Consider the following 112,079-nt stretch of genomic DNA (forward strand, 5'->3'; position numbering starts at 1 on the left):
GCGCCGGCGGCCTGGGCGGCTCCAGCGGCGCGGCGGCGGGCGGCGCCGGCGGCAGCAATGGCGGCTCGACCGGCGGTAACGGCGGGCTGAGCGGCTCGGCCACCGGCAGCAATGGCGGTAACGGCGGCAATACCGGCACCGCCGGCAATGCCACCGGCGGCGCCGGCGGCTTGACGGGGGCCGGCGGCGCGGGCGCTTCGGGCGGTACGGCCGGTAGTGGTTCGGGCGCGGCCCACACCACTGGCACCGGCGGCGGCGCCAGCACCGGGCCGGCATCGTCGGCCAACACCACCGGCGTGCCGAGCGGCTCCGAACCCGCAGCCACGCCGCCACCCAGCCAGACCTCGACCGGCAGCAGTGGTGCGGGTACGGGCGGGGCTGGTACCTCGGGTAATGCGACCAGCAGCACCGGCACCGCCACCGGCGGCGCAGGCGGCGCCGGTGCGGCAGGCGGCGCCAGCGGGGCCGGCGCGTCCGGCACCGGCGGCAGCAACACGGCGGGCAATGGCGCGGCAGGCGGCGCGGCCACCAGCGGCACGGCCACCAATGGCGATCCCACCAACGGTAGTTCGACCGGCGGCGCCGGCGGCGCCGGCGGCGCGGGTGGCGGCGGCAACACCGGCGGTGCCGGCGGCAGCGGCGGCACCATCACCGGCGGCGCGGCCACCGGTGGCGCCGGGTCCGGTGCGGCGGGCGGTGCCGGCGGCGACATTTCGGTGAATGCGGGCACGTTCAACATGTCCAACACCATGAGCAATGTCGGCCAGTCGGCGGCCGGCATCATGGTCACGGCGCAGAACAGCGGCATCTCGTCACTGGTGCAGCAGAGCGTCAACGTTCAGGCCAACCTGGCGGTCGGCAAGTAAGGCGCCGCGGGATGCAGGCGCGGCGGTACAGCGCGCGCATCCCACCATCTACAGGGGGTACGGTATGCAGATACCAGTCATCAGTTTTTGTACCGCGCTGGCGTTGGCCGGACAGGTGGCGGCGGCGCCGGTGATACCACCGCTGGCGGAGCCGGCCGCGCAATCCCGGCCGGCGTTGCTGCCGGACGCCATCGTCATCACGGCGGCCGATCCCGCCGGCTTTGACGGCTCCTCGCTGCCGGCCGCCAAACTGGCCGGCAAGCGCGCGGGCGCGGAGGTGGTCAACAACGATATGCATTTGAACGGCACCGTCAACGGCAACTCGGCGGTCAATGTCTACACCGGCGCCAACGCCATCAGCAGCGGCTCGTTCAGCAACGCTTCCGGCTTGCCGGTGGCGATACAGAATTCCGGCGCCAATGTGTTGATCCAGAACGCCACCATCATCAACATTCAAATGAAATGAACCAACTCGCATGCATCGCAGTACTGGCCGCCATCGCGTGCGGCCAGGCCGGCGCCGCGGACTTGCCCGGCGTGGCGGGCGGCAGTTATGCGCTGCGCGTCACCAGCCTGAAGGAAGCGCGCTTCCGCTCCACCGTGCGCCAGCAATTCGATTTCAGTTGCGGCTCGGCGGCGGTGGCGACGCTACTGAGCTACCACTACGACACACCCGTCAGCGAACGGCAGGCGTTCGACGCCATGTACGCGCAGGGCGACCAGAAGAAGATACAGCGCGAAGGCTTTTCGCTGCTGGACATGAAGCGCTACCTGGCCACACTGGGCTTTATCGCCGACGGTTACCAGCAACCGCTGCACAAGCTGGCCGAGGCGGCGTTTCCGGCCATCGTGCGGATCCGTGAAAACGGTTACGAACATTTCGTCGTCATCAAGGGCATGGACGAGGGCCGGGTGCTGCTGGGCGATCCGGCCGGCGGCACGCGGGCCGTGCGGCGCGCCGAGTTCGAGGCGCTCTGGCAAGACCAGCTGCTGTTCGTGATACACAACTGGCCGGGCAAGCCGCACTTCAACCAGGCGGCCGAGTGGCGCGTCGCGCCGCGCGCGCCGCTGGGCGAGGGCATCAGCCGCGCCAGCCTGACCGACATCACCTTGCCCAAGAACGGCAGCGGCAATTATTGAACGGAGGCGCGCATGCGCACAAGCATCCTGACCGTGCTGCTGGCCTGCGGGGCGGTGGCACACGCCGGCGATAGGCCGGACCCGACCGACGGCTGGACCGCCGTCGACGATGCGCGGCTGGAGCAGGCGCGCGGCGGCTACGACCTGGGCAACGGGGTGGTGGTCTCGCTAGGTGTCGAACGTTTGGTTTCGATCAATGGCAGTGTTGTAGCGAATAGTCGTTTTGCGATCGCCGATGTGACAAAGTTGAGCGCTGTGGAAGCACAGATGGCCAGCGAGGCGTTGGCCAATGTGGTGGTGCAGAACGGCGTCGGCAACGTGGTCGATCCGTTGCCGGCCACGGCGGGAATGGGCGCCTTGCTGATACAAAACAGCATCAACGACCAGGCCATCCGCAGCCAGACCACGATCAGCACCAGCGTCAGCAACCTGGCGTTGCTCAAGGCCGTCAACTTTGAAACCCTGTTGCGCGATGCCCTGAGCGGTGCGGTGGGACCGAAATGAACACAACCCAGGAGGGCAGCGATGCGAGGTGCAAGATGGCAGGGCGGCGCGGTGGCGCTGTGGGCGTTGGCGGCGTGCGCGGCGGCGCAGGCGCAGGGCGGCGACGCGCAGCCGCCGGCGGTGGCGCCCTTGTTCGAGCAGCCCGGCGTGTTGACGCCGCGCGGCAAGCTGGTGCTGGAGCCGTCGGCGCAGTTCGGCTACTCGTCGAGCAACCGGGTGGTGCTGGTCGGCTACACCATCATTCCGGCCTTGCTGATCGGCCTGGTCGACGTGCGCGAGGTCAAGCGCAACACGCTGACCGGCGCCGTCAGCCTGCGCTACGGCTTGACCAATCGTATCGAGCTGGAGGCGAAGCTGCCCTATGTCTACCGTTCCGATTCCACCGTCAGCCGCGAGATTTTCACCGGCACCGGCGTCGACCATGTGTTCGAGACCAGCGGCAAGGGCGTGGGCGACGCCGAGCTGGCGCTGCGCTACCAGCTCAACCAGGGCGCGCCGGACCGGCCGTACTACGTGGCCGGCTTGCGCGTCAAATCGCGCACCGGCACCGATCCCTTCAGCGTGATCACCGATTGCAGCAAGCGCTGCGTGGGCCCCAACGCCACCGGCACCGGCCTGCCGCTGGAATTGCCGACCGGCTCGGGCTTCTACGCCGTGCAGCCCAGCCTGACGTGGCTGTACGCCAGCGACCCGGCCATCCTGTTCGGCAGCGTCAGCTACCTGTACAACTTCAAGCGCAGCGGCGTCAACCGCAAGGTCTTGAACGGCGACTGGGAGCCGCTGGGCACGGTGGCGCCGGGCGACGTGCTGGGCTTTAATTTCGGCGTCGGCCTGGCGCTCAACGACAAGGCGCTGATCAGCCTGGGGTACGACCACAGCTCGATCGCGCGCACGCGCCAGAACGGCTTGCCGGTGCCCGGTTCGGTGCGCACCCAGCTGGGCACGTTGCTGATGGGCTTGTCGCTACGGCTCAACGACAAGCGCACCATCAACATCGCGGTCGGCGCCGGGCTGACGCGCGATACGCCGGATGTGCAACTATCGTTCCGCATGCCGATGACGTTCTAGGCGAGTTACCAACAAAGTTGATTTTGCGGTATCGTAGCGTCTCTTGATTGTCAAAATAATAGGGACGCTATGCTCACGACCACCTTGATCCGATCCGCAGCCGTGCTGGCGGTGGCCGCCGCCAGTTCGATGGCGCAGGCCGCCGCGCCGATGGCCAAGTTCCAGGCGCCCGGCTTTTACCGCACCACGCTGGGTGATTTCGAGGTCACCGTGCTCAACGACGGCAGCATCGACCTGCCGGTCGAGCAGTTGCTCAAGCAGGCGCCGGCCAAGACCAACGCGGCGCTGGCGAAATCGTTCCTGAAAAGTCCGGTGGAAACCTCGGTCAACGCCTTCCTGATCAACACCGGCGGCAAGCTGGTGCTGATCGACGCCGGCGCCGCCAGCCTGTTCGGCCCGACGGCCGGCAAGCTGCTGGCCAACTTCAAGGCCTCCGGTTACAAGCCGGAGCAGGTGGACGAGATCTACATCAGCCACATGCACGGCGACCACGTCGGCGGGCTGGCGGCCAACGAGCAGCGGGTGTTCCCGAACGCGGTGGTGCGGGCCGGCAAGCTCGATGCGGACCACTACCTGAGCCAGAGCAACCTGGACAAGGCGACCGGTGAAGAGAAGGAAGACTTCCAGGGCGCGATGATGTCGCTCAATCCCTACGTCAAGGCCGGCAAGTTCCAGCCCATCATCGCCAACAGCGAGCTGGTGCCGGGCATCAAATCGTATTTTAACGGCGGGCATACGCCGGGCCACATCACCTACGTGATCGAGAGCGCGGGGCAGAAGCTGGTGTTGCTGGGGGACTTGCTGCACGTGCAGGCGGTGCAGTTTGAAAATCCCGGGGTCGGCGTCAACTTCGACAGCGACAGCAAAGAAGCCATCGCCGAGCGCAAGGAAGCGTTCGCGGCGGCGGCCAAGGGCGGCTACCTGATCGGCGCATCGCACCTGTCCTTCCCGGCGCTGGGCCACGTGCGCGCCAGCGGCAAAGGCTACGACTTCGTGCCGGTCAACTACGCGTTGCCGCGATAAAATGGGGTCAAGTCTGACATTCGGACACGAGCTCAACCGTAGCGATCTCACTACGGTTGAGCTCGTGTCCGAATGTCAGACTTGACCCCCGGGGGTTAGGCCAGCGCCGGGTAGTCGGTGTAGCCTTCTTCGGCAGGGGCGTAGAAGGTTTCGGCTTTCCACTCGTTCAGCGGGGCGTCCAGTTGCAGGCGGCGCGGCAGGTCCGGGTTGGCGATGAAGGCTTTGCCGAAGGCGATGGCGTCGGCGGTGCCGGCGTCCAGCACTTGTTGTGCGGTCTGCTTGTCCATCTTTTCATTGGCGATATACACGCCGCCGAATTCCTGCTTCAGCAACGGTCCCAGGCTGTCTTCGCCCACCGCTTCGCGCGCGCAGATGAAGGCGATCTTGCGCTTGCCCAGCTCGCGCGCCACGTAGCCGAAGGTGGCGGCCGGATTGGAATCGCCCATGTCGTGCGCGTCGCGGCGCGGCGCCAGGTGCATGCCGACGCGGCCGGCGCCCCAGACGGCGATGCAGGCGTCGGTCACTTCCAGCATCAGGCGGGCGCGGTTTTCAATCGGGCCGCCGTAGTTGTCGCTGCGCTGGTTGGTTTTGTCTTGCAGGAACTGGTCGAGCAGGTAGCCGTTGGCGCCGTGGATTTCCACGCCGTCGAAGCCGGCCTTCTTGGCGTTTTCCGCGCCCAGCTTGTAGGCGGCGACGATGCCGGCCAACTCTTCGGTATCGAGCGCGCGCGGCACCGGATAGGCGCGCTGCGGACGCAGCAGGCTGACGTGGCCGTCGGCGGCGATGGCGCTGGCCGACACCGGCGCGTCGCCGTTCAGGAAGCTCGGGTCCGACACGCGGCCCACATGCCACAGCTGGGCGAAGATCACGCCGCCGGCCTGATGCACGGCTTCGGTTACCAGTTTCCAGCCTTCGACCTGCGCGTCCGACCACAGGCCCGGCGTGTCGGCATAGCCCACGCCCTGCGGCGTGACGGCGGTCGCTTCGCTCAGGATCAGGCCGGCGCTGGCGCGCTGCACGTAGTACTCGGCCATCAGCGCGTTCGGCACGCGGGCGCCGCCGACGGCGCGGGCGCGGGTCAGCGGCGCCATGACGATGCGGTTTTTCAGGGTGAGGTCGCCGATGGTGAGCGGGTCGAAAAGATTTGCCATGATGAGTTTCCTATAATGTCATTTGATCGATGAAGGCCTGGATGGTCGCTTCGTCGCGTTTGAAATAATTCCATTGCCCCACGCGGTGCGAGGTGATCAGGCCCGCCTTGAGCAGGGTGGCCAGATGCGCCGACACCGTCGATTGCGACAATGCACAACGCCGGTCGATGAGGCCGGCGCACACCCCCAGGCTCAGCGGATGCTGCTGGTCTGCGAAATACACCTCGGGTTCCTTCAGCCACGCCAGGATCTGGCGCCGCATCGGGTTGGCGAGGGCTTTGTGGATAGCGTCTATGTCCATTTGCATGTAACGATATATGGATCGTCTTTTTCCGATTTCAATATCGGCATATTACGATATAAAAGAAAAACGTGCTGGAGTCCAAAAAATCATTTATGTTATGGGAACATTGTTCGAAGTTTAATGAGGGCCGTATGTCGAGTCATTACCTGGATGTGGCCATCGGGCTGTCCTACACTTTCCTGGCCGTGAGCCTGCTGTGCAGCGCCACGCGCGAAGCGATCGCTTCGTTGTTCCAGACCCGCGCCAAGGTGCTGCTGGACGGCGTGCTGACCATGCTGCACGAGCCGGCCGGCAAGCCTCGCCTGCGCGGCATCATCCCGTCGATCAAACGCTTCCTGCGCATGGACGAGGGCTTCAACCTGGCCAAGCTGGGGCCGCATTCGCTGTCGGCCGCCGTCATGACCCATCCCTTGATTACCGGATTGGCGCAGCAGGGCCGCATGCCGTCCTACATCCCGTCGGCGATTTTCGCGCGGGCCTTTGTCTCGACCCTGACGGCCAAGTACGGCAAGGGACAAACGGCGGCGCTGTTGCTGGCCAACGTGGGCAATGAAGGTTTGAGCCGCACCTTGCTGGCGCTGATGGGCGAGGGCCCGGACGACCTGGCCGCGCTGGAGGGCGCCGTGCGCATCTGGTATGACACGGTGATGGACCGCATCACCGGCTGGTACAAGCGGCGTTCGCAACTGGTGCTGTTTTGCGTCGGCCTGTTCTATGCGTGCGCGATGAATATCGATGCGCTGCAATTGAGCCAGCGTTTGTGGAGCGACAATGCTGCGGCGGCAACGCTGGCGCAGCAGGGCGCCGACGCCATCGCCGCCGGCCGCATGAAACCGGCCGCGGCCGCGCCGGCCGCCACGCCGATGAACCAGGCGGTCGAAGCGAAAAAAGACTGGCAAGCGGTGCAGGCCCTGCCGATAGGCTGGCCGTCGCCGCGCTTTGATGCGGCCAGCGGCAAAGGCGTGGGCGCCTTCATGGCGGCGCTGGCGTTCGCGCTAATGGGCTGGATCATCACGGCCTTCGCCTCATCGCTGGGCGCGCCGTTCTGGTTCGACGGCATCGGCTGGTTGCTGGCCCTGCGCGGCAGCGGCGCCAAGCCGGCCACCGAGCCGGCGCCGGTGGTGATCGAAACCATCACCCTGCCGAGCCTGAACGGCGCCAAGCCTGCAGGCAGTTAGCCGGCGCAGTGCAGGGCCAGCGCGATCAGCGCCGGCAGGGTCTGGATCAGCAGGATAGAACGCTTGACGGTGATGCCGCCCCACACGCCGGCCACCGCCACGCAAGCCAGGCCGAATACCGTGAAGGCCGAGGCGATGGCCGGATTCGGATGCACGAAGCCCACCACCAGCGCCGCCACCAGGAAGCCGTTGTAGCAGCCCTGGTTGGACATGGCCGGCTGCACGATGTCGGCCTTTTCCTGCGTCAACCCGAACACGCGGCGGCCGCGCGTTTGAAACAGCACCGTTTCCAACAGCACGATGTAGACATGTATCAGCGCCACCAGGCCGGTGACGATCTGCGCCAGTAATTGCATGGATGCTCCTCCTTGTTATTGATGAAGCATTATGGCCTGCGGCGGGCGCGGCGGGAAGCCGCCAGCAGAGATTCGCCGCAGCTGATATAGTTTCCGGCAATTTTGGAGACACTCGATGACCTGGATAATTCTCATCCTGGCCGGCCTGCTGGAAGTGACCTGGGCGGTCGGACTCAAATACACCGACGGCTTCAGCAAACCGCTGCCGACTGCCCTGGCGCTGGCCGCCATGGCCGGCAGCGTCGCCTTGCTGGGCCTGGCGTTGCGCACGCTGCCGCTGGGCACCGCCTACGCCATCTGGACCGGCATCGGCACCGTCGGCACCGTGATCTTCGGCATCGTCGTGCTCAACGAACCGGCCAGCGCGCTGCGCGTGGGCTGCATCGCCATGATCATCGGCGGCATCGTCGGCCTGAAACTGTCGGCCGTCTGATCAGAAGCCGGGATTGGCGCGGGTGAGGTAATACCATTCGCTGTTGGCGCCGGCCGCGGCGTCGGGGAACAGAATGCGGCCGTCGAACTCGGCCAGCACCGGCGTGCCGTCGGCGCGCGTGCCGATCTGCTCGCCTTGCCGCAGCGGATCGAAGCTGGACCAGGCGCGGCTGAAGCTGTCGTCGGCATGCTGCTTGTCGTAGACCGCGACCATGCTGAGCGCCTCCATCGCCTCGTCGGCGATCGGCGGCGGCGATGGCGCATCGATCAGGCCGAGGAAGGCGAGGGTGTTGACGATGGCGCGATAGCCGACCTCGGGCGCTTGCGGATCGGCGTGCTGGCCGCATTCGAGCGTCAGCGCGTAGCCGCCGGTGCTGCGCATGTATTCGGTGGTGCCGATGCCATAGCGCAGCACGGTTTCCAGCTGGCTGTCGTCGCGCAGGCGGCGCTGCACGCCGGCGCCGTAGGTGCGCAGCCAGCCATCGACAAAGCGCCGCACGCCCAGCCGGCGCGCCATTGCGCGTTCCTGCCGCTGGTGCTTGAAGGGTTCGAGCGGACCGTCGTTGTCGCGCGGGCCGACCATGACGAAGGGCTCGCTGGCGGCGTTGAACGAGTGCAGGTCCAGCAGCACGTCGTGCTGCGCCAACAGCGGGCACAGCCAGTTGGCCACGCGGTCTTCGAAGTCTTGCGGATTCGGGTTGGGGAACAGGTTGCGGTTCAGGTTGCGCTCGCCGGAGCGTTCGCCCTTGGCGTAGGCCAGCGGATTGGCGACCGGCACGAAGGTGACGCTGCCCTGGCGTATCGTCAGCGCGCCAGTGTCGAGCTGCTGCATCACGCGCGTGATGGCCTTGGTGCCGCAGGTCTCGTTGCCATGCACGGCGCCGGTGACGATCAGCCGCGTGCCGGGCCGTTGGCCCCCGTATTGCACGGATTTGAATTGCAAGGCGTCGGTGGCGATCATGCCTGCTCCATCAGAGTCATCAGAATAAACAGTTTATACCTGGTCCGATGCCCGTCGCTGCAGCATCGGACTGGATCAGATTAGCCGCCTTCAGGCTCGTTCTCGACTTGTGGGTCGTGCATGAATTGCACGCCGTCGTCATCCTTGAAGTGGAGCGTGATGTTCATCGTTATCTTGGAGGTGTTGGCATCGCTGAAGGTCAGCTGTTTACCGCTGATGCTGATGCTCTCCTCGCTCAATTGATCGTTGTCTTCTGGTATTACAGTCATGCCGGTGAATACGATATTGTCACTGCCGCTATCGAAAATCTGGTAGTTGATGATCGTATCGGGTTGGGAAACGCGAAGAACGGCAGGCATGGTTTCGACCTTGTAGCTGCCTGGCTTGACGCCCGGCCGGACCTTTACCAAAATGTTGATGAATGGTGTACATGCGATGAATTTGCTCATGAACTTGCTTTCTTCAGTGGGTGGGTGGAAAGGTATTGCAAGTAGGCGGGATCACGATACGACATCGCCTCAAGTTGTTTGCGCATAGGCGCCGCTTGTTCATGCTGTCCAAGGCATGCGTGGGCTTTGACCCATGGGGCAAGGACCCGGAAATCGGCGCTCCCTTTGACCAATGGCCGCAGTAATGTCTGCACGGTTTCGCAGCGACGATGGGCGATGTCTGCATTGTGATGTGCGCTCAGATCGGCATCCAGGAGTAGCGCGTCGATCAAGACAGAGCGTATCAGTTGGTCAGCTGGCGTGGCGGAGTAAAGCTGCTCCAGCTTCTCGACGGCTGGTGCCAAGTTGGCGCTGGCGTCTGCGTGCCGGTGCTCCTGTAGTTGAATCGTCGCCTTGAGCCGCCGCACCCTGGCCTGGACCATTTGAAGGTTTAGTTTTTTGGGTTCCAGACGGATGAGTTCCGAAAAATTCTGCTCCAGTTTATCCAGCCGCGCAAGTTTCGACGCCGGTTTCTGATCGTCGTTTTCCGTTTCAATGAGACCCACCTCGGCGATGTACAAATTGCGCTGCCAGTTTCGGTTGCTTGCATCTTTCTCCACGATGGTTTGTAGCAGCGTGTAGGCCTGTTGCATGGCCTCGTGACTGGCGGAGAGATCGCCGCGCGCCAGCCGGCGGTCGGCCTGATGCGACCATGCAGATGACAGCCGGTTGACCCACAAGGTATCGGCTGGATAGGTGTCGCGCAGTGTTTGCAGCAAAGCGAGCTCGCGAGCACCCAGCGTTTCGGCCAAGGCCAACTGGCCCAATTGCATCTGGGTGCGCGCCTGCCACGACAGGCTATCGGCAAGGTCAGCAGCGAGACGTTTATTTTTTGGCGTTTGAGCGTAGGCACGTTGTTTCAAATCGACGGACAGCGCAAATTCCTCGGCCGCGTGCTGAGCATCGCCGCGCCGCAACGCGACGGTGCCAAGGTTGTTGTGGGCATAGGACTGCTCAATCCAGGCATCCGCCGAAGTCGGCGCAACCACCGCTTGACGGTCGGCGTACGCCCGGTATTGCTCAAAATATTCCTGCGATTTGCCCCATGCTTTCTGATCAAGCTGAATCTGCCCTAGCCAAAAGGCATTTTCGCCAGCACTCTTGAGCAGCGCCAGGTCATTGGGTTTGGATTTCAGTTGCTGACGAAGGATGTCACGGCCCGCCAGCAGCGCGGTGTTGGCGGCGGCGGGATCGCCACGTGAAATCTTGACTTCCGACAGCACTTGCAAGGACTTGGCACGTTGGGCCAATGCCGCCTCGCCATCATCGCTGCGCGCCGGACTGGACAAGTACTTCAGCGCGCGGTTGCTGACGCTGTCGAGCAGGTCCAGCTTGCCCAATGGGCGCAGCTTGTCGACGAAGTCGCCCAGCATATAACCCATCAACTCCTCGGCCTCGGTGCGGTGCTGTTCGGCCGCCTGCTGCGCCGAGCGCGCCATCAGGAACAGGCCGCCGGCCAGTAGCGCCAGGCCGGCCATGACGATGGTGATCGTCAGCCGCAGCCGCTCGCCGCGCCGCACGCCTTGCAGCGAGGCGTGGACAAAGGCCTGCTCCTGCGGCGTAAAGCTGAAGTCGCTGGTCTTGAGCAACTGGCGCGCCTGATTGGCCTGGGTGCCGGACGGCAGCAGCATGTCGGGCTTGCGGCCGCTGTCCTGCCAGCGCTTGGCTTGCGCGCTGATGCGGCTGCGCACCTGCAAGGCCTGGCGGTGTTCCTCGATCCACGCCACCACGCGCGGCCAGCGCCGCAGCAGCGCTTCGTGGGCGATGCCGAAGGCCGGCGCGCCGCCGTGCAGATCGCTGACGAACAGGTGGGCGTCGACCAGCGCCTGCACCAGCCCGTGATCGGCCTCGTTGCGCAGCGCCGACCACGGCACGCGGCGCGAGGTGACGGTGGACTCGTCCTCGGCCACCAGCACCAGTTGCGACAGCACCTGCGGCAGCGCGGCGATCTGGGCGCTGCTCAGCGCCGAGATGACTTGCTCGGCGCGCGCGCCGATCGCGCCTTCCAGCCCGCCCAGCGCGTGGAAGCTGGCGTGGCTCAGCTCACCGTCGGGAGTGCGCAGGCGGTACAGCTCTTGCAGACAGTATTGCAGCAGCGGCAGCGTGTCCGGGCCGGCCTTGGCGGCGTCGATCAGCACCTGGTCCAGCGCTTCGCCGCTGGCCGCGTCGACCGTGTAGCGCAGCTGCGCCACCTGCACCGGGTGGCGGATGATCTGGGCGATGTCGGCCGCGCCGGGCGGCGCCAGGTCGAAGTGGCCGCCGCGCAGCTTCATGCTCATCAGCGCCGGGTAGGCCGTCAGGTGAGGGTAGAAGTCGTTGCGGCAGGCCAGCACGAACAGGATGCAGCCGGAACGCGCCAGCTGGTCGAGCACGTGGATGAACACGGCCCGCTCCTGCTCGCCGATATGCGGCAGCCGGAAGATGGCTTCGAAGCGGTCGATGAACAGCATCAGCCGGATCGATGGCAGTTGCGCCTGCAGCTGGGCGATCAGGCCCTGCAGGTCTTGCGCCATGCGCTGGGCCAGCGCCACGGCGCTGGTGTTGTCGAACAGCAGATTGCCGTCCAGTTCGGCATCGAGCAATACGCTGGCCAGGGTGTCGAGCAGGCCGGCCTGGCCCATGTCGGCGCAATCCAGCTGCAGATGGCTGGCGATCGCCAGGCCGGACTCGGCCGGCGCGGCGCCCGCCTTCAGGGCCGGGATCAGGCCGGCCTGGACCAGCGAGGTCTTGCCGGCGCCGGACGGTCCCAGCACCAGCACCATCGCGCAGGCGGCCTGCACCTGGCTGACCACCACCTGCACCAGTTGGTCGACGCCGAGCTTGCGGCCGAAGAAGATCGCGGCGTGTTGTTCCTCGAACGCTTCCAGGCCGCGGAACGGCGAGGCGTGCAGCCAGCTGCCGTTGCTGACGTCGTCGTCGTAGCTCAGCTCGGCCAACAGGCGATAGCCGCGCTTGCGGATGGTTTCGATATAGCGTGGCTCGACCGCCGAATCGTCGAGCGCCCGGCGCAGCTGGGTGATGATTTTGTGGACCGCGTTGTCGCTGGGCGAGATGTCGCCCCAGCAGGCGTCAAGCAAGGTTTCGGCGGAGATCACCACGTGCGGATGTTTGCACAGATGCAACAAAACATCCATGGCACGTGGTTCCAGCTGGCGGTTCAGATCGCCGCAACTGAGTGTATTGGTGGCGGGATCGACCCGCCACTGCCCGAAACGAAAGCTTTTGTGGTTCACGCGGACCTTCTTTGTTCAGTAATAAATACTTTGTAATCAATGACTTGGGCTTCGGAAGGTTTTCGGAAGGCCAGATTTGGATGGAATGATTACAGTTGTTTCATATCTACATCTTTTGCAAATACTAACATTAACGCGGGGAAACCACATCCCCCAACTACCGGAGATGTCATGATTGTTTTGACTGGCCTGAAAGCGCCGTTTGAACTGACGCAGCACGCGATTGCTATTAAACAACAAGGGATAGACTTCGCGATTCGTTATTACAGCCACCAGGCGGGCAAGAGCCTGTCGCTGGCCGAGGCGCGTTCGCTGACCGACGCCAGCATCCAGATCGGCGCGCTGTGGCAGGCCGGCGGCGACCACCTGAACTATTTCAGCCGGGCCCAAGGTTGCGCCGACGGCGCCGCCGCTTATTTGATGGCGCAGCAGGTCATCACCCAGCCGTCCGGTTCGGCGATCTACTTTGCGGTGGATTTCAATCCGTCGATGGAGGCCATCGCCGGCCCGGTCAGCGCGTATTTCGACGGCGTCAACCAGGCGTTCCGCGCGGCCGGGCCGGGCGAGCCCAAATATCAGGTCGGCGTCTACGGCTCCGGCGCCTGCTGCGAGGAGATGCTGCTCAGGGGGCTGGCGGCGTTGAGCTGGTTGTCGCCGTCGCCGGAATACCACGGCTCGCGCGACTATGTCGGCTTCAACCTCAAGCAACTGGCGGCGGCCAGCCTGCCGGTCGACGACGGCAAACACATCAGCGTCGACCTGACGCGCACCAACGACGGCTATCCGGCAGGCCTGTTCAGGGTGCTGTGATGCAGACCATATTGTTCACCGAAGCCGTCACGCTGAAGACGGTCAAGCCGGCCAAGACGATTTTTCTAAACAATACGGGGCAGGACGTGGTGCTGAAGTTCGTGACGGCGCCGGATATGCTGCTGTCGGCCTACACCATCAGCAACGGTGTCAGCGCGGCGATCGACAGCATCCGGCTTGGCAGCATCGATTACTACTCCGGCCACAGCCACAATTTCGCGATCGCCGCCGACAGCACGGCGGTGCTGAGCGTGGCCGACAACGTTCTCAATATGGTGATCTCGCCCTGATTTGTTAAGATGCGCGCATGAATCCATCTTTCCAGGGCCGCAATTCCGGCCTCGACACCTTGCGCGCGCTGGCCATCGTGCTGGTGTTTGCCAACCATTACATGCTGTTTGTCAGCGGTAGCCCGACCTTTGGCTGGTTCGGCGAGATCGGCTGGACGGGTGTCGACCTGTTTTTCGCGCTCAGTGGTTATTTGATCGGCAACCAGATCCTGGGTGGCATCCGCCGCTCGCGGCAGTCCGAGAACGGCGAGCGCTTTTCGCTGGCGCGCTTCTACGCGCGCCGCCTGCTGCGCACCTTGCCGAATTTTTACGTCGTGCTGGCGCTGTATGCCTTGTGGCCGGAGTTCCGTGGCACCAGCGTGCTGCCGCCGTTGTGGAAGTTCCTGACTTTTACCCAGAATATCCAGCTGACGCCGGGGACGGCGTTCTCGCACGCGTGGTCGCTGTGCGTCGAGGAGCAGTTTTATTTCCTGCTGCCGGCCGTGGCGCTGGCGATCGCGGCCTGCCGCAAGCCGCTGCTGCTGGCCTGGCTGGCGGTGATCGGCACGCTGCTGGCCGGCATGGCGATCCGCAGCCATCTGTGGACCCAGTATGTCGGGCCTGGGGAGCAGGGTGGTTTTCACTACTACACGTTGATCTATTACTCGTCGCAGTGCCGCTTCGATGAGCTGGTGGCCGGTGTCGCGCTGGCGCTGCTGAAAAACCATCATGCCGGCGCTTGGGCGCGGCTGACTTCGCGCGGTAACTGGGCGCTGGCGGCCGGTGCTGGACTGTTGGCGCTGACCTGGTCGCTGTTCATTGAAGACCACTACAGCTACGCGATGACGGTGATCGGCTATCCGATGTTGGGGCTGAGCTTTACGCTGTTGTTGATTGCGGCCTTGAGCCCTGGTTCGCTGCTGCAAAGGCTGCGGGTTCCGGGCGCGGCCAGCATTGCGCTGTGGTCGTATGCGATCTACCTGACGCACAAGACGCTGTGCGTGCTGCTGCGCGCGCCGCTCCAGGCCGAGGGCTGGGGGCCGAACAGCTGGCAGGCTATCGTGTTGATGAGCGCGGCCAGCTTGCTGGCCGGCTGGCTGTTGTACCTGCTGGTGGAGACGCCGTTCATGAGGCTGCGCGACCGTTACGTGCCGGGCAATTTCGCCCGGCCGGTCGCTCCGGCTGGCGCCGTCGCTTAAGTTGATTGTTGTAAGCGATGGGAAGGTCCCCTTCCGCAGCCACCTCTATTCTGTCACGGCCGGCACATTGGAACGCGCATAGCATCACGCCCCTAAGGGGCCTGCGAAGAATAACCAAATACAAATGCTTGCCGCGGCCGATGCTGCTATCGCATACCATTTTGCCCGGTCACGTGGCGCCTTTAGATAAATGATTAAGTGAGCAGGAAATGCCAAGACGCAGCTGAACTGCCCGAAAATGAGCTCGACTACCAGATACATACCAATGAACTCGTCCGTATTAGGTCCTTTACCAAACATATACACCTCCATCTCGAGCCAACTTATGGCAAGTGAAAATGCTATGCACAGAGCTGAGAAAAGGAGCATGAAGGACGCGCCACGACTAAATCGTTTCCAAGTGATTCCGCTTATCAAGGTCCTTAGCGAGCCGAGTAACATATTTAACTTTCAAAATCACCGACAATGCCGCGACGCGGTATTATCCAAGTGCATTGAGTGCTTAAGTCGATCGTCGAATACGTGCTTGCAGACGGGACGTTTATAGGGGCTCTGCCCAGCCTTAACCGGCGGGCCTTGAACACGATTGACCGACAGGATTTGGCCGAACTCGGCTGGTGCCAACGGAGGATAACATCTTGCTTATTCGGAAAATACGCGAAATCTCACAACCCTGAACGCGCTTTACCGGCTGTGCTGCGTGAGAACGGAGCAGGGGAGTGGCGGGGAGCGGCACGGTCATCGTGGCAAAACCTCGATTTTCTCCCCTATTTTTTTCGGCTTTTCCCAATTTAGGCCTGCAAATCCGGAAATAGCCCAATGCTTGAAAAAATCGGGGGAAATCGAAGAGAAAATCGGGGCTTTGCCACAAGGAGCCGGGCGGCGCACCCCCTATGCATACTTCCAAGGGGAGCGGGTTTCCTTTAATTCAGTTCGATCACGTCGAACGGCGACTGCATCGAACCCAGGAAGACCATCACGCTGCGCGCGCGTTCACTCATATCCTCGTGGCGGGTGGCGGCGATGGCGGCGCGCAGGCCGGGGACTACTTCGGTGATGTGCGGGCTGTCGTAGGCGGTCACCAGCAGCGTCGCCAGTTCGCTGGCGCGGCCACGATTGTTGCGCATGCGTTCTTCCAGCATCGCCAGCAGCGCGCGCTGCATGCGCGGCGTCGGATTGGTGATGTAGCCGAATACCAGCGGCGTATTGCCGATCGCCTCGCACAGACGGCTTTCGATCTGGTCTGGTTTGACGTCGGAAGCGATGTCGAAATAGGCGCCATTCCAGCGCGTCCGTTCATACGGATGGCCGGGCGGAAAGGAATCGGCTGTCTCAAAGCCGAGAACGTGGCTCAGATAACGCAGCCATTTGAGGATAGTGGGCATCATGCCGGCATTTTATCCTGAGACGGGACACTCATGGGGGCAGCCGCCGGGCAGAGCCTGTCCGGCGGCTGTTGCAACTTTAAGCGTGGGCTTCCTCGCCCAGCTTGCCGGCGCGGAAATCCTCAACGGCGGCGAAGATCTCGGCCTGCGTGTTCATCACGAACGGGCCGTACTGCGCGATCGGCTCGTTCAGCGGCTGGCCAGCCACCAGGATCAGACGGCTGTCTTCCACCGCCTGCACCGTCACGCCATCGGCGCCTGCGGTGTTCGCCAGGATCGCCATCCGGCCCGACGCCACCGCCTTGTCGCCGACACTCACCTCACCGCGATACGTGAAGATGAAAGCGTTGTGACCTTCCGGCAGCGCCTGGCTGAAGCTGGCGCCGGCAGGCACATGGATGTCGAGATAAATCGGCTCCGTCACCTCGCGCTGCACCGCACCGGCCACGCCGTGGCTGCTGCCGGCGATGACTTTGACCGCCACGCCGTCAGCCGTGGTAAAGGCCGGCACGTCGGCGCCATTGAAATCGCGATACCACGGCGCCTGCATCTTGTCCTTGGCGGGCAGGTTCAGCCACAGCTGGAAGCCTTCCATCACGCCGGCTTCCTGCTCCGGCATTTCCGAGTGGATCACGCCACGGCCCGCAGTCATCCATTGCACGCCGCCATTGGTCAGCAAACCTTCGTTGCCGGCGCTGTCCTTGTGACGCATGCGGCCTTCCAACATGTAGGTCACGGTTTCAAAGCCGCGGTGCGGATGGCTGGGGAAGCCGGCGATGTAGTCGTTGGCCTGGTCGCTGCCGAAATTATCCAGCATCAAAAACGGATCCAGTCGACGCTGCAAGGGCTGGGTCAGGACGCGATTGATCTTGACGCCTGCGCCGTCCATCACGGCCTGGCCGCTGATAACGCGCTCTACGCTGCGAGGGGTGTTTACTTGATCGGTCATGACTATGCTCCTTGGTTTGTTGAGTTGCGTTACACCAGTACTGCGTTGATCTCTGCTTCTGCCTGCGCTTGTGCCTTGGCCACCGCTTCAGGACCCATGCCCAGGCCTTCGGCGAAGACATATTGCACATCGGTCAGGCCCACGAAGTTCAGGAACATCTTGATGTGCGCCAGCTGCGTGTCGGTCGGGCCGTCGCGGTGCATGCCGCCACGCGACAACGCCACATACACTTTTTTGCCTTCCAACAGGCCGACCGGGCCGGTTGGGCCGTACTTGAAGGTCACGCCGGCGCGGGCAATCGCGTCGAACCAGCTTTTCAGTTGGGCGGTGATGCCGAAATTGTAGGTCGGCGCACCGATGACGATCACGTCGGCAGCTTGCACCTGGGCGATCAGCGCATCGTCCAGCGCCACGCGGGCGGCCTGGGCTTCGGTGCGTTGGTCGGCCGGGGTGAACAGGGCTTGCAGGGTCGGCTCGTCGATCACCGGATGCGGATCGGCGGCCAGGTCGCGGCGCAGCAGCGTTGCGGCTGGATTGGCGGCGCGGACCTTGGCGACGATGGCGTCGGCCAGGCGGGTCGATTCGGAACCGGTGCTGCGGGCGCTGGAGTTGATTTGCAAGATGTTCATGGTTTTGCTCCTGTTGTCTGGTTTGTGCTGCGATGTAGTTACTTTAATCGTTTCATATTCGTTCCGGAAGCCGCTAAAATGGATAACATTAATCCACTGATGGAACAATGAAGGAGAAAATGCGTGGAAATCGACCCTGGCGACCTACTGTTATTCGCCCGCATCGTCGAATGCGGCAGCTTCAGTCTGGCGGCGCAGCGGGTGCAATTGCCGAAATCGACGGTGTCGCGCCGGATTTCGCTGCTGGAGGCGCATCTGGGCGAGCGCCTGCTCCAGCGCACCACGCGCAAGCTGGTGCTGACCGAGTTCGGCGCCAGCCTGCTGGAACACGCGCGCCGCGTGGCCGACGAAACCGAGCAGGCCGGCGCGCTGGCGCAGCACCGGCAGGACGCGCCCAGCGGCCTGCTGCGGATCTCGATGCCGGCCGACTTCGCCAACGTGGCGATGAGCGCGATGATGACGCGCTTCATGCACCAGTACCCGGCCATCGCGCTGGAGCTGGACTTGTCGCCGCGTCGGGTCGACCTGGTGGCGGAGAACTTCGACCTGGCCATCCGCATGGGCAACCTGCCGGACGACGCCTCGCTGGCCGCGCGCCGCGTCACCCTGAGCAAGATCGCGCTGTATGCATCGCCGCTCTACACCTCGCTGCGCGGACTGCCCGAACACCCGGACGACCTGTTCAAGCACGACCTGCTCAGCCTGCCGCCAAGGGTGAACGGGCTGATACGCTGGAATCTATTGCGCGGCAAGACGGAATGGGAGCGCGAGTTGCCGGTGCGGCTGCTGGCCAACTCGCCGGAACTGCTGGTGCGCATGGCGACCACGGGCGTGGGCATCGCCGCCTCGACCGAGTTGATCGCGCGCGAGCATGTGCAGAAGGGGACGTTGGTGAGGGTGTTGCCGGAGTGGTCGTTCCCGATCGTCACCGGGTGGGCGGTGTTCCCCGGCCGCCGGCTGATGCCGGCCAAGACCAGGGTATTCCTCGACATGCTGCAGGCCGCCTTCGAGGAAAGCGGGCCGGTCGGAGTCTAGCGCTTACTTCTTCAGTTGCGCCATCGGCTGGCCCAGCTGGACGGCGCCGGCCGGTTGCCACGCCGGATTGAAACTCAGCACATCCTTGGGGAACAGCATGACGACGGTCGAACCGAGCAGGAAGCGGCCCAGTTCCTCGCCTTTTTTCAGCACGATGTCCTGGTCGTCGTACTGCCATTCGCACACATGCGGCATGCGCGGCGGATTGACCACGCCATGCCACACGGTGGCCATGCTGCCGACGATGGTGGCGCCGACCAGGGTCATCACGAACGGGCCGTTGGCGGTGTCGAACACGCACACCACGCGCTCGTTGCGGGCGAACAGGCCGGGGATGCCGCGCGCGGCGGCCGGGCTGACCGAGAACAGCTCGCCCGGCACGTAGATCATGCGGGTCAGCTTGCCGTCGCAAGGCATGTGGATGCGGTGGTAGTCGCGCGGGCTCAGGTACAGGTTGGCGAAGCTGCCGTTCTGGAACTTGGCGGCCAGCTCGGCGTCGCCGCCGACCAGCGCGGTGGTGCTGAAATTGTGGCCCTTGGCCTGGAAGATCTGGTCTTCCTTGATGTCGCCGAACTGGCTGATGCGGCCGTCGATCGGGCAGATGAAGCTGGCGTCGGCGATCGGGCGGGCGTCGGGCCGCAGCGCGCGGGTGAAGAATTCGTTGAAGCTGGCGTAATGGGAAATGTCCGGATCGAGCGCTTCGTCCATATTGACGTTGTACTTGCCGACGAACCAGCGTATCAGCCAGGTGGTCTTGCTGCCGCCCTTGGCGCCGGCCACGCGGCCGGCAAAATTGGTCAACGCTCCCTTGGGAAGCAGGTAGTGTGGCAGGACGGCAAGGCGAGACACGATAGGGTATCCATACAATAAACGATCGCGCATTATAGCGCCGGGGTTTAGGAATTCGTACTAAACAATATCGGCGTCTTGCTAAACGCGGAACATTTCGGATTAAACAAGGCATAATGCGCACTTGCCACTTGTCCGACCACTTGCCAATAAGAACCATGCCTGCCCGCCAATTTCGCCTGACGCAGATCGCTGCCGCTGTCCTGTCCATTTACCTCGCCGCCGGCGCCGTCCACGCCGAGGCCGATGCGCCGCAAGCGCCCGCCAAGCAGCAGGCCAAGCCGGTCGAAGCCGCACCGATGCAGAAGGTGGAAGTCAAAGGCGCCGCCGCCAGCTACGACGCGCGCCGCGAAGATACCGCCAGCAAGATCGTCGTCACCAGCGAGGAAATCCAGAAATACGGCGACACCTCGGTCAACGACGTGCTCAAGCGCGTGCCCGGCATCACCGTCAGCGGCGCGGCCGGCCGCAGCGGCGGCGAGATCCGCATGCGCGGCCTGGGCAACGGCTATACCCAGATCCTGATCAACGGCGAGCGCGCCCCGGCCGGCTTCGCCATCGACAGCCTGGCGCCCGACGTGATCGAGCGCATCGAGGTGCTGCGCGCCGCCAGCGCCGAGTTCAGTACGCAATCGATCGCCGGCACCATCAACATCGTGCTGAAGAAGGCGCTCAAGGCGGCCCAGCGCGAAGTCAAGTTCAGCGAAGGCAAGGGCAGCAAGTTCAGCTCGCCGTCGGTCAGCCTGCAGATGTCGGACAAGCTCGGCAAAACCTCCTACTCGTTCGGCGGCAACGCCTGGCGCTATATGTACAACCGCGTGACGCCGTCGTTCGACACCGGCGCCGACGCCGCCGGCATCCCCAACCTGGAGCGCGCCGCCACCTGGCACGACCAGGGCCGCGCCGACGGCATGAACCTGTCGCCGCGCATCAACTGGACGCTGGACAACGGCGACACGCTGACCTCGCAAACCTTCGTCAACCTGAACCAGTTCGTCAGCAACAGCCACAGCCGCACCAAGACTACGCTCGGCAGAGGCCCGGACTACGACCGCATCGACAGCACCTTCAGCAGCCACAACGGCTTCGGCCGCACCGACCTGAACTGGACCCACAAGCTGGAGGAGGGCGCCAAGCTGGACCTGAAGGCCGCCGTCAGCGACAACCGCAACACCGCCGATTCCCTGCAGTTCGGCGGCAACAAGGGTTTGCCGGCCACCCTGGCGCGCACCGTCGTCTCGGTCAGCACCGAGCACGGCTTCAGCACCCAGGGCAAGTATTCGCGGCCGTTGACGTTCGGCGCCGCGCCGGCCGACGGCAAGGGCGAGGCGCCCGCCGAGCACGCGCTGGCCATGGGCTGGGATGCCGGCCTGAACCATCGTGACGACCAGCGCACCCAACGCGAAGCGGCGTTGCCGGGCGGTCTCACGCCGGACAATAGCGACGAAGGGTACTCGGCCAAGGTCACGCGGCTGGCGTTGTTCGGCCAGGATGAATGGAACTTGACGCCGCAATGGTCGCTCTACACCGGCCTGCGCTGGGAGGGCGTGGACACCCGCAGCGACGGCAGTACTTTCGATGCGGTCCAGCAGCGCTCCAGCGTGTTCAGCCCGCTGATGCAGACGCTGTTCAAGTTCCCCAACAAGAAGGACCAGTTGCGCGTGGCGCTGACCCGCACCTACAAGGCGCCGTCGACATCGAGCCTGATTCCGCGCAAGTTCACCTCGACCAACAACAGCCCGACCGAGCCCGACCGCCGCGGCAATCCGCACCTGAAGCCGGAACTGGCGCTGGGCCTGGACGCGTCGTTCGAGCATTACTGGGGCGAGGGCGGCCTGCTGAGCGCCAGCGCCTCGATGCGCCGCATCGAGAACTACACCCACCAGGGCTTGCTGTATGAAGACCAGCGCTGGGTCTCGACCTCGATCAACGACGGCCGCGCCGAAACCCGCGGCATCGAACTGGAAGCCAAGTTCCCGCTGCGCGCGCTGATCGAGCAGGCGCCGGCGCTGGACTTGCGCGCCAGCGTCAGCCGCAACTGGTCGCGGGTGGAAAGCGTACCCGGCCCCGACAACCGCCTCGACCAGCAGACCCCGCTCAGCGCCACCCTGGGCGCCGACTACAAGAGTCCGAGCGGCATGCTCAGCACCGGCGGCAGTTTCAGCTTCCGCAACGGCGGCCTGGCGCGCCTGAGCGGCAGCCAGGGCGGCTACACCAGCGTGCGGCGCGACCTGGACGTGTATGCGTTGTGGAAAATAGACACCCAGAACAATCTGCGCGTCGCCGTGTCCAACCTGCTGGGGCAGGACTACGTCACGGAAAGCCTGTACAGCGACGCCGGCGGCACGCAGAACCGGCTGACCGTGGCCAGCGGCGAAACCCAGCTGCGCGTCACCATCGAAAAGCGTTTTTGAAGGCGTGATTCTGAGGTGCATTGATTCTTAGATGATATGATGCTGTAGTGTACTTCTTGCAGCGGGCCTCCCCTGAAAAAGCCTAAAGTTACCGAGACGATCCAGCCCGACGACGACAGCCTGCGTCTGGCGCTGGCCGAGGTGCGCGATTTGCAGCGCACCGTGGTCGTGCTGCGCTCGGAGTTGGAACTGTCCCACAACGAGCGCCAGCATGCGGTGCAGGACGCCTTGTCCTTCGCCCACAGCGAAATCAGCCAATTGCGCGAAACCGTCGCCGCCCTGCGCGCCAGCCTGGAACGGCTGACGCAGGAAAAGCTCGACGCGCTGCAACAGGCCAACACCGTCCGCCACGCCGAAATCGCCCAGCTGCACGACACCATACGCGCGCTGCGCGACACGCTGGAGGCGCGCGCATGAGAGATCCTGTGTCCACTTCGAAGCCGGCGATCCGCAGCGTGCCGGCCAAGCCGGTCGTCAAGGGCGAGGCCCCCTCGGCGCAGGCGGTGGCCGGCGCCCAGCGCAAGCGGCTGCGCCAGGTCGAGCTGTTGCTGGAAGTGTCGCGCCGCATGGCCGCCTACGACACGCTGGACGAAATCCTGACCGCGCTGATCGACGTCACCACCGAGGAACTCGATGCCGAACGCGGCACGCTATTCCTCAACGACGCCGAGACCGGCGAACTGTTCTCGCGCGTGGCGCAGGGCAATATCCAGCGCGAGATCCGCTTCCTCAACCACACCGGCATCGCCGGCCACGTGTTCACCACCGGCGAGGCCCTGAACATCGCCGACGCCTACGCCGATCCGCGCTTCAACCGTTCCATCGACGAACAGACCGGCTTCGTCACCCGCAACATCCTGTGCGTGCCGATCAAGACCTTCAAGGGCGAGATCATCGGCGTGTCGCAGACGCTGAACAAGCGGCGCGGCAAGTTCACCCGCGCCGACCTGCAATTGCTGGAGGCGCTGACCACGCAAGGCACGCTGGCGCTGCAAAGCGCGCGCTTCCTGGAAAGCATGAAGAAGATCCGGCGCCAGGAGATGGAGTTCATCGACGTGGTGTCCGAGGTCACGGCCGACATCAAGCTCGGCTCCTTGTTGCAAAAAGTGATGGGCGAGGCCACGCGCCTGCTCAACGCCGAGCGTTCGACCTTGTTTCTCAACGACGAAAAAACCGGCGAGCTGTGGTCGGAAGTGGGGCAGGGCCTGGAGTCGCTGCAAATCCGCCTGCCCAACACGGCCGGTATCGCCGGCGCCGTGTTCACGACGGGCAAGACCATCAACATCCCGTATGCGTATGCCGACCTGCGTTTCAATCCGGCGTTCGACAAGCGCACCGGCTATTTCACGCGTTCGATTTTGTGCGTGCCGATCGTCAACAAGGCCGGCAAGATCATCGGCGTGACGCAGGTGCTCAACAAGCGCGGCGGCCCGTTCACCCACGAGGACGAATCGCGGCTGCGCGCCTTCACCGCGCAGATCTCGATCGCGCTGGAAAACGCCAAGCTGTTCGCCGACGTCCAGCAGATCAAGAACTACAACGAGGCCATGCTGGAGTCGATGTCGAACGGCGTCGTCACGCTCGACAGCCAGGAAAAGATCGTCACCTGCAACGCCGCCGGCCTGCGCATCCTGCGCACCGCGGCGGACGGCATCGTCGGCCGCTCGGCGGCGGATTTCTTCGGCGCCGCCAACAGCTGGGTGATGGACAAGCTGCGCCACGTCGAGGAAAAACAGACCGCCGAACACCTGATGGACGCCGAGTTGGTGCTGGACGACGCCACGCTGTCGGTCAACTTCAGCGTGCAGCCGCTGCTGTCGATGGAGAAGAAGCGCATCGGCTGGATGCTGATGCTCGAAGACATCTCCAGCGAGAAGCGGCTGCGCTCGACCATGTCGCGCTATATGGACCCCGGCATCGCCGACCAGATGGTGGCCAACGGCGCCGAGATGCTGGGCGGTAAAAACGTCCACGCCACGGTGTTGTTCTCGGACATACGCAGCTTCACCACCATCACCGAGCAGCTGGGCGCGCAGGGCACGGTCACCTTGCTCAACGAATACTTCACCATGATGGTCGACTGCATCCAGCGTGAAGAGGGCATGCTCGACAAGTTCATCGGCGACGCCATCATGGCCGCCTTCGGCATCCCGGTCGGCCACGACGACGACGCCGACCGCGCGCTGCGCACCGCGATCGCCATGATGAACGAGCTGAGCGCCTGGAACCAGCTGCGCGCGCGCGAGGGCAAGCCGCCGGTGGAGATCGGCATCGGCCTCAACACCGACCAGGTCGTGTCCGGCAACATCGGCTCCAAGAAACGCATGGACTACACCATCATCGGCGACGGCGTGAACCTGGCGGCGCGGCTGGAATCGGCCTGCAAGCAGTACGGCGCGCGCATCCTCATCAGCGAGTTCACCTACCGCGCGCTGCGCGGCACCTACCGCCTGCGCGAAGTGGACATCGTGGTGGTCAAGGGCAAGACCAAGCCGGTCTCGATCTTCGAGGTGATGGACTTCCACACCGAGGACAGCTACCCCAACCTGGTCGAGGCCATGGGCCTGTTCCGCAACGGCGTGCAAAGCTACCGCAAGCGCAACTGGGCCGCCGCCGGCAAGCTGTTCGACGAGGTGCTGACCCTCAATCCGCACGACAAGGTGGCCGCGCTGTACATCGAGCGCTGTGGCCACATGGCCGCCACGCCGCCGCCCGACGACTGGGACGGAACCTTTGTCATGGAATCGAAGTGAAGATACCCCGCAGCACGTTGGAGCAGTGGCAGGTATTGCAGGCGATCGTGGCATGCGGCGGCTATGCGCAGGCGGCCGAGGCGCTGCACCGCAGCCAGTCGTCGGTCAGCTACATGGTGGCCAAGCTGCAGGAGCAGCTGGGCGTGGAACTGCTGGAAATCGACGGCCGCCGCGCGCGCCTGACGAAGAACGGCGAAGCCTTGCTGGCCAAGGCGCGCGAGCTGCTGGGCGACGCCTTCCAGCTGGAACAACTGGCCGCCAGCCTGGCCGAAGGTTGGGAGCCGCAGGTCGGCATCGCCGTCGACAGCCTGTTCCCGGTCGAGCTGCTGGTGCAGGTGCTGCGCGATTTCGAGCCGTGGGCCCAGCACACCCGCGTCAACCTGGAGGAGACCGTGCTGTCCGGCTCCGAGGATGCGCTGCTGGAAAAGCGCGCCGATATCGCCATCGTCAGCCGGGTGCCGCCCGGCTTCCTGGGCGATGTGCTGATGGATATCGAATTCGTCGCCGTGGCCCATCCCTGCCACGCGCTGCACGCGCTGGGCCGCGAGCTGGAGGTGGACGACCTGAGCCGCAACCTGCACATCGTGGTGCGCGATTCCGGCACCTTGAACCCGCGCGACCACGGCTGGCTCAACAGCAACCAGCGCTGGAGCGTCACCAGCCCGCACACGCGGCTGGAAATGATATGCAGCGGCCTGGGCTTCGGCTGGCTGGCCGAGCACAAGATACAGGCCCAACTGGAGCAGGGCTTGCTCAAGCCGCTGCCGCTGCGGGTCGGGCAGCGCCGCAAGCTGTCGCTGTCGCTGATCGTCGCCAACCCGGAGGTGGCCGGCCCCGCGACCTGCCGCCTGGCCAATCTGATACGCAGCGTCGTCAAGGATGGCGTCGTGCCCCGCCCCCTGTGCGCGTGAGTGGTAATTGAGAATTGTTCGCATCCTCGATGAAACTTTTAGTATAATCGGCGTCCTCTTTTGATGCCGAGTCCAATGTCCACCGCCCACCACCCAGCTCATCGACCGCCACGCAGCCTGCGCCAAACCATCCGCCCGGGTGTGCTGTGGCTGCACCGCTGGCTGGGTTTGACGCTGGGCCTGGTGCTGGTGCTGGCCGGCCTGAGTGGCAGCCTGCTGGTGTTCCACCACGAGCTCGACGCCGAATTGAATCCGCAACTGGTGCACAACGCCGTGCCCTGCGTGGCGCCGCTGGATGTGGCGGGCGCGGTCGCCAGCTTGCAGCGGGTGTGGCCGCAGGCCAAGGTCAGCTCGGTGTATCTGCCCAGCCATGCCGGCGCCAGCTATGGCCTGTATTTCAAGTCGCCCGGCGTCGCCGCCAACGAGGCCATGCTGGACTCGTGCAGCGGCGCCTTGCTGGGCAGCCGCAACCGCGAGCAAGTCGGCCTGGACGCGCCGCATCTGGTGCCGACCTTGCTGCGCTGGCACGACAGCCTGCTGCTAGGCAAACCCGGCCGCGCCGCGCTGGGCTGGCTGGCGCTGGCCTGGGTGGCCTTGCTGATCGCCGGCCTGTTGCTGGCCTGGCCGACCCCGGCGCAGGGCTGGAAGCGGGTCTTGCGCGTCAATCTGCGCCAGAACGCCTATCGCAGCCATTTCGACCTGCATCGCTCGGCCGGCCTGCTGGCGGTGGTGCTGATGCTGGTGGTCGCCGCCACCGGCTTCTACAACGGCTTGCCGGAGCTGGGCCGCGCGCTGGTGGGGCAGGTGACCCCGGTCAGCGTCGCGCACCGCGGCATCGCCATGCCGGCCGTGCAAAAAGGCGAAACCACGATTTCCTGGAACGACGCCAAAGCCATCGCCGAACAGCACCTGAGCGACGGCGCCGTAATGTTGGCGTTGCAACGTTTGCCCGATCGCGGCCTGTACCAGGTCCGCCTGCGCCGCGCCGACGACTGGCAGCGCACCGGCACCCTGCGCCTGCTGATCGATATCCGCAGCGGCGCCGTGATTGAAACAGTTAATCCGCTGGCCGGCACCGGCGGCGACCGCTTCCTGGCGTCTTTATTTCCGCTGCATTCAGGCCAATTCGGCGGCGCCATCGGCCGCTGGCTATTGGTGATAGCTGGTTTGCTGCCGGCCTTATTCTTTATAACGGGACTCTCCACCTGGGTATTGCGCCGCCGTCGCCAAAGCGTCTGATACGCGCTTCATTTGAACAACAGTGGTGGAAATTATTCGTTTTTATCGCTATATTGGTATTTGTCACATATATCTCTGGAGAATCAGCGCAAAGTTATGGTAAATTGCGCTTATAAATTCTCACACATTGTCACAAGTGGTTTTTTTTAATATTTAACCCGCCGATAAGAAGGAAATACGATGACGACTTACCAGGAATACAAAGCAAAGATCGCCGAACTGGAAAACCTGGCCGAAAGCGCCCGCAAGAATGAAATCGCGCAGGCCAAAGAGAAAGTCACGGCCATCATGCGTGAATACGGCCTGACCGTGGCGGATCTGGGCGGCGTAGCCAAGGTGAAGACGGTCAAAACCCGCGCACCGGTGCCAACCAAATACCGTGACGACGCCACCGGCCAGACCTGGACCGGCCGCGGCCGCGCGCCGAAATGGTTGGAAGGCAAGGACAAAGAACAGTATCTGATTAAGTAAGCTGAGTCGGCAGGTTCGCTGCAAGGCCGGGGTGCACGGGTTTATATTTCTTATAAACCCAGGCCCCGGCCTTTCTCTTTTGGGGCGCGCTCCATGCTGCGCCGTGCCGCAGTACTATTCTCCGCTTTAATTTCCCTCTTTACTCCCGCCGCGCAGTTCGCCGACAGCTTATTCAGCCCGGACCGTGCAAGCCGGCTTTAATTTCCGGTCCATGCTTATTCATCACCCCGGCGCGATTGTCGCCGCCGGCACGTATGGCTCGTCACTGTGCGGCCATCGCGCCGACGTCGACCTGCTCAACGGCGCGCGCCGCGCAGCGTTGCTTTTGCGATGAAAGGCGGCCTGGTTTTTCGCCGACCTTAAGGAAGCCGTAAGGTTAGTGCTGTCTGTCTAAACCGAGCACAGCAATTTCATGCGATGATAGCGGAATGGCATCAATCCCTCTTTTCCCGCTAAATACCATCCTGTTTCCGGGCGGACATTTGCCGTTGCAGGTGTTTGAAGTGCGCTACCTGGACCTGGTCAAGCGCTGCATCGCCCGCGGCGAAGAATTCGGCGTCGTGCCGCTGCTGGAAGGCAGCGAAACCCGCGTGCCCGACAAGCATGAAACCCTGTCCGACGCCGGCACCATGGCGCGCATCCTCGACTGGACCGCGCCGCTGCCAGGCCTGCTGCAGATCTCCTGCATCGGCACCACGCGCTTCCAGATTAAATCCGCCGAGCAGCTCAAGCATGGCTTGTGGATGGCCGAGGTCGAGGAAGTGGCCGAAGACATGGTGGTGCCGATACCCAGCGAGCAGCAGGACGTCGCCAACGCGCTGGGCTCGCTGATCCGCTCCCTGCAGAAGAAGCAGATCTCCACCGCCAACATGCCGCTGGCGCCGCCGTACCGGCTGGACGAAGCCGGCTGGGTGGCGAATCGCTGGTGCGAGCTGCTGCGGCTGGACGTGGAAGAGAAGCAGCGCCTGCTGCTGCAGGAGAACCCGGTGCTGCGCCTGGAGCTGATCCAGGACGTGCTGAGCGAGAACGGCCTGCTGGACTAGGCCTGGCTCCACGCCCGCGCGCTACGCTGGCCCTGTTGCCCGGTGGGGGCCGCTGCTACACTGGCCCTATCGTCCACGCCACCCGTCCAGCCATGTACCTGCAACCCGCTTTCGCCGAAGACCGCCTTGAAGTCCGCCATGGCCTGATGCACGCCTATCCGCTGGCCACGCTGATCGTCGTCGATGCCGACGGCGTCAGCGCCGACCTGATTCCCTTCATGCTGTACGCCGACGAGGGCGACCGCGGCCTGGGCGTGCTGCGCGCCCACGTGGCGCGCGCCAATCCGCTGTGGCGCAAGCTGGAGGCGGGGGCGCAATGCCTGGTGGTGTTCCAGGGGCCGGAGGCCTACATCAGCCCGAGCTGGTATGAAACCAAGCGCGCCACGCACAAGGTGGTGCCGACCTGGAACTACGCGATGGTGCAGGCGCGCGGCGTGGCGACCGTGGTGGACGATCCGTTCTGGCTGCGCCGCCTGCTGGACCACCTGACCAACAAGCACGAAAGCGGCCTGCCGCAGCCGTGGGAACTGGACGATGCGCCCGTCGATTTCATGACCGCGACGATGAAGGCCATCATCGGCATCGAGATCCCGATCGACAGCCTGGTGGGCAAATGGAAGGTCAGCCAGAACCGCAGCGCCGCCGACCAGCGCGGCGTGATGGCGGGCTTGCAGGATGGCGCGATGGCCGGCCTGGTGGCCGAGCGCCTCAAGCCGGAGTAAGCGGCCGGACTAGCCGGCGTGCGCCTCGCTGGCGTCGTCCAGCGCGTGCACGCGCATCGACCAGGTTACCCCGGCCACCAGCAGCAGCATGGCGGCGATCTCCAGCGCGCGCGGCAGCTGCTGCTTGTAGATGCAGCCATACATCAGCGCGAACAGGGTCTCGAACAGGATCAGCTGGCCGGACAAGGTCAGCGGCACTTTGCGGCTGGCGATATTCCACAGATGGTTGCCGATCACCGAGGCGCCCAGGGCCAGCAGCGCGTTGACGATCCAGAACAGCGTCCAATCGCGGCCGCTGGCCACGGCGCCGGCGCCGGTCACGTCGGCATGGAACAGCGCCATGCCCGCCAGCGCGATCGCCAGCGCGATCACGCCGCTCGACAGGCCGTACAAGGCCGACCACTCGCCGCTGCTGAAGTGCGGATTGCGCTTCAGGTAGCGCGCGTTGTCCACCGAATACCAGGTCCAGCACAGCAGCGCGCCGGCCGCGCACAACACGCCGAGGATCTTGTCGGCCAGCGGCGCGCCGTTGCCGGTGTCGTGGGTGAAGACGTCGATATTGATGCAGGCGATGCCGGCCGCCACCAGCAGCAGCGGCAGCATCAGCTGCTTGAGCGGCACCGAGCCGTGGTCCTTCTGGCCGACCAGCGTGACCGAGATCGGCAGCACGCCGATGATCAGCGAAGTCGCCGCCACGCCGGCGAACTTGACGCCCAGCGCAAGCAGCATGTAGTAGACGATGTTACCGGCCAGCGCGTGCTTGAGCAGCGCGATCACATCGCCGCGGTCGAGGCGCCGCAGCAGCGCCGGCAGGCGGCGCGCCATCAGCGCGCCGGCGATCAGGCCGTAGGCGATGTAGCGTCCGCAGGCCATTTCCAGCGGCGTGAACGCCGTCAGCAACTCCGGCACGATGAACACCATGCCCCACATGGCGCCCGCCAGCAAACCGCATATCACGCCATGCCACATCGTCGATATCCTCAGTAGATTGTGCACAGCCACCAGACGGCGGCCAGCGCGGACAGGTTCAGCGCCACGCTGCACCAGTAGGCGAGCTGGAAGGAAGTCTTGACCGTCTTGTGGCGCAGCCAGCGTTGCGCCAGCAGGCCGCCGGGCCAGCCGCAGGCCAGGCCCCACAGCAGCAGCGTGCTTTCGGGCGTGCGCTGCCGGCCCTTGATCGCGGCCGATTTGTCGGCCGCGTAGGCGATGAAACAGACGATGCTGGCGACGCCGTACACCGCCGCAAGCCACAGCAGCGCAAGCTGCGAGGGCAGGGCGTCCGGCGTCGCCGGGTTCAGAAGTAGCTCAGGCCGAGGGCGGCCTTGACTTGGTCGGCGGTGCGGGCGGCCACTTCGCGCGCCTGCATCGTGCCTTCCTTCAGCATCTGCATGATGTAGCCCTTGTCCTGCGCCAGCGCTTCGCGGCGGGCGCGGATCGGCGCCAGCATCTCTTGCAGCACCAGTTCCAGACGCTTCTTGACGATCGAGTCGCCCAGGCCGCCGCGCACGTAGTGCGCCTTCATTTCGGCCAGCTTGTCCTGCTCAGGGTCGAAGGCGTCCAGGTAGATGAAGGCGACGTTGCCCTCCAGGTGGCCCGGATCTTCCACGCGCAGGTGCAGCGGATCGGTATAAACCTTTTTCACGGCGGCGGTGATCTCGGCCGCGGTGGCGCCCAGGTTGATCGTGTTGCCCAGCGATTTGCTCATCTTGGCCTTGCCGTCGGTGCCCGGCAGGCGGCCGATTTCCGGCACCAGCGCCTTGCACTCGACCAGGATCTCCTGGTTAACCAGGCGGTTGAAGCGGCGCACGATTTCGTTGGTCTGCTCGATCATCGGGATCTGGTCCTCGCCGACCGGCACGAGGGACGCCTTGAACGCCGAGATGTCGGCCGCCTGCGAGGCGGGGTAGGTCAGGAAGCCGGCCGGGATGTCGCGCTCGAAGCCGCGCAGCGCGATCTCGGCCTTGACGGTCGGGTTGCGCTCCAGGCGCGCCACGGTCACCAGGTTCAGGTAGTAGAAGGTCAGCTCGGCCAGCTCCGGGATCTGCGACTGGATCAGGATGGTCGACTTGGCCGGATCGATGCCGACCGCCAGGTAGTCCAGCGCCACTTCGACCACGTTGCGGTGCACCTTGTTGGTGTCGTCCATATTGTCGGTCAGGGCCTGGGCGTCGGCCAACATGATGAATTGCTTGTATTCGTGCTGATAGGCGACGCGGTTGCGCAGGCTGCCGACGAAGTGGCCGAGGTGCAGCGGGCCGGTCGGGCGGTCACCGGTCAGGATCACGGTGGGGCCTTTGGGCGCGGCTGGCGCGCTGGCGATTACTTCGGATTGTTCGGTCAGGCTCATCAGGGGTTCCTTTACGTTGCCCCGGTCCGGCGCGACGAATATAAAAAACGCCACCAGAAAAGGGCGGCGTTGATAAAAATATCACATCACTATGGGTAGACAGTGGCCGCGCGCTAGGAGCGGCGCCAAATCAGGCAGGCGTGACGTGTAGTAAAAAATTTCATGCGCGTATGGTTGCAGCTCAGCGCCGGTCTGTCAAGGTGTGAGGCGCAGCAAGGCTAGGCCGGGGATTCTGAACTAGATTGAACACTCGCGGTCTAAGCTCATGGAGACTAAAATGCCTGATAACTTCGATTCTGTCGCATTTATGGATACTCTGATTGAAGGTGGCATGCCGGAGAAGCAGGCCAAGGCGCTGGCCTCGGCCATGTTTCAGCTCGTCGATAGTCATCTGGTGACGAAGAACTATCTCGACATGCGCCTGGCGCAGTTCAAGTCCGAATTGATACAGTGGATGGTCGGCGTGGTCGTCGTCCAGACCGGGCTGACCGCCGTGCTCTTCAAGCTTATGCATTAATCTAAACGATAAGGTAGTATTGCCGGTCCTGAGCAATACCCCTTACCGGAGTCGATATGCGCGTACTTGCAGTTGCTGTGCTTTCCACCTTGATGGTCAACGCCGCAACGGCGCAAACGTCGACGCCGCCGATGGCGCCCGATATCCCCGCCAAGTTCGACACCGCCGTCCCCAACGCCGACTACGTCAAGCGCGACGTCATGATCCCGATGCGCGACGGCGTCAAGCTGCACACCGTGATCGTCATCCCCAAGGGCGCGGTCCACGCGCCGATGGTGCTCAGCCGCACCCCCTACAACGCCAGCGGCCGCGCCCAGCGCAACGTCAGCCCCAGCGTGCTGGCCACCGTCGGCCAGGGCGACGAAGTGATGATGGAGAACGGCTACATCCGCGTCTACCAGGACGTGCGCGGCAAATACGGCTCCGAAGGCGAGTACGTGATGACCCGCCCGGTCAAGGGCGCGCTCAACGCCAGCCGCACCGACCACTCGACCGACGCCTGGGACACCATCGACTGGCTGGTCAAGAACACCCCCGAAAGCAACGGCAACGTCGGCATGATAGGCTCGTCCTACGAGGGCTTCACCGTGTTGATGGCGCTGGTCGATCCGCACCCGGCGCTCAAGGTCGCGGTGCCGATGAGCCCCATGGTCGACGGCTGGCGCGGCGACGACTGGTTCCACAACGGCGCCTTCCGCCTGCCCAACCTGAGCTACATCGCCGGCCAGACCGCCGCCAAAGGCAGCGGCAAGACGCTGGCCACCGGCGTCTACGACGACTATGAGGGCGCGCTGCGCGGCGGCTCCACCGCCGACTACGCCAAGCAGTTCGGCTTGGACCAGCTCAACTTCACCCGCAAGCTGTTCGAGCATCCCGCCTACGACGGCTACTGGCAGCAGCAGGCGCTGGACAAGATCCTGGCCAAGCGCCAGATGAAGGTGCCGACCATGACCGTGGTCGGCTACTGGGACCAGGAAGACATCTACGGCGCCTACGCCTTCTACTCGGCGGTGGAACCGCAGGACAGCGCCAACAACAAGAACTTCCTGGTGGTGGGGCCGTGGCGCCACAGCGGCGTCAACTACGAGGGTTCCAGCCTGGGCGCGTTCAAATTCACCGGCGACACCGCGCTGGAATTCCGCCGCGACGTGATGCAGCCTTTCCTCGATCAATACCTGAAGGACGGCGCGCCGGCCGCCGACACGCCGCCGGTGCTGTTCTACCAGACCGGCGTCAATCGCTGGCAGCGTTTGCCGCGCTGGCCGCTGGCCTGCGAAGCCGGCTGCCCGGCGCCGCTGAAGCCGATGTTCCTGAAGCCGGACTTCAAACTCGATTTCGACACGCCGCAACAGGGCGCCGCCTACGACGAATACGTGTCCGACCCGGCCAAGCCGGTGCCGTTCGTGCCGCGCCCGGTGCATATGAACGATGCGAATGTGTGGCGTCCGTGGCTGGTCAGCGACCAGCGCGGCGTGTCCGACCGCACCGATGTGCTGAGCTACGTCACCGAGCCGCTCAAGGCGCGCCTGAAAATCTCCGGCGCCGCCATGGTCAACCTGTACGCCTCGACCACCGGCAGCGACACCGACTGGGTGGTCAAGCTGATCGACGTCTATCCGGATGAAGTGCCGTCGCAGCCGGAACTGGGCGGCTACCAGCTGGGCATCGCGATGGATATTTTCCGCGGCCGCTACCGCAACAGCCTGGAGCACCCGTCGCCGATCACGCCGGGCGCGGTGGAGAAGTACCGCTTCGCGCTGCCGAACGCCAACCACGTGTTCCTGCCGGGCCACCGGGTGATGGTGCAGATCCAGTCCAGCTGGTTCCCGCTGTACGACCGCAATCCGCAGACCTACGTGCCGAACATCTTCTACGCCAAGCCGGCCGACTACAAAAAGGCCACGCTGCGGGTGTACCACAGCGGCGCCGAGAGCAGCGCGCTGGAGCTGCCGGTGGTGGACTAACGAGGGCGCACGCTGTTGGCCAGCACGTCCGGGGTGAAATAGCGGCGGTAGCCGTCCATTACCTGGTTCGACTTGCCTATCTTTTCCAGCATGTCGACCAGCACCCGCTGGTCTTCCGGCTTGAGCGCGCGCGACACATAGGCGCCGCTCTCGTGCCACGGCAATTCCGGAATGGGCTCCATGCGCAGCTTGTCCTGCATGCCGTTGACGCGCTGGTCGCGCCGGATCGCGCCGGCCATCAGCGTCGGTCCCATGATGGTGACGTCGGCCGAGCCGGCGTTCAGCAGGCGCGCCACCGCCACCACGTCGACTTCGGTGAACAGGCGGCCTTGCCTGGCCAGCTCGTTGACCAGCGCCATGTAGTGTTCGCCATAGTCGAAGCCACGCACCACGGCCACGCGCAGATCGCGCCGGTCCAGCAGGTTCTTCGCGCTGGTGATCGGCGCCCGCGGGCCGGCCACGGAGATCAGCATGGCGCGATGGCCTATCATCGGCACGAAGGTGCCGAGCAGGTCGCGCGCCGGCGTGCGCGAAGCCGGCACCAGCAGGTCCGCCTTGCCGTCCTTGTACATCGCCACCTGGCGCGCGCGCGGCACCAGGGTGAACACGAAAGTGCAGCCGTTCTTGGCGCCCATGCTGCGCAACAGGTCGGGATAGATGCCGCCGATGTGCGTGCCCTCGACCTGGATGCTGGCGCCGCTGGACGATACCGGCGCGGCGATCTCGCGCGAACATTCGGCGGCGGCGCCGGTCTGCAGCGCGCCGGCCGCCAGCAGCATGGCGAGCATGACGATACTGCGCCGGTTCATGGTTTGGCGGCCTGCAGGTGGTGCTGCCGGAAGTAGCGCTGCGCCACCAGGATGGCCAGCGCCTGCATCACCGCGCACAGGTAGAAGGTGCTGCCGATGCGCCAGTCGTTGGCGGGCAGGTGGCCCACCTCGGCCAGGATGGCGGTGCCCAGCAGCGGCATGAAGATCACCCCCAGGCTGCTGATCGATTGCAAAGAGCCCATCAATTCCCCCTGTTCGTTGGGCGGTGTGGATTTCGAGACGATGCCTTGCAGCGCGGGACCGACGGCGAACGACAGCACGTTGCAGATGATGAGCACATACATCATCCAGCCCTGCGTGGCCAGGCCGTACAGCAGGTAGGTGATGCCGCCCGAGCACATCCCCAGCAGCGACAGGCGCACTTCGCCGAAGCGCTTGATCAGGATGCCCAGCAGGCCGGCCTGCACCACGGCCGCCATCAGGCCGACGCAGAACATCGCCGCGCCGTTCTGCCCCGGCGTCCAGTTGAAGCGGAAGCTGGTGTACAGCACCCAGGTCGTTTGCAACATCATCTGCGCGCAGGTGACCAGCGCGAAGGTCACCACCAGGCCGCGGATCTCGGTGCGGCGCGCCAGCTTGAACAAGGCCGTCAGGGGATTGATCTTGGCCACGCTGAAGGCGGAACGGCGATCCGCCGGCAGCGACTCCGGCACCACGAAATAGCCGTAGACGAAATTGGCGGCCGACAGCGCGCCCGCCACATAGAACGGCAGGTGCAGATTGACGTCGCCCAGCAGGCCGCCCAGCATGGGGCCGCAGATGAAGCCCAGGCCGAACGCCGCGCCGACCTTGCCGAAGCTCTTGGCGCGATTCTCCGGCGTCGAAATATCGGAAGCGTAGGCCGAGGCCACCGACATGCTGGCCGACGACATGCCGCCCACCACGCGGCCGATGAACAGGCAGGCCAGGTTGGGCGCCCACGCCGTCGACAGGAAGTTGATGCACATGCCGGCCATTGAATACAGCAGCACCGGCCGGCGGCCGATACGGTCGCTGAGGGCGCCCAGCATCGGCATGAAGATGAACTGCATCAGGCCGAACACCGCGCTCATGATGCCGAACCAGTGGGTCTGGTTTTCGCGCGAGCCGGCGAACTCGCCGACCAGCATCGGCAGCACCGGCACGATCAGGCCGATGCCCAGCATATCGATGAACACGCAGATCAGGATGAAGTTCAGGTTGCCCGCAGGGGCGGCGGCCGGCATGCCGGTGGTCGCGGTGTCGGGCGTGGTCATGTGGTCGGCAAATGGGAGGTCAGGGCGCCGTCGGGCTGGCGGCCCACTCGGCGATGAAGCTGTCGCGGAAGGCGGTCAGCTCGTTGAGGCGGTTTTGCGCCAGGCGGCGGCCGGCGGCCGTTTGCATCTTGCCGGGCAGGGTGGCCAGCTTGGTGTCGATATGGTCGAGCGCATAGGCTTTTTCATCGAGCTCGCGGTGCAGCGCCATCGGATCGTCGGCATGCGCCAGCGCGGTGCCCATGCGGCCGGCCGTGTAGAACAGCCGCGCCAGTCCCACCGCGCCGAGCGCGTCGAGGCGGTCGGCATCCTGGACGATCTTGGCCTCGATGGTCTCGGCGCGGATGGCGGCGGAAAAACTGTGGCTCTCGATCGCATGCGCGACGGCGGCCAGTTTATTCGGCGGGAAATCGAGTTCGGCCAGCTGGCGGCTGGCCAGCAGCGCCGCCTTGCGCGAGGCCAGGTGGCGTTCGGGATCGTTCTTGGGCAGGTTGACCAGGTCGTGCAGATAACAGCCGGCCAGCACGACCAGCGCGTCGGCCTCGGGATAATCGTCCAGCAGCAGGGTGGCGTTGCGCCAGACCCGATGCAGGTGGTTGGTGTCGTGTGCTCCATCGGCTCCGGCGGCGGCACTGGCCAGGCGAACCAGGCGCGGATGCCAGCTGTTCAGCAAGCTGTTCATTGTTCTCCCGTGATTTCTTGGCGATCAGTTTTTCAGATCATACAGCCTGATTCAGCCCTTGTGCAGGGCATCGTGGCGGCGATTAATAATTGTTTGCTTGCCAAGTACGATGAGATTGTGCAAAATGCAACCATATTTGATAATGACAGGCACTTTGATGCGTAACTTCCCGGCGCTTGCACCGATATTGTTGGCCCTGGTCTGCGACTGCGCGCTGGCGCTCGACGACACGCCGACCGTGGCGCCCCATTTCCAACTGAAGGGGGAAGACTTCCGCCCGGCCGGCGCGCGCCCGAACCTCGTCACCGGTAACCAATTGTCGGCCAGGCGCGCCGCAATGGACGCCGAACCCGCCAAGCCCGAACCGCAGGCGCCGAGTCCGCGCGCCGTGGTCACCACGGTGCTGCGCGCCTTGCCCGCCTCGGCCCACCAGCTGGTGGAAAAACCAAGGTGGAAATTGCGCTAAACATATTTGTTTCTTTGATGCATTTATTTGGTGCGCATTAACTTGACTTGAGGTAACATTGCCGTCAATCATTTTTGGCAAGGAAAACCCCATGTCTGCTAATGTAAGCGAACTGCACGCAAAGACCCCCGCCGGCGAGTATTTGGCCTTCACCCTGGGCCAGGAAGAGTACGGCATTGACATCCAAAAAGTAGCCGAGATCCGCAGCTACGAAACCCCGACCCGCATCGCCAACGCGCCAGATTTCGTCAAGGGCGTGGTCAATCTGCGCGGCCTGATCGTGCCGATCGTCGACATGCGCATCAAGTTCAACCTGGGCACGCCGTCGTACGACCAGTTCACCGTCGTCATCATCCTCAACATCGGCCACCGCGTGGTCGGCATGGTGGTGGACCGCGTTTCCGACGTCACCACGCTGCTGCCCGAACAAGTCAAGCCGGCGCCGGAAATCGGCTCGGCCATCAACACCGACCACATCGTCGGCCTGGGCACGCTCGACGAGCGCATGCTGATCCTGATCGATATCGACAAGCTGATGTCCAGCGCCGATATGGGCCTGATCGAAAACACCGCGTTGGCGGCGTGATGACGATGCTGACCAATATCACCATCGGCAAGCGCCTGGCGCTGGGCTTTGGCATCATCCTGGCGTTCGCCATGCTGATTACCGCGATCAGCGTCTGGCGTCTGCAGGGCGTGGCCACTGCCACACGCGAGATGATGCAGGTGCCGCTGGCCAAGGAGCGCATGATCTCCGACTGGTCAAGCAAGATTGATAGCGCTATCCGCCGCACCACCGCCATCGCCCGCAGCAGCGACCCAACGCTGGGCGCCTTCTTCGCCGAGGAATCGAAAGCCTCGTCGGCCATCTCGGCGGAGTACCAGAAGAAAGTGGAGGCCCTGATCGTCGACGCCGACGAGAAGGAACTGTTCGGCCGCATCGGCGAGCAGCGCAAGATCTACCTGTCGTCGCGCGACCAGGTGGCCAAGCTGAAAGGCGCCGGCGAACTGGAGGAGGCCGAGAAGGTCTTCGCCAACGTGTTCCGTCCCGGCTCCAGCAGCTACCAGGCGCTGATGCAGGAACTGCTGAAAATGCAGCGCGCGAAGATCGACGCCACCGCCGTCAACATCGACGCAGTGGCGGCCAGCAGCCGCAATCTGCTGTACCTGCTGGCGGCGCTGGTGCTGGCCTTCGGCGCCGTCAGTTCGTGGCTGCTGACCACCGGCATCACCGGCCCGCTGCAAGTGGCGGTGACGGCAGCGCGCCGGGTCGCCGGCGGCGACCTGACCGGCCATATCGACGACAGCGCGCGCGATGAAACCGGCCAGCTGCTGTCCGCGTTGAAGGAGATGAACGCCAGCCTGCTGGGCATCGTCAACGAGGTGCGCAGCGGTACCGATCATATCACCACCTCGTCGAGCGAAATCGCGGCGGGCAACCAGGATCTGTCGCGCCGCACCGAGCAGCAGGCCGGCGCGCTGGAGGAAACCGCATCGTCGATGGAAGAACTGACGTCGACCGTCAAGCACAACGCCGACAACGCGCGCCAGGCCAACCAGCTGGCGGCATCGGCCGCGCAGGTGGCGGTCAAGGGCGGCATGGTGGTGTCGCAGGTGGTGGACACGATGGATTCGATCAACCAGTCGTCGCGCAAGATCGTCGATATCATCGCGGTCATCGACGGCATCGCCTTCCAGACCAATATCCTGGCGCTGAACGCCGCCGTGGAAGCGGCGCGCGCCGGCGAGCAGGGACGCGGCTTCGCAGTTGTCGCCTCCGAGGTGCGCAACCTGGCGCAGCGTTCGGCATCGGCGGCCAAGGAGATCAAGACACTGATCGGCGATTCGGTCGACAAGGTCAACCAGGGCAGCAAACTGGTGGCCGATGCCGGTCTGACGATGGATGAAATTGTCAGCAGCGTGCATCGCGTCAGCGACATCATCACCGAGATCACGGCGGCCAGCACCGAGCAGAGCGCCGGCATCAACGAGGTGTATCAGGCCATCGGCGCGATGGACGGCGTAACCCAGCAGAACGCCGCGCTGGTCGAACAGGCCGCCGCCGCGGCGGAATCGATGCAGCAGCAGGCAGCGGCGCTGGCGCAGGCGGTCAGTGTGTTCAAGGTGGATGGTTCGGCGTCGTCGTCGCGTTCGCGCGGCACGGCTCCGCGCGCGGCCGCATCGCGTCCGGCGCTGCGCCTGACCAGCCGCGCATAGTTGCCGCTACTGTCCGTCGCTACTGTCGCCGGGCGATCTGTCGATCGCCTGTTGCGACAGGCGGTCCGCGGCGCCGTTGCGGTGGCGCGGCACCCAGCGCAGGCTGACGTCTCCCAACGGCGCGATTAACGCCATCACGCGCCGGCGATGTTCTTCCAGTCCCTTGGCGCCACGGCCGGCGGCTACCTCCTGCGCACTCAGATTCACATCGTTGACCACCACCTGGCTGTCCCCGTGCAGCACCAGCCCGGTCGCACCCAGGCTGACGGCCGCTTCCAGCAAGGCCGTCAACGCCAGGTATTCCGCCTCGCCGCTGTTGCCGTAGCCGGCGCGGCGGCTGATCTCCACCCGTTCGCCGTCCGGCCCGCACAGCAGCGCGCCAATGCCTATCTGGCCCGGATTGGGATGCGCCGAACCGTCGAACCATCCGCGCCAGCCATCGGTGGCCGGCCGCAAGCGCGCCGCGCGCTGTTCCAGCAGCCGCGCCTTTTCCGCCAACTTTGCCGAGCGCAGTTTCTCGTCGCGCCAACGCAAGGCGCTGCGCTCGGCCAGCAGCAGCGCCAAACCCTGCACGCCGGCCACCTGCGTCAGCACCTGATGCAAGGCCTGCGCCTCGCTCACTTCGGAACGCGTCGCCAAACGACGAGCGGCCACGCGCTCGCCCTTGTAGGCGGCCGTGGCCAATACTTCGAAATCAACGTCGCTCATCAATCGCGGCGCGGGTTGTCTGGATGCCGGTCGTGGCGGTTGGATACGCCGTCACCGTCGCGATCGCGGTCGTAGCGGTTCGGCACGCCATCGTGGTCCTTGTCGCCGCGGCCGTGGCCGTAGTTGCGGTTGTCGTGCCGGTCGTAGCGATTCGGGATGCCGTCATGATCGCGGTCGCCGTTCGGGCCTCGATCCCAGCGCGCTTCCTCGCGCTGCCAGCGGCCTTCATGCTGCACCCAGCGCGGTTGGGCATAAATGTAGCCCGGACGCTCGGCGACCCAGCTGCCGCCTACCCATTCGTGGCGGTGGCCGCGCCAGTCCCAATAACCCGGCGCCCAGATGTAGCCGTAGCGCCGCTGTGGAATCCGTTCATAGCGTGGTGGGGGCGGCGCCACGGTCACATAGTCAACCTGCACCGGGGCCGGGCCGGCGTTCACCCAACCGCCCGGATCCAGGCGCCAGTTGCCGCCGTCGCGTATCCACTCGGCGCGGCGATACTGCGCGCCGTTGCGTTCCTGTTCCCAGCGGCCGGCCAGCCACACGTGGCGATAGCCGTCCCAGTTCCAATAGCCGGGCGCCCAGACGTAGCCGTGGCGCGGCGCCGGCAGGCTTTCAAATCGCGGAGGCGGCGGTGCGTTGCCGATCACGACGCTGACGCCGACTTGCGCCGCTGCGATGGCTGGAGCGAATGCTGCTGCGCTCAACGCGAGCATGGCGGCAGCGTAAATGGTGTGCGAGCGTTTGATCATGACGTGTTCTCCGTTTGCGCGTTTTCGTGCAACGCTTGAACGAACTATAGCAAGCAGCGCCAGGGATGGCTCCCGATGATGCAACTTTTTACATCTGACACAAAGCTGTGGTGGTGTGTGCGGTGGCGTACAGAAGGGACTAAGGCGGGAGGGTGCTGACGGATGCGGCGGGGAGCGAGCGAGCCTGCAAAAGGCTACGCCTGTTACGCGGCGTTTCGGTGGCGCGTACAGGCGAAGGGATTACGGGCCTTCAAATTTTGCTCGCTGCGGTGGTGTCTGCGGCCAGCACGGATTTGCTCTCGTCGATCAGCGACTGTTTTTTCTGTTCGGCGGTCAGGCGTTTGGCGCTGACCACCACCACTTGCATGTCCTTGGCGGCGGCTGGCGCGGTGTAGCTGGCTTGTACCGGCGTTGGGGCTGCGGTGGTTTCGTCGAGCACGTAGTTGGTGGCGCAGGCCAGGCCCAGGGTCACGACAAACAGGGCTTCGAAGTTTTTCAGGACGTTCATTTTGCTTCCTTTCGGTGGTTAAAAGTGTGTTTCGATGTGCTCACTTTATGCAAAGGCCTGTCCAGCCGCCACGGGATTGCGACGAGCCGCGCTTTTTGCGTCCCGAAATGCAGATAGGCGCGATAAGGCGATGGCTTTTCGACCATGGAATGCGCGTTTTCGCGGCCCCTCCGCTAAAGCTGGGCAGATACCGTCCACCAGCGCGAGGGGCTTATGCCGCGATTCATCACCACCATCCTGCAAGCCTGGGCCGAGCGCCGCCGCGCACGCCGCCGGCAAGCCAACCTGCGCGCCGGAACCCGCGGCCGTCCATCGATGCGGCTGGTGTCCTCGGCGCCCGCGACGCGCGGGGCGCAGGCGCCCGGTCGGCAGCGCGCCATGTGGATCGCCGTTGTCGGTGTGTGCGTGGTGGCGGGCGGCGGTGTGCTGATCGCCGGCCATGCCCGCCACCTGGCCGCCGCGACGGTCAGCACCCCGCAGGCCGTCAACAGCGTGCGCGCGGCCTACGCCTATCAATCCGTGCTGCCCGGCGCAGCGTTCACCGTGCCGGCCGAGGCGGGCCTGAGCACCAGCATCCAACCCGGCGGCGCCTTGCTGGTGGCGTCCGGCATGCTAGCCGCTCCAGCGGTGCGGGTGGACCTGTGCAGCCAGATGCGCAGCCCCACCGACCCGCGCCTGCTGCCGCTGCGGCTCGGCTATCGCTTCGACGACGTCAAGCGCTGGGTCAGGCGCAATGAAGAATCGAACGTCCAGATCTCCCTGCGCAACGTGCTGCTGGTGGCCGACAACGGCGCCGGCGCCGCCGCGATCCCGGAAATCCAGATCGAAGGCACGGCCCGCGCCGACTACACCGATCCGCTGAGCGAGCCGTTGCAACTGAGCTGGCGCAGCGCGCAGGCCGGCGCGCGCTGGATCAGCGACGCCAGCTTCGGCCAGGTCGAGCAGGGCGCCAGCGGCCAGGTCGCGCTGCGCCAGCAGGGATGGCTGTTGTGGGGCGCCGCCTCGGCGCTGCGCATCGAACGGCGCGCCAACGCCATGTGTCCGCAGGCGGGCGAGCTGGTGGTGCAGATGTATCGCCTGGCGCCGCAAGACGCCGCTGCCGCCAGTGTGCCGGCCAGCGCACTGGTGGTTGCCTTCCCCGCGCGCGGCAGGGCGGTCAGCACCAATCTCGCGGCAGGCTCGTATCAGGTGCCGGCCGCCGCGCCGATGGCGCTGGAAGACCAATCGCTGTTCAATGCGCTACAAGACCAGGGCCTGGTGCGCCTGACGTCCGCCGGCGCCATCGAGCTGGCGCCGCGCGACCTGCCGCAATGGCAAGCCGCCGGCGCCGCCGAACGCGTCGCCGAATTGGACCACTGGAAGCAGATCAAGCCCGGCGCCGCCACGCGCAAGCTATTCAAGCGCCTGTACTACCAGGCCGACGGCGCCTACGTCCGCCAGCAGATCGACATCTACAACAGCGAACGCCGTTTGCTGGCATGGCGCGTCAAGGCGCCGGCCGGCATGATGCTGGACTGGAGCGCCAGCGCCGGCAGCGATGCCGCATCCGGCAGCGCGCCGACGATGGTCGCGACCACCAGCCAGATGCCGGTCGCCGCCTCGCGGCTGTTCGCATCGCTGCCGCAGGGATGGCAGCCGTGGACCCGCGTGGCCCGCTGGCCGCAAGCTGTTGAAGGGCGGGGCGCCCGCCCCGTGGTGCGGCTCAGCCTCGCGCTGCCGCGCGCCGCGGCCGGCGGTGAAGTGATGCAGGTGTTGCTGGCCGGCCGCGTCACCGGCGCCATCGGCGCCAGCGCGCAGCTGGCTCCCGCCTGCAGCGGCCGCGCCTGCGGCAGCGCTTCGGATGTCCAGCAAGTCACGCTGACGCTGCAAGCCGGCGCGCACAGCGTGCAGATGACGGTGCAGCCGCTGGACTTCAACGCGCCGGAAGATCAAAAATACCGCCACCTGCGGGTTGCCGGCGGCCGCCTGGTATGGCAGGCGCTGTCGCCCGTCGCCGGGGATGCCGCGCCAGGCCTGCCACGGCCAGCCGCGCCCGCGCCGGTGCAGCTGGAAGACCGCAATGGCACCTTGCTGTGGGCCGACGGCGCGCCGACGCAATCCGCCATCGAGGCCGGCCTCGCGCCGCTGTTGGGCGTGAGCGGCGAGCAGGCCAACAGCGTGGCCGGCATGCTGGCCCGCCTGCCGGTATCGGCCGCCACGGTCTCGCGCGCGTCCGGCGCGGCGGTCGGCGCGCGCCTCACGCTGGACCTGCCCTTGCAGGCCTTGAGCCAGCGCGTGCTGGACTGCGTCGGAATGCATCGCGGCCGCTGGGACGGCAAGGCCTGCAGCGGCGGCCAGGCTGCTGCGGAAGGCCGCCACGCCGGCCTGGTCATCCTCGATACCGAAACCGGCGACGTGCTGGCCGCCGCCGGCGCCGGCGCGGGTGAAGTCAACGCCGCCAACTGGGCCGAGGTGCGCGACTTCGACCGCACCAGCCCCGCGCGCAGCCCTCTGCGCCTGCCGGCCTTGCAGCACGACGGCGGCGCGCACCAGAGCCCCGGCTCGACCTTCAAGGTGATCAGCGCGCTGGGCCTGGAGCTGGCCGCGCAGAATGATCCGCAGATCGACGCGCTGTTGGGCGGCATGCCGCTGCCCGCCATCAACCGGCTGGCGCAGCAGCGCGGCTTCGGCTTCCAGACCGACGCCGCCAGCTATCCGCTTAATCCGCGCCTGGCCCACATCACCAACTACCACGAGCAAAGCCTGGACCGGCGCGCGCAGGAAGGCCGCCTGGGGTTGGCGCAGGCGCTGACCTACAGCCTCAATACCTGGTTCGCCTGGTCCAGCGAATTGAGCGACCGCAGCCTGTTCGGCCGCGCCGACGGCGGCGCCCCCGACTTGCAGGCGCTGGACGCCAACGCGCTCGATGCGGTGCGCCCCATCGTCGCCGCCGCGCACCGGCTGGGCTTCGAGCAAACGCTGCGCCTGGACGGCGGCCTGCTGCCGGCGAATTTCAACTGGCGCAGCTGGGATGCGCTGCAAGCTACGCCGGCGCATATCGATCCTATCCACACCCGCCATGAGCTGCGCCAGATGGCGATCGGCCTGCGCATGCAGGTCACGCCGCTGCAAATGGCGCTGGCCGCGGCGGCGGTCGGACAGGGCAAGGTGGTGGCGCCGCGCATGCTGCTCACATTGGGTAGCGCCGCCAGCGCCGTGCCGGCGATGAAGCCGGTCGGCATCCGCCTCGACCGCATCCGGGCCGGCATGAAAGGCGTGGTCGATGTCGGCACCGGCGCCGGCGCGTTCGGCGGCGCCGCGCTGGCCGGCGTGCGGCCCGGCCTGTACGGCAAAACCGGCACCGCGCCCACCGGCGACGACACAGCCACCGTCTGGTTCACCGGCTGGCTGGAAGCGGGCAGCCTGCCGGGCCAGACGCACCGGCTGGCGATGGCGGCCTTCGTCAGCCACTCCAGCGTCACCGGCGGCGAGCACGCGGCGCCGGTGCTGGCGGCGGTGTTGTCCACGCTGGCGGCGCAGAACCGCGAACAGAAGGGGAAATAGGCTTGTAAACGGGATAATGAAATCGCGGCTTTTGTGGCATGATTTCGAGGCGTCCGCCATAGCGCGCTCATTTTCGTTTTTCACTTATTGACAGGACTGTATGCGCTTGCCAGGAACCCGGTATCAGGAGCACGGCTGGGAACAAGTGCGCAAGCTGTTGGGACACTGCTCGTTGCAGGCGTTCCGCCGGCTTGAGATGCACCAGCTGCTCGACCCCGGGCAGCATGCGACGCTGCTCGACAGCTATACCGATGCGGTAGCCGCGGCCCTGCGCGCGGGCGCCCGGTCGGCGCGCGCCGAGGCCGAGGGCAACAGCTACGGCGACAGCGTCTACGAACTGTCGCTGAGCCTGATGTTCGAATTGCAGGCGCAGCCGGCGTTCTGGCTGGCGTTCGTCGCCGCCGTCGTCGCCGAACATGGTCGCAGCGGCGCCTTCTGGCTCGATGCCGCCGCCGAGGGCGTGATGCGCAAGAAGGTCAACGATATGTACGCCGGCCTGCGCGACAAGGTCGATGCCGACAACTACATCGTCGCCACGGGCCGTGACTGCTCGCCCAACAAGATCTACACCTATCGCATGCTCGATACCGCCTACCGCGAGATCGCCGGCCTGTTCGCCGACTGGCGGCAGCACGCGGCCCAGGTGGGCGACATCCTGGGGCGTCCGCTGGAGGGCAGTCCGATCGAGGTGCGGCAGATGAAGTCCATCGGCGGCTGCAAGGCCGACTGGATCATCCGCTGGAGCGAGTCGCGGGAGCGCCACGCCGGCTCGCCGGGACCGCTGCACACCAAATCCAAGCGCTTCGCCAGCCTGAAAAATAGTCCGGAGAAGATCGCCGCGATGCTGACGGAAATCGGCGACTATGAAGAGCTGTCGGCCAATATGGACCGCGCCGACGACTGGCAGGGCGACGCCGGCGAAGCGGCGCTGTGGCTGGAAGACTACTGGCGCGTGCTCGGCGAGTCCGAACAGCTGGAGACGCACGACGAGGACCGCATCCTGCCCGAGCCGGCGGCGGACGAAGATTCCGGCCAGGCGGACGACGCGCCGGAAGCGGGCGGTGGCGACGTCGCCGGACCGGCGGACGAATTCGAGGCGCACGACCTGGCGGCCGAACAGGCGCTGGCCGGAACGCTTTCCCTGCCCCCCCGCTATCTGGAATTGGCGCGGGCGGCGCAGGAGGCCGGCAGCTGGGCGCTGCGCGTTTTGAACGGCGAGTCGCTGCCGATCCGCCTCGCCGTGTACCAGAAACTGCTGGGCGCCGCCGACGATACCTACCCGGACGCCTGGCTCGACCCGGCCACCGGCGAGCTGCCAACCTTGCAGCAGTTGGCGGCGCTGGACCAGATTTCGATGCCGACGCTGCGCAAGCGCCGCAACGAAGCGATCGACAAGCTGAACGCGGCCAACACCGCGTCGGCGAAATGAAGGAGAACGAGTTGAAATCAGCACATGATGAGCAAGACGCACGGCTGCGGGAGCGCACGCTGCTGGCCCGCGCCGTGCCGGGCGACCGCCTGATGCTGGCCGACGCCACGCTGCTGGCGGCGCTGGACGGCAGCCGGGTGCTGACGCCGAACGAACGGCAGGCGCTATCGGCGTCGCCGTTGACGCTGCGCCGCTTCCGTCAGCTGTCGCTGGAGCGGCACGCGGCCGCGCAAGCGCCGCTTGCCGCCAACGACCCGGCATGGGTTGGCAGCGGCGGCATGCTGCGCGCCGCCGCCAGCACCGCGATGCTGGAATCGCTGGTCACCGACGACAGCTGCTGGACCCTGCACTTCCTGCAGGCAGGCGAGGGCGAGGGCTGGCAGGTGATCCTGAGCCTGTCGGCGGAAGCGCCGTTCGCCGCGCGCCTGCTGCGCGAGCGCGTGATGGTGCGCGTCATCGATGGCGGCGGAGCGATCGTCTTGCAGGGGCGTCTGGACGCGGACGGCGAATACGAATGCAGCTGGCCTTTCGCCACCGCGCCGGCGCCCCACTTCCAGCTTTATGGCGCAGGGTTTGCCGTCGAACCGGTGACACCTTAGACCATGGGCATTTTTTCCCGGCGCCGCAAGCCAGCCGTCGATACCGGCGGACTGGGAGTCAACCTGATCGCGCTTAAGCTCGATGCGGGCGACGCTGCGCCGGCGAATAGCACTGTCGTGGTCTTCAACGCCGGCGGCCATGCGCGTCGCGCAGCTGCTGGCAAAGTAGTCTGCGAGGTCGGTGAGTTGGCGCTGTGCTTTCATCCGGGACCGTACACGGTGCATTTGGCGCCATTCGCATCGGCGCCGGAGTGGGGCCTGCGGCTGCGCTTTGTCGTCGATGTCTCCAATCCGCGCGTGACGCAGCAGCGGTTCGATTTGTACTTGTACAGCGAGATGGCGGAGCGGCTGGAACTGGACGGATTCCGCGCGTCGGCGCAAACGGTGCTGCAAACCGAGCTGGCGCAAGGCGCGCTGGATCTGCCGCCATGCACCACGCTGGAGGAATGGCACGCCTTCCGCGCCGGCCTCAATCAGCTGCTGTACACGCGCTTTGGCGTAACGGTGGACGACTGCGTGCCGGTGGATCTGGGCGACGAGGTCGACTACGCTCAAGTGCTGAGGGCCCGTGCCGCCGAAGCTGCAGCCGCAGCTGCGGCTGACACGCCGCCCGTGGCCGAGCGCGATTCTGCCGCCAACGCCGAGCCAGCGCTGCACACGCTGTTTGCCGCTTCGCCCGGCGGCACCCTCCTGGCGCCGCCCGCCGCGACGGCGCCTTCCGCCGCCGCAGCGCCTATCGCCTGGCAAGATGCATTCGGCCTGCGCCGCCTGTTCCTTGAACTGCCTGGCCTGAGCCGCGACCTGCGCTTGCTGGTCCTGCCTGAGGGCTCGCTGATCTTCCAGCAGCACCAGGCCCTGTTGCTGCGTCTGGGCATGGCCACGCTGAACGTGAACACCATGCCGTCGCTGGCCTGGGCCGCGCCGGACCAGCCGTTGGCGTATGCGGAACAGGTCCGCCGCACCGCCCAGACCCTGCTCGCCGTACAGGCACTGGACGAATCCTGGGCGCTGCTGGCCCGCTTCCAGCGCGCCGATCACACGCAGTGGCCGGCGCTGCTGGAGGAGGCCGACCGCATCTGCGCCAACCTGGAAACCGGCCTGGCCTTCCGCCGCGCTCCGCATGCGCCCCGCATGGAGCCATCGCTATGACCACGCTGTCCGCCGCCACCGTCCCGACCAACGCCGAATGCCGCAGCATACTGGCAGACGGCCGCGTACTGACAATCACTGCCAGTCGCCGCCCGCGCGCCAACCGCGCCGACGTTAAATGCAGCGTCGCCGGCGCCCCGGCCATCGCCGAGCGGATGCAGGAAGTAGTCCGCCTTGCCCGCCACACCGAAGTGCGGCTCGACAGCCGCGACCAGGTCGTCCTCAGCATGGACCTCGCGCCCGGCACCGCAGACCGCGACTGGGAGCTGGCGGCAGTGCTGGCCGACCGCATGGTGCGCGGACTGTTCCAGCCCGCGCAGGCCGGCCGCCAGTACGCGCAAGGCTGGTCCGACGCATGGCACCTCGGCCGCGTGCAGGGCGCCACAGCCATCGCCGCGACGCTGGATCATCCGCAGATCGGCTCTGGCGACGGCATCATCAGCGGTGGCATAGCCAACGATGTCCCCACGCGTGCGCTGCACATCACCCACCTTGGCGCGCTGAGCGGCCACGCCGATCCGTCGGCCGGCGTCTCCACCGTGCGCACCTGGTTCCCGCTGCACAGCGGCGGCGTCAATGACAGCCTGGCCTGGGTGGAGGTCAGCGTCTTCGCCATCGACAGCGCCGCCGCAGTGGAGGGCGCATCGGCCAGCGCCACCCACCATCCGGCGGCGGCGACGGAGGAAGACGCCATCGCCGCGCCGGGCCTGGACCTGAGCGCCCAACTGGAAGTACGCCAGACCCTGGCCGCCGCGCGCCACTTCGACGGCAAGGGCCTGGGCCGCTGGCGCAGCGTGGTGCGATTCAGCCAGCCGCGCTTTCAGGGCGGCTCGTACCAACTGGCGCTGGTGATGGCCGATCGCCTGGCGCGCGGCCGCGAGTTCCTGCCGCGCGGCCGCATCATCGCCACCGGCTGCTCCAGCGCCTGGCATGCCGGCCGGGTCGACACCGTCGAAGGTCGCGAGCCCAAGCTGGAATTGATACTTATGCAAGCGGCCGCAGGCGACCGGGTGCTGCTGCCCAAGGCCTGGGAGGATGACTTGCCGGCCGGGTTTGCGGCCGAACTGCGGCAAAAAGGCGCCAGCCTGGCCTGTATCGACCGGATCGGCATGATTTGAAGCGCCACAGTATCGTGCGCAGGAATGAAAATGGGCGTGCCCTGCTAAAATCGGCAGTTGCTAGGGCGGCCCGGAAGATGAATCGAAGAAGGAGTCTGACATGTTCCAAATGTTTGGTTTTGGCGGCGTAAAATGCCCGCGTTGCGAGCACAAAAACGACGACCAGTCGGGCTACTGCAAGCACTGCGGTTTGACCTTGGGCGCGCCGCGCAGCGAGCCCGTGCTGCGCGATAACCGCTGGATGCCCGGCGACGACGAACTGGCCGTGTACTTCGGCGTGAGCGCCTTGTCCGGCATCTTCACCAAAACGCTGCGCGTGCCGGCCACTTCGCGCGCCTACATCCTGCAAGCCGACAAGGCCACCGAGGTGCCGCAGGGCGAATACGAGATCGAAGGCTTCTTCACCCGCCTGAACCACCTGCTGCGCAACCAGAACGCGGAAATCCTGATCACCCGCAGCGCCGCGCTGCCGGTGGAGTTTTCGTTCAGCGACCTGCAGACGGCGGAGCACCTGAAGGTCGCGGCCCGCTTCACGGTCGCCATCCGCATCGAGAATGTACCGGCCTTCGCCCAGCACTTCATGACCGTGCCGGGCACCGTCAGCACGCAGCACCTGCAAGATCTGCTGGAACCGTCGGTGCACCAGGTGGCGGCGGAATTCATCGGCAGCCGTTCGATGCGCGACATGGCGCACAACGCCGACCTGCGCCTGCAACTGGACGAGCGCCTGCAAGCCGCATTGAAACTGCGCCTGGCCGGCTATGGCCTGGCTGTCGATCGCGTTGAAACGGTCGCGCTGCGCCACGATAAATTCGACCACAACCGCGAGCGCATCGGTACGCTGTGGCTGGTGGCGGACGAGCGCCATGTGCAGCTGGAGCACGTCAAGCAGCTGGACCAGATCTACGACGAAGAGGAATGGCAGGCCATCTGGCGCGAAGAACAGAAGATGCGCTCCGACCTGCGCCGCGCCGAGCTGCGGCAGGACGCAGGCGTCAACAAGGCCGAGCTGACGTTCAAGGAGTCCGAGCGCATGCAGGCGCTGCGCGCGCGCGAAGTGGACCTGTACAGCCGCGTGATGGAATCGAAAACCCGCAAGGTCGCCGTCGACAAAGGCGCCGGCACCATACTGGCCGATCTGGAACACGAGCTGGCTAAGAACAAATCGCACCGCGTCGGCGAGCAGGCGGACTGGGAGCATGTGCGCCATCTGGCCCAGATCAAGATGCGCACCGAGCTCGAAGTGCTGCAACAGACGGCGGCCGAACAGCGCCAGTTGGCGCAGCAGCGCCTGTCGCATCAGCTGCGCGAGCAAGCCATCGAAAACCAGATGGCGCAGGCATTGCTGATCGAGGATGAATCGCATCGCCGCAGCGAACTGGCCGCGCTGCGCCAGCGCGAGAAGGCCGAGAAAGAGCGTGAACTGCAGATCGAGGCCCAAGGCCACAATGAGCGCATCCAGGGCCTGACCCTGGCCAGCGCCGCGCGCCGCCGCGAGGCCGAGCGTGTGCAGGAATGGGAAGGCCAGCTGCAACTGGCCCGCCAGCGCGAACTGCTGCGTGGCGACGCCGTCAAGGATGCGGCCAACGCCGTGCAGGTGGCCGAGATCAACCAGAAGATCGAGGAGCTGAAGCGCGCCGGCGCGCAGGCCGATTCGGTGGCCCAGTACGAAAAGCTGCTGCGCACCATCGAGGCGGACGGCGTGCATCAGCGCCAGAACCTCGCCGTCAACAAGCAGGCGATGCTGGATCAGCTGGAGGTGGACGAGCAACGCCAGATCCTCAAGCAGAAGGAACAGGAAGCCCAATGGCAGCGCGAACTGAAAAAACTGGAGCATGACCGCGACGAGAAGTTCGCGCGCTGGAAGGGCGACTACGATGTGCTGCTGGTGCAGCAGTCGCATGAACTGACGCGCATCGAAACCATCGGCCGCCTGAGCGATACCGGCAAGGTGGCCACCGCCGCCGCGCCCAACGCCGAAGCGCTGAAGCAGATCATGAAGATGCAGATCCAGGGCGGCATGACGGCCGAGCAGATACAAGCGCTGGCGCAGGTGGTGGCGGCCGAACACGGCGTCACCCCGGCCGAAGCGGCGCAGCTGGCGCATGAACGGATGCTGGAAGAGCGCGCGCGCCGCGACATGGAAATGGACAACGACCGCCGCCACCAGATCGATCTGCTGAACGTGCAGAACGCGGCCGGCGCTGCGCCCCCAACCCCGGCGCGCTACTGCGCCAACGGCCATCCAACGCGGGCCGGCCACCCGCTGGACAAATTCTGCGCCCAATGTGGCGTGCCTTTAGCTTAAACAGCTTTATGCAGGAACGGTTACACTTCGTTTAATGATGCAAACAGCAAGAGACAAGATCCGCGAACTGCGGGCCTTACATGATGACGGTCTACTGAGCTTGCAGGAGTTCGACCGCCGCAAGAACGCCATCCTGGATGCGGAATACGCGCCGCCGGGAGGCGGCGTCACGGCTGCGCCGCCACCGGTGCGGCAGGGCACGGAGCTGGGGCTGATGTCCAGCCAGGAGATCGGCCCGCAGAACCGCCGCTACCGGCTGGAACGCCTGATCGGCATGGGCGGCATGGGCCAGGTGTGGCAGGCGACCGACCTGGCCACCCATGCGGAGCTGGGTCACAGCGACATGGTGGCCTTGAAGATCCTGCCGCCGCAGCTGACCCAAAGCGCCACCCACGCCAAGCTGCTGATCGAGGAGGCGACGCAGGCGCGCAAGCTGGCGCATGAGAACATCGTCCGCGTTTATGAATGGGCGCAGGACCCGGCCACCTCCAGCTATTTCATCATCATGGAATACCTGGAAGGCCAGGACCTGGACGCCTATCTGGCCGAGCAGGGCCCGCTGCCGATGGAAGCCGTCTACCGCCTGCTGACGCCAGTCGGCGACGCCTTGCAATACGCATGGGACAAGCACAAGCTGGTCCACCGCGACATCAAGCCCGGCAACGTGTTCCTGACCCAGCGCGGCGAGATCAAGCTGCTGGACTTCGGCATCGCCTCGCGCGCGCGCAGCGCCGGCAGCAGCCTCGGTCTGCAGACGCCCAATGCCGGCACCGTCGGCTACCGCGCACCGGAGGCGGGCACGCACCAACGCCAGCCTTCGCCCAAGCTGGATGTCTACGCCGTCGCCGTGATGATCTACCAGCTGCTGGAAGGCCGCATGCCGTTTGACGATATGCGTCCGGCCGACTTCCATCCGTCGCCGCCGCAGGGTCTCAATCCATCGCAGTGGAAGGTGCTGCAAAACGGTTTTGCCTACGCACAGGAGCGCCGTCCGGCCTCGGTCAGCGAGCTGCTGGCGGAGCTGCGCCGCGCCGATGGTCCGAGCGAGGAAGAGTTGGCCGCCCAAGCCCGCCAGGCGCAGGAGCGCGAGCAGCAACGCCGGACCGAGCAAACGGCGCATGCCGAGGCCAAGGCCGCGCAGGCGGAACAGGCCCGCGCCTCTGAGCTGAAACGACAGGCTCTGGCGGCGGAACTGGCCGCGCGGCGCCAGGCCGAAGCCAAGGCAGCAGCGGCAGAAAAAGTGAAGCTGGACCAGCAGCGCCGCGCGCTGGAGGCAAAGCAGCGCGCCGAAGCCGAAGCTGCGGCGCTGGCCCGCAAGCAGGCCTTGCGCGAGCAATTGCAGGCGCGCCGCGACGCCGACGCCAAGCAGGCGCGCGAGGAACGCGAGGAACAGCATCGCAAAGCCGCGCAGCTGAAGGCCGAAGCTGCGTATCGCTCCGAGCAGGAGCGCCATCGCAAGCAGCAGGCCGAACGCAACGCCGCCGAACTGGCCGCGCTGATGCCGACGGCGGGCAGTCCGGTCGCCGACGCCAACGGCGTGCTGCGCGACCGCTTTGTCGACGGCACCGGCGTCGGCCCCGATCTGGTGCTGATCCCTACCGGCCGTTTCCAGATGGGTTCACACGAGCATGAGCAGGCGGCGGCGATCAAGGCCGGCGCGCAGAAAAACTGGCTGGAGCGCGAAACGCCGCAGCACTGGGTCGGCATCGAGCAGTCGTTTGCGATGGGGCGTTCTGCCGTCACGGTCGGGCAGTGGCGGCAGTTCGTGCGCGCCACCGGCTGGGAATCGCAATCGGATACCGACTGGCGCGCGCCAGGCTTCGCGCAGAACGACGAGCATCCCGTGGTGGGCGTCAGCTGGGTCGATGCGCAGCTGTATGTGCGTTGGCTGTCGGAGAAAACCGGCCAGACCTACCGCCTGCCGAGCGAGTCGGAGTGGGAGTACGCCTGCCGCGCCGGCACCAAGACCGCCTTCAGCTTCGGCGACGCGATCAGCACCGAGCAGGCCAACTACGACGGCCACTACACCTACAACGGCAGCCCGCGCGGCGCCTACCTGCAAGGGACCAACAAGGCCGGGACTTTCCAACCCAATCCGTGGGGCTTGTTCGACATGCACGGCAATGTGTGGGAGTGGACGCAGGACGTGGTGCACGATAACTACATCGGCGCGCCGGCAGACGGCAGCGCGTGGGAAGAGGGGGGCGACCAGGTGCGGCGCGTGCTGCGCGGCGGCTCGTGGCTGTACAACCCGCGCTATCTGCGCTCGTCGGTGCGCAACGGCTTTTCGGCGGTGCTGGCCAACGACATCGTCGGCTTCCGGGTAGCGCGAAAATTGGTCTAACTTCAGGCAAGAACTGGTATAATGCTGCCTTCTTCAAAACTCCAGGATCGTACCATGAGCGCTTTGCCACCCTGCCCGAAATGTAATTCCGAATTCACCTACGAAGACGGCGCCCAGCTGGTGTGCCCGGAATGCGCCCACGAGTGGAGCGCGACCGCCGCCGAAGCTGCCGAAGAAGGCGCCAAGGTGTATCGCGACTCCGTCGGCAACATTCTGCAGGACGGCGATACCGTGACCGTGATCAAGGACTTGAAGCTGAAGGGTGGCGGCGGTACCGTCAAAGTAGGCACCAAGGTCAAGAATATTCGCCTGGTCGACAGCGACCACGATATCGATTGCAAGATCGACGGCTTCGGCGCCATGAGCCTGAAAACCGAGTTCGTTAAAAAAGTCGTGTAATCACCCCAGCCGCTCCAGCGCAAAGTCGACGAAGCTGCGGACTTTGGCGCTGGGGCGCGCTTCCGGCCGGCGCAGTATGTGCATGGGCCGCGACGGCAGTTCCCACTTCGGCAGCAGCCGTACCAGTTTTCCCGCCGCCAGCGCGGGCTCCAGCAGCAGGTCCGCCTGCATCGCGATACCCATCCCCGCAATCGCACCAGACACCAGCGACGTTCCCGTATTGCTGACGAAGGAACTGCGCACCGGCACCTCGATCTGTTCCTCTCCCTTGCGGAAGCGCCACGCCGCGTGCGGGCGCCAGTCGGAAAACACCAGGCAGTCATGCTTTTCCAGGTCCGACGGATGGCGTGGCGTGCCGCGTCGCTTCAGGTACTCCGGGCTGGCGGCGAGCAGCACGCGACCCGGCCGCAAAGGCCGCGCGATCAAGCCGCTTCCACGCTGGCCTGCACGTCGCGGCAACGCTCCAGGTAGACCACGCCGATCTCGGTCAGCGATTGCTTGCGCGGGGTGCGCTCGATCAGGCGCGCGCCCAGTTCCTGCTCCAGCGCCTGCACATGTTTGCCGACCATGACAGGAGACATGTCCAGCGTCTGCGCGGCGGCTGCGAAGCTGGGCGCGGCGGCGGCGGCCACGAATACCTGCATGCTGCGGAGTTTGTCGCTCATAGCTGGCGCAAAAGCACGGCGGCAAGGCGCTGGCGAAAGCAGCGCCGGTGGTCCTGGAAGGCGCGCCGCAGCTGCCGGAAACGCAGATCATCGTTGAATTCCCGTCGATGGAGCATGCGCAGGCCTGGTACAACGATCCCGAGCACGCGCCGTTGATCAAACTGCGCCAAAGCGGCGCCGATTTTTCGATGGTCCTGCTGAACGGCCTCTGAACGTTTAGGGGAGGCGCAACCGGTTCAAACGGTGTAGAGTGACGGTTTTGATAATGCCGTTTTCAAGGACCACCGTATGACTATCAAAGTACTGCGCGACCAGTCGCTGCCAATGCGCCACATCGTCCATGTGCGCAACCATATCCTGTCCACGGACGGATCGGTGGAGGAGGGCGGCAACGATGCCGGCCCTTCGCCCCACGACCTGTACGACGCGGCGCTGAGCGCCTGCAAGGCGCTGACCGTGGTGTGGTACGCCAGGCGCAAGAACATCCCGCTGGAGCACGTGGAAGTGAGCATGGAGCGCGACGCCAGCGAGGAGCGCCAGGGCACCTACCGCCTGGCCGCCACCTTGCACCTGACCGGCAACCTGACCGAGACCCAGCGCACCGAGTTGCTGGCCGCCGCGCAGAAATGCCCGATCCACAAGCTGATGACCTCCGTGACCACCGAAGTCACCACGGTGCTGGGGTAAGGCCATGACGATTTCGAATCTGCTCAAAGGCCACGAAAAAGACCTGGGCGGCGGCTTTGTCGTGCGCCGCTATTTGCCGTCCGCGATCAAGCAGGCGGTGGGCCCGTTCATCTTCTTCGACCATTTCGGTCCGGTCGATGTGCCGCTCGATGCCGACCATGACGTGCGTCCGCATCCGCATATCGGCCTGGCCACCGTGACCTATCTGTTCGAAGGCGCGATGGACCATCGCGACAGCATCGGCAGCGTGCAGCGCATCGAACCCGGTGCGATCAACTGGATGACGTCCGGCCGCGGCATCGTCCACTCCGAGCGCACTCCCAAGGATTTGGTCGGCAAGCCGCACCGTACGCACGGCCTGCAACTGTGGGCCGCGTTGCCGGTCGCGCATGAAGAGGATGAGCCGAGCTTCAGCCATACGCCTTCCGAAGCCATTCCCGAGCTGGATGTCGACGGCGCGCGCGTGCGCGTGCTGGTCGGCTCGGCCTTCGGCCAGACCTCGCCGGTGAAGACCTACAGCCAGACGCTGTATCTGGACGTGATTTTGAAGGCCGGGCATGAGCTGGCGCTGAGCGGCCTGCCGGCCGAAGCGGCGATCTATCCGATCACCGGTGAACTGCAGATCGACGGCGCGCCGCTGGCGCTGCACACGATGGCGCTGCTGGATACAACCACGGCGCAACTGATCAAGGCGGATGCGGATGCGCAGTTCGTGGTGATCGGCGGCGAGCCGTTGGATGGCCATCGCTTCATGTCGTGGAACTTCGTCTCGTCGCGCAAGGAGCGTATCGTCCAGGCCAGCGAGGATTGGCAAGCGCAGCGTTTCGACAAGGTGCCTGGCGAGACCGAGTTCATTCCGCTGCCGGCGAAAAAGCCGGCGTAAACGCTTCAGCTCAGGCGGTCGACATGGCGTTGGCCGCCACGGTGCTATACAGATCGGTGGCGCCGGTGCGGATGATCCAGTGTTCCGGATACGGATCGCTGGCGAAGCGGTTGTGGCGGGCGATGCGGCTCAGTTTATCGAGCGGCACGGCCGGCGCCAGCGCGGTTTCCTTGCCGGTCAACTGGTCCAGGTGCCAGAAGCCGCCGTCGCGGTGCAGCAGCAGCGGCAGCGCGGCCGCATGCGGCGCGGCGGCAAACGCCTTGACCGGATAGCCGGGATGCGTTTCCGGCATCAGCAGGTAGAAGCATTCGGCATTGGCGCCCTGGTCGATGCGGTGCAGGATCACGCCGTGCGGCATGATGGCCGTCACCGACAACACCACGATGCCCTTGATGCTGGCGCTGAGTTCGATGCGCATGCCCAGCCGCAGCGCGGTCGGCTTGTGCTTGCCCGGCCAGACGCCGTCCAGCAGCAGGCCGTAGCGCGACACGTCTTCAATCTCAAACCCCTGGCCCGAGCGGCGTATCACCGCATGGCGGCCGGACAGGCGGCGCGTGAGGCCGTTGGTGTCCTGGCCGTCGGCGCCGTAGTGGGTCAGCAGCAGGTGCGATTCCGGATCGACCAGTTCAAAGCGTCCCAGCACGCATTCTTCCATCGCGAACAAGCGGATCTGGCGCTGCGCGCCGGCTTCCGGCGCGGCGTTGACCAGGCAGGCCGCGCGGCTCGGGTGCGGGTGCATGGCGGCCGCCAGCGGCATGTCGATCTCGATCAGGTCCTCGTCCCAGGCGATGGTCGTGAAGCCCAGGTCGACCTTGCCGGCCGGTGCGTTCAGGTCCAGGTGGGCGATGCCGGCGTTGCGCGCGGTGACATCGATATCGAGGCTGTCGCCGCCTTGCGCGCTGACGCGGGCGATGGAGGCGTCGTCCGCCATCACGCGCACGTTTTTGTGCGTGCTGAGGAAGATGCGGTGGATTTCGGTCAGCGTGGCGTCCATGCGCGGCACCAGGATGACGAAGGTGCACACCCATTTGCGCGAGGCCAGCTCGGCGTGTTGGCTCAGCAGCTCGATGCTGATCTGGTACTGGCCGTGTTCCTTGCCGCGCGAGGAGAACTCGACAAACACGGGACGCCATTCGCCGCTGGTGGCGCGCACGAACTGCTGGCGCGCGGCGCCGTTGGGGATCAGGTCGGACTGCACTTGCAGCGTCAGCTGCGGCGCGCAGGCTTCCGGCATGCCGCGCAGTTCCATCTTCAGGGTCTGGCGGCCGCCGGCGGCGCGCGGGTCGAAGCCGCTGATGTGCAGCTGCGGGCGCTCGGACTGGGCGCGTTGCAGGGGGCGGGCGTAGGTGCTTGGGGCGTGGGCGGCGGTATCGGCAGGGGCGGCATCCAGCGTCGTGCCGGCGACGCCGGAACGGGTGCGACGCACGGCACTCAGCAGGTCAAAGCTGGAGGGCTCCGCTTGGGCGTGGCCGCCTTCGCAAGCTTGCGCTCCTGGCATGACCCAGTAGGTGCAATGCGGGTGCTGGGCATTACTGCATTTTTTCATGGTGAACCGACCGATGGGATACCCGTCAGTTTATGCGGTTTACACTCTGCTTGGCAACCAATGTGGCGATCTCAAGGCCATTCAATCCGACGGCGCAACACATGCGCCGCCGGTTGTCAAAAATGTGAAGGAATTGATGCGTGCGGGAGTGCCGTTTCGTCAACGTTGTCGCTGTGCGCGGGATCGTGTGGCGCTGCGAAGCGCAGCACGATGGCGCTCAGGTTGTCGATGTGGAGCTCGGGCGGCGGGTGGTCGGCGTAGTCGTTGAACAGGGCGTCGAGGGCGGCGCCGGCCGAGTGGCCCGGCCGGGCCAGCAGCGCCGGCCAGCGCGCGGTCCATTGCAGCGGCCGGCCGCAGGACCAGAAGCCGTCGGTGGCTAGCAGATAGGTAGCGTCGGCGCGCACGGTCAGCAGGCGGCGGTCGGCCAGCTGGTGCAGGAAGGGCGGCAGGTTGGCCGCGCTCAGCGCCAGCAGGCCGTTGTCCAGCACCTGCGGATTGGCGAAGGCGTTGCCGAGGATGTAGGCCTGCGCGATCTGCGCCCGGTGTTCGCCGTGGACTTGCTGCCACCATTCCCGCTCGCCCAGCAGGCCGTGCATGGCGAACGAGGTGGCGGGCACGTGGTCCACCGTCAGCGGCCGGGCGCCGTCGGCGGTGACTTCGTAGAGGCGCGAATCGCCGACGTGGTACAGCATCGGCGCGGCGCCGGGCGGCATCTCCAGCAGCGTCAGCGTGGTGCCGGGGCGGCGGAAGTTGTCGTCGTCGCCTTCGCTGCGGAATTGCTGCTGCAAGCGGGCGTGCAGGGCGTCGAGGCGGGCGCCGAGTTCTTCCTGCGTGGTGCAGGCCGGGATCAGCAGCAGGCCGGAGGCCACGGCTTCGGCGGCCTCGCGGCCGTTGCCGTGGCCGCCCATGCCGTCCAGTACCGCCAGCCGCACGTGGCCGCGCGGCCAGTCGGGCAGCGTGATGCTGTGCGGGGACTGGTCGCGCAGGAAGACGGCGCGGCCGCCGGCGTCGATGATCAGCAGATTGTCCTGGTTCTCCGGCACTTGCAGCTTGCTGATGCTGGCGCTGCTGCGGGCGGCGATGTCCAGGCCGGGGCCGAAGTCCTGCAGGTCGGTGATTCGAGTCATCGGGGCGGGCGCCGTGGCGCGGGAGGCGAAAGGCCACAGCTTAGCTGAAAAAATGCCGGCGTGGGATGGCGTGCCTGAACGTTCGGGCCTCATTCGCCGCTCCGGCGCAGCCACAGGCTGTTGACCCAGCCGGTGTTCTCATGTCCGGCGACGCTGGCCTTGATCTGCCACCAGTCGCCGTTGCGCACGCCGGTCGGCGTGACGGCGGCGCCGGCCGGCACGGTCGCCAGCAAGGCCGAGTGCACGCCGGCTGCGGCGCGCAGGTTCAGGTCGCGGTGGACGGCGAACGACTGGCCGGATATCAAGGCAGCCGGCGCCCGTGCCGCAGCCTCCCGCGCCGCCGCTGCCGCCGTGATCGTGCGCGCCTCCTCGCTGCGGTCCCGCGTCGCGACGATGGCGCGATCGTTGCCGGACCGACTGCCGTGCACCGCGTACAGTACCAGGCTGCCGAAGCCCCACGCGCCGACCACCATGATGAGCAGCGCGCGCGCGTTCGGACGGCGCCACCACTGGCGCGGCGTCAGGTAGGCGGCCAGGAACAGCGTGATCACCAGCCCAGCCGCATAGGCGCCCGCAGCGTAGAGTTTAGCCGTTTCCATGCAAGCTCCTTGGGTTCTCAGGCGTCAAAGCGCAGCACGTAATGGCCCGCCACCAGGTGATGACCGCTGGGCAGCAGGTAGGGCGCATCGGTGTTGGCATCGCCGATGCTGGCGACGAATTCCAGCTTGTCATCCAGGTGGTACAAGGCCTGCGAAGCGGAGAGGCGGCCGATCTTGTAGCCCTGCGCCGTCGCCTCGAAGCTGAAGGCTTCGCGCGACAGGCCGATGCGGTCGGCGCTGGCGGTATTGGCGCCGTTGGCGCGCTTGAGGAAGCGCGGCGAATCGAGCAGGCGCAACGCCGCCAACATCGGCGAGTTGCGGCCGAAGCTGAAGCGCGCACCGCTTGCCACCGAGGCGCCGACCGGTTGCGCCAGGCAGATCATGGCGCGGTAGCGGTCCGCCATCTGCGGCGCCGCCGCCAGCACGCGGATCGCCTGCGCATCGACCGGCGTAAAAGTGGCCGGCGCGGTGATGCGCTGACGGCCTTCCGCGGTGCAGGCATACAGCTCGTCGGCGGCGTCGACCACGAAGCTGATGACCGCCGGCCCGTCGCTGGACAAGGCCAGCGCGCGGTTGAACGGCAGCTCCATCGCTTGCGCGCCGGTGTCGCGGTAGCGGCTCAGGCGCGGCATGGCCAGCGCCACCAGGCTGACGCGCTGCTGCGAGATCGGCGCGTAGGTGGCGTCGCTTTCTCCGGCGTTGTTGGCCGGCTTGTGGCTGAGCGGGATCGCCGTCATCTCGGGCGTGGCGCCGCCGTTGGCGCGGCTTTGCCATACCGCCGGCTTGCTGGCGACGGTGGCCGCCACCGGGTTGATGCTGATGGCGTCGACGGCGGCACTGGCCTGGGGGCGCGGCGCGGCGGCGCTGGTGCGGCCGATCTTGAGCATCAGGCGCGGGCTGCCGCCCGGCGCTTCGCGCAGGGATTTGATGGTGTAGTAGCCGCTGCGCGGATCGAAGCGGCAATCGAAAGCGTCCTTGGGCCGCATCTGCACCACGGGCGGCGCATCCGGACCGTCGTTGATGATGAGGATGGCGCCGTCGGGACCGAACGGCCAGCCGCTGGCGATGAAGCTCGCTTCGCCGCCTTCGCCGCCGATCAGCGCCAGGCGCTGGTTGGGGTAGATCGGACATACCGGATGCCAGATCGCGCTGTCGCGCGAGACGCTGACGTTGTAGAGGATCTTCTCGTCCGCCGCCGGCAGGTACACCGCGTGGCCGAACTTGACCTCGATCTCGCCCGGCGCCAGCTGCGAGGTGCCGATCACGTCGTACCTCACCTGGTCGCCGCCCAGCAGGTCGCCGAAATCCTTCTGGTGCAACGCCGTCAGGGTCTGCGCCAGGTCGCGCGCGCGGGCGCCGCGGGTCAGGTGGTAGTCGTCGTCCACTTCCTCTTGCGGCAGCATCAGCGTCACGTGGGAGAAGCAGCGCGTGGCGGCGCGGCCCTTGTGCTCGCGCGGACTGCGTTCCAGCAGGTCGCGCAGCAGCGGGCGGCGCGAGAACAGCGCCAGGCCGGGCGCCTGCCAGATCGCTTCGGCGTTGAAGACGTCGGGGATGCGGCCCAGGACTTCGTGTTGTACATAGATCGGCATGATTCATTCTCCTTCTAAAGATTGCGCGCTGATGGCACTAAACGCTAGCAGGGGGCAAAGGAAAAACAGCAGGTGGCTGCCGCCGGCCGAGAGGAAGCTCATGGGCTGGCCCATGATGGGGAAGATCGCCAGGTTGGTGCCCCAGGACAGCAGGAAGTGGCCCAGCACGAAGGCGCCGCCGCCGCACAGCGCGAAGTAGCGGAAGCGGCCGGACCAGGCGTGGCGAAAGTCGCGCGCCGCCGCCCCGGCCTGGTAGGCGCGGGCTGCGGTGAAGGCGATGCCGGCCAGGAAAGCGGCTTGCGCCACCCACAGCAGCAGGCCGCCGACCAGGCCGTGGCGGTTGAGGAAAAAGGAAGCGGCGAAATCGTCCTGCACGGCGGGGATCTGCACCGCGCCGCCGGCCGCCATGCCGAGCGAGCGCAGGCCGAGCCAGTGGTCGGCGCCCAGCCAGCCGCCGTCGCTGATGGCGCGCGCGCCCAGCAGCAGCTGTTGTCCGGTGTGCGGATGCTCGGCGGGATTGAGCCAGACCAGGAAGCGGTCGGCGTAGAAGCCCCAGCGTATCAGGTCGTCGGTGCCGGCGCAGCGCAGGTAGACGATGGCGCCGGCGGCCGTCAGCGCCATGCCGAGCAGGGCGCCGGCCAGCTTGCGGTTGCGCGCGGCCAAGGCGTAGGCGAAGGCCATGATGGTGCTCCAGATGAGCAGCAGGATCAGTGGCGAGAAGTCGTCGACCTGCACCAGCGAGAGGCCCAGCAGCGCCAGCAACAGCAACGCGGGCGCGATCAGTTGCAGCCAGCGGGCGCCGTGCTCGGACAGCTTTTGCGGGCCGGCATGCCAGTTGAAGCGCAGCGCCAGGCAGTGCGCGGTGAGGGCGGTGAGGGCCAGCTTGGCCAGTTCGACCGGTTGCAGGTCGAAGACGCCGGTTTCGTCGCCCCACAGCACTTGCGCGGCCAGCGCGGCCAGCGCCACGGCGGCGAACAGGGCGAGCAGCCATTCGATGCTGCGCTGATGAAGATGCGCGCCGCGCGCGGCCTGGTGTTGCGCCCACAGGCGCAGCAGGCCGCCAAGGCCGGCGCCTATCGCCAGCATGGCGGCGCTTTTCTGGTAGTAGCGCAGCCAGGACGATTCGGGTGCGCCCAGGCCCAGCTCCAACTGCGACAGCAGGCCTGCGGCCAGCAGCACCACGCCGGCGGCGCTCAGCAGCGTGAGGCGGCCGGGCAGCGCAAGCCAGAGCAGCAGCGCGCAGGCGGCCAACAGCAGCGAGCTGGCGGCGCTTGGCGCAAAGCCCGCGCGCTGGGTGACCAATGCGATAGCGCCGCAGACCAGCACACCGCTTGCGGCCAGCAGCATGGCGACGCCGTGAGCTCGGCCGGCACGGTCGGAGTGGGCATGGCGGCGTACGGTCAGTGCCAGGCTCGCCGCCATGCAGGCCAGGCTGGCGGCGAGGCCGGCCCAGAGGACCCTCGATTGCCCGCTATCCCACAGTGCGCGCTGCTGCCATTGCCAGCCTACCTGCTCCGGCAGGTTCAGGTCCGGCGCGTTGAACAGGCTGACGTGGCGGCTGGGGTTCAGCGTGAGCTGGCCGCCGTCTGCGCTCAGCGCAAAGCGCGTATGGCCGACCACGATCGCCTTCACGCCGTCCAGCGATGCCTCCCGCTTGCGCAAGTCGGACTGCGCGCCGGCGCTGTGCACCAGCACCGCCGCACGGTCGCCGTCAGGATTGCCGGCCGAGAATTGGAGCCCGCCGTTGCTGCGCGCGATAAGCGCCGCGCCGGGAGTCACTTGCGCCAGTCCGAGGCGATTGTCGCAGTACAGATTGCCGCCGAATGACAGCGGGCGCGAAATCGTCAGCATGCCCGGCATGGCTCGGTTCCAAAGCGACAGCAGCCTGGAAGCCAAGTGCGACTCAGGGCAATTGGATTGTTGATGACCATCGCGATACAACACGGCGCCGTCGTAGCGCCATTCGTGGCCGTCGCGGGCGAAAGTCACGCTGTCTGCATCGGCGCCACGCACGTCGAACAGCGCGCTGTCGATCTGGAAGCGTTGGCCGGCTACCAGCGGCGTGCTGCCCATGCGTTGTTCGCTGCCGTCGCGCAGCAGTATCACTTGCCGCGTCGCGCTCAGATTGCGCAGCGTCCAGCCGTCCTGCGCATTGCGATGCAGGGACAGGTGGTTGCGGTCCGATTGCGGCGCCGCCAGTTCGTGCTGGCCCAGCGTGATCGTTTCGCCCGGCGCCAGTTTGACCGTGATGGCGGCCGGCAGCCATGCTGCCGGTGCGCGCAGCAAGGCCAGCGCCTGCATGCCGAACAAAGCTGCCAGGATGGCGAGCGTGAGGGCCAGGCCGGTATTCCTCGCGGCTGCGCGCGCGATAGCTGCGCAAATGTCGCCGGGGCGTGGTTGGTCGAGCGAGGCGCGGCGCGTGGATGGCCGGGCGGGCATGGTCGCGGTGTAGGACCGGCGCAGCGAGATAGCCATCATGCCCCCTGAATGTGGTGCCAGTGGTTGTCGGCGGTTGGACGATTCATGCTGCGGACGGGATCTGCGGGATCGAACATGCCGCGCTGCGGCTTGACGCCCTGGATGGCGTGCAGCATGCGGCTGATCTGGATCGCGTGGCGCGGACGTTGCGCCGGATCGAGATGCAGCAGCGCCCGCAGCAGCTCCAGTGCCGCATCGCGCACCGTCGCGGGAATCGCAGCGGCGAAGCGCGCCTCTTCCTCGGCGTGCAGCGCCGCCGGAATCGCGCCGCCGTGCAGGCTGCGCAGCAGGTCCGCGCCGCCGGTGTGGTGCTCGCGATAAGCCTGTCCGCAATCGCTGCAAAAGCGCAGCGGCAGGCCCCCGGTGACCAGGAAGTAGAACATCGCGCCCAGCGAGAAATAGTCGCTGCGCGGGCCGGTGGCGTAGCCGCCGCCGTCGGCCGGGAAGAACTGTTCCGGCGCCTGCCAGTTGGCGGTGCCGGCATACGAGTGAGCTTGCAGGCTGCCCAGCTGGCGGTTGGTGCCGAAATCGGCCAGCTTGACGGTGCCCAGGTCGCGGTCCAGCAGCACGTTGGCCGGTTTCAGGTCCAGGTAACGCCAGCCGTATTGGTGCACCTTGGCCAGCGCCTGGTTGATCTGGCCTATCCAGTTGAGTATCCGTGGCAGCGGAATCGCCTCGCCACGGCCCTTCAGCGCGATCATGTGCTTGCCCAGGTCCGTCGCCATCAGTTCCAGCGCCAGCACCGGCAGGCCTTCGTGCCAGCCGCTGTCGAGCAGGCGTACGATGTGGCGCTCGTCCCATGGTTCCAGCGATTGCAGGAAGCCGATTTCATTGTTCGCACTGGCGATCCAGCGGTCGCGCTGGGCGGGCAGGGCGCGCGCCATCTGCTCGCGGTTGATCAACTTGATGGCGACATCGCGCGTGGCCGGCGGCCCGCTGGCGCGCCAGATGATGCCGTAGGCCGATCCGCCGATCTGCTCGCGCAGCCGGTAGTGGCCCAGTTCCAAAGCGATGATTGCGTCTGTTGTCGTCATGATTTCCCCTCGGCCAGCGCCGTTACGCAAGGCTAGCGGGGGGAGCAAAAAAAAGCCCCTCGTGTGAGGGGCTCTGATAGAGGGGCTTAACGGTCCCAGCGATCGCGATGGTGGCGGTGGTGGTGATGGTGTTCCCAGCGTTCCTCGCGATATTCGCGGTAGTAAGGGCGGGCCGGTTCAACATAGACCACGCGCGGAGGCGGGGCGTAGTAGCGTGGCGGCGGAGCGTAATAGACCGGAGCCGGCTCGTAGTAGACCGGGGCAGGCTGCGAGTAGACGCGGGTCTCGACGTAACGGCCACCGCGGCCGCGATCGTAGTAGCGGTCATTGGTGTTGATGCTGTTGCCGACCGCCGCGCCAACCAGGCCGCCGACGATGGCGCCATCGCGGCCACCGGCGCTGTTGCCGATGGCGGCGCCGACCACAGCACCGGCTACCGTGTTGAAATCACGGTCGCCTGCGTAGGCCGACGACGATACTGCTGCTGCGGCCAGTAACGCTACACCCATAAATTTTTTGCTCAACATGGTATTTCCCCTTGCTGTGGCCCGGATCGGAATGATACGTTGGCCAGTGACTCCACTATATAGCCTGGAAACCAATACACCACGTCTTATACACATGCTTACAAACCGGCCACTCCGGTAATGGCTTGTTACATTTGGCCCCGGCGCGCCTCCCACTCGGGGCGCAGCAGGCTGAAAACCTGTACATCCTGGTAACGGCCATTGATGAAAAAACTCTGGCGCAGCGTACCTTCGGCGCTGAATCCGCATTTTTGCGCCACCCGTATCGAGGCCACGTTCTCCGGCGCGGTCAGTAGTTCCAGCCGGTGGAACTGGTGGACCTTGAACAGGTAATCGACCAGCATCCGGCATGCCTCGGTCACGTAACCGCGTCCGGCCAGCTTGGGCTCGAACAGGCGGTAGCCGATTTCGCGCGAGACCTGCGTGCGGCTTTTGAAGTGCGTGATGACGCCGACGATGTGATGCAGGCTGTCCTCGATGACAAACAGCTCGCTGTCGTCGCTGACGAAGCCGTTTTGCATGAACTCCTTGCGCATCGTTTCCGGCGACTTGAAGTGGGCGGAGAAGTGATCGCCGCGCGATGGCAGGTCGTTGACCAGCGCGATGAAGGTGTTCAGGTCGGCGGTCAGCAGGTGCCGCACGGTGCAGAGTGAACCCTTGAGCATAGGCGCTTCCTTCGCATGGTTGAAGGTTCATGGTAGTGCAACGGCCATAACAAATCAACATTGATGACAAGATCTCCACGATCGGTTATCGTTTAGATCGTTCTTGCAACTCACACCCCCACATCTTAGGAAACGCATGAAATCCGTCTTCAAGTCCCCGTTGTCCCTGTCCGTCCTTGCCAGCTGTCTGTTGAGCGCCGGCGCCATTGCCGCTCCGGCCAACGATCCGGCCACCCTGGCCCAGATCCGCGACAGCGCAATGAAGAGCGACTGGGCCTACGAGCGCCTGGCCGACCTGACCGATCTGATCGGGCCGCGCCTGTCCGGTTCCGCCGGCGCCGCGGCGTCGGTGGAGCAGGTGGCGGCCGCCATGCGCAAGTTGGGCGCCAAGGTCACGCTGCAGCCGGTCAAGGTGCCGCACTGGGTGCGCGGCGTGGAGACGGCGGAACTGGTTGACTACAACGGCCGTCCGGCCGGCATCACGCAGAAGATCGTGCTGACGGCGCTGGGCGGTTCGGGCGCCACGCCCGCCGCCGGCCTGACCGCGCCGGTGCTGGTGGTGCGCAGCCTGCAGGAATTGAAGGCCAAGGCGGCCCAGGTGAAGGGCAGCATCGTGCTGATGGACGTGCCGTTCGACCAGGAGCTGGCCGATCGCGGCCACGCCGGCGCGGCCTACGGCCCGGGCGCGGGCTTCCGCTATGTCGGTCCGAAGATGGCGGCGGAGCTGGGCGCGGCGGCGGCGCTGGTGCGCTCGGTCGGCGGCGCCAACTTCCGCATTCCGCACACCGGCGTGACCGGCCTGGTTGACGGCGCGCGCATTCCCGCCGCCGCCATCACCACCGAAGACGTGCTGCTGCTGGACCGCCTGCTGGCGCGCGGCCCGGTCAAGATGCACCTGACGCTGACCCCGCAAAACCTGCCGGACGCCGACAGCTTCAACGTCATCGCCGACTGGCCGGGCAGCGACAAGGCCGATGAAGTGGTGATCGTTTCGGGCCACCTCGATTCGTGGGACCTGGCCACCGGCGCGCATGACGACGGCACCGGCGTGGCCGGCGCCATGGGCGTGATCGAGACGCTGAAGAAGCTGGACCTGCATCCGCGCCGCACCATCCGCGTGATCGCCTGGATGAACGAGGAAAACGGCACCCGTGGCGGCAAGGCTTACTTCGACGCCAACAAGGACAAGCTGGATAAGCACTTCGCCGCCATCGAGTCGGACAGCGGCGGTGGTCGTCCGTTCGGCTTCATCGGCAGCGTGACGCCGCCGATGGTGAAGTACTTCGCACCGCTGAAGGATGCGCTGGCGCCGATCGGCGCCGGCAAGTTCGAGCGTCGCGACATCGCCGGCGCGGCCGATACCGGTCCGCTGGAGCGCGCGGGCGTGCCGGTGTTCGAGCCGCTGGTCGATACGTCGGCCTACTTCCATTACCACCACACGCCGGCCGACACGCTGGACAAGGTCAGCCCGCTGGAGTTGAAGCGCCATGTGGCGGTGATGACCTCGCTGACCTGGTTCCTGGCGAATATGGAGCAGCCGATCGGCCGCACCGCGCACCAGGACAGCGAAGACTGATCGGGCGGGCGCGCAGCGCATCCGTGCGCGGCGCGCCTGGCGCTTCGTGATAGTCTGTCTGCTTATCGAGGAGAGCGTCATGGACAAGATGCATTACAAGGGCTGGGAAATCGTGCCGACCGCGTTGCCGACCACCGACCGCCGCTGGACCGCCAGCTGCGACATCGAGCGAGCCGGTGCGGATGGGGTGGAGGTGTTCGAGGGCGCCACCATGCAGTTCATGCGCGACACCGAAGACGAAGCCATCGCCGCCGCCTGCGAAGAGGCGATCCGCCAGATCGACAACATCATCGCCAATCCGCTGGTGCGGCTGGCCTGAGGCGGCGTTCAGGACGGGTAGAAAATCTTTGCGGCCAGACCCAGCAGGAATAGCACGATGGTGAACTGGGTGCCGATGAGCCAACGGGCCATGAAGCGGAATTCCGACCGCAGTTCTTTGATCTGATAGGTGTGATCATCCAGGCGTCGGTCGATTTGATCGAAGCGTCGATTTGTTTCTTCCTGGCTCATGGTAAACCGCAGGTCAATATATCGTCGAAGATCGGTGATCTGGGTTGCTTGCAAGTCCAGCTTGCCCAATATGACGTCCGTCTCGACTTTTTGCCGGCGCAGTTCGGCCAATTGCGTGTCGACCAGCTTGAATCGATCATTCATGTCAGTCCTCAGCGCAGCGACCGCCGCAACGGTGCTGTCGGATACGGCCTCAAGTTTTGCGATACGCTCTTCCATAAATGTTAGACCTGTCGCGTTTGGATTTAGTTCACCCCAGGAACCCGATTGCCGCCATCTGACGAATTTGCTAGTATGCAAGTCAGATGAAATCACGCCGCTACCCAGAACAAATCGCCCTGTTGCCGTACATCGGCAAATGGACCTTTATCGCGGGCCTGATCGCGCTGCTGAGCGGGACCGCTTCGGCCTTCTTCCTGTTCGCGCTGGACCGCGCCACCGCCTGGCGCGAAGCGCACGCCTGGATCATCTGGCTGCTGCCGCTGGCCGGCTTCGCGGTCGGCTGGGTCTACCTCAAACTGGGCAGCAGCGTCGAAGCGGGCAACAACCTGCTGATCGACGAAATCCACGATCCCAAGAAAGTCGTCCCGCTGCGCATGGCGCCGCTGGTGTTGATCGGCACCGTGATCTCGCACTTGTTCGGCGCCTCGGTCGGCCGCGAAGGCACCGCCGTGCAGATGGGCGGCACGCTGGCCGACCAGCTCACCCACGTGTTCCGCCTGCGCCACGCCGAGCGCCGCATCCTGCTCATGGCCGGCATCAGCGCCGGTTTCGCTTCCGTATTCGGCACGCCGCTGGCCGGCGCCATCTTCGGACTGGAAGTGCTGGCCATCGGCCGCCTGCGCTACGACGCCATCTTCCCCTGCATGGTGGCGGCCATCGTCGCCGACCAGGTGGGCATGGCCTGGGGCGTGCATCACACCCATTACGCGATGAGCGGTGTCGTGGCGATCGGCTTCTGGAGTATGGCCGCCGTGCTGGCCGCAGGCATCGTGTTCGGCCTGACCGGCATGCTGTTCGCCAAATCCACGCACGCCGCATCTGCCTTCATGAAGCGCCATGTGGCGTATGCACCGTTGCGTCCAATGATCGGCGGCGCGCTGGTGGCGCTGGCCGTGTGGCTGGTTGGCACGCGCTACATCGGCCTCGGTATTCCGGTGATGGTCGAGGCGTTCCAGCAGCCGTTGGCGCCGTGGGACTTCTTCGGCAAGTTCGTGTTCACCGTGGCCTCGCTGGGCAGCGGCTTCAAAGGCGGCGAGGTGACGCCGCTGTTCTACATCGGCGCGACGCTGGGCAATGCGCTGGCGCCGTTGCTGCATCTGCCGTTCGCCATGCTGGCGGGGATAGGCTTCGTCGCGGTGTTCGCGGGCGCGGCCAACACGCCGCTGGCGTCGACCATCATGGCGATCGAATTATTCGGTCCGCAGATCGGGCCTTATGCGGCGCTGGCATGCGTGGTGGCGTACCTGTTCTCCGGCCACACCGGTATCTACCGCGCACAGAAGGTCGGCACCCTCAAGCACCGCTTGCCGCCGGTGGCGCGCGACCGCGAGCCGCCGGCCTAGATTCCGCCTACTGCTGCTGCTCCCGCGTCAGGTCGATAGGCGGGACGGCGGGTGCCGGATGCCAGTTCTCTTTCGGGATCACGTGCGGCGTGGCCGGCTCCTGGGTGAAGTGCGGCGATGTGATCGCCACGCCGTATTCATTGAATACGTCCATGATCTGCTGATGCAACTGGTTCAGGACCTCGGCGCGACGGCGTGGCGTTTCCACTGTCGCGTAAGCCACCAGCCGGTACTCCGGATAAAAATCCGATAGCCCGATCTGCATCACGTAGGGCTTGGGCGTGGCGGCGATGTCCTCAATCCTGGCGGCCGCCAATTCCAGCATCGCGTGCACCTGGCGCCACGGCGTGTCGTAGCCGATGGTGACGGTGGTGTCGAGCACAAAGCCGGTGCCGGCGTGCGCACGCGAGTAGTTCTTGGTGGTGTTGGACAGCACCCACGCGTTGGGCATGGTGATCTCCTCACCGAGGCCGGTGCGCAGGCGCGTTTCGAACATGCCCAGTTCGACCACCGTGCCTTCCGACTCGCCGATGCGCACGTATTCGCCTTTGCGCAGCGAGCGCGCGTACATCAGGATCAAGCCACTGGCGCCCTGGCCGACGATGCTGGATGCGCCGATCGACACCATCAAACCCACCAACACGGACACGCCCTGGAACGCCGCCGTGTGCGCGCCGGGCAGGTAAGGGTAGGCCATCGCCAGCGCGAACAGCCAGATCACCACGTTCAGGATGCGGCGCGTGGGCGTGGCGGTGTCGCGATCGAGCCAGGCGATTTGCAGTTCGCCGCTTTCCACTCGCTGGAAAACCGAGCCGGCGGTCAGCATCACCAGCCGCGCGATGGCGGCGATGACGGCCACCAGCACCAGGCCAGGCAGCGCTTCAATGATGCCCTGGGCGACGCTGGCGGCAACGTCGATCAGATAGTCCTGCAGGCGCTCGCCCCAGCTGCGCGAGTAGGGGATTTTACCCATCACGAAGGCCAGCCACAGATAGGTCGCCATCAAGCGCAGGCCCCAGATCAGCAGGTTGACCAGTTGGCGCATGAAGGCCACGTAATGTTCGGCGTCGAGGATGCGCACGTTCTTGAGTTTGACCTGGCCGAGGCGGCGACTGATGGCCTGGGTCGAGCGCTTGCCCACCCAGCGGTGCATCAGGCGCAGGCCGTGCAGAATCAGGGCGTATGCAAGCGAGGCAGCGGCGCACAGGGCCGCCGCGATCAGCAGGTAGCGGGGGCTGGCTTGCTCGCGGCGTTCCAGCAGGGCCTTGCCGAGGGTCGCCGCGCTTTCGCTGGCGACGCTGTCGGTGGTATCGCCGGCCAGCGGGTTGATGTCGGCCGGCGTGACCAGTAACAGCAGGGCGCCGTCCAGCATCACCTGCGTGCCTTCGGCGATCGGACGGGTGCCGGGTTGTTGAGCACCATTGCGGGCCAGCGCGGTGTCCAGGCGCTTGCGCGCGCCCTCGGCGCGTTCCTCCGGCGGATAGCCGGTCAGCACGGAGCGGAACACGAAGATGGTGCGGTTGGCGAAGACCAGTTTGGCCGGTGCCGGCACGGTGGCCTGCGTGGCTGGTTGCGGGACGGGGAGGGTGTCGGCAGCGGTCGCGAAGCAGTGGAGCATCATCAACAGCGTCGCAACGAGCAGGCGGCGTAAAACGGTCATGGCTATCCTTGGGACGTAGATATTAGCAATGATGCCATGTTATCGGATCTGACAGTTGCCGGTATGGCAGTTATGCCCGGTTCGTGGCATAATCACGGGCTCTGTCGCTCCGATGGTGAAATTGGTAGACACTGGAGACTTAAAATCTCCCGCCGCAAGGCGTGCCGGTTCGATTCCGGCTCGGAGCACCAATAAAACATGCGGGTTTCAGCTATTCAAGCTGGTACCGGTCTTTTCCGCAAAACGACATTTGTTGCCGCCGCGACCCGCGCGGTCGAATGTACCCCTCAGCATGCGGTCATCCGTTCACCCTTGTCGTTGCATACCAGGATGATGCCGGCCATGTTGCGCTTGCTGTTCCTTTCGCCCTTCGGCGCCAGTCATCGCCACCTGCATGCGTCGGCCCTCAGTCTCTCGGCGGTTCCTGCCATTTTTGATTTCCTGAACGGGTAAATTTCATTATTAAATTTAAAATAATTGAATTACAATAGTTATTCATTAATAATGGAGGTCCAGATGGTTAAAATGGTTAAAATTTGCGCCGCACTTGGCATGATTTTTTCGTTAAATGCTAGCGCCGCAGTGTTCGTCGTTGCTCATCCAGATGATGACATCCTGACGATGGGACCCAACTTAATAAACGACATCAGAAACAATTCTCCGACGGTTATTATTGTGGTTACGGCAGGCGATGGCGGCAACGGTGAACTGGCAAGCGCTGGTAACACAGCGAGGTCCACTGGGTACAATTTAGGACTTGCGGGAGAATCATATTACCGTGTACGTCTTTTGGCTCGCCAAGCCGCGCTCAATACATGGATACCAGCACAATACACGGAGAGGACTTGGGCGCTGACCGAATCCTATTTCGGCTCTGATACGCCGAGGGTGGAACGTGCAGCAATGGGCAACGTAATAGAATACCGGCTAAATCTTCCTGATAAATTTGAAGGAAATAATCTAACCGTTATGCAGAATATTAATAGTACTCCTGGCTACACGGCCAAGGATGTGCGCAGTTTCAACACCTATTCATCGAGTGCTCTCAAACGTGTCATTCGGCAAATTATTAAATCAAATTTTCCCGCTGTAGGTAATCTAGTTATTAATTATCAGGAACCGGTAGGGCATGACATCGATCATATAGATCACACCGCAGTGGGCGCGCTTGTGAAGCAGGCTATTAACGAAGTGCCAGCATATAAATGCATGTGGCAAGCCGTCTATCCTGGATATCCGGAAGGTGGTATTGCAGTAAATAATCCCCAGTTCCTTGCTGCGCAAAGAACTGGATACGCTGCATTGCACCGCGTTTTATCTAACATGGGAAATATAACCCGAGTGTATGGGGGGCGTATAGACGGTGAAACCGAACGTTTCGACATTGTTCCACGTATTAGTTCTGATGATCCGGGCTTTGAACGTCAGAAAGGCGCATGGGATGTATTCCATACTTCTTTTTTTGGGAAGCAAGATTTCTATGCCATCGCCTCTACCGGAGCGTGTAATTTGGCAGCAAATTAATCAACTTTGATAACAACGCTGGGGCAGTTTTATAGTCTTGTCGTAACCAAGTCAAGCTGAGAGCTGTTCCAGATAATGCAAACGACAAAAGTAGCCGGGTGCGTTGATGTGGATTGATATTTTCCTCGTGACATACGTAGACCCACCTCGTTATACACAAGTCTTGGCGTTGGCTCGATCCCGTAATTTCCCCATCGTTTTTGCTGCAACGTAGATCTCTTTCATGCCGAGCCAAATCGTCTTGACACCGGGTTCGCCGTCGCTTTTCCGGCCGAGGAATCCGCCCAGCCGGGCAACTAGGCGCAGCACATTGTTGAGCCTAGGCTCATCCGGCGCATCCTGATCATTCAACAGGTAGGCACTATGAATCTCATCCGGATCGAAGAACAGCGCAGCGTTGAGGTCGGGACAGGTTCGGCCGCTGCGCATCAGGTATGCAATTCGCCAGGCGACGACCATGAACAAGGCCAGTGCACGTTCGAGTTTGTCAATCGAACCCAGTTGCAGCGCCTCGACTCGGCAGGCGTTTTTCAGCACGTCAAACAGGATTTCAATTTCCCAGCGCGCCCGATACCAATCGATCAAGGCAACGGCGTCGCTGGCGTTGTCGACCGTACGGTTCGTCAACAAACGCCATTCGACCGGCGTGGTTCCCGGCGGCGTATCGATTTCGCGCGCGACGACGCAAGTGACTGTCACCGTCGCGCCTTTTTTTCCCGTCGGCAGTTCGATGCTGCGTGCCCACAGTTGCTGGCGCACAGGGCGCGCTTTTGTGTCTTTACGCGCCGGCATCTGGAAACTGATCTCGCCCAGCGGCGCGCCTTCGGTGGTGTGCGCCCACAGCTTGTCACCTTCGGCCAAGCAGCGGTTGTGCTTAGCGCGCACCAGCCAGTCCGCAGGCGTGCCCAGCTCTTGAGCTCGGGCCATCAACGGCATCAGGTCGGCCTCGCGGTCGGCCACGTACACCAGGCGCGTGCCGAGCATGTCAAGCGCCATCTCTGCAATGCGTTCGTATCCCTCGATCCAACGCAGGCTCTCCTTTGGACCGCCGCGATGACCAGCGCTGTCCTTCACCGTGCGCGCCCACATCCAGGCGTTCAGCACGCCCAGCGGTTCGCGTTCAGGTGTCACGGCATATGTCGGGTGCACGTACATGCCGCGCTGAGGCTCGTAACTGAGCGGACCCAAGCCCTTTGTCTCTTGGCCATTGAAGTCCAGTTCCGTCGTGTCTTCCAAACACAAAATGACAGGATAGGCCGCCATGCGCGCTTGCGTTTGTTGCCAGTGCGGCGCCATCAAGGCGCGCCAATCGATACTGTCGTTGTCGAAGAAGCGATACGCCGCCACCGTTTCGCTCCAGCCCAGACTGGCCTTCGGTATGCTCGCCATCGGATCGGCCGCAAATCGTTCCATCAGTATTCTCGCTCGCTTGTTCAGGCGCCCATCGCCCAAGTCCAGCTGGTTAAATTCCGTTGCTGCCCAGTGCGTCGATGCGGTCGCCAATTGATGTATCCAAAAGACGAGAGTAAACGCGAAAACGGCCAAGTTTACAAGGGCCGCCGCAACTCATTGAATGTAAAAGGTTTTTTCGGCAGCGTCCCCGACGGCCCGGAGTTGTGTATAACGAGGTGCGTCTAGACGCTGATCCGTGCCCCAGTCATGATCGAATTTTGGCACAGTATTTGTGCCCACCAATTCAGACTATGAACACAAATTTTTATCCGGTCATTTAACACGTTCGCAAAGACTCTCCGCGGCGGTGACATTTCAAGAGTTTTCGCCTTGAAACGACATCTATAATTGTTTCTTCCCGTTCTAGCGAGGTAGGTATGCCTTTTGACTGCTCGACACCGCCAACCGTTAACAAGGGCGATGTTATTTATGGACTCAAAACCCCTCGATTCAAGATTCGAAACCGCGAGCCGTTTAAGAATAAAGCGTTCATCATCGACGAATTGTACGTTTTGAAAGACGAACTCGTTATTGAAAAAGTGCCACGTCCTGCGGACCGTGCGTCGTTTCTAGCTTACTTGGAAGCGCATAAGAAATATCGTACGGCAGTAGGCGGCGAAGGTAACGAGGCCGCGCGGCGCAAGTGCAAAGGCGGGGTAGGATGGGCTATTTCAACCCAGCGCCAGGTCCATTTCTTGTTGGACGAATTGGACATCTATGCCGTGATCGGCAAAACTATACCCGGCAGCGCCTTTTCAGGACAAGCCGCTGTTACCGAAGACCCAGAAGACCGGGCCATCACCGGCGCTGAGTTACGGTGGGTGTATCGAAATCGATACCTGCCTGAGATTCAAAAGGGCGTTCAGTTCTATATTAAGGGGGAAGCGTGCCAGGCACCCTGGCTGGCGGATGTCGTCATATATGACGTGACGTTCCGGAAGGACGCTTGGCTCGGCTACGTCCCCAAAGAGGAGCCGCGTCCCGCATCGACCGAGCGTCAGCATCCCGCATCGATGGGCATCACCGAGCCTATTCATCCATCGACCTATCGCGCGGAAGATATCCACCCAGCCGCGATCAATCCATAGTCATCAATCGATGTATGAAGGGCACATAAGCGAACAGTCCTTGATTACTTGGACGCTTATGTGTCAACCCACCTGGCCAAGTTTGAAGGCGTGCGTCACCGAAGAATCCGAGAGAACCGGGACATGAAGAAGAAACTTATCGCGGCGGTTTGGTCCGTCGACACGAAGTACATCCAGGACATCCCGCTCGCGAGCCGCATGATCGAGTTGACGGAAGCCGTCGGCAAGGCGGACGAAGCGGTCATGCGGAAAGCGAGGGAAACCGGGGGGTCGCTCGGCGACACGCCGCTGGGCGTGTTCGTGGCGCCGGAATACATGTTCGCGCATCCGATCGGCGGCAGGGATCACAACACCGGTGACAGGCGGCATATCAACGAAGCCGAGAAAAGCACCCTCCTGGTCCAGTTGACGGCACTCAGCACCGCCTATCCCAGGCTGCTGCTGATACCGGGTACGATCGCCTGGAGGAAGACGTTCGACAGGGTCGGGGCCAAGCAGACCAGCACCAAGACGGGCATGCCGAAACTCGTATCGCGCCAGGACAAGGCCATCGCGGCGCTGGGAACATATGCGACCGATATGCGGTTGACGATGCACCACCGGCTGGCCGGGCGGCGCACATCCCTGGGCGGGACCGCATACGACGCGCCGACGACCACGGAAAAAGTGGCCGAGGTCAGGGCGGCCGCTGCCACCTACATGGCAAGGAATACCGCCTACGTTCTGTTGAACGGCGCTGTCGTCCTGAAATATAACAAACGCGGCGATTATCACGAAGTCGTGCAGGCCGACCATGCCACGATCCATATTCCCGGCTCCCAGATGGGGCGATTCCAGGTCCAGCCCGTGCAATCGGTGCCGCAGCCCGGCGTCCGGCCGCCGCGACCGATCACGTTCGGACTCGAAATCTGCCTCGATCACGCATACGGAACTGCAAGGCGGGATCTTGCGGCGCACCCCGGGGGGGAAGTGGACCTCCATATCGTGAGTTCCGCGTTGGTGAGCATCGACAATGAACGGCTGGTCTGCAAACCGGGCGGGTACCTGATTCATGCCTGCTCGCACCTGCCGTGGTCGAAGGTGATGCGCAAGAACGGCGGCGTCAAGGGATTCTTCAAAGGCTTTTCAACACCCGACGCCAAGATCGCGACCGTTGGCCGGGGCACGTTGCTGACCTGGGAAATCGAGCTCGACCTGTAGTAGCCGGCGCGCCGGCGAAAAAAAGGCTGTGTTCGCGTTAGTTAAGCAGTGGACGAAACATCACCTAAGCTTGTCGTACCGCAGCACATAGCCAATCCACTGGTGTAGGTAGCATGCAGGCGTCCAGTAACCGTTGCCAGCCCGAGTAATTCACCAAGATAAGCGGTCGGCACCAGGTTGTCTCGCTGCCGAACTGAGCCAAGAATAACTTTCAAGGCCGAGCATGTGTGCATAGAGAAAATGGCCTTTAGCTGATGCAGGTAAACGTCATGCGAGACCGCATCTAATCGTAGCGATGGCTACGTGACAGCGAACGAACCCTGACCGGGGCTGCTTTGGCGAAAGCGCCAGCTCAGTAACCTGCGCGAACACTACGAGGAAAATAGTCATGGCAATTGCTACCAGATATCAGGTAGAACTTGACGGCCAGCCCGTTCGCTTCTTCATCACGGGGACGACATACGGAACCGCAAAGAGGGTTTAGGGCGGGGCGTCGGTTTTACGCAAAATTTACGCATCCGGTTTCCAAGTCATTGAAAATACAGGAAGTTCGATTCCGGCTCGGGCACCATTACCTCATCCGCCGACGTACACGCACGTTGCGGTTTTTCTCCTTCTTACAGGAGAAATTTCAAATCTGAGTCCACCCCAAGCCGCTGATGTCTGTTGACAGCCCGCAGTTTTGGAGGTATCTCCTCGCGAACGCCACGACCCTGTCATAAGACCCCTCTAACCCCAATTCCTTTAAGTCCTCATGAATCTGTTTTAGCGTCGTGCTCAACGGCCATCAAAGGTGGAAAGTTTCGACGCTGCCAGACACAAAGTGATTTGCTTGAAAATGTTTGCAAAAAGTGACTATTGGATAGTTTTTCCTAAAAAACGAAACGTAGAATGGGCCACGAACTTTCAATTAAAGCAACTTCCAATTCAGCAGTTAGCAGCCTCTACCCGTACTGTTTCTCATCAAGCCCGTTCACTTTTCAAGGAAGTGCAGCCATGATCGAAAATAGCAAACCAGGCGCAATCCCCCCCGATGCTCTCAAGCCCGCTGATCCAACCGACCATCGATGACCCGTGGCTGGCGGTACCGGCCTCAGCCTGCTCGAGGCGGCGTATCCCCAACACCAATACCTATTGATCGACAACTGCGAATACCCGCACATCTGCTCGGCCGAAAACAAAGGGCATTGATATGAACGCACGCACCTTCATCACCGCACGAACCTGGCTGCGCTTGCTGTGGATGGGCGCAGCTGCCTGCCTGGCCGCGCCCGCATGGGCTGCCGACCCCGCCGCAGTGCCCAGGCAAATCGCCTGCAACGGCACCTTCAGTTCGGGCGCCGCCGTCAATGCGGCTAACCCGGTCAACCTGGCCGATGTGCCTGGCGACCAGAGTTTTTGCGACTTCCACACCTTTGCCTGGAACCAGTTCCTCTACCTGACGCGGGCCGGGGCGCCGGGCGCGCCGCTTCCGGTCATGCAGATGGCGCCGTGGTACAACGTGCTGGGCCAGGCCAAGCCGACCGCCTATCCCGGCGGTGACACCGCGCTGCGCGCCGGCATGCTGGGTAAAGGGCAGGCCGGGACCAACGCCCAGCTGAAGGATGTGCAGAACGCCGTGGTGCTGTACGACATTCGCTTCAGCCGGGCGATGTATGACGCCATCGTCCAAGCGGGTATGAATACCAAGGCGGGCTATGACCGTGCCTGCGCCGCTGACCCGAAGTCCGGCAACTGCACCAAGCCGGTCTGGATGCCGCCGGTGGACACCAAGTCACCTGGCATGTCAGGCGCGATGGAAGTGAAGACCGCGTGGCGCGACTTTGGCGCGCCGGCCGCCTGTCCAGCCGATACCTTCTATTGCGACGGACGCTTCGGCCTGGTCGGCCTGCATATCGCGCAGAAAACCGTCACGCATGGCGAATGGGTGTGGGCCTCGTTCGAGCATGTCGCCAACACGCCGGACTGCACGCCTGACGGCGACTCGCCGATCACCCCGCTGTCGCCCATCGGCAAAACGCCATGGTCGTTCTTTGCGCCGCAAACGGCCGGATCGGACGTGATGAACAAGCGGACTTGCTCGGTTGTCGCCGGCGGTCCACCCCAATGCAATACCGATCCCCTGGTATCGAAAGGCGTCTACAAGCAGGTCAATATCTGTCGCACTGCGGTGCTGCCGCCGGGCGGCGCGAATGCGAAGAACTGCGCCGTGCCGGCCAATCCCAATCAGGACACGGCGAACAACGAGGGCAACGTGGCTTGCCTGAACGCGACCTTCCAGCCCAAGCTGGTGGGCGTCTGGAAGAACTACAAGATGATCGGGTCGCTGTGGATATTGCACACCACCGGCCCAACCGAGCAGTTCCGCGTGCAAGGCTTCCAGACGCTGGTGAAGGGCCTGCGCGTGGGCATCCCGGCCGGCTTCCCCCACCTTGCCAACACCACCATGGAGACCTGGTTGCAGCCGGGATCGACGTATTACGATCCCTTCGTTACCAACGCCAAGCAGGCCGGTTGCTTCCTGTGCCACAACCTGCCATCGGGCAGCAACATCGCGGACCTGAGTCATTTCCCCCGCAAGCTTCCAACCGCCATGCTCAATAAGTTCTTGCAATCGCTGGTGCCGTCGAATTCGTCGAAGCCGGTCGATGCCGATGCCATCAAGCCGATCGAGCCGTGAATCGACGGGGCCGCGCGCGCACTGAGACGCTGTCGGCAATCCATGTACTGCAACAGTCCAAACACCACAGGAGACGCAATGAGTTACCTTAACCTACCTCGTTTAGTGTTTGCCGGCCAGTTTCAGGCGGACGTCTCGACGATCAATAATGACCCGGAACACTTCAACACCGCACGTTTCCGTTCCAACTATCAGTTGCCAGGCCCCGGCGCCAGCAATGGCTGGTGGAATCCGAATGGCACCGGTTCATGGCGGTTCCGTAATTGCATGGTCACCAGCGTTGAATATCGCGATGGCAGCACCTGTTCCGATCCGAATCTTGATCCGGTCATAGGCTTGCCGATCAATGGTTCCGATCATCGGGTAGCGGGTAAGCTGGTCGATCTTGATAGCGAGCAGCAGATGGTGTCGGAAATCTGGGGTTTCTCCATCAACTTGGGTAGCGAAGCGGCAGGGATGGGTTTTCAAAGTCATTTTGCGGTCGCGCCATTTGCCGACATCTGGGTCTGTTATCCCGCAGGTCAGCCAGATTCCTTCTTCAGCGCCTACTATCAGTCGGTGCTGGATCAGGTCAAGCTGATCGGGCAGGGCGGTTCGCGCTTTCTGAACGAGTTGCTGGGTGGGACGCCAGCGCCTGACGATTTCAGCATCAAGTTCAATGTCGATGGCTTTGACGACGACATGGGCAGCGACGATTTCACGTTTGGGCGGGTGGTCGGCAGCATAGGTCTGCGTCAGCCGGGTGAGCCCCGTCATTTTGTGCCTGGTCGCCGCCTGTCGGCAGTGCCCGGGCAGACCGCCAACGATGCGACCGGCCAGATCGTCGGCAATGTGCTGACGCTGGACCTGGGCAACAGCTTGCCAACCCAGTCTGTCGGTGGGCCGCGCGCCAATTCCGGCAGCCTGACTGTCGCGCTGTTACCCAATGACGGCAGTGCGCCGCAGCTGCTGGGCGCCGTCCATTATCAAACACCGGACTGGTACGAAAACACCGCCGGCATCGTTACGATCAAGCTGACCGACGCGCAGCTCGCCGCCGCCAGCCAGACCCCGTTGGGACTGATACAAAACGGTACCCAACCTTTGCTGGCGGAAAGCGCGAACGGGCAATGGGTACGATCCGACGAGTTTGTCTTCAGGTTCAATCCGCCGGAAAGCAAAACGGTCAAATTTTATGCAAGCAGCTTTGGGCAGCCGTTGGCCAACGCGCAAATCAGCCTGACTTACGATATCACGCCGATGGCGGGCCAGGTCAAGCAGGGGCTGGTCTCGGGACCGGCAGTCGTGGGGCTGCCCAAGAGCGCGCTGAGTTTTGCCACCAGCATCAACACAGGCAGCGATGGGGTGGCTGAACTGAACCTGCGTTCCAGCGATCCCGGCAACCCACGCGGCTATATCGATGGCCAGGTGTATGGTGTTACGTATCAGCTGGGTAACACGCCACCGCCGATAGGCAGCGTGCCCAATGGTGCGTTCAGCCTGAATGTACTGGTCTTCAGTGGCTACACGATTCCCGACAAGCCTGACTGGATTTCCGATGTCCGCCCCATCTTCCAGCAATATGCCGATCTGTATCCGATCATGCATAAGATCGTCGACCTGTCCAACTACGCCAGCCTGACGAACAAGATCTTTGCGCTCAAAAATGTGTTCAAGGCGCCGGTTTCCGATCCCAACTACATGCCGGTGACGCGTGACCTGTCGACCAAAAAGCGCGAGATGTTGATGAAGTGGCTCGATGCCCCGCTGTATATGCAGCTGGAGTCCGTCATCGATCTGCACCGGGCCCTGCAACAGGCGATCGAGCTTGAACACGCAACGATACCGCCATACCTGACTGCGCTCTACAGCATCAAGCCGAACGCCAATATTGAGGTCGCGAAGCTGATCCGTAGTGTGGTCATGGAGGAAATGCTGCACATGGCCCTGATGGCGAACTTGATGATATCCCTGGGCGGCAAGCCGAGCTTCAACCACGCCAAATTCGTGCCGGTCTATCCTGGTTCCTTGCCCGGCGGATTGCGGGCGGATTTGAACGTGCGCCTGCGCAAATGTTCTATCGATCAGTTGCGCGCCTTCATGTCGATTGAAGAGCCGGAAAAAACCGTCGAACCGGTCCACTACCGCGCCAAGCCGGGCGACCCGGTCGATACATCGAAGTACACCATAGGCTGGTTCTATGACGAAATCAAACTGGCGTTGACCGATTTGAGCCGTGCCGGTGAAATCAGTTTCGGCCATGCCGAGCAGCAGGTCACCGAGTGGCATGGCACCGGCAAGCTGTTTGCGATTACTTCGCTGGCCGACGCCTGCCGTGCCATCGACGAAATCAAGCGTCAGGGCGAAGGGGCGGGCGCACTCCATCCGGGGGATGGCGATGGCGAACTGTCCCACTATTACAAGTATGCCGAAGTCGTCAATGGCCATCGCCTGGTCAAGAGCGAGCATGGCTATGCCTATAGCGGAGAGAAAATCCCGTTCGACATCGATGGCGTCTGGCCCATGATGGACGACCCGAACGTCGTTGTTTACCCCGATGGTTCGCGCGCCCGTATCTTGCAGGAGCAATTTGCCGGCACCTATCAAGCCTTGCTGAATGGCTTGCACATCGCCTTCAACGGGGAACCAGAAAAGCTGGGGCAGGCGGTGGGGCTGATGTTCTCGCTGCAATTGGCGGCACAGCAATTGATGGAAACGCCGTCCGGCCTGGATGATGGCACGACGGCCGGACCCAGCTTCCAACTGCCTTTCCCTTATTAACCGGCAATGATTGCCGGACGAGACTAGACATTGAGCGACAGGAGAACACCATGTTTGAAAAAAATGCCGAACACCAGCTATGGCTGGAAGATAGTATTGCCAAACTGGATGCCGCCGCAGGCACCATCCATATACAGCGCGGCCAGGACTTGTACCTGAGCGCCGCCCTGCGCATACCCGAGCCGGTCATGGCCGTCGTGGCCCACGTCAGCCATGGCAAGGGAATGGCCGGTGCCGCGCAACTGAGCAAGGCGCCGGTGCAAACCTGCAATCTGCAAGACGATAAAAGCGGCAATGTACGTCCCGGCGCCAAGGCCGTAGGCGCGCAGGCCGCGATCGCCATTCCCTTGCTCAGCAAGGCAGGCGATGTCATGGCGGTGGTTGGTTTTGCCTGGCAAAAGGAAGGGGACCCGGCGCAATGGGTGGCGCAGGCGCCGATTCCGGACAGGCTGGCCGAACTGACGGCACGTCTGCAGGCCGCCTGATCGGTATTTTCAGCGCAGGCTTACTTTGCGAACATAGCCTTCCAGTGCCACGGTTTCCCCCTTTGCATTGGCAATGGGGCGACCGGGTATGCCCATGCCTTCACTGATCAATACGACATTGCCCACTACGCATAGATTCGATGGCGTATCGAGGTGCTCCGCCAGGCAATCTACGGTCCGTCGGGCCAGGTCGATGCACAACAAGCGTCCGGAATAGCGCTTGAAACCGCCGTGCCATGGGACGGTCGGCACTTCCGCAGCGGGCATGGCCTGCAAAAAATCGTCGCACAATTCCAGCACCAGCAATTGCCCCCGAGCGGTAAAAGCCATGCCGGTTGCCAGGGTCAGGCCCTCCACCACGGGGCTGACTTCGCCGCTATCGAGATCCAGCCTGACGACCTTGCTGGCGCCTTTCTCGAAATGTATGCCGGTCTTCGCAACATCCCCCTGCAACTCGCCGGAGAACAGCGAAATCAATACCGGCTGACTGCCGTTCCCCGGTTGCCAGCTCTGATCCAGGATCACGGATACCGGAACCGCATGCCGACCGTCTGGCAGATCCGGCAACACGCCCACCACCGCTTCCACTTCGCCGTCGATGAATTCTATCGCTTGATTGGTATCGGGCTTGACGCTCAGCCAGCTTTGTCTCTGCGGGTGATAACACAAGGCGTTCAAATTGCCGCGGCTGTGGAACAGGGGTGTGGGCGGCAAGGTCGACAAATCCAGGATGCGCGAGCCCGATACGTAGTCGGTCTGGCTTAACAGCCAGCGGCCACCGCCGCAGGCCACATCGGCCAGGCCGAAAATTTCATCGCGACACATGCGTGCCTGCATATTCATGGAACGAAAGCCGGCCGCCATGATTTCTGCCCGCCCAAAACCGCCCGCGTCATCTGCCTGGAATTGCAACAGGCGGCCTGAAAATACCTGCTCTGCGCCACGGGTGTCGCCGCTGCCGGCCTCCACCAGCAACAAATTGCCATCCGGTTTAACCTTGATGCCGCGTGGATTATTCAAGCCGCGCAAGACGATGCTCGATGCGCAGGGGTGGCATGCAAGCTGTTGCGATACGACGATGGAAGGCGGCTTGGGCATAGGCATGGACTGCCTGGTCAAGCCGAAACGCTTGAAGCCGCCGCAGTGCGCGGCGCAGCGGCGTCGGCGTCGGCGAAGAGCACGCTCAGCGCCAGATCCTTGACCTCGGTGGCGGCCACCGGACCGGCAGCGAAGGCGCCCGGCCAGTCCGCCATAATCAGCGGCCCGGCCTGAGAATCCTCGATCGGCCGGCCGTGCGAGCCGCGCACCAGCGACGCGTCCAGGCCGATCACGTTCATCAGCGTGCGCAAGCCGAGCTTGCGCTGCAGCAGGCGACGCAGCAGTGCCAGCTTGGGGAAGCGGATGGACGCATCGACGAACAGTTCCGCCGGGTCGTAGCCGGGTTTGCGGTGGATGTCGACGGTGCGCGCGAAGTCGGGTGCGCGGGCATCGTCGAGCCAATAGTAGTAGGTGAACCAGGAGCGCGCGTCGGCCATGACCACCAGTTCGCCGGCGCGCGGATGATCAAGCCCGGCCTGGGCGCGTTGCGCGCCGCACCACACCGACTCCACGCCATCCACCGCCGCCAACAAGCGGCGCACCGGCTCGATATCGTCGGCGTTCGCCACATAGACATGGGCGATCTGATGATCCGCCACCGCGAAGGCGCGCGAGGCCACCGGGTCGAGCAGCTCCGCGCCATCCTCCACCCGGACCGTCAGGTAGCCGGCATTGCGCAGGTGGCGGTTCAGGTGCACGGCCCGGTCCACCGCCGTGATGCCGTATTCCGAGAGCACCAGCACGCGCCGGCCGGTGCGCTGCGCATGGGCGATCAGATCGCCGGCCACGGCATCGACTTCCTGCAGCGAACGCGCCACCGCCGGATGCGCCGCATCCGGGCCGTAACGCTGCAGATCGTAGTCGAGGTGGGGCAGGTAGACCAGCGTCAGCGTGGCGTTCTGTTCGCTCATCGACAGCTTGGCGGCGTCGGCGATCCAGCGGCTTGAGGCGATGCTGGTCGCCGGTCCCCAGAACTTAAACAGCGGAAAGGCGCCTAGCCGTGCCGTCAGTTCGGTGCGCCAAGATGGTGGTTTGGTATAGCAGTCAGGCAGTTTGCGTCCGTCGGCCTTGTAGATGGGGCGCGGCGTGGCGCCGAAATCATGGCTGGACGCCATGTTGTACCACCAGAACAGGTTGGCGCAGCTGAAGCCGGGATCGCGGCGCTTCGCGCTGTCCCACAGTTTGTCACCGGCCACCAGCTGGTTGGACTGGCGCCAGAAAAAAATCTCCGCCAGCTCGCGGAAATACCAGCCGTTGCCGACGATGCCGTGTTCACCCGGCAGGGTGCCGGTCAACAGCGTGGCCTGGACGCTGCAGGTGACGGCCGGGGTGATGCTGGTCAGCGGCCGCAGCGAGCCCTGCGCGGCGAAGGCACTCAGCCGGGGCGTCATCGAACCCAGATGGCGCGGTGTCAGCCCGACGATATTTAATATAAGCAATGGCTGCATATTCATCTTGGTCGAATATTCCATGGGTTCGAATGATTCTCAGTGGAATTGAGGAAAATATGCAAGAAAAACATTTTGTTGTTTTTATTACCTTGTGACAATGTGTGATTTTCCTGGATTAAATCGACGGTATAGTTTTTTTGTCAAAAGACGCTGATCGACGGTAAATTAAATATTATATCGATAGTCGCCTGACTATTATGAATGATGTCGGTCTATTCAATTCGATATATTATTGCGCCGCTATTTATTTACTAGCGAGTTAATAGTCTTCTTTGCGTCAACTGGCCCCTGCGAGTTTTTATTGGAGACTTCATGAATAACCAGTCCAGCTTGCGTGCTGTGCCGGTCCAGGGGCTGGACGGAGATGGTGAATGGCAGAACTACGGCTTCACCGTCAGTTACAGCTTGCCGGTGGTGTTCACGCGTCACGCCTTCGCGCCGGACAACCCCCATCTTCGCGATATGCTGGCGCTGGGCGAGCCGCACCGGGTCCATCGCGTCATCGTTTTTGTCGACCAGGGCGTGCTGGACCAGATGCCGGCGCTGGCCGCTTGCATCGGCGACTACGCGCAAGCCCACCGCGCGTCGATGGAGCTGGTCGGCGAGGTGGTGGCCATTCCCGGCGGGGAAGCCTGCAAGAACGATGCCGAACTGCTGGAGCGCTTGCTGGCCCTGCTGTCCGAACGGGCCATCGACCGGCATTCCTATGTGCTGGCGCTGGGCGGCGGCGCATTGCTCGACGCCGTTGGTTATGCCGCCACGATTTTCCATCGCGGCGTGCGGCACATACGGATGCCGAGCACGGTGCTGGCCCAGGGCGACAGCGGTGTCGGCGTGAAGAACGCCGTCAATTGGCGCGGGCAGAAGAACCTGCTTGGCACCTTCAGTCCGCCATGGGGAGTGCTCAACGACAGCGCGCTGCTGGATTTGTTGCCGCCGCGCGAGAAGCGGGCCGGCATGGCCGAAGCGGTAAAAGTCGCACTGATACGCGACGCTGCATTCTTTGTGTGGCTGGAACGGCAGGCGGCGGCGCTGTCGGCCTTTCACGCCGCGCCGTTGCAGGCCTTGATCCAACGCTCGGCGGCGCTGCACCTGCGGCAGATCACGTGCGCCGGCGATCCCTTCGAACGCGGCTCCGCGCGACCGCTCGACTACGGTCACTGGTCGGCCCACAAGCTCGAGAGAATGACGGCGCATGCGCTGTCGCACGGCGAGGCCGTGGCGATCGGCCTGGCGCTGGACGCGCGTTATTCGGTGCTGGCCGGTCTGCTGCCGGCAGGCGAGGAGTTGCGCGTGTATCGCCTGCTGGCCCGGCTCGGCTTTTGTCTCTGGCACCAGCAACTGGCCGCGCGCGGCGCGGATGGCGAGCTGCTGGTGCTGGCGGGCTTGCGAGAGTTCCGCGAACACCTGGGCGGCGAGTTGACCATCACGCTGCTGTCGGCGGTCGGCACCGGGGTCGAGGTGCACGCCATGGACGACAACCTGGTCGAGGCGGCGATACGCTGGCTGGCGGAACGGTCCGGGGAGGGCGCATGCGCCTGATGCTGCAGGGACGGGAGCTGCACCTGAGCTACTGCACCAACATCCATGCCGGCGAAGGCTGGGACCAGGTCAGCGCCAGCCTGGACGAGTACATACCGGCGATTCGCGACGCCCTGGGGGCGCTGCGGGCGCCGGGCCAGGCGTTCGGCATCGGCTTGCGCCTGTCCGGCGTGGCCGCGCAGGCGCTGGCGGCGCCGGGCGCCATCGCCGCCTTCCAGGCCCAGCTGGCGCGACTGAACGCCTACGTCTTCACCATCAACGCTTTTCCCTACGGCCCGTTCCATGGCACCCGGGTCAAGCAGCAAGTCTATTTGCCGGACTGGCGCGCGCCGGAGCGGCTGGACTACACGCTCAACATCGCGCGCATCCTGGCGCAGTTGCTGCCGGACGGCGTCGACGGCAGCATCTCGACCGTACCGGGGGCGTTCCGCGGCGAGGGCGTGTCGGCGACAGACCGCGCCGCGATCGCCGCGCAACTGGTGCGCACGGCGGCGGCGCTGGCCGTCATCGAACGGGAAAGCGGGCGGCGCATCGCACTGGCGTTGGAGCCGGAACCGGGCTGCATGCTCGAAACGGTGGACGATACGCTGGAATTTTTCACCCATCACCTGTTCGCTCCCGAGGCCTGCAGCATGATGGCGGCGCTTGCCGCCGTCGAGCCCGACGGGGCGGCGGCGTTGTTGCGCCGCCATCTCGGCGTGTGCTACGACATCTGCCACGCTGCGGTGGAATTCGAGGACCCGGTGGCCGGCCTGCGGCGCCTGGCGGCGGCCGACATCGCCGTGCCGAAGATACAGCTGTCGAACGCCCTGCGGATCGAACACATGAACGACGACCTGCTGGACGCCGTGAACCGGCTGGAGGACGGCGTCTACCTGCACCAAGTGGTGACGCGCGACGCCGGCCCGCTGCAGCGCTATGACGATCTGCCGCAAGCGCTGGCGGCGTTCCAGCGCGGCGCCGCGCAAGGCGAGTGGCGGATTCACTGCCATGTGCCGGTCTTTCTCGGCGGGTACGAGCGCTTCGGCTCGACCTGCCAGCAACTGCGCGCCGTGCTGCGCGCCTTGCCGTCGCTCGCGCAGCTACCGCATCTGGAAGTCGAGACCTATACCTGGGACGTGCTGCCCCCCGGCCTGCGCAGCACCGGCAAGGCCGTGGCCATCGCCCGTGAACTGGAATTTGTCATCAAGGAGTTGACGTGGTGAACAGCGTGATCCGCAAGGCGCCGGCACTGGGCGTCTATCTGCGCCTGGGCCGGGTATCCAACCTGCCCACCGTGTGGACCAATGTGCTGGCCGGCACGATACTGGGTGGCGGTGCCGATGCCGTCCAGCTGCGCACGCTGATCGCCGGCGCCGCCATCTCGGCGTTCTACGTGGCCGGCATGTATCTGAACGACGCCTTCGACCGCGCGATCGACGCGCGCGAGCGGCCGCGCCGACCTATCCCGGCCGGCGACATCAACGTCGTGACGGTGTTCGCCATCGGTTTCACGCTGCTGGCACTTGGACTGCTGGGCCTGATGCTGTGCGGCCCCGGGGCGGTGCTGCCCGGCATGCTGCTGGCGGCGGCCATCCTGGTGTACGACCTGTGGCACAAGGGTAATCCCTGCAGCCCGCTGGTGATGGGGCTGTGCCGGGCGCTGGTGTACGTGACGGCCGCCGCCGTGGCCGGGGGCATGGCGGTGGTGCCGCGTTGGGAGCTGGCGGTGGCGGCCATCGCCATGCTGGCCCACATCGCCGGCCTGAGCTACGCGGCCAAGCAGGAGGCGCTGGATCGGGTGGGGCGTTACTGGCCGCTGGCCATGCTGGCGCTGCCGCTGCTGTTGTACGCGCCGGCCGCGCTCGGACCGGCAGTGTTGCCGCTGCTGCTGCCGATGCTGGCGCTGGGGTGGGCCGATGTCGCGGCGCTGCGGCTGCTGGTGCGGCGCCAGCCCGGCGATGTGCCGCAGGCGGTGGCGCAGCTGATCGCCGCCACCTCGCTGCTCGACGCCACCGTGATCGCGGCGGCCGGCGGCGGCGGCGGCGCGCTGATGCTGTGCCTGGCGGCGTACGCCGGCACCCGCCTACTGCAACGCGTGATTCCCGGTACTTGAAAGGCGCAGACCATGGAGCAATCAGATCAGCTGGCAGCCATGGCATCGGTCCGCAGCAGCGTCGATCTGCTGGATCGCTGGCTGGCGTCGCGCCTGCCCGAGGCCGGCCTGCGCTGGTTCCGCGAGCAACTGCAGGCGATCCGGTCGGCGGACGGCGAGCGCCAGTTGGGCAAGGCGCTGGGCTGGGCACCGCGCCGGCTAGGCAAGGACGATCTGGCGTTGTCGACGGCTGAACTGGCGGCCGCGCGCAGCGCCTGTCCGGGCTTCGACCCCGGCCGCTGGAGCGTCGACCAGGCCGCCCGCGTGGCGTTCGTGCTGGCGGGTTACCGTGGCGACGCCGCCGCGTTCGCCGGGCTGCTCGATCGGCTGGCCGATACCGCCGAGATCTATGAACTGGTGGCCCTGTATCGCGGCTTTCCGCTGTACCCGGGCGGCGCCGGGCTGGAGGCGCGGGCGCGCGCGGCGGTGCGTTCGGCCATGCGGCCGGTGTTCGAGGCCATCGCCCATCGCAATCCGTATCCGGCCGCGCACTTCGACGTGAGCGCCTGGAACCAGATGGTGGTCAAGACCTTTTTTGTGGAGACGCCGCTCTGGCCGGTGCAGGGACTCGAGCAACGCGCGAATCCGGGGTTGGCGCGCATGCTGGTGGATCTGGCGCACGAGCGCTGGGCTGCCGGCCGCGCGGTCAGTCCGGAGTTGTGGCGTTGTGTGGTGCCGCACGCCGATGACGAGGGCTGCGCGGCGGTGGCGCGGGTGCTGGCCGACGGCGCCGAGGCGGAGCGGCTGGCCGTGGCGCTGAGCCTGGCGCCGGCCGACGGCGCCGGCCGTGCCGCGCTGCAGTCGTTGCGGGCGGAATGCCAGCGTCAAGGCCTATACCAACGCACCGCCGCGATCACCTGGCCGGAGCTCAGTTTGTGGCGCGAGGGATGAAGATTTCTATCAAGGGAGATGCAGCATGAAGACCAATGGGAACGACGGACAGCGCTACGACGGCAGCGTGGTCGAGGAGATGTTTGCGGACCGTGCCGCGGCCTGTCCGTGTTGCGGTGGCGTGCTGACGCCGGCCATGATCGACGCCATCCTGGAGCAGTCGCAGCAGCTGGGCCTGGCCCGCTCGGTGGCGCGTCAGCTGCCGGCCGGCGGCAGCGGCATGCTGATCGATCCGCACGCCCACATGATCGCCCGTACCACGGACGATTACGAAGCGATGGCGCTGGCCGGCATCGTCGCGGTGATCGAGCCGGCCTTCTGGCTGGGGCAGCTGCGCACCAATGTCGGCAGCTTCGTCGACTATTTTTCCACCATCACCGGCTTCGAGCGCTTCCGCGCCGGCCAGTTTGGCATCCGCCACTATTGCGCCATCGGCCTCAATCCCAAGGAAGCCAACGACCCGGCGCTGTCCGAGGCGGTGCTGGACTTGCTGCCGCGCTATCTGTCCAAGGAGGGCGTGGTGGCGCTGGGCGAAATCGGCTACGACGAGCAGACCGCGCTGGAGGACAAGGCGTTTCGGGCGCAGATAGCGCTGGCGCAGGAGTTCGATTTGCCCATCATGATACATACCCCGCACCGCGACAAAAAGCAGGGCACGCAGCGCACCATGGACGTGCTGGAGGAATGCGGCTTCGATCCGGCGCGCTGCGTGATCGACCACAACAATGAAGAAACGGTGCAGGAAGTGCTGGAGCGGGGCTACTGGTGCGCATTCACGATCTATCCCTCCACCAAGATGGGCAACGAACGCCTGTCCGATATCGTGACGCAGTATGGGCCGGAGCGCATCATCGTCAATTCCGCCTGCGACTGGGGTGTGTCCGACCCGCTGGCGGTACCGAAATCGGCGCGCCTGATGGCCCGCCGTGGCTTGTCGGCCGCCACCATCCATCAAGTGGTGTATGCGAACGCGTTGGCCGTCTATGGCCTGAACGGGGAGATGCGTGCGGAACATTGGCTGGAGCCGGCCGCGGTCGACCAGCGCACGCTGTACAGCGGTAATTCTGTGCTGCGGGGGCAAACGCCCAAGGTGACCAGTGCGGAATCGGAGCGGGACGTGATCCGCTGAAGGCAATTCAGGAGCGGACCTGACGAGCTGGCCGGGATCGGTTTTCCAGGGGATTTACTCTTTCAACTCGCAACGACAGAACCATCGGGAGAACAGCATGATTTGTTTACGGATTTCACCGATTAAAAGTATCGATCAAGCGCAGGCCATGCTCCAGACGGCGATCAACCTGGAGTTTGGAACCTTGCCGCCGTATTTGTATGCGCTGCTCACATTGCTCCCGGACAGTAACCCCGGGGCGCGCGGTCGGCTGCTGGCGATCACGCACCAGGAGATGATACATCTGTGCCTGGGGGCCAATATCCTGAACGCGCTGGGCGGCCGGCCGCATCTGCAATCGCCCATTTATCCGGGACCTTTACCGGGCGACATCGGCTCGGACGGAAAGGTGCTGACCGTCCATCTGCTGCCGTTCGGCGAAGCAGCGATGAAACAAGGCATGGCGATCGAAGTGCCGATTGATCCTCTCGAGTTCAAGCAACTGCGCGCGGCCGCCTTCGACGCCGAGGCTGGCCAGGTGGTGACCATCGGCGAGTTCTATGAGCATCTGGACAGTTATCTGCAGGGCTTGCCGCCGGACAGCTGGCAAGCGAACCGTAATCAAATTACCGGCCAGCAGTTCTTTCCGGGGCAGCTGTTCGCCGTCAGCAATTATGACGATGCGCACAAGGCGATCCAGGTGATTGTTTCGGAAGGCGAGGGCGCATCCGACAGCCCGCTGGATTTTTCCCAGGAACTGGCGCATTTCTATCGTTTCGAGGAGTTGTACCGGAATCAGGTACTGACCAGCAGCGACGCCAAGGAGGGCTATTCGTGGGGCGCGGCGCTGGGTGTGGACTGGGACGGGGTTTATCCGGCCATCGCCGACCCGCAAACGCATGACTTCTCCAAGGAACCCGAGGCGGCCCAGCTGGCGCAACGCGAATGCACGATGGCGTATAGCCGGATGGTCGATGCGCTGAACGCCGCTTTCGATGGCGACAGCGCGCAATTGGGAATTGCCGTGCGCTATATGTTCGACCTGCGCATGGCGGCGACCAAGGCATTGACCACGCCGCTGACGGACCGGAACAAGGTTGCCGGTCCAGCCTTCATTTACCAGCAGTTCTGACCGGGAGCCCACCATGAGCATCTTGCAAACGCCGCGCATCCATTTCAAGGGGAACATATCGTGGGACCCTATCGTGACGAACAACCAGCCCGTTTTTTATGACGAGATTAATGCGCAACTCTGCCCGCCGCCGCCCACCGAGACGATGCAGCAATTCCGGCAACGAGCGATAGACGCCACCCTGGCCGCCACCAACTGGAATCCGCACGGCACCCACCAGGCGAAATTCTTCAACACCCAGGTGTCCGCCGTCGATCTTGGCCAGGGCCTGGTCACCAGCGATGCGCTGTGCGGCGCTCCTGCGGATTTCAGTGGGATGTTGGTGGATCTGGAGCCATACGGGAGCATTTCGTCGCAACTGTTTTTCGATGGAATCAGCTTCGGGATCGAAGGCGGCTGCAGGGTTGCCGCCCGCCGCAGCGAGCGCTTTACTGCGCGCAATATCAACATGAAGCGCAATCCAGGGGCATACATTGCCGCTATCGCCTCGGTCAACTGGCAAACCTCCTTCCCCCTGCGGGACCTGCAAATCGACGCGCACAAGAGCGACGCGCTGGACGCATTGTGGCGGGCGCTTGGGGACGGCGACGCCCAGGGCATTGTGATCAGCTTCAACGCCTATCGCACGGTCTACTATGACGACCCGAGCATGGTGAAGGCGGATAATGGCGTCAGCGGCAAACAGGTAAAGGAGCTTTACAAAAAACTGATGGCCGGTGGTTTTCAACCCAACCCTGCGCGTAGCCTGCTGGTTGGCACGATAGGGATATGGCGCAAGGACGAGCCTGCCCACGAGCCCGGCGACCGCGCGATGTTGAGAGCCGCAGGAGCGACTGCCGCACTTGGCAATGCGGGTGCCCGGCTCGAAAGCAACAAGCTGACGCTGGACTTGTCGAACTGCATTCCGGAGACTGGCGCCGACGCGAAAAAACGTGACCTGGGCGTGTTGCAGGTGGTCGCCGTCAATCCGGCGGATAGCACAGAAACCCGGCTTGCCACGCTCAGCTATCAGCAATACGACCGCACCGCCTACGAGGCCGGGGCAGGTATCGTCAGCGTCGACATCGATCCGCAGGTGGTCCCACAGGCGCTGCAAGGCAATCTGGAATTGCGTTCCGCCAATGGCGAGGCCTTGCTGAAGGAATCGGTCCAACGTCTGATTCCAACGATGCCCAATCAATACCTGGACCAAGGTAGCGATAGCGTGGCCCGGTTTCAAATGTACCAGCGCGGCAAAGCGCTGAAACAGGTCAGCGACGCGACCTTGTCTCTGATGCCGGAGGAAGAACCGCTGCCGCTCTGGACCGAGAATTGGAAGACCGATGAGCAAGGCGTGTTGAACGTGCCGGCGAGCGCGAAGGAAGCGGGGATATATGCGTTTGTTGCGCAGCCAGGCAAAAACATCAGTCCACCGTCGGAAGGGATCGATCCCCAGGCCTATACCTATGCGTATGTGCGGGTCCTTCCTGCCGACGACGCCATCGCGAAGATGGCGCCGAGCTGGGACAACGTCTACAAGCATGTTCTGCTCAACTGGAATGCGATGGCGCCGTGCATGGACAACTGGCTCGATCTCGCCAATCCCGAGCACGTGAAGCGGCATGCGAAGGTGGTGCGGCGGCTGACCGATCCGGCTGCGTTCGAACAGTTTCGTTTCATGCCGGTGACGCGCGACATGACCATGGGCCAGCGCCATCTGTTGTATGCGTTCCTGGAGGGCGCGGGAGCGGCGTCCACAAGTGCCGCGACGGCGGAGAGCCAGCCGGCCGCCAAGGCCAACGCCGAGGCGGAGGAGTTGTCCCATTTCAGCCAACTGAGCCGATCGCTGCGCGTTCCATCCGCTAAATAGCATTCGATTCGCCGAATGCTGTCGGCGCAAGGAACAGCCGTCGCGGGATCTGATCGATTTCCAAGTTTGAAGTTATTAATTAGTTTTTTATTGCTAGCGATGCGGTATTAAATTAATAGCTTATTCAAAAATCGGAATTTTATTGGAATGTTTTTGTCGATATCATATTTATACTTTCATGGTCATTGATAAATACTAATTCCGTGACATTTATAGAATATCTTCATTGGTTTATCTGCTATTGTGAAACGTGCCTTTTTGCGAGGCACGCTCGATTACGTAGCCCAACCAATGCTTTCATGGAGATATTATGGAAATTCGAGTGACACACCAAGGACGCTTGCTGCATGAAATTGAAATAACCCACGACGCCCAAGTACATGTCCGGTCGATGCATCCCAGCGCCGAATATGCCGGCATGCCGCCCGCAGCGCAATATGTCTGGGGCTCCCAAGCCCCGGCGGCGGCGCCGCCTGCGGCCCAATATGTATGGGGCGCGACCAATCACCAGGCCGGCGGCATGAGCCAGGCCCCGGTGGAAATCGATCGCGGTGACGCCGCGCCAGCGCTGGAAGTGCAGGACGAGCGCAAAGTGGTTGATGGCTTGCTGAAACGGCCTGCGAAATAAAGCATTGCCCACCGTCGCATATTAGGTCCAGCTGGCCGGCCGTTTATCGTCGGCCGGCTGGAATTTTCATCCGAGAATAAGGATATATGGGAAATGAAATCCACCTTGATAAGCACGCTGGCTGAAGCATCCATCGCTCAATTCAACCCGGACGGCAGCGAGCTGGCCACCGTCAAAGAAAATATAAAGTGGTATTCGTCGATCAACATGATGTACGGGGCATTGCCGGCGGAGCCATTGCCGCCGTTGCCCCCCACGGCCAACGGCCCCATCGATCCACTGGCGGCCGAAGCCGAAGACAAGCGGCGCCAGATCGCTGCGGTGCCGGCCGACACCGTGACGACCGAACCGGAGGCATTGCCATCCCTGCAGGCGTTGCTGGATGAAAACCGTTATGCCCCGTTTGACGTCGCCCGCAACGTGGCCAATCAGGTGCGCGCGGTCGTTGCCATCACAGGTTATCTGCCCGAAGCCGCGTCCTTGAAACACAGCTATATCGCCAGTCTCAACGCGATTCAAAAAACATCGATCCCGTGCAAAGACCACATCGTCGTGTCATTCCACAACCCGGTATTGCAGGAAGAATTGCGCCGCGAAGGTTTGATTTCTTCCGCGCAGATGGCATGCTATTCGGCCGACGAGCAACTGCATATCGCCGGACGGATAGGCGACGCCTTGAGTTTTATTAAAGCGGTCGATGAACAATTACATGATGCAATCCAGTCCATGCTTGGCGCCATCGTCTGCGTCCGGCGCGAAGGCAGTAGCGGGACCGTCTCGTCCATGGTCGGGTTGATATGGCTGAATCCCAATCCTTCCTGGACGATGCTCGACTTCGCCGAGAATATCGTCCACGAATATATACACAACACGATATTCCTGGCAGACCTGGTGGGGAAAATATTTGTCACTCCGCATTGGTATGCCCCCGATGACGGATTGGTGGTGTCGGCCATAAAGAAATACCCGCGCGGCGTGAATATTGCCTTCCACTCTCTTTATGTGGCCATCGGCTTGGCGGTTTTTATGGCAAATGCCAAGCAAGCGGCGCGCGCGGAACAACTGACTGCGGGCCTGCGGGAAACCATGCGTGGTTTAAAGGAGAAGTCGGAGCGGTTTCTGTCTGACTTTGGCCATCAGCTGTTGGAGCGTGTGGACATCTATACGCCCGCAGCCGCATGAGTTATTTCGATCTGCCGCGATTATATTTTCACGGGTGTTTTTTCACCAATCCCAGCACGATTAATAACAAGTTGGCGAATCTTTCTCCAGACGTGAAGTTGCTGCCCATGAATGCGCGCCGGCGGAGCGCCAACATGACCGAGGAATATGCAGGATTTCAATATATCAATCCTTATGGCCTGCATAATTTCTTGTTGGACAACTGCATCATCAGTGGTGCGCACGGCATGGCGGCGTCGCGGCTGGACGGGCAGGCGCTGGGAGCGATACATTCCGGCGCACCCTACGCCAAGATGGTCGATCTGGACCCGGACCAGCAATCGCTCTCCCAGATATTCGGGTTGACGTTGCGCATGCTGCTACAGGATGGTTCGGGTTTTGAAGGCCGCGTCGAACCGGCCACGCTGTTCGATCTGTGGTACGGCAGGGTGCCGACGGAGAAGGGCGACCAGATGGCGGCGGGTGTATTCCAGTCGCTGATTCAGCTGGAAAATATACGCTGGCTGGGCCCGCGGGACGGTCTGATACTAGGCTTGCGCGAACGCTGCCAGACCGGCATCTCGGTCAAATTCATGCTCGATGCGTACCAGGGCAACCCTGAGTTACCCGGGTTTAACTATGGCCGCGTGATCGGGGTGATAGGCCCTGGCCGGAGCGGGGAAGCGGTCAATTTCCCGTCGGAGCGGCGTCTCAACCCTGCCGGCTCGGTTTGCGGTCCGGCCTACTGGAAGTTACACCGGGATAGACTACAATTGACGCTCGACCTGGGCAATTCGATGCCGCTGCAGCGGCCGGCGGGCGAGTCCAGGGACCTGGGCGTGCTGCGACTGGTGGTGCTGAGCGACGACGGCCCGTTGGCATTGCATGAGCATGCCATCGACTATGGCAGGGCGGCGCTGGAGCGGACGGGCGGCCTGCTGGACCTGGCGCTCAGCGAGGCGCAGCATGCGCTGTTGTGCCGCCATCCTCTGGCCGTGCAGGCGGTGCGATCCGGTAGTACGGCGCTGCTGTTACAGGAGCATCCATCGCTCAAGTGGATTCATTGCGAGCCGACCTCGCTCCGGCTGGCGCCGGGCGAAAGCGCGATCGTGAAGTTTCATGCGCGCCACGCCGGCCAGGCTTTGGCGGGCGAAGCGATCGATTTGGGTTTGACCAGGTTTGAAGGTAATAATCGTCCACGCAGCGGCGTCGAATTCCCGGCGCGCATAGTCACGGACGCGAACGGAGTCGGTCTGGTGCGTATAGATGCCCGCAGTCCTCAGCCGCTGCCGCCCAGGCGGGCAGTTGCCGACTCACAGCTGTACTACATCGGTGGCGACGCCTGGCAGGCGGCCGGCGAATTAACGCGCCAGTCCGGCGGCGGCGTGCTCTCTGTGCTGGTCTTCAATCAGGTGGCGGAAGTAGCCGAGCCCGTTTGGGCGGACCATATAGCGCCGATCCTGTCGTACTACGCGCGCATCTATCCCGGTGTGGCGGAAGTCCTCGGGCTCGACAGTTATGACGGCGTGCGCGCCAATGCCAGCCTGCTGCGTCAGTGGCTCAGCTTGCCGCGTGAACATCCCTTGCATTTTCCGCCGTCGCGCGATCTGGCGCCGGCCAAGGCGAGCATGATTTGCCGTTGGATCGACATGGCGATGCGCGATGACTAAGCCGACCACGTTCAAGGCGCATCTGGAAACCACCCGCCTGGTGCTGCGCTGCTACCGCCAGGACGACAGCGCGCAGCTGCTGCAAATGGTCGATGAAGAGCGCGTCCGGTTGAACGAGGTGCTGGTCGATCCGGTCTTGGCGATGAGCAGCGTGGCCGACGCCGGCCGGCTGGTGGCATTCCTGGCTGAAGAGTGGCGCAGTGGTCGCCAATTCATCATTTCTCTGTGGGATAGTCGTGGCGACCTGGTCGGTGAATGTTACGTCGGCGGCGAGGTGGACGGCCAGATCGAAGCAGGCATATTTTTACGGCAGCGCTATGAGCGCTGCGGCCTGGCAGAGGAAGCGTTGAACGCCTGCGTCAAGGAAGTCAACCTCCGCTGGCCGGCTGCGCGCCTGAACTATCGCTGCGACGCCGACAATCTCCGCAGCTGCGCCCTGGCGCTGCGTTGCGGCTTCCAGCGGCAAACCGCGACCCCAGGCGGACGCCGCCGCCGCGATGGCAGCATGGTCGATACCGTGCATTACAGTTACCCGCCGCCGTCAGCGCGTTAAGCGCGTCCGCCTACCAGTCCCTGCGCACCCGCAGCATGGCGAATGGCTGGGTACGGGTCACGCTGTGCTCGACGAAGTCGACCGCTCCGGCCAGCCGGTCGCCGGCGTAGTGGGTGCGGTCATTGGTGACGACGCGCCCGGCGAGGTTGTTCAATTCCAGCGTCACCATCAGATTAGCCGCCGGCCGATAGTTGACGAACGCGCGGGCCCAGCCGGTGCCATTGCTGGTGTCGTGCTCGGCGACCTGCCAGTTGTCGTTGCTCCAGCCATTGTCGATGGACAGTCCCCAGGCGGACCTCTGCCGCGGCAAGTCCTGCGAAAACTCGATCCTCCACGCCAGCGGCTGCTCGCCGGACAGCGCGCGGGTCTCCAGCGTGGTGGGATCGGTGACGGACGAGGCGCGCCGGGTCATCGATAGCTTGAGCAGCCCCTGCGGCAGCGACCAGTTGTCGGTCGGCAGCGTGAGCAGGCCGGTGACGCTGTCGGCGCTGGCGTCGCCGATATTGCCGGCGGCGTCGTAGCTGGCGTTCGCGGTACGGATCGGCATGCGGTCGACCAGGTCGCTGATGTGCGATTGCTTGTAGCTCACGACAGCGGAACCCCGTTCCCAGAAGCGGTATTCGAGCGCGCCTTCGCACAGCCAGGTCTTGGCCGGCACCAGATCGGGCAAGTCGGCCCGCAGCGCCTTGTCGGCGATGCCGAAGTACCCTGCGGAATCGCCGAAGTTCAGCTGGCTGACCTCGCGCTCCATGCGCAAGCGCAGCAGCAGCGACGACGTTGGCGACAACGACAGCCGCAGCCGTGGCTTGGGATAGACGTAGGCCTTGGCCTCCGGCTGGTCGGCGCCGATGCGCAGGCTGGAGTGTTCGATTTTCAGGCCGGCTTCGGCATTGAGCGAGCTGTCGACCTGCCATGCCGAAGACAGTTGGCCTTCCAGGCGCGATTCCTGGACCCAGGCGCTGCCGCTTGGCGCTGCGGCGACATGGGCGTTGGCCTGATAGGTGTTGCTGTTGTCGTTGGTGTTGACGGTCCGTTCAAAACCGCCGCGCAGCATGACCCCGTCCAGCGCCCGCCAACTGAGCTCTCCCGCCAGCACATGCTCGTTGGCCGTGGCATTGGCCACCGAGTACGACAGGTTGCCACCGGCCGCATATGTCGATTCGGCGCTCAGCTCGGAGCTCCGGTGCAGCGCCTTGAGGTCCATGCTCGCCCCGTGCGCCAGGTCGCGCGTGTAGGCCCAGCCCTGTTCCACCGTGCGTCCGGCGTTGTCGTTGCTGCCCGACGAGCGCGTTCCGGCGTCGTACTCGGCTTGCGACTGGTAGGTCCAGGGATTGACCGTGGCGTTCCAGCTCAGCTGGCCGTCCAGCAGATCCCGGCCATAGCTCAGTTTCATCGTCTTGTTTTCGGCGATGCCGGCGCCCACGATGCTCACTTCGGCGGCCGGGGTGGGGGTGGTATAGAGCGTGGTCCGGCGTCCCTGTCCTTGCGACATATCCGGCGCGCGGTTGCTGGCCAGCGTGAGGTTGATGCTCTGGTCGCCGTGCTTCAGGTTGTAGTTGCCATCCAGCGAGGGCCGGTGGATGCCGTCCGGCGTCAGATAGCTGGAGGCGCTGATGCTGGCGGAAACCAGGTCCATCTGTTTGAGCAGGATGTTGGCCACGGTAGGGTAGCCCTGCATATCGATGCCGCCCGCGCCGCCGTTGATCACTTCGATGCGTTCCACGCCGGCCAGCGGGATCCGGCCCAGCACATCGCCGAGCGGATCGGTTTTGGAGGCGGGGCGCTTTCCGTTGATGAGCACGTTGCCGGCCACACCGCGCGCCGCATTCCCGCCATCGAACACAAAGCCGGGCAGGCGGGCCACCATGTCCATCGCCGTGCTGGCCTGAAACTGCGCGAAGTAGTCCGGCTTGTACGACGGCGCCGGCGTCGCGGCGGCGCCGACCGCCCCTGGGGCGGCCAGCGCGGCGGCCAGCAGGGCGGCGTGATGGATGGGTGTTTTTTGTCGCATTTCAACATTGTGCAATGAACACCATGAGTAAGCAATTGCGAATTTCACCAAATTGCTGTCGAGATCGGCGCGCGGCAGGCGGTCAACGTGTGGCTTTTGCGGAACAGCTTCCGCATATCGCTACTGGAACACAGCGGCTGACGTTGATAATGTGTTTTTTCGGCACATATCGCTATCGGCAGACGGGTTCTCAATGCGTGGATGTAAATTTCTGATCGGCGTGTCCTGCTTGCTCGCCATTGCAATGCCGCGGGTCCATGCCGCGCCGCCGGTCCGGTTTCTGATGCTGGAAAACCGCACCATGCCGTTTGGCCTGGTGGCGCCGGGACCGAATGGGCGCTTGTCGCTGGCCGGCGGCATCACCAAGGATTGGCAGGATGCCTTGGCCAAGGAATTGGGCCGGACGCCGGCCTACGTGCTGCTGCCGCGTAAGCGCCAGGATATGGCGGTGGTCCAAAAATTGGTGGATTTGCGCTGCTTCGTCAGTCCGGATTGGCTCAGCAGCGAACAGGTGGAGCAATATGACTGGCCGGCGCCGTTCTTCGATGTCGAGGAACGCCTGGTCGGCCCGTTGAACGGCAAGGCCCCGGACAGCATGGACGGGCTGGCCGGCGCGCGCATCGGGACCGTGCTGGGCTACAGCTACCGCAGCCTGGATCCGCTGTTCGCCGATGGTCGCGCCAAGCGCGACGACGCGAGCAACGAGATGTCCTCATTGCTCAAGCAGGTGGCCGGCCGTACCGATTTCATGGTCATGCGCACCCTGGACTTCGAGTATCAACTGAAGACAGATCCGACGCTGAAAAAACTGCGCCTGACGCCGCTCGTGGTCAGCCACTTCGCCATGTATTGCGCGCGTCCGAAATACAGCAGCGTGTCGCTGCGGGACTTGATCGACGCGCAAACGCGGCTGCTCAATGCGGGCGTGCTGGACAGGATACTGGCCAGCTATCGCTAGCAGCGCGATCTCAGCGATGGCAGACGGCAGGCCGCTGCCGGCGTGTTTCCGGGTAGGCCAGCACGCGGCGTATCGCTTCGAGCGGCACGTGGTAGGTTTGCATATACGTCCAGGCGATGGCCGACCCCTTCGAGTTGGCCAGCCAGATGCCGTGCTCCACCACCGAACTGATCACATTGTTGGTACGTTGGTCTCCAGTCATGTTTTACTCCCAAGGCAAAGTGGAAACGTTATTACATAATTAAAAATCATGTCGCCACGTAGAACCTTATCCCTTGGCCTGGCGCGTCGTCCCGGCCGCCGCGTTGCGCGGGCAGGCCGCGCCGAATAGCGCTTCGACCATCGGATCGCGCCGTATCGTCAGCTTGGTGGCGCGCAGCGGCTGGATGATGTCGTCGACCAGGCGGTGGACGCGGTTGCCGTCGCGGTTGACCGTGACGCTCAAGGTGGGACCACGGTAGTCGTCCATCGTCATAAGTTCCATGTATTTTCTCCTAAGCCAGTTGCCGGCCTATGCCGGGCTGGACGTTTCTATGGTCGGTAGGCGCCGATGGCCGGCGCAATCTTGCGGCGCTGGCGGGCGGGGTTTCGGTGGCGAGGGTGCTCAGCGCCAGGATGTGGCGGCGCGCCTGTCCCGTGCAGCGGCAATACAGCGCCACGTAGGTCTGGTAGGCCGCCATCGCCGGCCATGCCCGGGGCAGCAGTTCCTGCGGCAGCAGCGGATCGCTGCGGCGGCAGTGCTGGTAGCCGTGGCTGACCAGCAGCCGCACCATGAAGGCTTGCTCGTCGCTGATCGCGCCCGGTTGATCGAGCAGCGCGCGCAAGGGTTCGAAGCGTTGCAGGAATTGCTGGTAGAGGGCGGCGGTGCCGTCGAGGTCCCAGTCGGTGCGGCCGAACAGCGGCTGGCGCGTGGCGGCGGCCAGTTGCGCGCCGCTCACGTCGAACAAGGCGAGGCCCAGTTCTTCCGCCGCCGGCATGGCGCCGTCCAGCGCGCTGCGATAGGTGCTGGGCCGCGCCAGCAGGTTGGGCGCCAGCAGGCAGTAGTCCAGGGCCAGCAAGCGCTTGCGCGTGGCGGCATAGCGCGCCGCGCCGATGCCGCCGCTGTTGACCAGGATAGTCCAGTCCTCCGCAAAGCTGCGCTCCGGCGGGATGTTGTGGCGCTGGCGCGCGGCCCACACCGCCGCCGCCGTGGCCGGGGCCAGCTGGCACAGGCTGCGGCGGCCATGACGCTCGACGCGCAGCGCCTGGTGATTCGCCAGGCGGCACAGCGCGGTGCGGATCGCCCGCTCCTGGAAGCCCAGCGGCTGCATCAGCGCGATGGCGCTGCCCAGCCATTGGCTTTTTTGCCCGAACAGCTGGGCTTCGCTGAACATCAGTATCAGCATGGTGTTCAGGCGCGGCCTGGCTTGCAGCAGACAGGCTTCGATATAGCTTGCGGTGGTGTTGCTCATGTGGTTGCCGTGACGGTTAGGGGTGGCTTGGAAGCCGGGCGCAGGCGCCGGTACAGACGCAGCGCGGTGGCCAGGTTGTACCAGAGCCAGAGGCAGGAAAAGCCCATCAGCGCGGCGGCCGGCCGGGCCAGCAGGTCCGGGCGCCAGCAGGCGGCGGCCAGCAGCAGCAAGGCCAGCGCATGGGTGCGGAATTGCCGGTGCGCCGCTGGCTCGGGAATGATTTTGTTGATGCCGGGAAGCTTGGGCTTGCCGGGCGCGGCGGTTTCCTGCAAGTGGTACCAGGTCAGAAAGGGGACGATTTTGTACAGCATGCCGGCGATGGCGGACAGCGCGAAGCCGGCGATCAGCAGCACCCCCAGCAACAGCGGCCGCAGGTTGTCGTCGCCGTCGCCCGGCCACAGCCACACCGCCAGCGCCGCCAGCAGGCTGGCCATGGCCGTGCGCCAGTACAAGGTGGTGGGGTCGGCGCTGGGACGCTTGCGGCGCGCCAGCAGGCCCAGCGTGCAGGCGCCGAACAGCGCGTAACCCGCCGCCAGCAGGAACAGGCAGGCCTGATGGAGCAGCTGCGCCGCTCCGCTCAAGCCGCTGGTGATCGAGGCCGCCGCCAGCAACAGGAATATGGTGGTGGTAAAACCGTTGGTCAGCAGCGGCGGGTAGGGCGGCGTCACCATGAACATCGGCACCACCTGGTAGGCGATGGCGATCACCAGCAAGCCCACCCAACCGAGCAGGCCCCACATCGCGTGCAGGTCGGTCAGGCGTTGCAGCGGCAGGCCCGCCAGTGCGGGAGTGGCGAAGGCGCCGGCCAGCAGGCCGCCCAGCACGGTGGTGAGCGCCAGCGAGACCAGCGCCAGGCGTATGCCCGGCAGCACCGGGCCGGCGCCGGGCCCGCGCCGCCGCCGCAGCGCGGTCGCGCAGGCGCCGACGAACAGCAGCAAGGTCGCCAGCAGCAGCGCCAACGCCCAGCGGAACAGCAGGGCTTGCTCCAGCCAGAAGGCGGCCGCCAGCAGCAGCGTGCCCAGGCACAGGCCGACGTGGACCATGCCGCCCACCACGCCCACCCGCGGCAGCGCGACGCCGGCCACCACGGGCAGCAGCTGCAACAGCGCGCCCACCATCGTCATGCTGAGGCAACCGAGCACCATCAGATGCGTCAGCGCCAGCGTTTGCGGCGACCAGCGCGTCAGCAGCGCGGCCGGACCTTGCCACGTCAGCAGCGCGGCCGCCAGCGCCGCGAACAGCGGCGCGGTCAGGAAATAGCGCAGCGGCAGCGACAGGCGGGGATTGAGGTCGAACGATAGCGCGCGTTGTGGAGCGTCGGCGGATTTCATGCGGCGGGCGCGTCGGCAACCAGCCAGATCAACACTTCGTAGCGATAGTCCGGTTGCGGCGTGGTGCGATAGTCGTAGCCGTAGCGCCGCAGGATCTGGTACAACGGCAGCGGGTCGCGGTCGATCAGCACCCGCAGCCGTTCAGCGGGGCCCAACTGGTCGAGCGCGTCGAGGATGCGCACCATCGGTTCCGGCGGCTCCAGGCCGCCGACATCGAGCAGGCGCACGTTGGCGCCCTGTTCTTGTAGCGTGCTCATGCTGCCGCCTCGGCGTCCGCCGTGGTCCGTTCCAGGTAGTCCATGCTGGCGACGATGGCGTCGGCCTGCTCGTGCAGCACGCGGTCGGCCAGCGGATAGAGCACGCTTTCCTCCTTCAGGTTGTGCTGGCGCATCAGCACGCGCAGCGTGTCGGCGTGGTCGAAGTAGCTGTCGCTGTCGCGCTGGGCCAGCGCGGCGCCCATGTGGTGCAAGGTGTCGCGCAGCTGCTCGTGTTCCATGCGCATCACGCTGGTCGGGCCGCAGGCGTTGTGCATCACGCGCTCCAGCCGCGCAAACAGCACCCGCTCCTCCTTGTCCAGGTGGAGCTCGAGCCGGGACAGGAAGGCGGCGAAGCCGGTGGCGGCGGCGTCCCAGTCGCGAGCGGCGATGCTGGCTTCGGCAAGGTTGTACAGCTCGTCGCAGCGGCGATGATCCTGCTCGAGGTAATGGGCGATCGTTTGCATGGGCTAGTCCTTGAGAATGTGCAAGGCAATTGTCCCACCGGCACAAGCTCAATTTCTTTGATGCAGATCAAGGATTTCAGGCTTGACGGCGCGATACAGTTCGTTCGCCGTTTGGCGATGAACTTCTATCCATGTTTGATCCCAATGAAACCTTTCGATATTCCCCCAGCCGCCGGCCAACGCCAGATCGAGCTGGTGTGCCCGGCCGGCAGCCTGCCGGCGCTCAAGACCGCCGTCGACCACGGCGCCGATTGCGTGTACCTGGGTTTTCGCGACGCCACCAATGCGCGCAATTTCGCCGGCCTCAACTTTGACGACGCCGCCATCGCGGCCGGCATCGCCTACGCGCACGAGCGCGGCTGCAAGGTGCTGCTGGCCTTGAACACCTATCCGCAACCGGACACCAGCGCGCTGTGGCGCAGCGCCATCGACCGCGCCGCCGCGGCCGGCGTCGACGCCGTGATCCTGGCCGACCCCGGCCTGATGCGCTACGCCTGCGACCACCATCCAACGCTGCGCCTGCATCTGTCGGTGCAGGGCTCGGCCACCAGCGCCGAGGCGATCAACTTCTACCACCAGCACTTCGGCATCGCCCGCGCGGTGCTGCCGCGCGTGTTGTCGCTGGCCCAGGTCGAGCATGTGGTGCGCAACACCGAGGTCGAGATCGAAGTGTTCGGCTTCGGCAGCCTGTGCGTGATGGTCGAGGGCCGCTGCGCGCTGTCGTCCTATGTGACCGGCGAATCGCCCAACACCCACGGGGTCTGCTCGCCGGCCAAGGCGGTGCGCTGGCAGAACAGCGGGAACAGCCTGGAATCGCGCCTGAACGGCGTGATGATCGACCGCTACACGCCGCAGGAGAACGCCAGCTATCCGACGCTGTGCAAGGGCCGCTTCGAGGTCGACGATGAAACCTACTACGCGGTCGAGGAGCCGACCAGCCTGAACACCCTGGAACTGCTGCCGCAACTGCTGGAGATGGGCGTGCGCGCGGTCAAGATCGAAGGCCGCCAGCGCAGCCCGGCCTACGTGGCGCAAGTCACGCGCGTGTGGCGCGAGGCGCTCGACCAATGCCTGGGCAACGCCGCGCGCTACTCGGTCAAGCCGGGCTGGATGTCGGAACTGAACACCCTGGCGGAGGGGCAGCAGCACACGCTGGGCGCCTATCACCGTTCGTGGAAATGAAAGCTGGAGTCACCATGTTGAAACTTGCCTTAGGGCCGTTGCTGTATTACTGGCCACGCGCCCAAGTGATGGAATTTTATGAAGAGATGGCCGCCACCCCGGTCGACATCGTCTACCTCGGCGAGACGGTGTGCTCGCGCCGCCACGAGCTGCGCAGCGCCGACTGGCTGGCGATCGCCGATATGCTGGCGGCGCGCGGCAAGCAGGTGGTGCTGTCGTCGCTGGCGCTGATCGAGTCCAGCGCCGACCTGGGCGCGCAGCGCCGGCTGGCGGCCAACGGCCACTACCGGGTCGAGGCCAACGATATGGCGGCCGTGCACCTGCTGTCCGGCCAGGGCGACTTCATCGCCGGCCCGCACTTGAACATCTACAACCCGCCGACCCTGGCGCTGCTGCACGAACTGGGCGCGCGGCGCTGGGTGATGCCGCTGGAGATGGGCCGCGCCGGCCTGGGCCACATGCAGCAGCAGCGTCCGGACGGCATGGAAACCGAAGTGTTCGCCTTCGGCCGCATGCCGCTGGCGTTCTCGGCGCGCTGCTTCACCGCGCGCAACCGCAACCTGCCCAAGGACGACTGCCGCTTCAGCTGCATCGACCATCCGGACGGCCTGATGATGCGCACCCGCGAGCAGCAGGACTTCCTGGTGCTGAACGGCATCCAGAGCCAATCGGCGCTGGTGTACAACCTGGTCAACGAAGTGGCGCAGATGCAGGCGCTGGGCGTCGATGTCGCGAGGCTGAGCCCGCAGTCGCAGCACATGCCGCAGATCATCGCCGCGTTCGATGCCGCGCGCGGCGGCGCCTCGACCGCCACGCCGACGGCGCAGGCGATGGAAGGCTTGCTGCCGGCCGCCGCCTGCAACGGCTACTGGTACGGCCAGCCCGGGCTTGACTATCACATGGAGCATGCCGCATGAATCCCGTCACCATGAACCAAACCGGCGGCGCGCTGCCGTTGCCCGCGCCCCTGGCGGCGCTGGGCCGCTTGTTGCCGGCCTATCCCGGCGCGCTGCTGTGCGTGGCCGCGCTCAACCTGGTGCTGCGTCCGCATCTGCCGGAGGATGTGCGCGCCAGCCTGCGCGGCAAGCACCTGCGCGTCTGCGTCAGCGACGCCGGGGTGGCGTTCGACTTCACGTGGCGCGAGCAGGGCTTCGCGGCCGTGCGCGCGCAAGGCGAGGCCGACCTGGAGATCGGCGCCTGCACGCGCGACTTCATCGCGCTGGCGCGGCGCGAGCTGGACCCGGACACCCTGTTCTTCTCGCGCCGCCTGTCGATGCAGGGCGACACCGAACTGGGTCTGCTGGTCAAGAACACCTTGGATGGGATCGCGTTGCCGCTGACGGAATTGAGCAAGCAGGCCTTGACCCGCTTGCTCGACACTTTGCCGGGCCGGCGTCCGCGCTAGTGGTTGCGGCGCACGCTGAAACGGGGGAACAGCGGCTCGATACGTTCGAGCAGCTCGCCCCCCGGATAGCCGGCCACCGCGCTGGTCAGCAGCGCCTGGTCCTGGCAGCCGGTGGCGCGGAACTCCTGCAGCACATAATGCTCGACGCCTAGCGCCGACAGGGTACGCGCCAGCGCCACCAGCTGCGTCGGCGGCAGTTGCGCCGGATGCACGGTGGTGCGGCATTCATAGGCGACGCCGCTGGCCTGCACGGCGGCGATGCTGGCCCGCACCGGATCGCCGCTGCCGGGCACGCCGGTGACGACGGGATACAGCGAGAACGGCGCCTTGACGTCCAGTCCCACCCAATCCACCAACGGTAGCACGCTGGCCAGCCGGTCGGGGTAGATGCCTGCCGTTTCCAGTCCAACCCGGAAGCCCAGCCTGCGCACCTGGGCGATGGCGTCGCCCAGCGCCGGATCCATGGTGGCCTCGCCGCCGCAGAATACCACCGCGTCCAGCAAGCCCACGCGCCGCGCCAGCGCGGACAGGATGTCGTCCCACGGCAGCGGACTGGAGCCGGTGCGCGGCTGCAGGTGCGGGTTGTGGCAGTAGCCGCAGCGCCACGGACAGCCCTGCACGAACACCACGGCCGACAGCAGGCCGGGGTATTCGGTGGCGCTGAACGGCGTGTAGCCGCCCACCTTGAGCGTGGCGGCGCCCATGTCAGCGGCTGGCGTTCACAGCGGCTTCGCTGAAGAATTTGCGTTCATGGAACTCTCCCTGCTTGCCGATGTTGAACGAGGCCAGCGGGCGGTGATAGCCCATCACGCGGGTCCAGATTTCGCAAGGCTGGCGTTCGGCGTTGTCCAGTTCGGCGATGGTGGTTTGCGGCAGATTGTTCATGGTATTTCCTTGGTTGAGTTAAGTGTGGTCAGGCGTTGACGGCCTGCTTGCGCGCCAGCAGCTCGGCGTCGCATTTCGGGCAGTAAGGGTGGCTGCCGTTCAGGTAGCCGTGCTTGGGGCAGATCGAGAACGTCGGCGTGACCGTGATGTAGGGCAGGCGGAAGCGGCTCAGCGCGCGCCGCACCAGCGAGCGGCAGGCGTCGGCGCTGGTCAGCGCTTCCGTCATGTACAGGTGCAGCACGGTGCCGCCGGTGTACTTGCGCTGCAATTCGTCCTGCTGCTCGAGCGCCTCGAACGGATCGTCGGTGTAGCCGACCGGCAGCTGCGACGAGTTGGTGTAGTAGGGCATCTCCGCCGTGCCCGCCTGGCGGATGGCCGGATAGCGCTTGCGGTCTTCCTTGGCGAAGCGGTAGGTGGTGCCCTCGGCCGGCGTGGCTTCGAGGTTGTACATATGGCCGGTCTCGGCCTGGAACTCGACCATGCGCGCCCGCACGTGGTCCAGCAGGCGCAGCGCCAGTGCGCGGCCCCAGTCGCTGGTGATGTCGTGCTCGCCGCTCGGGTCGAAGTTGCGCACCATCTCGTTGACGCCGTTCACGCCCAAGGTGGAGAAGTGGTTGCGCAGCGTGCCCAGGTAGCGCTTGGTGTAGGGGAACAGGCCGTTGTCCATGTGGCGCTGGATCACCTTGCGCTTGATCTCCAGGCTGTCGCGGCCCAGCTCCAGCAAGCGGTCCAGCGCCGCCAGCAGGCCGGCCTCGTCGCCGCGGTGCAGATAGCCGAGGCGGGCGCAATTGATGGTCACCACGCCCAGCGAGCCGGTCTGCTCGGCCGAACCGAACAGGCCGTTGCCGCGCTTGAGCAGCTCGCGCAGGTCGAGCTGCAGGCGGCAGCACATCGACCGTATCATATTGGGCTTGAGCTCGGAGTTGATGAAGTTCTGGAAGTAGGGCAGGCCGTAGCGCGCCGTCATCTCGAACAGGCGTTCGGCGTTCGGGCTGTCCCAGTCGAAGTCCTCGGTGATGTTGTAGGTCGGGATAGGGAAGGTGAAGGCGCGGCCCTTGGCGTCGCCGGTCATCATGATCTCGATGTAGGCCTGGTTGATCAGGTCCATCTCGGCCTGCAATTCACCGTAGGCGAATGGCATGTCCTCGCCGGCGATGCGGGGGATCTGTTCGCGCAGGTCTTCCGGGCAGACCCAGTCGAAGGTCAGGTTGGTGAACGGCGTCTGCGTGCCCCAACGCGACGGCACGTTGAGGTTGTAGATCAGCTCCTGCATGTACTGCTTGACCTCGTCGTAGTTGAGGCCGTCCTTGCGCACGAACGGCGCCATGTAGGTGTCGAAGGAGCTGAAGGCTTGCGCGCCGGCCCATTCGTTTTGCAGCGTGCCGAGGAAGTTGACGATCTGGCCGATCGCGCTCGACATGTGGCGCGGCGGGCTGGACTCGACCTTGCCGGGGACGCCGTTCAAGCCTTCGTTGAGCAGCGTGCGCAGCGACCAGCCGGCGCAGTAGCCGGCCAGCATGTCGAGGTCGTGGATGTGCAGGTCGGCCTCGCGGTGGGCCTCGCCGATGGCGGGCGGGTAGACGTGGCTGAGCCAGTAGTTGGCGATGACCTTGCCCGAGACGTTGAGGATCAGTCCGCCCAGCGAATAGCCCTGGTTGGCGTTGGCGTTGACGCGCCAGTCCTGGCGCTCAAGGTACTCGTTGATGGAGACTGCGACATCGACCAGCGCGTGGCGGTCCTGGCGCAGCTTGGCGTGCTGTTCGCGGTAGACCACGTAGCTGCGCAGGGTTTTGCGGTAGCCGGCGTCGTACAGCACGCGTTCGGCGGTGTCCTGTATCAGTTCGACCGTCAGCCGGTCGTCCGGGCGCAGCGACGACAGGTGCAGCAGCGCGCACTCGGCCAGGTGGCGCGCTTCGGGCAGGTCGAACTCGCCGCTGGCGCGGCCTGCTTTCAATAGTGCGGCCTCGATCTTGGCCAGCGTGAAGGCTTGCTCGCTGCCGTCGCGCTTGATGATCCGGGTGTGAGTTAATTCTTGCATGCTTGGTCCTTGGTCCCATATCTAGTTGGTTTGCATAGGTTAGGCACTAGATATGGGGTCGTCAATCGAAGTCAGCGCGACTTTGCAATTCCTTGATATGGATTGTCTTTGAGCTGTACCCAGAGGTCGACGTCTGGCTGGCAGGGAGGCTAGACGCGCAGTGCAAGAAAATTAATTAAAATAGCCGAATGACCTACACATTCTCTCCAGCGACACCAGACGCGACTGCGTTTAAAACCCTCTATGACACCACAGGTTGGGGACCAATTGACCGGCGCGACGACTTTTACGAAGCGACGTTGCGCGGCTCCTGGGCGTCCTTTGCCGCATATGATGCAGACCAATTGGTAGGCTTCGCCCGCGTCATTTCGGATGGCAAGCTGCATGCCTTCATTACGGAGATGATTGTTCATCCTGACTATCAGCGCCGTGGTCTTGGCGAGGAATTGATTAACGCATTGGTTGCGCGGTGTCGGGCTGCGGGGATTAATGACATCCAGCTGTTCTGTGCCAAGGGGAAGGCGGATTTCTATGTTCATTGCGGATTCGCCAGACGGCCAGACGACGCGCCAGGCATGCAGCATCGGAACGATGATTTGAATGGAGAATCAAAATGACACGAGTTCGAGTTGAAGGCTTCACGATTTCTATCGACGGCTATGGGGCAGGGCCTAATCAGGATCTCAATGAACCGCTTGGCGTGGGCGGGAAGGAGCTACACCAGTGGATGATTCCAACCCGCACGTTCCAGCAGGTCCATGGCGCGGGCGATGGCACGACCGGTGTCGACGACGAATTTGCGGCGCGGGGATTTAAGAATGTCGGCGCGTGGATTCTTGGGCGGAACATGTTCGGACCGGTTCGGGGCCCTTGGCCCGACTTGAGCTGGAACGGCTGGTGGGGCGATAACCCGCCGTATCACGTGCCGGTTTTTGTGTTGACCCATCATGCGCGGCCATCGATCCAGATGGAAGGCGGCACGATATTCCACTTCGTCACCGGCGGCATACACGAAGCGCTGGACCGTGCCCGCGAAGCCGCGAACGGCCTGGACGTGCGCATTGGCGGCGGCGCCGACACGATTCGACAGTATCTTCAAGAAGGGCTTATCGACGAGTTGCATGTCGCGATCTCGCCGATTCTGCTGGGCAGTGGCGAGCGCCTGTTCGAAGGAGCTGACCTGCGGGCTCTGGGATATGAATGCGTCGAGCTCGTGGGAACGGAGAAGGCAACGCATGTTGTGATACGGCGCACCTGAAGCCCCGGTTGGGGCACGCCCGCGCGGTCCTTGTGGCGAAGCTCCTATTTTCTCCCCTATTTTCTTCGGCTTTCCCCAATTTAGGCCGGCAAATCCGGAAATAGCCAAATGCTTGAAAAAATCGAAGAGAATCGAAGAGAAAATCGGACGTTTGCCACAAGGAGCGGGGCGGAGCACCCCATGTGCATACTCTTTAGACGAGCAGAGGGGAACTGATCCTGATGGCCTGCACTTCGCAGGCGAAAGCCAAACTGATGTGACAATAGGCGTATATTTCCAAGCGTGAAACACGTAAGATGAAGCAATCTACAACCGCCGACATAGACAGGAACGCTCCAGATGGACGAACGCATTTTCTTTGAATATGGCGACGTGAAGGTTACGAATGCACGCTTCATCAATGGTGGGCAGACTTTTGCAATGAATAATGTCACCTCGGTAAAGCCATTTGAAAAGAAACCCAGTCGCATAGGCGGGATTCTGGTATTAGCAGTCGGCATCGCCATCATGGTCAATAGTAGCTTTGTCACCGGGCTGCTTATCGTGGGCGCCGCAGCCTATTACCTTTACCAGCAGAAGACGATTTTCCACATTCTTCTATCCACCTCCGCAGGGGAAACCACTGCCTTGGTGACGTATCAACGCGACTACTTGAACCAAGTCATTGCGGCGCTGAACAACGCTATCGTGCATCGAGGCTAGCCGTCTTTTTTTTGAATTGGGGTGGGGCAGTTCCCAATTGGGATGGGGTCAGTTCCGGCAACCTGCCAAATGGCACTTTGCCGGAACTGACCCTGAAGCCCCTGAAGCCCCCGTTGTGCTGCGGCGCCG

107 protein-coding genes, 1 tRNA gene and 1 pseudogene are annotated in these 112,079 nt (G+C 64.3%); 65 read left to right on the forward strand and 44 right to left on the reverse strand.

Annotated features, from left to right (window positions below; all coding sequences use genetic code 11):
• The 6 genes and pseudogenes from AC1RMD_RS19680 to AC1RMD_RS19705 all read left to right on the forward strand — a co-directional run.
• Positions 1 to 866, forward strand: a pseudogene (locus AC1RMD_RS19680) (hypothetical protein); the annotation flags it as partial.
• A gap of 64 nt (positions 867 to 930) precedes the next feature.
• Complete coding sequence (locus tag AC1RMD_RS19685; RefSeq protein WP_492928538.1) at positions 931 to 1,332, forward strand: hypothetical protein; 402 nt, start codon at positions 931 to 933, stop codon at positions 1,330 to 1,332.
• A complete protein-coding gene (locus tag AC1RMD_RS19690; protein WP_492928540.1) occupies positions 1,329 to 2,006 on the forward strand; it encodes a C39 family peptidase in 678 nt (225 codons plus the stop codon). Before AC1RMD_RS19685 ends, AC1RMD_RS19690 begins: the two co-directional genes overlap by 4 nt.
• Positions 2,007 to 2,018: 12 nt before the next feature.
• Positions 2,019 to 2,510, forward strand: a complete 492-nt coding sequence (locus AC1RMD_RS19695) for a hypothetical protein (RefSeq protein ID WP_492928541.1) — start codon at positions 2,019 to 2,021, stop codon at positions 2,508 to 2,510.
• A 21-nt stretch (positions 2,511 to 2,531) separates the two neighbouring features.
• Positions 2,532 to 3,578 carry an acetate kinase gene (locus AC1RMD_RS19700; RefSeq protein WP_492928543.1) on the forward strand — a complete coding sequence of 349 codons (1,047 nt, stop codon included), beginning with the start codon at positions 2,532 to 2,534 and terminating at the stop codon, positions 3,576 to 3,578.
• 69 nt (positions 3,579 to 3,647) lie between these two features.
• A complete protein-coding gene (locus AC1RMD_RS19705) occupies positions 3,648 to 4,601 on the forward strand; it encodes an MBL fold metallo-hydrolase (protein WP_492928545.1) in 954 nt (317 codons plus the stop codon).
• A gap of 95 nt (positions 4,602 to 4,696) precedes the next feature.
• On the opposite strand, the gene AC1RMD_RS19710 is transcribed toward AC1RMD_RS19705, so the two are convergent.
• Together AC1RMD_RS19710 and AC1RMD_RS19715 are read right to left on the reverse strand one after the other, a co-directional pair.
• Positions 4,697 to 5,752 (reverse strand): alkene reductase, encoded by a 1,056-nt coding sequence (locus AC1RMD_RS19710; protein WP_492928547.1) that lies wholly within the window; start codon positions 5,750 to 5,752, stop codon positions 4,697 to 4,699.
• A gap of 10 nt (positions 5,753 to 5,762) precedes the next feature.
• On the reverse strand, positions 5,763 to 6,059 hold the full coding sequence (locus AC1RMD_RS19715; protein ID WP_492928549.1) for an ArsR/SmtB family transcription factor: 297 nt from the start codon (positions 6,057 to 6,059) through the stop codon (positions 5,763 to 5,765).
• Between the two features lie 128 nt (positions 6,060 to 6,187).
• Between AC1RMD_RS19715 and AC1RMD_RS19720 the strand changes: the two genes are divergently transcribed.
• Positions 6,188 to 7,234 carry a hypothetical protein gene (locus AC1RMD_RS19720; protein ID WP_492928551.1) on the forward strand — a complete coding sequence of 349 codons (1,047 nt, stop codon included), beginning with the start codon at positions 6,188 to 6,190 and terminating at the stop codon, positions 7,232 to 7,234.
• Here AC1RMD_RS19720 and AC1RMD_RS19725 read toward each other — a convergent pair.
• Positions 7,231 to 7,590 (reverse strand): DUF1304 domain-containing protein, encoded by a 360-nt coding sequence (locus AC1RMD_RS19725; RefSeq protein WP_492928555.1) that lies wholly within the window; start codon positions 7,588 to 7,590, stop codon positions 7,231 to 7,233. The two genes, AC1RMD_RS19720 and AC1RMD_RS19725, sit on opposite strands and share 4 nt — an antisense overlap.
• 115 nt (positions 7,591 to 7,705) lie before the next feature.
• On the opposite strand from AC1RMD_RS19725, the gene sugE reads away from it, so the two are divergent.
• Positions 7,706 to 8,023, forward strand: a complete 318-nt coding sequence (sugE, locus tag AC1RMD_RS19730) for a quaternary ammonium compound efflux SMR transporter SugE (RefSeq protein ID WP_492928558.1) — start codon at positions 7,706 to 7,708, stop codon at positions 8,021 to 8,023.
• Here sugE and AC1RMD_RS19735 read toward each other — a convergent pair whose 3' ends face one another.
• The 3 genes from AC1RMD_RS19735 to AC1RMD_RS19745 form a co-directional block, all read right to left on the reverse strand.
• Positions 8,024 to 8,983 carry a M14 family metallopeptidase gene (locus AC1RMD_RS19735; RefSeq protein ID WP_492928560.1) on the reverse strand — a complete coding sequence of 320 codons (960 nt, stop codon included), beginning with the start codon at positions 8,981 to 8,983 and terminating at the stop codon, positions 8,024 to 8,026.
• Between the two features lie 80 nt (positions 8,984 to 9,063).
• Positions 9,064 to 9,432 (reverse strand): DP-EP family protein, encoded by a 369-nt coding sequence (locus tag AC1RMD_RS19740; RefSeq protein ID WP_492928563.1) that lies wholly within the window; start codon positions 9,430 to 9,432, stop codon positions 9,064 to 9,066.
• Positions 9,429 to 12,704 carry an nSTAND1 domain-containing NTPase gene (locus AC1RMD_RS19745; protein WP_492928565.1) on the reverse strand — a complete coding sequence of 1,092 codons (3,276 nt, stop codon included), beginning with the start codon at positions 12,702 to 12,704 and terminating at the stop codon, positions 9,429 to 9,431. The genes AC1RMD_RS19740 and AC1RMD_RS19745 overlap by 4 nt, the downstream gene beginning before the upstream one ends.
• 171 nt (positions 12,705 to 12,875) lie before the next feature.
• Here AC1RMD_RS19745 and AC1RMD_RS19750 point away from each other — a divergent pair, with 171 nt between their 5' ends.
• From AC1RMD_RS19750 to AC1RMD_RS19760, 3 genes are read left to right on the forward strand one after another with little or no spacing between them, the layout of a single operon-like run.
• Positions 12,876 to 13,514: a DUF1906 domain-containing protein gene (locus tag AC1RMD_RS19750; RefSeq protein ID WP_445232281.1), complete on the forward strand. Its 639-nt coding sequence runs from the start codon at positions 12,876 to 12,878 to the stop codon at positions 13,512 to 13,514.
• Entirely contained in the window at positions 13,514 to 13,804 is a 291-nt protein-coding gene (locus tag AC1RMD_RS19755; protein ID WP_492928568.1) for a hypothetical protein, read from the forward strand. Before AC1RMD_RS19750 ends, AC1RMD_RS19755 begins: the two co-directional genes overlap by 1 nt.
• Positions 13,805 to 13,821: 17 nt before the next feature.
• Positions 13,822 to 14,982: an acyltransferase family protein gene (locus AC1RMD_RS19760; protein WP_492928570.1), complete on the forward strand. Its 1,161-nt coding sequence runs from the start codon at positions 13,822 to 13,824 to the stop codon at positions 14,980 to 14,982.
• Between the two features lie 923 nt (positions 14,983 to 15,905).
• On the opposite strand, the gene AC1RMD_RS19765 is transcribed toward AC1RMD_RS19760, so the two are convergent.
• The 3 genes from AC1RMD_RS19765 to AC1RMD_RS19775 form a co-directional block, all read right to left on the reverse strand.
• Positions 15,906 to 16,370 carry a hypothetical protein gene (locus AC1RMD_RS19765; RefSeq protein ID WP_492928572.1) on the reverse strand — a complete coding sequence of 155 codons (465 nt, stop codon included), beginning with the start codon at positions 16,368 to 16,370 and terminating at the stop codon, positions 15,906 to 15,908.
• 76 nt (positions 16,371 to 16,446) lie between these two features.
• On the reverse strand, positions 16,447 to 17,316 hold the full coding sequence (locus AC1RMD_RS19770; RefSeq protein ID WP_492928574.1) for a pirin family protein: 870 nt from the start codon (positions 17,314 to 17,316) through the stop codon (positions 16,447 to 16,449).
• Between the two features lie 29 nt (positions 17,317 to 17,345).
• Positions 17,346 to 17,945: an FMN-dependent NADH-azoreductase gene (locus tag AC1RMD_RS19775; protein ID WP_492928575.1), complete on the reverse strand. Its 600-nt coding sequence runs from the start codon at positions 17,943 to 17,945 to the stop codon at positions 17,346 to 17,348.
• A gap of 123 nt (positions 17,946 to 18,068) precedes the next feature.
• On the opposite strand from AC1RMD_RS19775, the gene AC1RMD_RS19780 reads away from it, so the two are divergent.
• Positions 18,069 to 18,980, forward strand: coding sequence for a LysR family transcriptional regulator (locus AC1RMD_RS19780; protein WP_492928578.1), 912 nt, complete (start codon positions 18,069 to 18,071; stop codon positions 18,978 to 18,980).
• A gap of 3 nt (positions 18,981 to 18,983) precedes the next feature.
• On the opposite strand, the gene asd is transcribed toward AC1RMD_RS19780, so the two are convergent.
• Entirely contained in the window at positions 18,984 to 19,832 is an 849-nt protein-coding gene (gene asd / locus AC1RMD_RS19785; protein WP_492928904.1) for an archaetidylserine decarboxylase, read from the reverse strand.
• 155 nt (positions 19,833 to 19,987) lie between these two features.
• Between asd and AC1RMD_RS19790 the strand changes: the two genes are divergently transcribed.
• The 8 genes from AC1RMD_RS19790 (at position 19,988) to AC1RMD_RS19825 (ending at position 29,382) form a co-directional block, all read left to right on the forward strand.
• Entirely contained in the window at positions 19,988 to 22,243 is a 2,256-nt protein-coding gene (locus tag AC1RMD_RS19790) for a TonB-dependent receptor plug domain-containing protein (protein WP_492928580.1), read from the forward strand.
• Positions 22,244 to 22,384: 141 nt separating this feature from the next.
• Positions 22,385 to 22,660: a hypothetical protein gene (locus AC1RMD_RS19795; RefSeq protein WP_492928582.1), complete on the forward strand. Its 276-nt coding sequence runs from the start codon at positions 22,385 to 22,387 to the stop codon at positions 22,658 to 22,660.
• 8 nt (positions 22,661 to 22,668) lie between these two features.
• Complete coding sequence (locus AC1RMD_RS19800) at positions 22,669 to 24,996, forward strand: GAF domain-containing protein (RefSeq protein ID WP_492928583.1); 2,328 nt, start codon at positions 22,669 to 22,671, stop codon at positions 24,994 to 24,996.
• Entirely contained in the window at positions 24,993 to 25,907 is a 915-nt protein-coding gene (locus AC1RMD_RS19805) for a LysR family transcriptional regulator (RefSeq protein WP_492928586.1), read from the forward strand. Before AC1RMD_RS19800 ends, AC1RMD_RS19805 begins: the two co-directional genes overlap by 4 nt.
• Before the next feature lie 75 nt (positions 25,908 to 25,982).
• Positions 25,983 to 27,146 (forward strand): PepSY-associated TM helix domain-containing protein, encoded by a 1,164-nt coding sequence (locus AC1RMD_RS19810; RefSeq protein ID WP_492928588.1) that lies wholly within the window; start codon positions 25,983 to 25,985, stop codon positions 27,144 to 27,146.
• Positions 27,147 to 27,326: 180 nt separating this feature from the next.
• Complete coding sequence (locus AC1RMD_RS19815) at positions 27,327 to 27,617, forward strand: H-NS histone family protein (RefSeq protein WP_008447725.1); 291 nt, start codon at positions 27,327 to 27,329, stop codon at positions 27,615 to 27,617.
• Between the two features lie 428 nt (positions 27,618 to 28,045).
• Entirely contained in the window at positions 28,046 to 28,660 is a 615-nt protein-coding gene (locus tag AC1RMD_RS19820) for an LON peptidase substrate-binding domain-containing protein (RefSeq protein WP_492928590.1), read from the forward strand.
• A gap of 92 nt (positions 28,661 to 28,752) precedes the next feature.
• Positions 28,753 to 29,382 carry an FMN-binding negative transcriptional regulator gene (locus AC1RMD_RS19825; protein ID WP_492928591.1) on the forward strand — a complete coding sequence of 210 codons (630 nt, stop codon included), beginning with the start codon at positions 28,753 to 28,755 and terminating at the stop codon, positions 29,380 to 29,382.
• Between the two features lie 9 nt (positions 29,383 to 29,391).
• On the opposite strand, the gene AC1RMD_RS19830 is transcribed toward AC1RMD_RS19825, so the two are convergent.
• Genes AC1RMD_RS19830 through trpS form a run of 3 tightly spaced genes read right to left on the reverse strand, consistent with a single transcriptional unit; the run spans position 29,392 to position 31,729 of the window.
• Positions 29,392 to 30,351 (reverse strand): DMT family transporter, encoded by a 960-nt coding sequence (locus tag AC1RMD_RS19830; RefSeq protein WP_492928593.1) that lies wholly within the window; start codon positions 30,349 to 30,351, stop codon positions 29,392 to 29,394.
• An 11-nt stretch (positions 30,352 to 30,362) separates the two neighbouring features.
• Positions 30,363 to 30,620 carry a DUF1294 domain-containing protein gene (locus tag AC1RMD_RS19835; RefSeq protein ID WP_492928594.1) on the reverse strand — a complete coding sequence of 86 codons (258 nt, stop codon included), beginning with the start codon at positions 30,618 to 30,620 and terminating at the stop codon, positions 30,363 to 30,365.
• 56 nt (positions 30,621 to 30,676) lie between these two features.
• On the reverse strand, positions 30,677 to 31,729 hold the full coding sequence (gene trpS, locus AC1RMD_RS19840; protein WP_492928596.1) for a tryptophan--tRNA ligase: 1,053 nt from the start codon (positions 31,727 to 31,729) through the stop codon (positions 30,677 to 30,679).
• Between the two features lie 277 nt (positions 31,730 to 32,006).
• Here trpS and AC1RMD_RS19845 point away from each other — a divergent pair, with 277 nt between their 5' ends.
• Entirely contained in the window at positions 32,007 to 32,246 is a 240-nt protein-coding gene (locus tag AC1RMD_RS19845) for a hypothetical protein (protein ID WP_492928598.1), read from the forward strand.
• A 56-nt stretch (positions 32,247 to 32,302) separates the two neighbouring features.
• Positions 32,303 to 34,210 carry a CocE/NonD family hydrolase gene (locus AC1RMD_RS19850; protein ID WP_492928599.1) on the forward strand — a complete coding sequence of 636 codons (1,908 nt, stop codon included), beginning with the start codon at positions 32,303 to 32,305 and terminating at the stop codon, positions 34,208 to 34,210.
• On the opposite strand, the gene AC1RMD_RS19855 is transcribed toward AC1RMD_RS19850, so the two are convergent.
• From AC1RMD_RS19855 to AC1RMD_RS19865, 3 genes are read right to left on the reverse strand one after another with little or no spacing between them, the layout of a single operon-like run.
• Positions 34,207 to 35,019, reverse strand: a complete 813-nt coding sequence (locus tag AC1RMD_RS19855; protein WP_492928601.1) for a substrate-binding periplasmic protein — start codon at positions 35,017 to 35,019, stop codon at positions 34,207 to 34,209. The genes AC1RMD_RS19850 and AC1RMD_RS19855 overlap by 4 nt on opposite strands.
• The gene (locus AC1RMD_RS19860) at positions 35,016 to 36,275 is read right to left on the reverse strand and encodes a TCR/Tet family MFS transporter (RefSeq protein ID WP_492928602.1); all 1,260 of its coding nucleotides are present in this window, start codon (positions 36,273 to 36,275) and stop codon (positions 35,016 to 35,018) included. The genes AC1RMD_RS19855 and AC1RMD_RS19860 overlap by 4 nt, the downstream gene beginning before the upstream one ends.
• Before the next feature lie 19 nt (positions 36,276 to 36,294).
• Positions 36,295 to 36,954, reverse strand: a complete 660-nt coding sequence (locus AC1RMD_RS19865; protein WP_492928604.1) for an HD domain-containing protein — start codon at positions 36,952 to 36,954, stop codon at positions 36,295 to 36,297.
• 157 nt (positions 36,955 to 37,111) lie between these two features.
• Between AC1RMD_RS19865 and AC1RMD_RS19870 the strand changes: the two genes are divergently transcribed.
• The 3 genes from AC1RMD_RS19870 (at position 37,112) to AC1RMD_RS19880 (ending at position 39,637) form a co-directional block, all read left to right on the forward strand.
• Positions 37,112 to 37,420, forward strand: coding sequence for a hypothetical protein (locus tag AC1RMD_RS19870; RefSeq protein ID WP_492928605.1), 309 nt, complete (start codon positions 37,112 to 37,114; stop codon positions 37,418 to 37,420).
• Between the two features lie 91 nt (positions 37,421 to 37,511).
• On the forward strand, positions 37,512 to 38,006 hold the full coding sequence (locus tag AC1RMD_RS19875; RefSeq protein WP_492928607.1) for a chemotaxis protein CheW: 495 nt from the start codon (positions 37,512 to 37,514) through the stop codon (positions 38,004 to 38,006).
• The gene (locus AC1RMD_RS19880; RefSeq protein ID WP_492928609.1) at positions 38,006 to 39,637 is read left to right on the forward strand and encodes a methyl-accepting chemotaxis protein; all 1,632 of its coding nucleotides are present in this window, start codon (positions 38,006 to 38,008) and stop codon (positions 39,635 to 39,637) included. The genes AC1RMD_RS19875 and AC1RMD_RS19880 overlap by 1 nt, the downstream gene beginning before the upstream one ends.
• Positions 39,638 to 39,643: 6 nt before the next feature.
• Here the strand turns inward: AC1RMD_RS19880 and AC1RMD_RS19885 are convergent, their stop codons facing one another.
• The 3 genes from AC1RMD_RS19885 to AC1RMD_RS19895 form a co-directional block, all read right to left on the reverse strand.
• Positions 39,644 to 40,345 (reverse strand): ribonuclease HI family protein, encoded by a 702-nt coding sequence (locus AC1RMD_RS19885; protein WP_492928611.1) that lies wholly within the window; start codon positions 40,343 to 40,345, stop codon positions 39,644 to 39,646.
• The gene (locus AC1RMD_RS19890; protein ID WP_492928613.1) at positions 40,345 to 41,094 is read right to left on the reverse strand and encodes a YXWGXW repeat-containing protein; all 750 of its coding nucleotides are present in this window, start codon (positions 41,092 to 41,094) and stop codon (positions 40,345 to 40,347) included. The genes AC1RMD_RS19885 and AC1RMD_RS19890 overlap by 1 nt, the downstream gene beginning before the upstream one ends.
• 250 nt (positions 41,095 to 41,344) lie before the next feature.
• A complete protein-coding gene (locus AC1RMD_RS19895; RefSeq protein WP_492928615.1) occupies positions 41,345 to 41,602 on the reverse strand; it encodes a hypothetical protein in 258 nt (85 codons plus the stop codon).
• 213 nt (positions 41,603 to 41,815) lie between these two features.
• On the opposite strand from AC1RMD_RS19895, the gene AC1RMD_RS19900 reads away from it, so the two are divergent.
• The 8 genes from AC1RMD_RS19900 (at position 41,816) to AC1RMD_RS19935 (ending at position 54,491) form a co-directional block, all read left to right on the forward strand.
• Positions 41,816 to 45,145, forward strand: coding sequence for a penicillin-binding transpeptidase domain-containing protein (locus AC1RMD_RS19900; RefSeq protein WP_492928617.1), 3,330 nt, complete (start codon positions 41,816 to 41,818; stop codon positions 45,143 to 45,145).
• Between the two features lie 100 nt (positions 45,146 to 45,245).
• A complete protein-coding gene (locus tag AC1RMD_RS19905; protein WP_492928618.1) occupies positions 45,246 to 46,574 on the forward strand; it encodes a hypothetical protein in 1,329 nt (442 codons plus the stop codon).
• A gap of 11 nt (positions 46,575 to 46,585) precedes the next feature.
• Positions 46,586 to 47,173 carry a hypothetical protein gene (locus tag AC1RMD_RS19910; RefSeq protein WP_492928620.1) on the forward strand — a complete coding sequence of 196 codons (588 nt, stop codon included), beginning with the start codon at positions 46,586 to 46,588 and terminating at the stop codon, positions 47,171 to 47,173.
• Between the two features lie 3 nt (positions 47,174 to 47,176).
• Positions 47,177 to 48,322 (forward strand): hypothetical protein, encoded by a 1,146-nt coding sequence (locus tag AC1RMD_RS19915; protein ID WP_492928623.1) that lies wholly within the window; start codon positions 47,177 to 47,179, stop codon positions 48,320 to 48,322.
• On the forward strand, positions 48,319 to 49,440 hold the full coding sequence (locus tag AC1RMD_RS19920) for a hypothetical protein (protein WP_492928626.1): 1,122 nt from the start codon (positions 48,319 to 48,321) through the stop codon (positions 49,438 to 49,440). Before AC1RMD_RS19915 ends, AC1RMD_RS19920 begins: the two co-directional genes overlap by 4 nt.
• 100 nt (positions 49,441 to 49,540) lie before the next feature.
• The gene (locus AC1RMD_RS19925; RefSeq protein WP_492928628.1) at positions 49,541 to 51,748 is read left to right on the forward strand and encodes a hypothetical protein; all 2,208 of its coding nucleotides are present in this window, start codon (positions 49,541 to 49,543) and stop codon (positions 51,746 to 51,748) included.
• Between the two features lie 34 nt (positions 51,749 to 51,782).
• Positions 51,783 to 54,092, forward strand: a complete 2,310-nt coding sequence (locus tag AC1RMD_RS19930; RefSeq protein WP_492928630.1) for an SUMF1/EgtB/PvdO family nonheme iron enzyme — start codon at positions 51,783 to 51,785, stop codon at positions 54,090 to 54,092.
• 54 nt (positions 54,093 to 54,146) lie between these two features.
• Positions 54,147 to 54,491: a zinc ribbon domain-containing protein YjdM gene (locus AC1RMD_RS19935; protein ID WP_217943297.1), complete on the forward strand. Its 345-nt coding sequence runs from the start codon at positions 54,147 to 54,149 to the stop codon at positions 54,489 to 54,491.
• Here the strand turns inward: AC1RMD_RS19935 and AC1RMD_RS19940 are convergent, their stop codons facing one another.
• Together AC1RMD_RS19940 and AC1RMD_RS19945 are read right to left on the reverse strand one after the other, a co-directional pair.
• A complete protein-coding gene (locus AC1RMD_RS19940; RefSeq protein WP_492928632.1) occupies positions 54,492 to 54,902 on the reverse strand; it encodes a LysR substrate-binding domain-containing protein in 411 nt (136 codons plus the stop codon).
• Between the two features lie 11 nt (positions 54,903 to 54,913).
• Positions 54,914 to 55,156: a LysR family transcriptional regulator gene (locus AC1RMD_RS19945; RefSeq protein WP_492928634.1), complete on the reverse strand. Its 243-nt coding sequence runs from the start codon at positions 55,154 to 55,156 to the stop codon at positions 54,914 to 54,916.
• Between the two features lie 2 nt (positions 55,157 to 55,158).
• Between AC1RMD_RS19945 and AC1RMD_RS19950 the strand changes: the two genes are divergently transcribed.
• The 3 genes from AC1RMD_RS19950 (at position 55,159) to AC1RMD_RS19960 (ending at position 56,726) form a co-directional block, all read left to right on the forward strand.
• Positions 55,159 to 55,368 (forward strand): DUF1330 domain-containing protein, encoded by a 210-nt coding sequence (locus AC1RMD_RS19950; protein ID WP_492928907.1) that lies wholly within the window; start codon positions 55,159 to 55,161, stop codon positions 55,366 to 55,368.
• 76 nt (positions 55,369 to 55,444) lie between these two features.
• Positions 55,445 to 55,843 (forward strand): OsmC family protein, encoded by a 399-nt coding sequence (locus tag AC1RMD_RS19955; protein WP_492928636.1) that lies wholly within the window; start codon positions 55,445 to 55,447, stop codon positions 55,841 to 55,843.
• 4 nt (positions 55,844 to 55,847) lie between these two features.
• Complete coding sequence (locus AC1RMD_RS19960; protein ID WP_492928638.1) at positions 55,848 to 56,726, forward strand: pirin family protein; 879 nt, start codon at positions 55,848 to 55,850, stop codon at positions 56,724 to 56,726.
• A 10-nt stretch (positions 56,727 to 56,736) separates the two neighbouring features.
• On the opposite strand, the gene AC1RMD_RS19965 is transcribed toward AC1RMD_RS19960, so the two are convergent.
• The 8 genes from AC1RMD_RS19965 to AC1RMD_RS20000 form a co-directional block, all read right to left on the reverse strand.
• The gene (locus tag AC1RMD_RS19965; RefSeq protein ID WP_492928640.1) at positions 56,737 to 58,272 is read right to left on the reverse strand and encodes an FHA domain-containing protein; all 1,536 of its coding nucleotides are present in this window, start codon (positions 58,270 to 58,272) and stop codon (positions 56,737 to 56,739) included.
• A gap of 116 nt (positions 58,273 to 58,388) precedes the next feature.
• On the reverse strand, positions 58,389 to 59,399 hold the full coding sequence (locus AC1RMD_RS19970; protein ID WP_492928643.1) for a PP2C family protein-serine/threonine phosphatase: 1,011 nt from the start codon (positions 59,397 to 59,399) through the stop codon (positions 58,389 to 58,391).
• A gap of 89 nt (positions 59,400 to 59,488) precedes the next feature.
• Positions 59,489 to 59,998, reverse strand: coding sequence for an SH3 domain-containing protein (locus tag AC1RMD_RS19975; protein ID WP_492928645.1), 510 nt, complete (start codon positions 59,996 to 59,998; stop codon positions 59,489 to 59,491).
• Positions 59,999 to 60,015: 17 nt separating this feature from the next.
• Complete coding sequence (locus AC1RMD_RS19980; protein ID WP_492928647.1) at positions 60,016 to 61,587, reverse strand: hypothetical protein; 1,572 nt, start codon at positions 61,585 to 61,587, stop codon at positions 60,016 to 60,018.
• 3 nt (positions 61,588 to 61,590) lie between these two features.
• Positions 61,591 to 64,065 (reverse strand): FtsW/RodA/SpoVE family cell cycle protein, encoded by a 2,475-nt coding sequence (locus AC1RMD_RS19985; RefSeq protein WP_492928649.1) that lies wholly within the window; start codon positions 64,063 to 64,065, stop codon positions 61,591 to 61,593.
• The gene (locus tag AC1RMD_RS19990) at positions 64,062 to 65,099 is read right to left on the reverse strand and encodes a serine/threonine-protein kinase (RefSeq protein ID WP_492928651.1); all 1,038 of its coding nucleotides are present in this window, start codon (positions 65,097 to 65,099) and stop codon (positions 64,062 to 64,064) included. Before AC1RMD_RS19990 ends, AC1RMD_RS19985 begins: the two co-directional genes overlap by 4 nt.
• An 86-nt stretch (positions 65,100 to 65,185) precedes the next feature.
• Positions 65,186 to 65,608, reverse strand: a complete 423-nt coding sequence (locus AC1RMD_RS19995; RefSeq protein ID WP_492928653.1) for a glycine zipper domain-containing protein — start codon at positions 65,606 to 65,608, stop codon at positions 65,186 to 65,188.
• A gap of 146 nt (positions 65,609 to 65,754) precedes the next feature.
• On the reverse strand, positions 65,755 to 66,291 hold the full coding sequence (locus AC1RMD_RS20000; RefSeq protein WP_492928655.1) for a GNAT family N-acetyltransferase: 537 nt from the start codon (positions 66,289 to 66,291) through the stop codon (positions 65,755 to 65,757).
• A gap of 136 nt (positions 66,292 to 66,427) precedes the next feature.
• Between AC1RMD_RS20000 and AC1RMD_RS20005 the strand changes: the two genes are divergently transcribed.
• Both AC1RMD_RS20005 and AC1RMD_RS20010 read left to right on the forward strand, forming a co-directional pair.
• Complete coding sequence (locus tag AC1RMD_RS20005; RefSeq protein ID WP_492928657.1) at positions 66,428 to 67,867, forward strand: M20/M25/M40 family metallo-hydrolase; 1,440 nt, start codon at positions 66,428 to 66,430, stop codon at positions 67,865 to 67,867.
• Positions 67,868 to 67,946: 79 nt separating this feature from the next.
• Positions 67,947 to 68,186, forward strand: coding sequence for a hypothetical protein (locus tag AC1RMD_RS20010; RefSeq protein ID WP_492928659.1), 240 nt, complete (start codon positions 67,947 to 67,949; stop codon positions 68,184 to 68,186).
• 8 nt (positions 68,187 to 68,194) lie between these two features.
• Here AC1RMD_RS20010 and AC1RMD_RS20015 read toward each other — a convergent pair whose 3' ends face one another.
• Entirely contained in the window at positions 68,195 to 68,596 is a 402-nt protein-coding gene (locus AC1RMD_RS20015) for a hypothetical protein (protein ID WP_492928661.1), read from the reverse strand.
• An 86-nt stretch (positions 68,597 to 68,682) separates the two neighbouring features.
• Between AC1RMD_RS20015 and AC1RMD_RS20020 the strand changes: the two genes are divergently transcribed.
• A complete protein-coding gene (locus tag AC1RMD_RS20020; protein WP_492928662.1) occupies positions 68,683 to 69,942 on the forward strand; it encodes a voltage-gated chloride channel family protein in 1,260 nt (419 codons plus the stop codon).
• A gap of 7 nt (positions 69,943 to 69,949) precedes the next feature.
• On the opposite strand, the gene AC1RMD_RS20025 is transcribed toward AC1RMD_RS20020, so the two are convergent.
• Positions 69,950 to 71,602, reverse strand: a complete 1,653-nt coding sequence (locus AC1RMD_RS20025) for a mechanosensitive ion channel family protein (protein ID WP_492928665.1) — start codon at positions 71,600 to 71,602, stop codon at positions 69,950 to 69,952.
• Positions 71,603 to 71,708: 106 nt separating this feature from the next.
• Between AC1RMD_RS20025 and AC1RMD_RS20030 the strand changes: the two genes are divergently transcribed.
• The 3 genes from AC1RMD_RS20030 to AC1RMD_RS20040 all read left to right on the forward strand — a co-directional run bounded on the left by AC1RMD_RS20030 (position 71,709) and on the right by AC1RMD_RS20040 (position 73,126).
• Positions 71,709 to 71,793 (forward strand) — tRNA-Leu (locus AC1RMD_RS20030).
• 7 nt (positions 71,794 to 71,800) lie between these two features.
• Positions 71,801 to 72,055, forward strand: coding sequence for a hypothetical protein (locus AC1RMD_RS20035; RefSeq protein WP_492928666.1), 255 nt, complete (start codon positions 71,801 to 71,803; stop codon positions 72,053 to 72,055).
• Positions 72,056 to 72,118: 63 nt separating this feature from the next.
• Positions 72,119 to 73,126 (forward strand): PIG-L family deacetylase, encoded by a 1,008-nt coding sequence (locus AC1RMD_RS20040; RefSeq protein ID WP_492928668.1) that lies wholly within the window; start codon positions 72,119 to 72,121, stop codon positions 73,124 to 73,126.
• Positions 73,127 to 73,276: 150 nt separating this feature from the next.
• Here AC1RMD_RS20040 and AC1RMD_RS20045 read toward each other — a convergent pair whose 3' ends face one another.
• A complete protein-coding gene (locus AC1RMD_RS20045; RefSeq protein ID WP_492928669.1) occupies positions 73,277 to 74,629 on the reverse strand; it encodes an IS4 family transposase in 1,353 nt (450 codons plus the stop codon).
• A 326-nt stretch (positions 74,630 to 74,955) separates the two neighbouring features.
• On the opposite strand from AC1RMD_RS20045, the gene AC1RMD_RS20050 reads away from it, so the two are divergent.
• The 5 genes from AC1RMD_RS20050 to AC1RMD_RS20070 all read left to right on the forward strand — a co-directional run bounded on the left by AC1RMD_RS20050 (position 74,956) and on the right by AC1RMD_RS20070 (position 82,791).
• Entirely contained in the window at positions 74,956 to 75,666 is a 711-nt protein-coding gene (locus AC1RMD_RS20050; RefSeq protein WP_492928670.1) for a hypothetical protein, read from the forward strand.
• A gap of 123 nt (positions 75,667 to 75,789) precedes the next feature.
• Entirely contained in the window at positions 75,790 to 76,866 is a 1,077-nt protein-coding gene (locus AC1RMD_RS20055) for a hypothetical protein (protein ID WP_492928672.1), read from the forward strand.
• Positions 76,867 to 78,058: 1,192 nt separating this feature from the next.
• On the forward strand, positions 78,059 to 79,546 hold the full coding sequence (locus AC1RMD_RS20060) for a hypothetical protein (RefSeq protein ID WP_492928674.1): 1,488 nt from the start codon (positions 78,059 to 78,061) through the stop codon (positions 79,544 to 79,546).
• Positions 79,547 to 79,624: 78 nt separating this feature from the next.
• The gene (locus AC1RMD_RS20065; RefSeq protein ID WP_492928676.1) at positions 79,625 to 82,306 is read left to right on the forward strand and encodes a ferritin-like domain-containing protein; all 2,682 of its coding nucleotides are present in this window, start codon (positions 79,625 to 79,627) and stop codon (positions 82,304 to 82,306) included.
• Between the two features lie 50 nt (positions 82,307 to 82,356).
• Positions 82,357 to 82,791: a GAF domain-containing protein gene (locus tag AC1RMD_RS20070; RefSeq protein WP_492928677.1), complete on the forward strand. Its 435-nt coding sequence runs from the start codon at positions 82,357 to 82,359 to the stop codon at positions 82,789 to 82,791.
• 9 nt (positions 82,792 to 82,800) lie between these two features.
• Here the strand turns inward: AC1RMD_RS20070 and AC1RMD_RS20075 are convergent, their stop codons facing one another.
• Together AC1RMD_RS20075 and AC1RMD_RS20080 are read right to left on the reverse strand one after the other, a co-directional pair.
• Positions 82,801 to 83,895 carry a hypothetical protein gene (locus AC1RMD_RS20075; RefSeq protein WP_492928680.1) on the reverse strand — a complete coding sequence of 365 codons (1,095 nt, stop codon included), beginning with the start codon at positions 83,893 to 83,895 and terminating at the stop codon, positions 82,801 to 82,803.
• A gap of 11 nt (positions 83,896 to 83,906) precedes the next feature.
• Complete coding sequence (locus AC1RMD_RS20080) at positions 83,907 to 85,361, reverse strand: alkaline phosphatase family protein (RefSeq protein ID WP_492928681.1); 1,455 nt, start codon at positions 85,359 to 85,361, stop codon at positions 83,907 to 83,909.
• A 291-nt stretch (positions 85,362 to 85,652) separates the two neighbouring features.
• Between AC1RMD_RS20080 and AC1RMD_RS20085 the strand changes: the two genes are divergently transcribed.
• The 11 genes from AC1RMD_RS20085 to AC1RMD_RS20135 all read left to right on the forward strand — a co-directional run bounded on the left by AC1RMD_RS20085 (position 85,653) and on the right by AC1RMD_RS20135 (position 98,008).
• Positions 85,653 to 86,882: a 3-dehydroquinate synthase gene (locus AC1RMD_RS20085; protein ID WP_492928683.1), complete on the forward strand. Its 1,230-nt coding sequence runs from the start codon at positions 85,653 to 85,655 to the stop codon at positions 86,880 to 86,882.
• Complete coding sequence (eboE, locus tag AC1RMD_RS20090) at positions 86,873 to 88,087, forward strand: metabolite traffic protein EboE (RefSeq protein WP_492928685.1); 1,215 nt, start codon at positions 86,873 to 86,875, stop codon at positions 88,085 to 88,087. Before AC1RMD_RS20085 ends, eboE begins: the two co-directional genes overlap by 10 nt.
• Positions 88,084 to 88,977, forward strand: coding sequence for a UbiA family prenyltransferase (locus AC1RMD_RS20095; RefSeq protein ID WP_492928687.1), 894 nt, complete (start codon positions 88,084 to 88,086; stop codon positions 88,975 to 88,977). The genes eboE and AC1RMD_RS20095 overlap by 4 nt, the downstream gene beginning before the upstream one ends.
• Before the next feature lie 12 nt (positions 88,978 to 88,989).
• A complete protein-coding gene (locus tag AC1RMD_RS20100; protein ID WP_492928688.1) occupies positions 88,990 to 89,907 on the forward strand; it encodes an EboA domain-containing protein in 918 nt (305 codons plus the stop codon).
• Positions 89,908 to 89,932: 25 nt separating this feature from the next.
• The gene (locus AC1RMD_RS20105) at positions 89,933 to 91,036 is read left to right on the forward strand and encodes a TatD family hydrolase (protein ID WP_492928690.1); all 1,104 of its coding nucleotides are present in this window, start codon (positions 89,933 to 89,935) and stop codon (positions 91,034 to 91,036) included.
• Positions 91,037 to 91,184: 148 nt separating this feature from the next.
• A complete protein-coding gene (locus AC1RMD_RS20110) occupies positions 91,185 to 92,147 on the forward strand; it encodes a ferritin-like domain-containing protein (protein WP_492928692.1) in 963 nt (320 codons plus the stop codon).
• A 13-nt stretch (positions 92,148 to 92,160) separates the two neighbouring features.
• On the forward strand, positions 92,161 to 93,996 hold the full coding sequence (locus AC1RMD_RS20115; RefSeq protein ID WP_492928694.1) for a hypothetical protein: 1,836 nt from the start codon (positions 92,161 to 92,163) through the stop codon (positions 93,994 to 93,996).
• A gap of 310 nt (positions 93,997 to 94,306) precedes the next feature.
• On the forward strand, positions 94,307 to 94,624 hold the full coding sequence (locus tag AC1RMD_RS20120; protein ID WP_492928696.1) for a hypothetical protein: 318 nt from the start codon (positions 94,307 to 94,309) through the stop codon (positions 94,622 to 94,624).
• A 93-nt stretch (positions 94,625 to 94,717) separates the two neighbouring features.
• The gene (locus AC1RMD_RS20125; RefSeq protein WP_492928698.1) at positions 94,718 to 95,806 is read left to right on the forward strand and encodes an aKG-HExxH-type peptide beta-hydroxylase; all 1,089 of its coding nucleotides are present in this window, start codon (positions 94,718 to 94,720) and stop codon (positions 95,804 to 95,806) included.
• A complete protein-coding gene (locus AC1RMD_RS20130; protein WP_492928699.1) occupies positions 95,803 to 97,455 on the forward strand; it encodes a hypothetical protein in 1,653 nt (550 codons plus the stop codon). The genes AC1RMD_RS20125 and AC1RMD_RS20130 overlap by 4 nt, the downstream gene beginning before the upstream one ends.
• Complete coding sequence (locus AC1RMD_RS20135; RefSeq protein ID WP_492928700.1) at positions 97,448 to 98,008, forward strand: GNAT family N-acetyltransferase; 561 nt, start codon at positions 97,448 to 97,450, stop codon at positions 98,006 to 98,008. The genes AC1RMD_RS20130 and AC1RMD_RS20135 overlap by 8 nt, the downstream gene beginning before the upstream one ends.
• A gap of 10 nt (positions 98,009 to 98,018) precedes the next feature.
• Here the strand turns inward: AC1RMD_RS20135 and AC1RMD_RS20140 are convergent, their stop codons facing one another.
• A complete protein-coding gene (locus AC1RMD_RS20140; RefSeq protein WP_492928701.1) occupies positions 98,019 to 100,019 on the reverse strand; it encodes a TonB-dependent receptor in 2,001 nt (666 codons plus the stop codon).
• Between the two features lie 220 nt (positions 100,020 to 100,239).
• Here AC1RMD_RS20140 and AC1RMD_RS20145 point away from each other — a divergent pair, with 220 nt between their 5' ends.
• Complete coding sequence (locus AC1RMD_RS20145; RefSeq protein ID WP_492928702.1) at positions 100,240 to 100,977, forward strand: substrate-binding periplasmic protein; 738 nt, start codon at positions 100,240 to 100,242, stop codon at positions 100,975 to 100,977.
• A 10-nt stretch (positions 100,978 to 100,987) separates the two neighbouring features.
• Here AC1RMD_RS20145 and AC1RMD_RS20150 read toward each other — a convergent pair whose 3' ends face one another.
• The 6 genes from AC1RMD_RS20150 to AC1RMD_RS20175 all read right to left on the reverse strand — a co-directional run bounded on the left by AC1RMD_RS20150 (position 100,988) and on the right by AC1RMD_RS20175 (position 104,480).
• The gene (locus tag AC1RMD_RS20150; RefSeq protein ID WP_492928704.1) at positions 100,988 to 101,179 is read right to left on the reverse strand and encodes a hypothetical protein; all 192 of its coding nucleotides are present in this window, start codon (positions 101,177 to 101,179) and stop codon (positions 100,988 to 100,990) included.
• A 66-nt stretch (positions 101,180 to 101,245) separates the two neighbouring features.
• Entirely contained in the window at positions 101,246 to 101,461 is a 216-nt protein-coding gene (locus AC1RMD_RS20155; RefSeq protein ID WP_492928706.1) for a hypothetical protein, read from the reverse strand.
• 10 nt (positions 101,462 to 101,471) lie between these two features.
• Positions 101,472 to 102,428 carry a PaaX family transcriptional regulator C-terminal domain-containing protein gene (locus tag AC1RMD_RS20160; protein ID WP_492928707.1) on the reverse strand — a complete coding sequence of 319 codons (957 nt, stop codon included), beginning with the start codon at positions 102,426 to 102,428 and terminating at the stop codon, positions 101,472 to 101,474.
• Entirely contained in the window at positions 102,425 to 103,759 is a 1,335-nt protein-coding gene (locus AC1RMD_RS20165; protein ID WP_492928709.1) for a permease, read from the reverse strand. The genes AC1RMD_RS20160 and AC1RMD_RS20165 overlap by 4 nt, the downstream gene beginning before the upstream one ends.
• A complete protein-coding gene (locus AC1RMD_RS20170; RefSeq protein ID WP_492928711.1) occupies positions 103,756 to 104,016 on the reverse strand; it encodes a DUF2249 domain-containing protein in 261 nt (86 codons plus the stop codon). Before AC1RMD_RS20170 ends, AC1RMD_RS20165 begins: the two co-directional genes overlap by 4 nt.
• Positions 104,013 to 104,480, reverse strand: coding sequence for a hemerythrin domain-containing protein (locus AC1RMD_RS20175; RefSeq protein ID WP_492928714.1), 468 nt, complete (start codon positions 104,478 to 104,480; stop codon positions 104,013 to 104,015). Before AC1RMD_RS20175 ends, AC1RMD_RS20170 begins: the two co-directional genes overlap by 4 nt.
• A 144-nt stretch (positions 104,481 to 104,624) precedes the next feature.
• On the opposite strand from AC1RMD_RS20175, the gene ubiU reads away from it, so the two are divergent.
• From ubiU to ubiT, 3 genes are read left to right on the forward strand one after another with little or no spacing between them, the layout of a single operon-like run.
• On the forward strand, positions 104,625 to 105,662 hold the full coding sequence (gene ubiU / locus AC1RMD_RS20180) for a ubiquinone anaerobic biosynthesis protein UbiU (RefSeq protein WP_492928717.1): 1,038 nt from the start codon (positions 104,625 to 104,627) through the stop codon (positions 105,660 to 105,662).
• Positions 105,663 to 105,676: 14 nt separating this feature from the next.
• Positions 105,677 to 106,579 carry a U32 family peptidase gene (locus tag AC1RMD_RS20185; RefSeq protein ID WP_492928720.1) on the forward strand — a complete coding sequence of 301 codons (903 nt, stop codon included), beginning with the start codon at positions 105,677 to 105,679 and terminating at the stop codon, positions 106,577 to 106,579.
• Entirely contained in the window at positions 106,576 to 107,067 is a 492-nt protein-coding gene (gene ubiT / locus AC1RMD_RS20190) for a ubiquinone anaerobic biosynthesis accessory factor UbiT (protein WP_492928723.1), read from the forward strand. The genes AC1RMD_RS20185 and ubiT overlap by 4 nt, the downstream gene beginning before the upstream one ends.
• Here ubiT and AC1RMD_RS20195 read toward each other — a convergent pair.
• The 3 genes from AC1RMD_RS20195 to AC1RMD_RS20205 are packed head-to-tail and all read right to left on the reverse strand — an operon-like array spanning position 107,064 to position 109,990.
• A complete protein-coding gene (locus AC1RMD_RS20195; RefSeq protein ID WP_492928725.1) occupies positions 107,064 to 107,771 on the reverse strand; it encodes an anaerobic ribonucleoside-triphosphate reductase activating protein in 708 nt (235 codons plus the stop codon). The genes ubiT and AC1RMD_RS20195 overlap by 4 nt on opposite strands.
• 1 nt (position 107,772) lies before the next feature.
• Positions 107,773 to 107,952: an anaerobic ribonucleoside-triphosphate reductase gene (gene nrdD / locus AC1RMD_RS20200; protein WP_020706364.1), complete on the reverse strand. Its 180-nt coding sequence runs from the start codon at positions 107,950 to 107,952 to the stop codon at positions 107,773 to 107,775.
• 28 nt (positions 107,953 to 107,980) lie between these two features.
• Complete coding sequence (locus tag AC1RMD_RS20205; RefSeq protein WP_492928728.1) at positions 107,981 to 109,990, reverse strand: ribonucleoside triphosphate reductase; 2,010 nt, start codon at positions 109,988 to 109,990, stop codon at positions 107,981 to 107,983.
• 188 nt (positions 109,991 to 110,178) lie between these two features.
• On the opposite strand from AC1RMD_RS20205, the gene AC1RMD_RS20210 reads away from it, so the two are divergent.
• The 3 genes from AC1RMD_RS20210 (at position 110,179) to AC1RMD_RS20220 (ending at position 111,950) form a co-directional block, all read left to right on the forward strand.
• On the forward strand, positions 110,179 to 110,607 hold the full coding sequence (locus tag AC1RMD_RS20210) for a GNAT family N-acetyltransferase (RefSeq protein WP_492928729.1): 429 nt from the start codon (positions 110,179 to 110,181) through the stop codon (positions 110,605 to 110,607).
• Positions 110,604 to 111,248 carry a dihydrofolate reductase family protein gene (locus AC1RMD_RS20215; protein ID WP_492928731.1) on the forward strand — a complete coding sequence of 215 codons (645 nt, stop codon included), beginning with the start codon at positions 110,604 to 110,606 and terminating at the stop codon, positions 111,246 to 111,248. The genes AC1RMD_RS20210 and AC1RMD_RS20215 overlap by 4 nt, the downstream gene beginning before the upstream one ends.
• 339 nt (positions 111,249 to 111,587) lie before the next feature.
• The gene (locus AC1RMD_RS20220) at positions 111,588 to 111,950 is read left to right on the forward strand and encodes a DUF6232 family protein (RefSeq protein ID WP_492928733.1); all 363 of its coding nucleotides are present in this window, start codon (positions 111,588 to 111,590) and stop codon (positions 111,948 to 111,950) included.
• Positions 111,951 to 112,079: the final 129 nt, after the last annotated feature.

The sequence above is a fragment of the Duganella sp. GW822-FHT06D06 genome (assembly GCF_058799615.1).

Coding starts and splice junctions, on each gene's coding strand:
- AC1RMD_RS19685 (WP_492928538.1), top strand. CDS start 931: ATGCAGATACCAGTCATCAGTTTTTGTACCGCGCTGGCGTTGGCCGGA.
- AC1RMD_RS19690 (WP_492928540.1), top strand. CDS start 1,329: ATGAACCAACTCGCATGCATCGCAGTACTGGCCGCCATCGCGTGCGGC.
- AC1RMD_RS19695 (WP_492928541.1), top strand. CDS start 2,019: ATGCGCACAAGCATCCTGACCGTGCTGCTGGCCTGCGGGGCGGTGGCA.
- AC1RMD_RS19700 (WP_492928543.1), top strand. CDS start 2,532: ATGCGAGGTGCAAGATGGCAGGGCGGCGCGGTGGCGCTGTGGGCGTTG.
- AC1RMD_RS19705 (WP_492928545.1), top strand. CDS start 3,648: ATGCTCACGACCACCTTGATCCGATCCGCAGCCGTGCTGGCGGTGGCC.
- AC1RMD_RS19710 (WP_492928547.1), bottom strand. CDS start 5,752: ATGGCAAATCTTTTCGACCCGCTCACCATCGGCGACCTCACCCTGAAA.
- AC1RMD_RS19715 (WP_492928549.1), bottom strand. CDS start 6,059: ATGCAAATGGACATAGACGCTATCCACAAAGCCCTCGCCAACCCGATG.
- AC1RMD_RS19720 (WP_492928551.1), top strand. CDS start 6,188: ATGTCGAGTCATTACCTGGATGTGGCCATCGGGCTGTCCTACACTTTC.
- AC1RMD_RS19725 (WP_492928555.1), bottom strand. CDS start 7,590: ATGCAATTACTGGCGCAGATCGTCACCGGCCTGGTGGCGCTGATACAT.
- sugE (WP_492928558.1), top strand. CDS start 7,706: ATGACCTGGATAATTCTCATCCTGGCCGGCCTGCTGGAAGTGACCTGG.
- AC1RMD_RS19735 (WP_492928560.1), bottom strand. CDS start 8,983: ATGATCGCCACCGACGCCTTGCAATTCAAATCCGTGCAATACGGGGGC.
- AC1RMD_RS19740 (WP_492928563.1), bottom strand. CDS start 9,432: ATGAGCAAATTCATCGCATGTACACCATTCATCAACATTTTGGTAAAG.
- AC1RMD_RS19750 (WP_445232281.1), top strand. CDS start 12,876: ATGATTGTTTTGACTGGCCTGAAAGCGCCGTTTGAACTGACGCAGCAC.
- AC1RMD_RS19755 (WP_492928568.1), top strand. CDS start 13,514: ATGCAGACCATATTGTTCACCGAAGCCGTCACGCTGAAGACGGTCAAG.
- AC1RMD_RS19760 (WP_492928570.1), top strand. CDS start 13,822: ATGAATCCATCTTTCCAGGGCCGCAATTCCGGCCTCGACACCTTGCGC.
- AC1RMD_RS19765 (WP_492928572.1), bottom strand. CDS start 16,370: ATGATGCCCACTATCCTCAAATGGCTGCGTTATCTGAGCCACGTTCTC.
- AC1RMD_RS19770 (WP_492928574.1), bottom strand. CDS start 17,316: ATGACCGATCAAGTAAACACCCCTCGCAGCGTAGAGCGCGTTATCAGC.
- AC1RMD_RS19775 (WP_492928575.1), bottom strand. CDS start 17,945: ATGAACATCTTGCAAATCAACTCCAGCGCCCGCAGCACCGGTTCCGAA.
- AC1RMD_RS19790 (WP_492928580.1), top strand. CDS start 19,988: ATGCCTGCCCGCCAATTTCGCCTGACGCAGATCGCTGCCGCTGTCCTG.
- AC1RMD_RS19810 (WP_492928588.1), top strand. CDS start 25,983: ATGTCCACCGCCCACCACCCAGCTCATCGACCGCCACGCAGCCTGCGC.
- AC1RMD_RS19815 (WP_008447725.1), top strand. CDS start 27,327: ATGACGACTTACCAGGAATACAAAGCAAAGATCGCCGAACTGGAAAAC.
- AC1RMD_RS19820 (WP_492928590.1), top strand. CDS start 28,046: ATGGCATCAATCCCTCTTTTCCCGCTAAATACCATCCTGTTTCCGGGC.
- AC1RMD_RS19825 (WP_492928591.1), top strand. CDS start 28,753: ATGTACCTGCAACCCGCTTTCGCCGAAGACCGCCTTGAAGTCCGCCAT.
- AC1RMD_RS19830 (WP_492928593.1), bottom strand. CDS start 30,351: ATGTGGCATGGCGTGATATGCGGTTTGCTGGCGGGCGCCATGTGGGGC.
- trpS (WP_492928596.1), bottom strand. CDS start 31,729: ATGAGCCTGACCGAACAATCCGAAGTAATCGCCAGCGCGCCAGCCGCG.
- AC1RMD_RS19845 (WP_492928598.1), top strand. CDS start 32,007: ATGCCTGATAACTTCGATTCTGTCGCATTTATGGATACTCTGATTGAA.
- AC1RMD_RS19850 (WP_492928599.1), top strand. CDS start 32,303: ATGCGCGTACTTGCAGTTGCTGTGCTTTCCACCTTGATGGTCAACGCC.
- AC1RMD_RS19855 (WP_492928601.1), bottom strand. CDS start 35,019: ATGAACCGGCGCAGTATCGTCATGCTCGCCATGCTGCTGGCGGCCGGC.
- AC1RMD_RS19860 (WP_492928602.1), bottom strand. CDS start 36,275: ATGACCACGCCCGACACCGCGACCACCGGCATGCCGGCCGCCGCCCCT.
- AC1RMD_RS19865 (WP_492928604.1), bottom strand. CDS start 36,954: ATGAACAGCTTGCTGAACAGCTGGCATCCGCGCCTGGTTCGCCTGGCC.
- AC1RMD_RS19870 (WP_492928605.1), top strand. CDS start 37,112: ATGCGTAACTTCCCGGCGCTTGCACCGATATTGTTGGCCCTGGTCTGC.
- AC1RMD_RS19875 (WP_492928607.1), top strand. CDS start 37,512: ATGTCTGCTAATGTAAGCGAACTGCACGCAAAGACCCCCGCCGGCGAG.
- AC1RMD_RS19880 (WP_492928609.1), top strand. CDS start 38,006: ATGACGATGCTGACCAATATCACCATCGGCAAGCGCCTGGCGCTGGGC.
- AC1RMD_RS19885 (WP_492928611.1), bottom strand. CDS start 40,345: ATGAGCGACGTTGATTTCGAAGTATTGGCCACGGCCGCCTACAAGGGC.
- AC1RMD_RS19890 (WP_492928613.1), bottom strand. CDS start 41,094: ATGATCAAACGCTCGCACACCATTTACGCTGCCGCCATGCTCGCGTTG.
- AC1RMD_RS19895 (WP_492928615.1), bottom strand. CDS start 41,602: ATGAACGTCCTGAAAAACTTCGAAGCCCTGTTTGTCGTGACCCTGGGC.
- AC1RMD_RS19900 (WP_492928617.1), top strand. CDS start 41,816: ATGCCGCGATTCATCACCACCATCCTGCAAGCCTGGGCCGAGCGCCGC.
- AC1RMD_RS19905 (WP_492928618.1), top strand. CDS start 45,246: ATGCGCTTGCCAGGAACCCGGTATCAGGAGCACGGCTGGGAACAAGTG.
- AC1RMD_RS19915 (WP_492928623.1), top strand. CDS start 47,177: ATGGGCATTTTTTCCCGGCGCCGCAAGCCAGCCGTCGATACCGGCGGA.
- AC1RMD_RS19920 (WP_492928626.1), top strand. CDS start 48,319: ATGACCACGCTGTCCGCCGCCACCGTCCCGACCAACGCCGAATGCCGC.
- AC1RMD_RS19925 (WP_492928628.1), top strand. CDS start 49,541: ATGTTCCAAATGTTTGGTTTTGGCGGCGTAAAATGCCCGCGTTGCGAG.
- AC1RMD_RS19930 (WP_492928630.1), top strand. CDS start 51,783: ATGATGCAAACAGCAAGAGACAAGATCCGCGAACTGCGGGCCTTACAT.
- AC1RMD_RS19935 (WP_217943297.1), top strand. CDS start 54,147: ATGAGCGCTTTGCCACCCTGCCCGAAATGTAATTCCGAATTCACCTAC.
- AC1RMD_RS19945 (WP_492928634.1), bottom strand. CDS start 55,156: ATGAGCGACAAACTCCGCAGCATGCAGGTATTCGTGGCCGCCGCCGCC.
- AC1RMD_RS19955 (WP_492928636.1), top strand. CDS start 55,445: ATGACTATCAAAGTACTGCGCGACCAGTCGCTGCCAATGCGCCACATC.
- AC1RMD_RS19960 (WP_492928638.1), top strand. CDS start 55,848: ATGACGATTTCGAATCTGCTCAAAGGCCACGAAAAAGACCTGGGCGGC.
- AC1RMD_RS19965 (WP_492928640.1), bottom strand. CDS start 58,272: ATGAAAAAATGCAGTAATGCCCAGCACCCGCATTGCACCTACTGGGTC.
- AC1RMD_RS19970 (WP_492928643.1), bottom strand. CDS start 59,399: ATGACTCGAATCACCGACCTGCAGGACTTCGGCCCCGGCCTGGACATC.
- AC1RMD_RS19975 (WP_492928645.1), bottom strand. CDS start 59,998: ATGGAAACGGCTAAACTCTACGCTGCGGGCGCCTATGCGGCTGGGCTG.
- AC1RMD_RS19980 (WP_492928647.1), bottom strand. CDS start 61,587: ATGCCGATCTATGTACAACACGAAGTCCTGGGCCGCATCCCCGACGTC.
- AC1RMD_RS19985 (WP_492928649.1), bottom strand. CDS start 64,065: ATGATGGCTATCTCGCTGCGCCGGTCCTACACCGCGACCATGCCCGCC.
- AC1RMD_RS19990 (WP_492928651.1), bottom strand. CDS start 65,099: ATGACGACAACAGACGCAATCATCGCTTTGGAACTGGGCCACTACCGG.
- AC1RMD_RS19995 (WP_492928653.1), bottom strand. CDS start 65,608: ATGGGTGTAGCGTTACTGGCCGCAGCAGCAGTATCGTCGTCGGCCTAC.
- AC1RMD_RS20000 (WP_492928655.1), bottom strand. CDS start 66,291: ATGCTCAAGGGTTCACTCTGCACCGTGCGGCACCTGCTGACCGCCGAC.
- AC1RMD_RS20005 (WP_492928657.1), top strand. CDS start 66,428: ATGAAATCCGTCTTCAAGTCCCCGTTGTCCCTGTCCGTCCTTGCCAGC.
- AC1RMD_RS20010 (WP_492928659.1), top strand. CDS start 67,947: ATGGACAAGATGCATTACAAGGGCTGGGAAATCGTGCCGACCGCGTTG.
- AC1RMD_RS20015 (WP_492928661.1), bottom strand. CDS start 68,596: ATGGAAGAGCGTATCGCAAAACTTGAGGCCGTATCCGACAGCACCGTT.
- AC1RMD_RS20020 (WP_492928662.1), top strand. CDS start 68,683: ATGAAATCACGCCGCTACCCAGAACAAATCGCCCTGTTGCCGTACATC.
- AC1RMD_RS20025 (WP_492928665.1), bottom strand. CDS start 71,602: ATGACCGTTTTACGCCGCCTGCTCGTTGCGACGCTGTTGATGATGCTC.
- AC1RMD_RS20035 (WP_492928666.1), top strand. CDS start 71,801: ATGCGGGTTTCAGCTATTCAAGCTGGTACCGGTCTTTTCCGCAAAACG.
- AC1RMD_RS20040 (WP_492928668.1), top strand. CDS start 72,119: ATGGTTAAAATGGTTAAAATTTGCGCCGCACTTGGCATGATTTTTTCG.
- AC1RMD_RS20050 (WP_492928670.1), top strand. CDS start 74,956: ATGCCTTTTGACTGCTCGACACCGCCAACCGTTAACAAGGGCGATGTT.
- AC1RMD_RS20055 (WP_492928672.1), top strand. CDS start 75,790: ATGAAGAAGAAACTTATCGCGGCGGTTTGGTCCGTCGACACGAAGTAC.
- AC1RMD_RS20060 (WP_492928674.1), top strand. CDS start 78,059: ATGAACGCACGCACCTTCATCACCGCACGAACCTGGCTGCGCTTGCTG.
- AC1RMD_RS20065 (WP_492928676.1), top strand. CDS start 79,625: ATGAGTTACCTTAACCTACCTCGTTTAGTGTTTGCCGGCCAGTTTCAG.
- AC1RMD_RS20070 (WP_492928677.1), top strand. CDS start 82,357: ATGTTTGAAAAAAATGCCGAACACCAGCTATGGCTGGAAGATAGTATT.
- AC1RMD_RS20075 (WP_492928680.1), bottom strand. CDS start 83,895: ATGCCTATGCCCAAGCCGCCTTCCATCGTCGTATCGCAACAGCTTGCA.
- AC1RMD_RS20080 (WP_492928681.1), bottom strand. CDS start 85,361: ATGGAATATTCGACCAAGATGAATATGCAGCCATTGCTTATATTAAAT.
- AC1RMD_RS20085 (WP_492928683.1), top strand. CDS start 85,653: ATGAATAACCAGTCCAGCTTGCGTGCTGTGCCGGTCCAGGGGCTGGAC.
- eboE (WP_492928685.1), top strand. CDS start 86,873: ATGCGCCTGATGCTGCAGGGACGGGAGCTGCACCTGAGCTACTGCACC.
- AC1RMD_RS20100 (WP_492928688.1), top strand. CDS start 88,990: ATGGAGCAATCAGATCAGCTGGCAGCCATGGCATCGGTCCGCAGCAGC.
- AC1RMD_RS20105 (WP_492928690.1), top strand. CDS start 89,933: ATGAAGACCAATGGGAACGACGGACAGCGCTACGACGGCAGCGTGGTC.
- AC1RMD_RS20110 (WP_492928692.1), top strand. CDS start 91,185: ATGCTCCAGACGGCGATCAACCTGGAGTTTGGAACCTTGCCGCCGTAT.
- AC1RMD_RS20115 (WP_492928694.1), top strand. CDS start 92,161: ATGAGCATCTTGCAAACGCCGCGCATCCATTTCAAGGGGAACATATCG.
- AC1RMD_RS20120 (WP_492928696.1), top strand. CDS start 94,307: ATGGAAATTCGAGTGACACACCAAGGACGCTTGCTGCATGAAATTGAA.
- AC1RMD_RS20125 (WP_492928698.1), top strand. CDS start 94,718: ATGAAATCCACCTTGATAAGCACGCTGGCTGAAGCATCCATCGCTCAA.
- AC1RMD_RS20130 (WP_492928699.1), top strand. CDS start 95,803: ATGAGTTATTTCGATCTGCCGCGATTATATTTTCACGGGTGTTTTTTC.
- AC1RMD_RS20135 (WP_492928700.1), top strand. CDS start 97,448: ATGACTAAGCCGACCACGTTCAAGGCGCATCTGGAAACCACCCGCCTG.
- AC1RMD_RS20140 (WP_492928701.1), bottom strand. CDS start 100,019: ATGCGACAAAAAACACCCATCCATCACGCCGCCCTGCTGGCCGCCGCG.
- AC1RMD_RS20150 (WP_492928704.1), bottom strand. CDS start 101,179: ATGACTGGAGACCAACGTACCAACAATGTGATCAGTTCGGTGGTGGAG.
- AC1RMD_RS20155 (WP_492928706.1), bottom strand. CDS start 101,461: ATGGAACTTATGACGATGGACGACTACCGTGGTCCCACCTTGAGCGTC.
- AC1RMD_RS20160 (WP_492928707.1), bottom strand. CDS start 102,428: ATGAGCAACACCACCGCAAGCTATATCGAAGCCTGTCTGCTGCAAGCC.
- AC1RMD_RS20165 (WP_492928709.1), bottom strand. CDS start 103,759: ATGAAATCCGCCGACGCTCCACAACGCGCGCTATCGTTCGACCTCAAT.
- AC1RMD_RS20170 (WP_492928711.1), bottom strand. CDS start 104,016: ATGAGCACGCTACAAGAACAGGGCGCCAACGTGCGCCTGCTCGATGTC.
- AC1RMD_RS20175 (WP_492928714.1), bottom strand. CDS start 104,480: ATGCAAACGATCGCCCATTACCTCGAGCAGGATCATCGCCGCTGCGAC.
- ubiU (WP_492928717.1), top strand. CDS start 104,625: ATGAAACCTTTCGATATTCCCCCAGCCGCCGGCCAACGCCAGATCGAG.
- AC1RMD_RS20185 (WP_492928720.1), top strand. CDS start 105,677: ATGTTGAAACTTGCCTTAGGGCCGTTGCTGTATTACTGGCCACGCGCC.
- ubiT (WP_492928723.1), top strand. CDS start 106,576: ATGAATCCCGTCACCATGAACCAAACCGGCGGCGCGCTGCCGTTGCCC.
- AC1RMD_RS20195 (WP_492928725.1), bottom strand. CDS start 107,771: ATGGGCGCCGCCACGCTCAAGGTGGGCGGCTACACGCCGTTCAGCGCC.
- nrdD (WP_020706364.1), bottom strand. CDS start 107,952: ATGAACAATCTGCCGCAAACCACCATCGCCGAACTGGACAACGCCGAA.
- AC1RMD_RS20205 (WP_492928728.1), bottom strand. CDS start 109,990: ATGCAAGAATTAACTCACACCCGGATCATCAAGCGCGACGGCAGCGAG.
- AC1RMD_RS20210 (WP_492928729.1), top strand. CDS start 110,179: ATGACCTACACATTCTCTCCAGCGACACCAGACGCGACTGCGTTTAAA.
- AC1RMD_RS20215 (WP_492928731.1), top strand. CDS start 110,604: ATGACACGAGTTCGAGTTGAAGGCTTCACGATTTCTATCGACGGCTAT.
- AC1RMD_RS20220 (WP_492928733.1), top strand. CDS start 111,588: ATGGACGAACGCATTTTCTTTGAATATGGCGACGTGAAGGTTACGAAT.